The 105,314-nt window shown below is 70.4% G+C and carries 93 protein-coding genes; 59 read left to right on the top strand and 34 right to left on the bottom strand.

The genetic code is table 11. The annotated features are described in order from the left end of the window. Positions 1-157: 157 nt before the first annotated feature. Positions 158-868, top strand: a complete 711-nt coding sequence (locus IE226_RS35430) for a TetR family transcriptional regulator (RefSeq protein ID WP_190085580.1) — start codon at positions 158-160, stop codon at positions 866-868. Between the two features lie 156 nt (positions 869-1,024). Next, entirely contained in the window at positions 1,025-1,390 is a 366-nt protein-coding gene (locus tag IE226_RS35425; RefSeq protein WP_229871741.1) for a Zn-ribbon domain-containing OB-fold protein, read from the top strand. A 22-nt stretch (positions 1,391-1,412) separates the two neighbouring features. Here IE226_RS35425 and IE226_RS35420 read toward each other — a convergent pair whose 3' ends face one another. Continuing rightward, positions 1,413-2,948, bottom strand: a complete 1,536-nt coding sequence (locus IE226_RS35420) for an AMP-binding protein (protein WP_190085578.1) — start codon at positions 2,946-2,948, stop codon at positions 1,413-1,415. A gap of 238 nt (positions 2,949-3,186) precedes the next feature. Here IE226_RS35420 and IE226_RS35415 point away from each other — a divergent pair, with 238 nt between their 5' ends. After that, a complete protein-coding gene (locus tag IE226_RS35415) occupies positions 3,187-4,050 on the top strand; it encodes a GNAT family N-acetyltransferase (protein WP_190085577.1) in 864 nt (287 codons plus the stop codon). Between the two features lie 58 nt (positions 4,051-4,108). Here the strand turns inward: IE226_RS35415 and IE226_RS35410 are convergent, their stop codons facing one another. Further along, positions 4,109-6,391: a glycoside hydrolase family 3 N-terminal domain-containing protein gene (locus IE226_RS35410; RefSeq protein ID WP_190085576.1), complete on the bottom strand. Its 2,283-nt coding sequence runs from the start codon at positions 6,389-6,391 to the stop codon at positions 4,109-4,111. Positions 6,392-6,570: 179 nt separating this feature from the next. Between IE226_RS35410 and IE226_RS35405 the strand changes: the two genes are divergently transcribed. Continuing rightward, on the top strand, positions 6,571-8,451 hold the full coding sequence (locus tag IE226_RS35405; RefSeq protein ID WP_190085575.1) for an ABC transporter ATP-binding protein: 1,881 nt from the start codon (positions 6,571-6,573) through the stop codon (positions 8,449-8,451). A 108-nt stretch (positions 8,452-8,559) separates the two neighbouring features. Here IE226_RS35405 and IE226_RS35400 read toward each other — a convergent pair whose 3' ends face one another. Both IE226_RS35400 and IE226_RS35395 read right to left on the bottom strand, forming a co-directional pair. Then, on the bottom strand, positions 8,560-10,155 hold the full coding sequence (locus tag IE226_RS35400) for an MFS transporter (RefSeq protein WP_190085574.1): 1,596 nt from the start codon (positions 10,153-10,155) through the stop codon (positions 8,560-8,562). A 226-nt stretch (positions 10,156-10,381) separates the two neighbouring features. Further along, complete coding sequence (locus IE226_RS35395) at positions 10,382-10,858, bottom strand: MarR family winged helix-turn-helix transcriptional regulator (protein WP_190085573.1); 477 nt, start codon at positions 10,856-10,858, stop codon at positions 10,382-10,384. Positions 10,859-11,322: 464 nt separating this feature from the next. Here IE226_RS35395 and IE226_RS35390 point away from each other — a divergent pair, with 464 nt between their 5' ends. The 6 genes from IE226_RS35390 (at position 11,323) to IE226_RS35365 (ending at position 14,116) form a co-directional block, all read left to right on the top strand. Then, positions 11,323-11,688: a cupin domain-containing protein gene (locus IE226_RS35390; protein WP_190085572.1), complete on the top strand. Its 366-nt coding sequence runs from the start codon at positions 11,323-11,325 to the stop codon at positions 11,686-11,688. 185 nt (positions 11,689-11,873) lie between these two features. Next, positions 11,874-12,311, top strand: coding sequence for an aspartate 1-decarboxylase (gene panD, locus IE226_RS35385; RefSeq protein WP_190085571.1), 438 nt, complete (start codon positions 11,874-11,876; stop codon positions 12,309-12,311). Further along, entirely contained in the window at positions 12,311-12,661 is a 351-nt protein-coding gene (locus tag IE226_RS35380; RefSeq protein WP_190085570.1) for a GNAT family N-acetyltransferase, read from the top strand. The genes panD and IE226_RS35380 overlap by 1 nt, the downstream gene beginning before the upstream one ends. Beyond that, positions 12,655-13,314 (top strand): aspartate/glutamate racemase family protein, encoded by a 660-nt coding sequence (locus IE226_RS35375; protein WP_229871737.1) that lies wholly within the window; start codon positions 12,655-12,657, stop codon positions 13,312-13,314. The genes IE226_RS35380 and IE226_RS35375 overlap by 7 nt, the downstream gene beginning before the upstream one ends. A gap of 70 nt (positions 13,315-13,384) precedes the next feature. Further along, the gene (locus IE226_RS35370; RefSeq protein WP_190085569.1) at positions 13,385-13,831 is read left to right on the top strand and encodes a nitroreductase family deazaflavin-dependent oxidoreductase; all 447 of its coding nucleotides are present in this window, start codon (positions 13,385-13,387) and stop codon (positions 13,829-13,831) included. Positions 13,832-13,927: 96 nt separating this feature from the next. Then, a complete protein-coding gene (locus IE226_RS35365) occupies positions 13,928-14,116 on the top strand; it encodes a hypothetical protein (RefSeq protein WP_190085568.1) in 189 nt (62 codons plus the stop codon). Between the two features lie 25 nt (positions 14,117-14,141). Here the strand turns inward: IE226_RS35365 and gnd are convergent, their stop codons facing one another. After that, positions 14,142-15,584: an NADP-dependent phosphogluconate dehydrogenase gene (gene gnd, locus IE226_RS35360; RefSeq protein ID WP_190085567.1), complete on the bottom strand. Its 1,443-nt coding sequence runs from the start codon at positions 15,582-15,584 to the stop codon at positions 14,142-14,144. A gap of 99 nt (positions 15,585-15,683) precedes the next feature. Between gnd and IE226_RS35355 the strand changes: the two genes are divergently transcribed. Together IE226_RS35355 and IE226_RS35350 are read left to right on the top strand one after the other, a co-directional pair. After that, positions 15,684-16,655 carry an acetylxylan esterase gene (locus IE226_RS35355; RefSeq protein ID WP_190085566.1) on the top strand — a complete coding sequence of 324 codons (972 nt, stop codon included), beginning with the start codon at positions 15,684-15,686 and terminating at the stop codon, positions 16,653-16,655. Between the two features lie 115 nt (positions 16,656-16,770). Then, a complete protein-coding gene (locus tag IE226_RS35350; RefSeq protein ID WP_190085565.1) occupies positions 16,771-17,964 on the top strand; it encodes a transglycosylase family protein in 1,194 nt (397 codons plus the stop codon). A gap of 76 nt (positions 17,965-18,040) precedes the next feature. Here the strand turns inward: IE226_RS35350 and IE226_RS35345 are convergent, their stop codons facing one another. Next, the gene (locus tag IE226_RS35345; RefSeq protein WP_190085564.1) at positions 18,041-19,084 is read right to left on the bottom strand and encodes a DMT family transporter; all 1,044 of its coding nucleotides are present in this window, start codon (positions 19,082-19,084) and stop codon (positions 18,041-18,043) included. A gap of 424 nt (positions 19,085-19,508) precedes the next feature. Here IE226_RS35345 and IE226_RS35340 point away from each other — a divergent pair, with 424 nt between their 5' ends. The 4 genes from IE226_RS35340 to glgC are packed head-to-tail and all read left to right on the top strand — an operon-like array spanning position 19,509 to position 23,520. Further along, positions 19,509-20,321: a class I SAM-dependent methyltransferase gene (locus IE226_RS35340; protein WP_190085563.1), complete on the top strand. Its 813-nt coding sequence runs from the start codon at positions 19,509-19,511 to the stop codon at positions 20,319-20,321. Further along, positions 20,318-21,058: an IucA/IucC family C-terminal-domain containing protein gene (locus tag IE226_RS35335; RefSeq protein ID WP_229871736.1), complete on the top strand. Its 741-nt coding sequence runs from the start codon at positions 20,318-20,320 to the stop codon at positions 21,056-21,058. Before IE226_RS35340 ends, IE226_RS35335 begins: the two co-directional genes overlap by 4 nt. Positions 21,059-21,110: 52 nt before the next feature. Further along, positions 21,111-22,277, top strand: coding sequence for a glycogen synthase (glgA, locus tag IE226_RS35330; protein ID WP_190085561.1), 1,167 nt, complete (start codon positions 21,111-21,113; stop codon positions 22,275-22,277). Between the two features lie 22 nt (positions 22,278-22,299). Further along, complete coding sequence (gene glgC, locus IE226_RS35325) at positions 22,300-23,520, top strand: glucose-1-phosphate adenylyltransferase (RefSeq protein WP_190085560.1); 1,221 nt, start codon at positions 22,300-22,302, stop codon at positions 23,518-23,520. 24 nt (positions 23,521-23,544) lie between these two features. Here the strand turns inward: glgC and IE226_RS35320 are convergent, their stop codons facing one another. The 5 genes from IE226_RS35320 to IE226_RS35300 form a co-directional block, all read right to left on the bottom strand. Further along, positions 23,545-24,543 carry an ABC transporter permease gene (locus IE226_RS35320; RefSeq protein ID WP_190085559.1) on the bottom strand — a complete coding sequence of 333 codons (999 nt, stop codon included), beginning with the start codon at positions 24,541-24,543 and terminating at the stop codon, positions 23,545-23,547. Between the two features lie 29 nt (positions 24,544-24,572). After that, a complete protein-coding gene (locus IE226_RS35315; protein WP_190085558.1) occupies positions 24,573-25,538 on the bottom strand; it encodes an ABC transporter permease in 966 nt (321 codons plus the stop codon). After that, a complete protein-coding gene (locus tag IE226_RS35310; RefSeq protein WP_190085557.1) occupies positions 25,531-27,051 on the bottom strand; it encodes a sugar ABC transporter ATP-binding protein in 1,521 nt (506 codons plus the stop codon). Before IE226_RS35310 ends, IE226_RS35315 begins: the two co-directional genes overlap by 8 nt. Before the next feature lies 1 nt (position 27,052). Further along, complete coding sequence (locus tag IE226_RS35305) at positions 27,053-28,150, bottom strand: ABC transporter substrate-binding protein (protein ID WP_190085556.1); 1,098 nt, start codon at positions 28,148-28,150, stop codon at positions 27,053-27,055. Positions 28,151-28,305: 155 nt separating this feature from the next. Then, on the bottom strand, positions 28,306-29,319 hold the full coding sequence (locus IE226_RS35300) for a LacI family DNA-binding transcriptional regulator (RefSeq protein ID WP_190085555.1): 1,014 nt from the start codon (positions 29,317-29,319) through the stop codon (positions 28,306-28,308). 193 nt (positions 29,320-29,512) lie between these two features. Here IE226_RS35300 and IE226_RS35295 point away from each other — a divergent pair, with 193 nt between their 5' ends. The 5 genes from IE226_RS35295 to IE226_RS35275 all read left to right on the top strand — a co-directional run bounded on the left by IE226_RS35295 (position 29,513) and on the right by IE226_RS35275 (position 38,549). Next, positions 29,513-32,131 (top strand): PA14 domain-containing protein, encoded by a 2,619-nt coding sequence (locus IE226_RS35295; RefSeq protein WP_229871735.1) that lies wholly within the window; start codon positions 29,513-29,515, stop codon positions 32,129-32,131. Positions 32,132-32,224: 93 nt separating this feature from the next. Continuing rightward, entirely contained in the window at positions 32,225-32,938 is a 714-nt protein-coding gene (locus IE226_RS35290; RefSeq protein WP_190085587.1) for a hypothetical protein, read from the top strand. A 111-nt stretch (positions 32,939-33,049) separates the two neighbouring features. Next, entirely contained in the window at positions 33,050-35,401 is a 2,352-nt protein-coding gene (locus IE226_RS35285; protein ID WP_190085553.1) for a GH92 family glycosyl hydrolase, read from the top strand. A gap of 189 nt (positions 35,402-35,590) precedes the next feature. Beyond that, on the top strand, positions 35,591-36,973 hold the full coding sequence (locus IE226_RS35280) for a wax ester/triacylglycerol synthase family O-acyltransferase (protein ID WP_229871734.1): 1,383 nt from the start codon (positions 35,591-35,593) through the stop codon (positions 36,971-36,973). 70 nt (positions 36,974-37,043) lie between these two features. Then, on the top strand, positions 37,044-38,549 hold the full coding sequence (locus tag IE226_RS35275) for an SDR family NAD(P)-dependent oxidoreductase (protein WP_190085552.1): 1,506 nt from the start codon (positions 37,044-37,046) through the stop codon (positions 38,547-38,549). Positions 38,550-38,606: 57 nt separating this feature from the next. Here IE226_RS35275 and IE226_RS35270 read toward each other — a convergent pair whose 3' ends face one another. Beyond that, positions 38,607-39,431 carry an SDR family oxidoreductase gene (locus IE226_RS35270; RefSeq protein ID WP_190085551.1) on the bottom strand — a complete coding sequence of 275 codons (825 nt, stop codon included), beginning with the start codon at positions 39,429-39,431 and terminating at the stop codon, positions 38,607-38,609. A 306-nt stretch (positions 39,432-39,737) separates the two neighbouring features. Between IE226_RS35270 and IE226_RS35265 the strand changes: the two genes are divergently transcribed. The 8 genes from IE226_RS35265 (at position 39,738) to IE226_RS35230 (ending at position 46,530) form a co-directional block, all read left to right on the top strand. Next, entirely contained in the window at positions 39,738-39,911 is a 174-nt protein-coding gene (locus IE226_RS35265; RefSeq protein WP_167828876.1) for a hypothetical protein, read from the top strand. 129 nt (positions 39,912-40,040) lie between these two features. Continuing rightward, the gene (locus tag IE226_RS35260) at positions 40,041-41,069 is read left to right on the top strand and encodes a YihY/virulence factor BrkB family protein (RefSeq protein ID WP_229871733.1); all 1,029 of its coding nucleotides are present in this window, start codon (positions 40,041-40,043) and stop codon (positions 41,067-41,069) included. Between the two features lie 88 nt (positions 41,070-41,157). After that, complete coding sequence (locus tag IE226_RS35255; protein WP_190085549.1) at positions 41,158-41,598, top strand: phage holin family protein; 441 nt, start codon at positions 41,158-41,160, stop codon at positions 41,596-41,598. Further along, entirely contained in the window at positions 41,595-42,032 is a 438-nt protein-coding gene (locus tag IE226_RS35250; protein WP_190085548.1) for a DUF3618 domain-containing protein, read from the top strand. The genes IE226_RS35255 and IE226_RS35250 overlap by 4 nt, the downstream gene beginning before the upstream one ends. Continuing rightward, on the top strand, positions 42,029-42,295 hold the full coding sequence (locus tag IE226_RS35245) for a DUF4235 domain-containing protein (protein ID WP_190085547.1): 267 nt from the start codon (positions 42,029-42,031) through the stop codon (positions 42,293-42,295). Before IE226_RS35250 ends, IE226_RS35245 begins: the two co-directional genes overlap by 4 nt. A gap of 124 nt (positions 42,296-42,419) precedes the next feature. Further along, the gene (locus IE226_RS35240; protein ID WP_229871739.1) at positions 42,420-44,315 is read left to right on the top strand and encodes a glycoside hydrolase family 20 protein; all 1,896 of its coding nucleotides are present in this window, start codon (positions 42,420-42,422) and stop codon (positions 44,313-44,315) included. A gap of 63 nt (positions 44,316-44,378) precedes the next feature. Next, positions 44,379-46,025: an alpha-L-fucosidase gene (locus tag IE226_RS35235; RefSeq protein WP_190085546.1), complete on the top strand. Its 1,647-nt coding sequence runs from the start codon at positions 44,379-44,381 to the stop codon at positions 46,023-46,025. Between the two features lie 106 nt (positions 46,026-46,131). Then, a complete protein-coding gene (locus tag IE226_RS35230) occupies positions 46,132-46,530 on the top strand; it encodes a Cif family virulence factor (protein WP_190085545.1) in 399 nt (132 codons plus the stop codon). Positions 46,531-46,561: 31 nt separating this feature from the next. On the opposite strand, the gene IE226_RS35225 is transcribed toward IE226_RS35230, so the two are convergent. Both IE226_RS35225 and IE226_RS35220 read right to left on the bottom strand, forming a co-directional pair. Continuing rightward, positions 46,562-47,026, bottom strand: a complete 465-nt coding sequence (locus IE226_RS35225) for a hypothetical protein (RefSeq protein WP_190085544.1) — start codon at positions 47,024-47,026, stop codon at positions 46,562-46,564. 55 nt (positions 47,027-47,081) lie between these two features. After that, a complete protein-coding gene (locus IE226_RS35220) occupies positions 47,082-48,098 on the bottom strand; it encodes a LacI family DNA-binding transcriptional regulator (protein ID WP_229871732.1) in 1,017 nt (338 codons plus the stop codon). A gap of 262 nt (positions 48,099-48,360) precedes the next feature. On the opposite strand from IE226_RS35220, the gene IE226_RS35215 reads away from it, so the two are divergent. The 5 genes from IE226_RS35215 to IE226_RS35195 all read left to right on the top strand — a co-directional run bounded on the left by IE226_RS35215 (position 48,361) and on the right by IE226_RS35195 (position 55,969). Then, a complete protein-coding gene (locus tag IE226_RS35215) occupies positions 48,361-49,668 on the top strand; it encodes an extracellular solute-binding protein (protein ID WP_190085542.1) in 1,308 nt (435 codons plus the stop codon). 23 nt (positions 49,669-49,691) lie between these two features. Next, positions 49,692-50,642 carry a carbohydrate ABC transporter permease gene (locus tag IE226_RS35210; RefSeq protein WP_190085541.1) on the top strand — a complete coding sequence of 317 codons (951 nt, stop codon included), beginning with the start codon at positions 49,692-49,694 and terminating at the stop codon, positions 50,640-50,642. Between the two features lie 89 nt (positions 50,643-50,731). Next, entirely contained in the window at positions 50,732-51,577 is an 846-nt protein-coding gene (locus IE226_RS35205) for a carbohydrate ABC transporter permease (protein ID WP_190085584.1), read from the top strand. 48 nt (positions 51,578-51,625) lie between these two features. Continuing rightward, complete coding sequence (locus tag IE226_RS35200; RefSeq protein WP_190085540.1) at positions 51,626-52,885, top strand: glycoside hydrolase 5 family protein; 1,260 nt, start codon at positions 51,626-51,628, stop codon at positions 52,883-52,885. Between the two features lie 54 nt (positions 52,886-52,939). After that, complete coding sequence (locus IE226_RS35195) at positions 52,940-55,969, top strand: alpha-mannosidase (RefSeq protein WP_190085539.1); 3,030 nt, start codon at positions 52,940-52,942, stop codon at positions 55,967-55,969. 210 nt (positions 55,970-56,179) lie between these two features. Here IE226_RS35195 and IE226_RS35190 read toward each other — a convergent pair whose 3' ends face one another. Then, positions 56,180-56,881 carry a FadR/GntR family transcriptional regulator gene (locus tag IE226_RS35190; protein ID WP_190085538.1) on the bottom strand — a complete coding sequence of 234 codons (702 nt, stop codon included), beginning with the start codon at positions 56,879-56,881 and terminating at the stop codon, positions 56,180-56,182. A 178-nt stretch (positions 56,882-57,059) separates the two neighbouring features. Between IE226_RS35190 and IE226_RS35185 the strand changes: the two genes are divergently transcribed. The 8 genes from IE226_RS35185 to IE226_RS35150 are packed head-to-tail and all read left to right on the top strand — an operon-like array spanning position 57,060 to position 65,185. Further along, positions 57,060-58,157, top strand: a complete 1,098-nt coding sequence (locus IE226_RS35185; protein WP_190085537.1) for a sugar ABC transporter substrate-binding protein — start codon at positions 57,060-57,062, stop codon at positions 58,155-58,157. Between the two features lie 8 nt (positions 58,158-58,165). Then, the gene (locus tag IE226_RS35180; protein ID WP_190085536.1) at positions 58,166-59,797 is read left to right on the top strand and encodes a sugar ABC transporter ATP-binding protein; all 1,632 of its coding nucleotides are present in this window, start codon (positions 58,166-58,168) and stop codon (positions 59,795-59,797) included. Beyond that, entirely contained in the window at positions 59,790-60,827 is a 1,038-nt protein-coding gene (locus tag IE226_RS35175; protein WP_190085535.1) for an ABC transporter permease, read from the top strand. The genes IE226_RS35180 and IE226_RS35175 overlap by 8 nt, the downstream gene beginning before the upstream one ends. 57 nt (positions 60,828-60,884) lie before the next feature. Continuing rightward, complete coding sequence (locus IE226_RS35170; protein WP_190085534.1) at positions 60,885-62,225, top strand: L-fuconate dehydratase; 1,341 nt, start codon at positions 60,885-60,887, stop codon at positions 62,223-62,225. After that, entirely contained in the window at positions 62,222-62,989 is a 768-nt protein-coding gene (locus tag IE226_RS35165) for an SDR family NAD(P)-dependent oxidoreductase (RefSeq protein ID WP_190085533.1), read from the top strand. Before IE226_RS35170 ends, IE226_RS35165 begins: the two co-directional genes overlap by 4 nt. A 5-nt stretch (positions 62,990-62,994) precedes the next feature. Further along, on the top strand, positions 62,995-64,011 hold the full coding sequence (locus IE226_RS35160) for an aldo/keto reductase (RefSeq protein ID WP_190085532.1): 1,017 nt from the start codon (positions 62,995-62,997) through the stop codon (positions 64,009-64,011). Further along, a complete protein-coding gene (locus IE226_RS35155) occupies positions 64,008-64,322 on the top strand; it encodes an L-rhamnose mutarotase (protein ID WP_190085531.1) in 315 nt (104 codons plus the stop codon). The genes IE226_RS35160 and IE226_RS35155 overlap by 4 nt, the downstream gene beginning before the upstream one ends. After that, complete coding sequence (locus tag IE226_RS35150; RefSeq protein ID WP_190085530.1) at positions 64,307-65,185, top strand: amidohydrolase family protein; 879 nt, start codon at positions 64,307-64,309, stop codon at positions 65,183-65,185. Before IE226_RS35155 ends, IE226_RS35150 begins: the two co-directional genes overlap by 16 nt. Here the strand turns inward: IE226_RS35150 and IE226_RS35145 are convergent. Further along, entirely contained in the window at positions 65,169-66,587 is a 1,419-nt protein-coding gene (locus IE226_RS35145; protein ID WP_190085529.1) for a lipase maturation factor family protein, read from the bottom strand. The genes IE226_RS35150 and IE226_RS35145 overlap by 17 nt on opposite strands. Positions 66,588-66,668: 81 nt before the next feature. Here IE226_RS35145 and IE226_RS35140 point away from each other — a divergent pair, with 81 nt between their 5' ends. Together IE226_RS35140 and IE226_RS35135 are read left to right on the top strand one after the other, a co-directional pair. After that, entirely contained in the window at positions 66,669-68,777 is a 2,109-nt protein-coding gene (locus IE226_RS35140; RefSeq protein WP_190085528.1) for a SpoIIE family protein phosphatase, read from the top strand. A 4-nt stretch (positions 68,778-68,781) separates the two neighbouring features. Continuing rightward, positions 68,782-69,642, top strand: a complete 861-nt coding sequence (locus IE226_RS35135) for an Fpg/Nei family DNA glycosylase (RefSeq protein WP_190085527.1) — start codon at positions 68,782-68,784, stop codon at positions 69,640-69,642. A gap of 18 nt (positions 69,643-69,660) precedes the next feature. On the opposite strand, the gene IE226_RS35130 is transcribed toward IE226_RS35135, so the two are convergent. Both IE226_RS35130 and IE226_RS35125 read right to left on the bottom strand, forming a co-directional pair. After that, on the bottom strand, positions 69,661-70,326 hold the full coding sequence (locus tag IE226_RS35130; protein ID WP_190085526.1) for a zf-HC2 domain-containing protein: 666 nt from the start codon (positions 70,324-70,326) through the stop codon (positions 69,661-69,663). 202 nt (positions 70,327-70,528) lie between these two features. Further along, positions 70,529-71,044: a hypothetical protein gene (locus tag IE226_RS35125; protein ID WP_190085525.1), complete on the bottom strand. Its 516-nt coding sequence runs from the start codon at positions 71,042-71,044 to the stop codon at positions 70,529-70,531. Positions 71,045-71,331: 287 nt separating this feature from the next. Here IE226_RS35125 and IE226_RS35120 point away from each other — a divergent pair, with 287 nt between their 5' ends. Continuing rightward, positions 71,332-72,579, top strand: coding sequence for a CapA family protein (locus IE226_RS35120; protein ID WP_229871731.1), 1,248 nt, complete (start codon positions 71,332-71,334; stop codon positions 72,577-72,579). Between the two features lie 19 nt (positions 72,580-72,598). On the opposite strand, the gene IE226_RS35115 is transcribed toward IE226_RS35120, so the two are convergent. Together IE226_RS35115 and IE226_RS35110 are read right to left on the bottom strand one after the other, a co-directional pair. After that, positions 72,599-74,023, bottom strand: coding sequence for an amino acid permease (locus tag IE226_RS35115; protein WP_190085524.1), 1,425 nt, complete (start codon positions 74,021-74,023; stop codon positions 72,599-72,601). Positions 74,024-74,176: 153 nt separating this feature from the next. Continuing rightward, the gene (locus tag IE226_RS35110) at positions 74,177-74,638 is read right to left on the bottom strand and encodes a universal stress protein (protein ID WP_190085523.1); all 462 of its coding nucleotides are present in this window, start codon (positions 74,636-74,638) and stop codon (positions 74,177-74,179) included. A 173-nt stretch (positions 74,639-74,811) separates the two neighbouring features. On the opposite strand from IE226_RS35110, the gene IE226_RS35105 reads away from it, so the two are divergent. Next, positions 74,812-75,657 carry a polysaccharide deacetylase family protein gene (locus IE226_RS35105; RefSeq protein ID WP_190085522.1) on the top strand — a complete coding sequence of 282 codons (846 nt, stop codon included), beginning with the start codon at positions 74,812-74,814 and terminating at the stop codon, positions 75,655-75,657. 60 nt (positions 75,658-75,717) lie between these two features. On the opposite strand, the gene IE226_RS35100 is transcribed toward IE226_RS35105, so the two are convergent. After that, positions 75,718-76,374, bottom strand: a complete 657-nt coding sequence (locus IE226_RS35100; RefSeq protein ID WP_190085521.1) for a class F sortase — start codon at positions 76,372-76,374, stop codon at positions 75,718-75,720. Positions 76,375-76,724: 350 nt separating this feature from the next. Here IE226_RS35100 and IE226_RS35095 point away from each other — a divergent pair, with 350 nt between their 5' ends. Continuing rightward, positions 76,725-77,228 carry a hypothetical protein gene (locus IE226_RS35095; protein WP_190085582.1) on the top strand — a complete coding sequence of 168 codons (504 nt, stop codon included), beginning with the start codon at positions 76,725-76,727 and terminating at the stop codon, positions 77,226-77,228. 233 nt (positions 77,229-77,461) lie between these two features. On the opposite strand, the gene IE226_RS35090 is transcribed toward IE226_RS35095, so the two are convergent. From IE226_RS35090 to IE226_RS35070, 5 genes are all read right to left on the bottom strand, one after another. Next, positions 77,462-78,019 (bottom strand): hypothetical protein, encoded by a 558-nt coding sequence (locus tag IE226_RS35090; protein WP_190085520.1) that lies wholly within the window; start codon positions 78,017-78,019, stop codon positions 77,462-77,464. A 593-nt stretch (positions 78,020-78,612) separates the two neighbouring features. Then, positions 78,613-78,831 carry a hypothetical protein gene (locus IE226_RS35085; protein WP_190085519.1) on the bottom strand — a complete coding sequence of 73 codons (219 nt, stop codon included), beginning with the start codon at positions 78,829-78,831 and terminating at the stop codon, positions 78,613-78,615. A 41-nt stretch (positions 78,832-78,872) separates the two neighbouring features. Continuing rightward, positions 78,873-79,337: a hypothetical protein gene (locus tag IE226_RS35080; protein ID WP_190085518.1), complete on the bottom strand. Its 465-nt coding sequence runs from the start codon at positions 79,335-79,337 to the stop codon at positions 78,873-78,875. After that, positions 79,334-80,098 (bottom strand): bestrophin-like domain, encoded by a 765-nt coding sequence (locus tag IE226_RS35075; RefSeq protein ID WP_190085517.1) that lies wholly within the window; start codon positions 80,096-80,098, stop codon positions 79,334-79,336. The genes IE226_RS35080 and IE226_RS35075 overlap by 4 nt, the downstream gene beginning before the upstream one ends. A 14-nt stretch (positions 80,099-80,112) precedes the next feature. Continuing rightward, positions 80,113-80,691, bottom strand: a complete 579-nt coding sequence (locus IE226_RS35070) for a hypothetical protein (RefSeq protein ID WP_229871730.1) — start codon at positions 80,689-80,691, stop codon at positions 80,113-80,115. A 201-nt stretch (positions 80,692-80,892) separates the two neighbouring features. Here IE226_RS35070 and IE226_RS35065 point away from each other — a divergent pair, with 201 nt between their 5' ends. From IE226_RS35065 to IE226_RS35050, 4 genes are all read left to right on the top strand, one after another. Further along, positions 80,893-81,894 carry an SCO0930 family lipoprotein gene (locus tag IE226_RS35065; RefSeq protein WP_268251306.1) on the top strand — a complete coding sequence of 334 codons (1,002 nt, stop codon included), beginning with the start codon at positions 80,893-80,895 and terminating at the stop codon, positions 81,892-81,894. Positions 81,895-82,137: 243 nt separating this feature from the next. Continuing rightward, positions 82,138-82,950, top strand: a complete 813-nt coding sequence (locus IE226_RS35060) for an SAM-dependent methyltransferase (protein WP_190085514.1) — start codon at positions 82,138-82,140, stop codon at positions 82,948-82,950. Continuing rightward, positions 82,947-85,082 (top strand): putative bifunctional diguanylate cyclase/phosphodiesterase, encoded by a 2,136-nt coding sequence (locus IE226_RS35055; RefSeq protein ID WP_190085513.1) that lies wholly within the window; start codon positions 82,947-82,949, stop codon positions 85,080-85,082. The genes IE226_RS35060 and IE226_RS35055 overlap by 4 nt, the downstream gene beginning before the upstream one ends. A 9-nt stretch (positions 85,083-85,091) precedes the next feature. Next, positions 85,092-85,838 (top strand): VOC family protein, encoded by a 747-nt coding sequence (locus IE226_RS35050; RefSeq protein WP_190085512.1) that lies wholly within the window; start codon positions 85,092-85,094, stop codon positions 85,836-85,838. A 57-nt stretch (positions 85,839-85,895) separates the two neighbouring features. Here the strand turns inward: IE226_RS35050 and IE226_RS35045 are convergent, their stop codons facing one another. Beyond that, the gene (locus tag IE226_RS35045) at positions 85,896-86,777 is read right to left on the bottom strand and encodes a LysR family transcriptional regulator (RefSeq protein ID WP_190085511.1); all 882 of its coding nucleotides are present in this window, start codon (positions 86,775-86,777) and stop codon (positions 85,896-85,898) included. Positions 86,778-86,912: 135 nt separating this feature from the next. Here IE226_RS35045 and IE226_RS35040 point away from each other — a divergent pair, with 135 nt between their 5' ends. The 4 genes from IE226_RS35040 (at position 86,913) to IE226_RS35025 (ending at position 91,890) form a co-directional block, all read left to right on the top strand. Beyond that, positions 86,913-87,584, top strand: a complete 672-nt coding sequence (locus IE226_RS35040) for a succinate dehydrogenase (RefSeq protein ID WP_190085581.1) — start codon at positions 86,913-86,915, stop codon at positions 87,582-87,584. 3 nt (positions 87,585-87,587) lie between these two features. Beyond that, positions 87,588-89,546, top strand: coding sequence for a fumarate reductase/succinate dehydrogenase flavoprotein subunit (locus IE226_RS35035; RefSeq protein ID WP_190085510.1), 1,959 nt, complete (start codon positions 87,588-87,590; stop codon positions 89,544-89,546). After that, positions 89,543-90,289 (top strand): succinate dehydrogenase/fumarate reductase iron-sulfur subunit, encoded by a 747-nt coding sequence (locus tag IE226_RS35030; RefSeq protein WP_190085509.1) that lies wholly within the window; start codon positions 89,543-89,545, stop codon positions 90,287-90,289. Before IE226_RS35035 ends, IE226_RS35030 begins: the two co-directional genes overlap by 4 nt. An 89-nt stretch (positions 90,290-90,378) precedes the next feature. Continuing rightward, a complete protein-coding gene (locus IE226_RS35025) occupies positions 90,379-91,890 on the top strand; it encodes an acyl-CoA synthetase (protein ID WP_190085508.1) in 1,512 nt (503 codons plus the stop codon). 10 nt (positions 91,891-91,900) lie between these two features. Here the strand turns inward: IE226_RS35025 and IE226_RS35020 are convergent, their stop codons facing one another. Then, positions 91,901-92,818 carry a LysR substrate-binding domain-containing protein gene (locus tag IE226_RS35020; RefSeq protein ID WP_190085507.1) on the bottom strand — a complete coding sequence of 306 codons (918 nt, stop codon included), beginning with the start codon at positions 92,816-92,818 and terminating at the stop codon, positions 91,901-91,903. A 141-nt stretch (positions 92,819-92,959) separates the two neighbouring features. Here IE226_RS35020 and IE226_RS35015 point away from each other — a divergent pair, with 141 nt between their 5' ends. The 4 genes from IE226_RS35015 to IE226_RS35000 all read left to right on the top strand — a co-directional run bounded on the left by IE226_RS35015 (position 92,960) and on the right by IE226_RS35000 (position 96,882). Beyond that, positions 92,960-93,970 carry an aldo/keto reductase gene (locus tag IE226_RS35015; protein WP_190085506.1) on the top strand — a complete coding sequence of 337 codons (1,011 nt, stop codon included), beginning with the start codon at positions 92,960-92,962 and terminating at the stop codon, positions 93,968-93,970. A gap of 49 nt (positions 93,971-94,019) precedes the next feature. Then, positions 94,020-94,436: an SRPBCC family protein gene (locus tag IE226_RS35010; RefSeq protein ID WP_190085505.1), complete on the top strand. Its 417-nt coding sequence runs from the start codon at positions 94,020-94,022 to the stop codon at positions 94,434-94,436. A gap of 115 nt (positions 94,437-94,551) precedes the next feature. Beyond that, positions 94,552-95,346: an SDR family NAD(P)-dependent oxidoreductase gene (locus tag IE226_RS35005; protein WP_190085504.1), complete on the top strand. Its 795-nt coding sequence runs from the start codon at positions 94,552-94,554 to the stop codon at positions 95,344-95,346. 12 nt (positions 95,347-95,358) lie between these two features. Continuing rightward, positions 95,359-96,882 (top strand): FGGY-family carbohydrate kinase, encoded by a 1,524-nt coding sequence (locus tag IE226_RS35000; protein ID WP_190085503.1) that lies wholly within the window; start codon positions 95,359-95,361, stop codon positions 96,880-96,882. 10 nt (positions 96,883-96,892) lie between these two features. Here IE226_RS35000 and IE226_RS34995 read toward each other — a convergent pair whose 3' ends face one another. From IE226_RS34995 to IE226_RS34975, 6 genes are all read right to left on the bottom strand, one after another. Next, a complete protein-coding gene (locus tag IE226_RS34995; RefSeq protein ID WP_190085502.1) occupies positions 96,893-97,762 on the bottom strand; it encodes a glycoside hydrolase family 16 protein in 870 nt (289 codons plus the stop codon). A gap of 244 nt (positions 97,763-98,006) precedes the next feature. Further along, positions 98,007-100,355, bottom strand: a complete 2,349-nt coding sequence (locus IE226_RS34990; RefSeq protein ID WP_190085501.1) for an ATP-binding cassette domain-containing protein — start codon at positions 100,353-100,355, stop codon at positions 98,007-98,009. A gap of 39 nt (positions 100,356-100,394) precedes the next feature. Further along, complete coding sequence (locus tag IE226_RS34985) at positions 100,395-101,396, bottom strand: LLM class flavin-dependent oxidoreductase (protein WP_190085500.1); 1,002 nt, start codon at positions 101,394-101,396, stop codon at positions 100,395-100,397. Between the two features lie 109 nt (positions 101,397-101,505). Further along, positions 101,506-103,758: a 1,4-alpha-glucan branching enzyme gene (gene glgB, locus IE226_RS34980; RefSeq protein WP_229871729.1), complete on the bottom strand. Its 2,253-nt coding sequence runs from the start codon at positions 103,756-103,758 to the stop codon at positions 101,506-101,508. Between the two features lie 4 nt (positions 103,759-103,762). Then, positions 103,763-105,103 (bottom strand): maltokinase N-terminal cap-like domain-containing protein, encoded by a 1,341-nt coding sequence (locus IE226_RS44350; RefSeq protein ID WP_229871728.1) that lies wholly within the window; start codon positions 105,101-105,103, stop codon positions 103,763-103,765. A gap of 14 nt (positions 105,104-105,117) precedes the next feature. Further along, the coding region (locus tag IE226_RS34975) for an alpha-glucosidase C-terminal domain-containing protein (protein ID WP_190085498.1) at positions 105,118-105,314 on the bottom strand (197 nt) is incomplete at its 5' end.

The raw sequence follows: 105,314 nt of genomic DNA, 5'->3' as shown, positions 1-105,314 counted from the left end.
CGGTGGCGTCGGGCACGTACTTCACGGTGACAACGATCCTCAAGCTCACGCCGGCTCTCCTACCTGGTGTTGTTCGTCATGACGACGTTATGGCACTCAGTACCCCCTGTAAAGGTACGTAGTGCCAAATTGGTCATCACGATGCTACGTTCCCCGCATGACTGAGGCGCGCGGACCAGCGAAGAAGGCCCCCATGCGGGAGGTGCTCGCCCAGGCGGCGTTCCAGCTGTTCCTGGAGCGGGGCTTCGAGCAGACCACGGTGGACGACATCGTGGCGCGGGCCGGTGTCGGGCGACGCTCCTTCTTCCGGTACTTCCCGTCCAAAGAGGACGCGGTCTTCCCCGACCACGAGAGCTGCCTGGCCGACATGACGGCGTTCCTCGACGCGGCCGACGGCGGCGACCCGGTGGAGGCCGTGTGCGACGCGGCCCGGATCGTGCTGCGCATGTACGCCACGAACCCGGAGTTCTCCGTGCAGCGTTACCGCCTCACGCAGGAGGTGCCCGGTCTGCGTACGTACGAACTCTCCGTGGTGCGCCGCTATGAGCGCACCATGGCCGGCTACCTCCGCGGCCGCTACGCCGATTACGAGGACGGCTCCCTGCGCGCCGAGGTGATCGCCGCCGCCGTGGTGGCCGCGCACAACAACGCCCTGCGTTCCTGGCTGCGTTCGGGCGGCGACGGCGACGCGGAGGCCGCGGTGGACCATGCGCTCGAACTCGTGCGGAACGGCTGGGGGAGCGGGGCGGCGGACGGGGAGGCGGCCGCCGGCGGCGCCGATGACGAGGTCGTCGTCATGGTGGTCTCCAAACGCGCGCCCATGTGGCGCGTGGTCCAGCGCGTGGAGTCGGCCCTGGGCCAGGACTGAGCCTCGCCGGCCCGGAACCCATCGGCCTGAGGCGCAACAGGCAGCACTCAGTACCTTTACCTTCTGGCACTCAGTGCCATATGGTGCGGATGCGTCGACGCCGAGCGCGGCGCATCCGAGCCGAATGCAGGGGGTCGAGACGTGTCCCAGCAAAAATTGAGCGTCGCGCCGACAGAGCACGAGCGAACCGGCCTGACCTACCACCGCTGCCGATGGTGCGGCACCGCGTCCTTCCGGCGCATGCTGTGTCCGGTGTGCGCGTCCAGTGATCTGGTGGCCGAGCACAGCGACGGCGAGGGCGTCGTCGTCCAGTCCAGCGTGGTCAACCGCTACACGGGGACCGCACGCAACGAGTCCCTCGTCCGCTTTCCCGAGGGATTCGTGTTCCGCTGCCGTGTCGTGGGTGCCTCACCGCATCTGGTGTGGGTCGGCGCGCGCGTGCGTCCCGTGGCCGGGTCCGATCCGGAGACCGGTGAGGCCGTCTTCGAGCTCTGCGAGACGGACATGGGCGCCGACTGGTAGTGCCGCTGCCGAGTGCCGCGGATCAGTTCACGCCGCGCTCGCGGCCCTCCCAATAGGGCCCGCGCAGCTTGTACTTCTGGAGTTTCCCGGTGGCCGTGCGGGCCAGCTCGTCGCGGAACTCCACCGAGGTCGGCGCCTTGAAGCCGGCGAGGTGCTCCTTGCAGTGCCGGATGAGCTCGTCCTGCGTGGCGTGCGCGCCGGGGGCGAGGACGACCAGGGCCTTGATGGTCTCGCCCCACTTCTCGTCCGGTATGCCGATGACCGCCACCTCGGCGACCGCGGGGTGGCTGAACAGCACGTCCTCCACCTCGATGGAGGAGACGTTCTCCCCGCCGGTGATGATGACGTCCTTCTTGCGGTCACTGATCGTCAGATGGCCGTCCGCGCCGATGGTCCCGCCGTCGCCCGTGTGGAACCAGCCGCCCTCCAGGGCCTTCGCTGACTCCTCCGGCTGCTCCCAGTACCCCTCCAGGATCACGTTCGAGCGGGCGAGTACCTCGCCCTCGTCCGACGTGCGCAGCGTGACGCCGAGGGCGGGGGCGCCGGCCTGCACCAGCTTCTCCGCGCGCTGCTGCGAGCCGAGGTCGTCCCACTCCGCGCGGGAGCGGTTGATGGTGAGCAGCGGCGAGGTCTCGGTGAGGCCGTAGATCTGGATGAACTCCCAGCCGAGCTCGGATTCGACCTGCTCGACGGTCTTGGTGGGCGGCGGAGCTCCGGCGACGATGATGCGCACCCGGTCCCGGCCGGGGATCTCCCCGTCCCACGACCGCGCCGCGGCGAGCACCGCGTTGACCACGGCGGGCGCCGCGCACATCACCGTGACGCCGTGTTCGGCCACGCGGCGCAGGATCTCCGCGCCGTCCACCTTGCGCAGCACGATGTGGCGCGCGCCCATGCCGGTCATCGCGAACGGCATGCCCCAGCCGTTGGCGTGGAACATCGGCAGGGTGTGCAGATAGACGTCCCGGTCCGTGACCCCGGCGTGCAGCGCGAACGTCAGGGCGTTCACCCAGATGTTGCGGTGCGTGATCTGAACGCCCTTGGGGCGCGCGGTGGTTCCGCTGGTGAAGTTGATGGTGGCGGTGGCGTTCTCGTCGGGCTGCCAGGGCTCGGGCTCGGTGCCGAACCGGTACAGCTCCGCGTCCGCCCCGGGCCCGAGCGTGTAGCGGTGCTTGCAGGTCACCCCGGAGAGGCGGTCCTCCAGTTCGGGGTCGACCAGCAGGACGCTCGCCCCCGACTGGCCGACGATGTAGTTCACCTCTTCCGCCGAGAGCCGGAAGTTGACCGGCACGAGGACCCGGCCGTGGCCGCTCACACCGAAGAACGACGTGAGCAGCCGTGCGCTGTTGGGCGAGACGACCGCGACCCGGGCGCCGTGCGGCACCCCGAGCGCGTCGAGACCGGCGGCCTGCGCCCGCGCCAGCTCCCCCACGCGCCGGTAGGTGAGCCCTTCCCAGGGCTCGGCCGGCTGATCGGGCTCGTCGACGATGCCGACCCGGTCCCCGTACACCGTCGTGGCGCGGTCGAGAAAATCAAGGGCCCCGAACGGGACGAACATCCTGGCCTCCCGAAGCTCAGTTGACGTACGTCGCCTATCCGACCACGCCCCGCGGGAAACCGGGCACCCGTCGCACCACCGGAACGGATAGCGGGGCGGGGAGCCGGGAAGGATGGTTTCGGTGCGGCACGCGAGCGCGGGCCGCACCGGGGACGGTCCCTCTCCGACGTGAGGGACCGTCCCTTTCCGGAGCGAGGGGACGGTCCCCTCCGGCACAGGCAGTACGAAGGGTGCACAGATGAAGGATTCGGCCCCCGGGCGGCTCACCGTCACACGGGCGACGCTCGACGACTGGCAGGTCGTCGGCGGATGGGCGGCGGACGAGGGCTGGAATCCGGGCCTGCGCGACAGCGTGTCCTTCTTCGCGCAGGACCCGGAAGGGTTCTTCATCGGCCGCGTCGACGGCGAGCCGGTCTCCTCGATCTCGGTCGTGAACTACGACGAGTTGTACGCCTTCCTCGGCTTCTATCTCGTCCGTCCCGACATGCGGGGCCGCGGCTACGGCCTCACGACCTGGCAGACGGCCCTCGCCCACGCCGGGAAACGCACCGTCGGCCTCGACGGCGTGGTGGCCCAGCAGGACAACTACCGCCGCTCGGGCTTCGAACTCGCCCACCGCACCGTCCGGTACGCGGGCTCCGTGCCCGTGCCGCCGGGCGCCGCGAGGTCCCCGTACGTCCTTCCGGTCGAGGCCGCGGGCCTGCGGGCGATCACCGCGTATGACGCCGCGAGCTGTCCGGCCGACCGTCCGCGCTTCCTGGAGTCCTGGCTGACCACTCCCGGACACCGCGCGCTCGCCCGCATCGTCGACGGTCGCGTCACCGGGTACGGCGTGCTCCGCCCGGCACACGGCGCGCAGCGCATCGGGCCCCTGTTCGCCGATACGCGCGCCGATGCCGAGGAGCTCTTCGACGCCCTCACGGCGGAGGCGCACGGCGAGACCATCCTCATCGACGTCCCCGAGACCCAGCCGCATGGCGTCGCCATGGCCGAGGTGCGCGGCATGAAGCCGACGTTCGAGACCGCCCGGATGTACACGGGGCCGGTGCGGGAGATGGCGGGGGAGCGGGTCTTCGGCGTGACCACGCTGGAACTGGGCTGAGGGGCAAGCTGAGGGGCAAAGGACCGGGCCCGATGGGGCCCGGCCCGCGCGGCAGTCCCTACGTGATCGTCAGCCGCCTCTTCGTCCCGGCCTCGGAGCTGTTGCCGACGTAGATGTCCACCGCCCCTTCCTCGACACGGAACTCCCCGCTCTCCGCGTTCGTCCAGAACCCGAAGTCCTCGGCGCCGAGCCGGAAGCGGACGGTCTTCGACCTGCCGGGCTCCAGCGTCACCCGGCGGAACCCGCGCAGCTTGCGCACCGGCTGGGCGATGCTCGCCGCGATGTCGTGGACGTACAGCTGGACGACCTCGTCGCCGGCGCGCCTGCCGGTGTTGCGGACGGAGACCGAGACCTCCAGGGTGTCGCCCTTGCGCAGCGCACGCGCCGACACGCTCTCGCGGCTGAGCTTCGGTTCGCCGATCTCGAAGTCCGTGTACGAGAGCCCGTGGCCGAAGGCGAATTGCGGGTCCGGGGGCAGGTCGAGGTACTTGGACGTGTACTTGTTGTCCGCGCTGTACGGACGGCCCGTCGACTCGTGGTTGTAGTGGCAGGGGATCTGGCCGACCGTCCGCGGGAACGAGACGGGCAGCTTGCCGCCGGGATTGACCTTGCCGAAGAGCACGTCGGCGATCGCGTTGCCCGCTTCGAGGCCGGGGTGCCAGGCCTCGAGGACTGCGGGCGCCGACTTCAGCCAGCTTCCGACGGTCAGCGGGCGCCCGTTGACCAGGACCACCACGAAGGGCCTGCCCGTCGCGGCGATCGCCTCGATCAGCTTCTCCTGCCCGCCGGGCAGGCTGATGTCGCTGCGCGCGGCGGCCTCGCCGCTCATCGCCGGGGGCTCGCCGACCACGACGACGGTGACGTCCGCTTTCTTGGCGGCGGCGACCGCCGCCGGGATGCCGCCGGTGTCGGTGCCTTCGGCGTTCACGCCCTTCGCGTACGTCACCTTCGCGTGCGGGGCGGCGGCTTTCACCGCGGCGAGGACCTTGCCCGAGGGGAACTTCTTCGCCGCGCCGGGGAACGTCCATGTGCCGAGGAGATCGTCGGAGTCGCCGAACGGGCCGACGACCGCGATCGACCGCGCCGACTTCTCGATCGGAAGCGCCTTGCCGTCGTTCTTCAGGAGCACCATCGAGCGGGCGGCGGTCTCGCGGGCGGCTTTGCGGGCTTCGGCGGACGGCTTGTCGATGGCGTCGTCCTCGTCGACGTAGGGATGCTCGAAGAGCCCGAGCGCGTACTTCAGGCGCAGGACGCGTGCGACCGCCTGGTCCAGGCGCCGCTCGCTGATCCTGCCGCCGTTCAGGAGCTTCTTGCCGTGTTTGGCGAGGTCCGTGCTCGCCATCTCCATGTCGACGCCGGCGTTCAGCGCGAGGCGGGCCGCGTCGGCGCCGTCCTCGGCGAAGCCGTGCGCGATCAGTTCGTCGACGCCGTTCCAGTCGCTGACGACGAAGCCCTCGAAACCCCACTCCTTGTACAGGATGTCGGTGAGGGTGTGGGAGTTGCCGTGGGCGGGGACGCCGCTGATGGTGTTGAAGGAGGCCATCACCGTGGCCACGCCAGCGTCCAACGCGGCCTTGAACGGCGGCAGATAGTGGTTGCGAAGGCGCGACTCCGAGACGTCGACCGTGTTGTAGTCCCGGCCGCCCTCGGCTCCGCCGTAGGCGACGAAGTGCTTGGCGCAGGCGGCGATGTGGTCCTTGGAGTCCAGGCCCGAACCGTCCTCGCCCTGATAGCCCTCCACCTTGGCCACGGCGAACGCCGTCGTGAGGTAGGGGTCCTCGCCGCAGCCCTCGGCGACGCGGCCCCAGCGCGGCTCGTGCGTCACGTCCATCATCGGCGAGAACGTCCAGTGCACGCCGTTCGTGCGTGACTCCTTCGCCGAGACCTCGGCGTCCCGCCTGGTCACTTCCGGATCGAAGCTGGCGGCCTGGGCGAGAGGGATCGGGAACGTCGTCCACAGACCATGGATGACATCGAGCCCGAAGATCAGCGGAATGCCGAGCCGGGACTCCTCGACCGCGATGCGCTGCAGGGCGTTGCTGCTCTTCGCGCCGAAGATGTTCAGGACGGAACCGAGCCGTCCGGCGCGCGCCGCGTCCTCCACGTCCTTGGTCTCGCTGCCGCCGGGGCCGGTGCTGACGGCCCACGGGAGTTGCTGGAGTTGCCCCAGCTTCTCTTCGACAGTCATACGGTCGAGCAGCTTCTTGATGTTCGGGTCAACGGGGCTCGGGCGCTGTGGCGCGGCCCGTGCGATTCCGGCGCCCGCCGCGGTCAGGCTGCCTCCGGCGACGGCGGTGCCGCCGATCGCGGACAGCAGAGTACGCCTTCGTAGCTCTCGCATGTGTTCGCCTTCTCGCGTCAGGAAGTCGACAACCCCTGTGTTGCCCACAAGAGTTGAAGTGAAAGTACGTTCCTGATACATGCGGGTCAAGGGATGAGGCAGGGACGCGCGAGGCACTTGCTCCCTGTTCCACTCGCGAGGGTTGACCTCAAGGAAACTTGAGGTTTTACGTTCTTCTCATGAGCATGGAAACGACAGCCTGGAGCCAGCTGCAAAGCGTCATGAACGCCGAGCAGGACCGCCGTCCCTTCGCCCGAGCCACCTTGCGCCGTATCGGCGCCTTCGCCCGGCCGCACAGCCGCCGTATCGTCTACTTCGTGCTCCTGAGCATCGTCACCGCGTTGCTCGCCGTGGCGACCCCGGTCCTCGCCGGCAGCGTCGTGGACACGATCGTCTCGGACGGCGAGACCTCACTCGTCGTCCGCTACGCCCTGCTCATCGCCGCCATCGCCGTCGCCGAGGCCGGATTCGGGCTGCTCGGCCGCTGGCTTTCGGCGAACCTGGGGGAGGGCCTCATCCTCGATCTGCGCACCGCCGTCTTCGACCACGTACAGCGCATGCCCGTCGCCTTCTTCACCCGCACCCGCACCGGCGCCCTGGTCAGCCGCCTCAACAACGACGTGATCGGCGCCCAGCGGGCGTTCAGCAACACGCTCTCCGGTGTCGTCGGCAACGTGGTCACGCTGATCGCGGCCCTGGCCGTGATGGTGAAGCTCTCCTGGCAGATCACGCTCCTCGCCTTGATCCTCCTGCCCGTCTTCATCGTGCCCGCCCGCCGCATGGGCGCCCGGATGGCCAGACTCCAGCGCGAGGCCGCGCACCACAACGCGGCGATGGGCACCCGTATGACCGAGCGCTTCTCCGCGCCGGGCGCCACCCTCATCAAGCTCTTCGGGCGCCCCGGCGCAGAGTCGGAGGAATTCGCCGCGCGAGCCCGCCGGGTACGGGACATCGGTGTCCGTACGGCCATGGCGCAGTCCACGTTCATCACCGCGCTCACGCTCGTCTCGGCCCTCGCCCTGGCCCTCGTCTACGGCCTCGGCGGCTACTTCGCGCTCGACGGCACCCTGGAAGCGGGCGCGATCGTGTCCCTCGCCCTGCTTCTGACCCGCCTCTACGCACCGCTGACCTCCCTGGCGGGCGCGCGGGTCGAGGTCATGAGCGCGCTCGTCAGCTTCGAGCGGGTCTTCGAGGTCCTCGACCTGAAGCCGCTGATCGACGAGAAGCCGGACGCCCGCGAGGTCCCGCCGGGCCCGGTCGCGGTGGAGTTCGACGACGTGCGCTTCGGCTACCCGTCCGCCGACAAGGTCTCCCTGGCCTCACTCGAAGAGGTCGCGTCCCTCGACAACCGCGGCGGCGACGAAGTCCTGCACGGTCTCTCCTTCCGCGCCGAGCCCGGCCAGACCGTGGCACTCGTGGGCTCCTCCGGAGCGGGCAAATCGACGATCGCCCAACTGCTTCCCCGCCTGTACGACGCGGACGGCGGAACCGTACGCATCGGCGGCGTCGACGTCCGCGACCTCTCGGCGGCGTCCATGCGGCAGACCCTCGGCATGGTCACCCAGGACGGCCACCTCTTCCACGAGTCGGTCCGTGCCAATCTGCTGCTCGCCCGCCCCGAGGCCACCGAGGACGACCTGTGGGACGTCCTGCGCAGGGCCCGCCTCGAAAACCTCGTGCGCTCCCTGCCGGACGGCCTGGACACGGTGGTCGGCGAGCGCGGCTACCGCCTCTCCGGCGGTGAGCGCCAGCGGATGACCATCGCCAGGCTCCTGCTCGCCCGGCAGCGCGTCGTCATCCTCGACGAGGCCACGGCGCACCTCGACAACACCTCGGAGGCGGCGGTGCAGGAAGCCCTCGCCGAGGCCCTCGAAGGGCGCACCGCGATCGTCATCGCACACCGGCTCTCGACGGTGCGCTCCGCCGACCAGATCCTCGTCGTCGAGGCCGGGCGGATCGTGGAGCGCGGCACGCACGAGGAACTGCTCGCGGTGGGCGGCCGGTACGCGGAGCTCTACCGCACGCAGTTCGCCGACAAGACGATGCGGGTGGCGGCGTAGAGAACCGGCGGCGCAAGGGAACTTGCGACGCAGACAACGCAGACAACGCAGAACGCGCCGGACCGGCCGGGATCTCCCGGCCGGTCCGGCGCGTTCTGCGCGCGCTTCCTAGTGCCGCGCGGCCGAGGTGCGCCGCAGGCCGGCCGCCGCACCGGCGGCGCCCAGCAGGCACAGCACGCCCGTCACGGTCACGGCCGTGTGCACGCCGTTCATGAACGCCTGGCCGCTGCCGTCCACGACCGCCGCCTTCACCTGCGCGGACATGTCGGGCGACACCGGGGCCGCGCCCATCGCCACCGCGTCCTCGGCCTCCTGGAGCCCGGCCGCCACGGGCGCGGGAACGCCCGCGCCCGTCAGCTCGCCGGTCAGCGTGGAGCCGACCCGGCTGCTGATGAGCGAGACGAGGACGGAGGTGCCGAGCGCGCCGCCGATCTGCAGCGAGGTGGCCTGCAACCCGCCGGCCACGCCCGCGTCCTGGACGGGAGCCTGGCCCACGATGGCATCGGAGGACGCGGACAGGACCATGCCGACGCCCAGGCCGAGCGCGACGAAGGGCGGCCACATCGTGGCGTACGAGGAATCGGTGTCCCAGGTGAGCATGCCGAAGGCGGCACCGGCCTGGAGCAGCATGCCGAGCGGCATCGTAAGACGCGGCCCGAAGCGTGTGGTGAGCGCCGCGCCCAGCGGGGATGCCACCAGGGAGGCGAGGCTGAGCGGCAGGGTCCGCACACCGGCCTCGACCGGCGAGAAGCCGCGCACGTTCTGCAGGTACAGCATCACGAAGAAGATCACGCCGAGCATGACGAAGAAGTTCAGGGCGGTGATGACCGTGCCGGTGGTCAGCGCCCGGCTGCGGAAGAGCCGCATCGGAAGGAGCGGATGCGACACGCGGGTCTCGTACCACCCGAAGACGCCGAGGAGCAGCACACCGATGCCGACGGCTCCCAGGGTGCCTGCCGAGGCCCAGCCCCATGTCTCGCCCTTGACCACGCCGAAGACGACGCACAGCAGCGCGACGGCGAGCAGGACGACACCGAGGACGTCGAACGGCTGCGGCTCCCCGGCGTTCTTGCTCCTGCTCTGCGGCAGCACGGCGGCGCTGACCACCACGGCGATCAGACCGATGGGGGCGTTGATGTAGAAGACGGACTCCCAGGAGACGTTCTCCAGGAGCAGTCCGCCCACGATCGGCCCGAGCGCGGTCGACACCGCCGAGACCATGGCCCAAATACCCACGGCCATACCGAACTTGCGGGGAGGGAACGCGGTGCGCAGCAGGCCCAGGGTGTTGGGCATCAGGAGGCCGCCGAAGAAGCCCTGCACGGCCCGGAAGGCGATGACGCCCTCGACCGAGCCCGAAAGGCCGATGGCGACCGAGGCGAGCGTGAACCCGACGACGCCGACGAGGTAGAACGCGCGCCGCCCGAAACGGTCGCCGAGCTTGCCGCCCAGGATGAGCGAGGCCGCGAGCGCGAGCAGGTAGGCGTTGGTGACCCATTGCAGGTCAGCGGTGGACGCCTGCAGGGCGCGGCCGATCTCCGGGTTGGCGATGGCGACGACGGAGGCGTCGAGCTGGACCATGAAGAGCCCGAAGGCGACGGCGATCAGCGTCAGCCAGGGGTTGGCGCGCCTGCCGGTGGGCGCGGGCGCCTGAGGCGGGGTGTGTGCGGGCAGGGGAGAGGGATCCACGGTGGTGGACGGCATGAAGGTGCCTTGTCTGTCTGGGAGTTACGGAGAGGGTTCGGGAGTTACGGGGCATGCGCGCGGACGGCGTCGGGGAAGCGCCGTGCCCCGGCCGGCGCGTTGGACCGCGGCCGGAGCGCCGGGGAAGTCGACCGCGACGGCCGGGCCCGGAGCGCGCCGGGAGAGTTGACCGCGACGGCCGGGCCGGGACCCGGAGCTTCCCCGTGGCGGGGAGGCGGCGGGTCTATTACGCCGAAGGCGCGGCGTGCAGCTGCCGCGTCAGCGAGGCGAGCGCACCCACGGCCGAGCCCAGGGCGTCGCGCTCGCCCTGCGTGAGGAACTGCAGGGCCCGCGCGAGGTGTTCGCCCTCGAGGCGCCGGACCTCGGCCAGCTCCCGCTGGGCGCGGGGGGTCAGGTGCAGATGCGCGATCCGCTTGTCGTCCGCGTCCTGCCGCCGTTCGAGCAGGCCCTGCTCGGTGAGCTGCGAGACCAGGGCGCTGACGTTGTTGGGCCGCATCAGCAGCGCGTCGGCGGCCTCACGGACGGTGGCGCCTTCCTCCTGGGCCACCAGGCGCAGCAGTGCGAGCTGCGCCTCGGGGGGCTTGGGGTGCGGAAAGTCCCGGCCGACGTGCCGGTCGAGGGCACGGTTCAGCGCGGGCAGGCTCGCCGCGAGGGCCGAGGCCACACGGTCGAGGTCCTGGGCGGACGCGCTGGAATCGGGCATGACGCGAGAGTACCTCTCCACACATAGGTATGTCCAAAGACATTAATTGCGCGGAGACGTACATCTGAAAAAGCGATGGAGATACGCGGCGCCGCCGACCACGCCGTCTCCACCGCCGCACGGTGCAGGTCCACCGGGCGTTCGCGGCGTCGCTGCTGGGCTAGCTCCTCGTCGAACTGCGGGGCCATCGACGACGAGCCCGGCGAACCTGACCCAGCCATTCCGGCTCGGCCTGCGCCGCATGCCTGCCCAACTGGCCGCGGCAATCGACGCGTTGCTCGTCTCACGACCCCGAACGCCGGCTCGGGCGGGCCCTGGCGCCGGCGGAAGCCCGGGTGGCGCCCCCGGGCGGCCGGGCAGACGATGGAAGGAAGGGGTCGGCCGGTGATGGCGTCGACCGCGGACGGAGCGACGACGGCAACTGTCTCCGGGACTGCTGGCCCGGACAGAAGGAGGACGTCGTCATGATCGAGGTCAAGACGGTCGAGAAGCCGGACGAGCGGCGCGATTTCCCCAAGGGACACCTCGAAGCCGTCCACCTGACGGGGCTGGACTTCGCCGTGGGCACCTTCGAGCCCGGCTGGCGCTGGTCGGAGTGCGTGGCCCCGCTCGCGGGGACCGAGAGCTGCGAGATCCACCACAACGGCTATGTCGTCAAGGGGCGGATGGGCGTGCGCATGGACGACGGAGGCGAGGCCGAAGTCGGGCCGGGCGACGTCTTCGTGCTCCCGCCGGGACACGACGCCTGGGTCGTGGGCGAGGAGCAGGTCGTGCTGTACGACTTCGCGGGAGGCATGGCCCAGGAGTACGCGAGGGCGGCGGACGGATAGCCCGGTCCGCCGGTGGGCCCGCGGAACGAGTCGGGGCCGGGCCGGAGATCCCTGCCCCGCCCCGGCGTTTGATGTCCGATGTTCGATGTTCGGCAAAGCCTTCGGGTCGAAGGCGCGCCGATGTACATTGAAGAACGCCCTTGACCTGCACAAAGCAGGCAGGGAGCCATCTTCCGGGAGTCCACATGCTGCGCACCATGTTCAAGTCCAAGATCCACCGCGCCACGGTGACCCAGGCCGACCTGCACTACGTCGGCTCCGTCACCATCGACGCCGATCTTCTCGACGCCGCCGACCTGCTGCCCGGCGAGCTCGTGCACATCGTCGACATCACCAACGGCGCCCGCCTGGAGACGTACACCATCGAGGGCGAACGCGGCAGCGGCGTGATCGGCATCAACGGCGCCGCGGCACACCTCGTGCACCCCGGCGACAAGGTGATCATCATCAGCTATGCCCAGGTCGACGACGCCGAGGCCCGCGCCTTGCGACCCAAGGTCGTGCACGTCGAGGGCGAGAACAACCGCATCGTGGCCCTCGGTGCCGACGCGGCCGCGCCGGTGCCGGGTGCCGAAGACATGGCGCGCAGCCCGCAGGCCGCGCCCGCCCTCCAGGAGAGCTGATGAGCAGCAGTGGGACGGAGATCCGCGACGACCGGGCGCGCGGCGTTCTGGAGGCGTATGCGGGCGGCGAAGTAGCGGGGAAGATCGTTTACTTCACGCTCGACGCCCCCGAGACCGCCCTGGTGCCGGTGCACACCGAGGTGGAGCCCGCGCACGAGGGCGAGGGCATCGCGGGGTCGCTGGCCAGGGAGCTGTACGCGATGGCGGCCAGGGAAGGCATCGCCGTCGCGCCCCTGTGCCCGTACGTCGTGAAGTGGGCCGAGCGGCATCCCGACGAGGCACCCGCCGCCTCGGCCGGGCTGGCCGCTGCCGCCAGGGACAAGCAGAGGTCGGAGCCGACCACGTGGTGAGGCGGGCGCTGGCTCTCCTGCACACCTCGTCCGTGCACGTTCCCGTCTTCGAGGCGCTGCGCGACCAGGACCATCCGGGGTTCGCCCTGCGCCATCTCGTCCACGAGGACCTGCTCGCGCGGGCCCGCGCGAAGGGCCCGGACACGGTGGCCGACGACATCGAGGAGCTGCTGGTGCGGACCGTCGCCGAGGGGGCGAGCGTCGTGCTCTGCACCTGCTCGACGATCGGCGCCGTCACCGAGGCCCGCGCCGCCGCCGTCGGCGTGCCCCTTGTGCGGGTCGACCGGCCCATGGCCGCCGCGGCCGTGGCCGCGGGGCGGTCCGTGGCCGTCGTCGCCACCCTGGAGAGCACCCTGGCGCCCACCCGCGCCCTCGTCGAGGAGGAGGCCGCCCGCGCCGGGCGGCCCGTCGAGGTCACGACGGTCCTGGTGGAAGGCGCCTGGGAGCGCTTCGAGGCCGGTGACGGGGAAGGCCACGTACGCCTGATCGCGGAGGCCGTCGATGCCCTGGAGGGCGTCGACTCCGTCGTCCTGGCCCAGGCGTCCATGGCGGAGGCGGCGGACCGCGCCACCCTGCCCGTGCCGGTCCTCTCCAGCCCGCGCCCCGGCCTGAGCGCGGCTGTTCTCCGGTGCGGTGAGGGCTTCAAGTCGTAGGCTGCACACGGGAGGTGAGTGACCGCTCACCTCCCGCGTACTCCTTCGACTTCACTCCACAGGAGCGGACATGGCGCAGCAGGACGAAGAGGTCGTGATCAGCCCCACCGGCTGGGTGGCCAAGCAGGCCCGCCTCTACGAGGAGTCGGGCGGCACGAAGGGCACCGGCGTGCAGGGCGTCACCTGCCTGCTGCTCGACTACCGCGGCCGGCGCACGGGACAGTGGCGCCGTACCGTACTGATCTACGGTCGCGACGGCGACGACTACCTCATCGTGGCCTCCAACGGCGGCGCCGACGACCATCCGCTGTGGTACCACAACCTCGTCGAGAACCCCGACGTACGGCTGCGCGTGGGCACCGAGGAGCGCTTCGACGCCCGCGCCGAGACCCTGTCGGCCGAGGAGAAGGCCAGGGTCTGGCCGGGCCTCGTGGAGCTCTTCGCCCCCTACGCGGACTACCAGGCCAAGACGGATCGCGACATCCCCGTCATGCGGCTCACGCGCACTGACGGCTGAGATCAATGGGCCCGGGGACGCGTGGACTCGGCGGGCGTGGGCACGCGAGGCGGGAGAGAGTGGACACGACCGATCTCCGACGTCGATGGAGGAGACATGACCGTCCCGTATCCCGAACCCGCACCGCCGAGCCCGATCCCCGACCCGAACGAGCCGAGCCCGGTGCCGGACCCCGAGCGCCCCACACCGGGCCCCGGCCCCGTGCCGCGGCCGTCGCCGGGCCCGCCGCCGACCCCGCTCCCGCCGCCGGGACCGGAGCCCGAGACCGAGCCGAAGCCGGTCTGACGGCGGGAGGGCCTGCCGGGCCTTCCTAGGCCCCGACCTCCGAGCGGTCCCCGCCCCACAGGGTGTGGAACGAACCCTCCCGGTCCGTACGCCGATAGGTGTGCGCACCGAAGAAGTCCCGCTGCCCCTGGGTGAGCGCGGCCGGCAGGCGGTCCGCACGCAGCGCGTCGTAGTACGCGAGGGCCGCCGAGAAGCCCGGCGTCGGTACCCCCTGCCGGGTGGCCGCGACGAGGACCGCGCGCCAGTCGTCCTGGGCCGCACCGATCTCCTGCGCGAACGTCTTGTCCGAGAGCAGGCTCGGCAGATCCGCGCGCGTGTCGTACGCGGCGCGGATGCGGTCCAGGAAGGCGGCGCGGATGATGCAGCCGCCGCGCCAGATGGCGGCGACCGCGCCGAGGTCGATGTCCCAGCCGTACTCCTCGCTGCCCGCCGCGATCTCGTGGAAGCCCTGCGTGTACGACACGATCTTCGAGGCGTACAGCGCCTGCTCGACCTGGTCGGCGAACGCCCCCGCCTCGGCCTCGCTCAGCTGCTGTGCCGTCGGGCCCGGCAGGCCCTGCGACGCCGCTCGCAGTTCGGAGTGGCCCGACAGGGAGCGGGCGAAGACCGCCTCCGCGATGCCCGACACCGGGACACCCAGGTCGAGGGCGATCTGCACGGTCCAGCGGCCCGTGCCCTTCTGCTCGGCCTGGTCCTGGACGACGTCCACGAACGGCTTGCCCGTCGCGGCGTCCACGTGCTTGAGGACCTCCGCCGTGATCTCGATCAGATAGGAGTCGAGGCGGCCGGTGTTCCAGGTGCGGAAGATGTCCGCGATCTGCGCGGGGGAGTAGCCCGCCACCTCGCGGAGCAGCTGGTACGCCTCGGCGATCAGCTGCATGTCCGCGTACTCGATGCCGTTGTGCACCATCTTCACGAAGTGGCCCGCGCCGTCCGCGCCCACATGGGTGACGCAGGGGGCGCCGTCCTCGGCCTTCGCCGAGATCTTCTCCAGCATCGGACCGAGCGAGGCGTACGACTCGGGGGAGCCGCCCGGCATGATGCTCGGCCCGTTCAGCGCGCCCTCCTCGCCGCCGGAGACACCTGTGCCGACGAAGTGGATGTCCTGCTCGCGCAGTTCACGCTCGCGGCGCCGGGTGTCGGCGAAGTGCGCGTTGCCACCGTCGATGATCATGTCGCCCGGCTCCATGAGCGGCGCGAACTCCTTGATGACGGCGTCCGTGGCCTCGCCCGCCTTGACCATGACGACAAGGCGGCGCGGGCGCTCCAGGGCCGCGACGAACTCCTCGGCGGTCTCCGTGGCGATGAAATCGCCCTCGTCGCCGAACTCCTCGACCAATGCGCGCGTCTTGGCCGACGTGCGGTTGTGCAGGGCGACGGTGTAGCCGTTGCGCGCGAAGTTGCGGGCCAGATTGCGCCCCATGACCGCGAGGCCCGTGACACCGATCTGGGCTGACGTGCTGCTCATGCCGTGACTCCTGGAGGTGGAAGTGCCGGTGGTGTTCGCCAGTATTGCCCCGCGGCGTAGCGTGACATCCCGACACTGTGTCCGACGGAGGAGCCGCCCGTGCCCCATTTCGACATGCCGCTCGACGAACTGCGCCGCTACCGGCCCGAGATGACCGAGCCCGAGGATTTCGACGCGTTCTGGGAGAAGACCCTTTCGGCCGCACGCGAACACGACCTGGACGCGCGATTCGTCCCCGCCGACGCGCACCTGAGCACGGTCGACGTGTTCGACGTGACGTTCGCCGGGTTCGGCGGCCACCCGGTCAGAGGCTGGCTGATACTGCCCGCCGGAACGGCCGAGCCGCTGCCCGCCGTCGTGGAGTACATCGGGTACGGCGGCGGCCGCGGCCTCCCGCACGAGCGGCTGCTGTGGTCGGCCGCCGGCTTCGCGCACTTCGTGATGGACACCCGGGGTCAGGGCAGCGGCGGCTCGGCGGGCGACACCCCCGATCCGGTCGGCAGCGGGCCCGCCTACCCCGGCTACATGACGCGCGGCATCGAGGACCCCGACGAGTACTACTACCGGCGCGTGTTCACCGACGCCGTCCGGGCCGTCGAGGCGGCCCGCGCGCATCCGCTGGTCGACTCCTCGCGGGTCGCCGCGGTCGGCGGCAGCCAGGGCGGGGGGATCACGCTGGCCGTCGGCGGCCTCGTCCCCGACCTCGCGGCGATCGCCGTCGACGTGCCGTTCCTGTGCGACTTCCCGCGCGCCACGACCCTCACCGAGCGGCCCCCCTACCGCGAGATCGCGCTCTACATGAAGGCGAAGCGCGGCGCAGAGGAGCGCGTCTTCCGTACGCTCTCGTACTTCGACGGCGTGCACTTCGCGGCTCGCGGCACGGCGCCCGCGCTCTTCTCGGCGGCGCTGGAGGACATGACGTGCCCGCCGTCCACCGTGTTCGCGGCCCACAACGCCTACGCGGGCTCCGAGCGCTCGATGGAGGTGTACTCCTTCAACGATCACGAGGGCGGCGGCCCCTACCAGCAGAGTGTCCAACTCCGCTGGCTGCCGGAGCACTTGAAGGGCTGACCAGGCGCACGCCCCCTCGGCCATGCGCTCTTGTCACGACACGGTCCCAGCGGCTAACTTGCCGCCTTGTCGTGTGTCCGACGTGACAGTGATGTGTGTGACTGAGGGGGCTCCCATGGCCGTACGCGGTCGTCACCGCCGGTATCAGCCGAACCGGATCAACCGTGCGTCCCTTACCGTCACGGCGGGCGGCGCCGGGATGGCGCTCCCGCTGATCGGCACCGGCACGGCAGAGGCGGCCGACGTCGACACCTGGAACAAGGTGGCGGCCTGCGAATCCACCGGCAACTGGAGCATCAACACCGGCAACGGCTTCTACGGCGGCCTCCAGTTCAAGCAGTCCACCTGGGAGGCGTACGGCGGCACCGCCTACGCCCCGCGCGCCGACCGCGCCACCAAGGACCAGCAGATAGCCGTCGCCGAGAAGGTCCTCGACGCGCAGGGGCCCCGGGCCTGGCCGGTCTGCTCGGAGCGCGCGGGTCTGACACGTGGCGGCGACGCCCCCGACGTCACGCCGATGGGCGCCTCCAAGGCGGCGGCGAAGACCCCCAAGCGCGAGGTCAAGGACGTCAAGCCGGAAGTGACCCCGCAGTCCGCCGCGGGCCGCGGCCAGATGTATACCGTCGTCCGCGGCGACACCCTCTCCGGGATCGCCGACGAGCGCCGGGTCAGCGGCGGCTGGCGGCAGTTGTACGAGGCCAACCGCGCGACGATCGGCGGCGACCCCGACATGATCACGCCGGGCCAGCGGCTCGCGCTGAAGGCCGCGCAGCAGAAATCCGGGAAGACGGAGGCCGCGCCCAAGCCGCGTACGGAGCCCAAGCAGCGGGCCGAGGCGAAGCCGAAGCCGAAGCCCGAACCGAAGAAGGCCGAGCCGAGGAAGGCGAAGCCCGCCGGTGCCTCGCAGGGCTTCTCCGCACCCGTGGCAGCCTCGCCCAGCACCCCCTACCGCGCGGCGGGCGGCTCCTGGTCCAAGGGCTACCACACGGGCGTCGACTTCCCCGTGGCCACCGGCACTTCGGTGAAGTCCGTCGCCGCGGGCACGGTCGTCTCGGCGGGCTGGGGCGGCTCGTACGGCTACGAAGTGGTGATACGGCACGGCGACGGCAAGTACTCCCAGTACGGGCACCTCTCGGCGCTCACCGTGAAGTCCGGCCAGAAGGTGGGCGCGGGTCAGCGCATCGCGCGCTCGGGGTCCACGGGCAACAGCACGGGCCCGCATCTGCACTTCGAGGTGCGCACGGGGCCCGGCTTCGGCTCCGACGTCGACCCGCTCGCGTATCTGCGGGCCCACGGCGTGCGGATCTGACGCGCGGGCCGGCCCTCCCCAGGACGCGCAAGAGCGAAGCCCCCGGATGTTCCCGGGGGCTTCGAAGCGGGCGGGTTCAGGAGCCGACGTGCTCGCGGCCGTGGCGGAACAGCACCCGCCGGTGCGAATGCGACCCGGTCGCGGGCTGGGAGGGCACCGCGCGCAGTTCGCCGGCTGCCCGTATCTGGTCGGCACGCAGCCCGTCGGCGGGCGTGCCGGGGGCCACGGCGTCCGCCGCCAAGGGGCCGCCCTTGGCCACCGGCGCCTTCGAGGCCGCAACGGCCTGCTGTGCGCCGATCCGCTCCGTGGTCAGCAGGATCAGACCGCCCGCCGCGACGACGCCGAAGCCCAGGGCGACGGCTATGCCCGCGGTGCCGTAGCGGAACGATTCGCCGAAGAGCGTGAGGCCCACCGCGGCCGCCACGACCGGGTTCACGACCGTCACCGTCGACAGCGGCGCCGCAAGGCCCGCCCCGCGGTACGAAGCCTGCGAGATCAGCACACCGGCCGACGCGAGCACCGCGATCACGCCGAGGGCGGGCAGCTGGTGCGTGAGCGATACGTTCGCGTCCAGGTCCACCGCCACCGTCTTGGTGAACACCGAGGCGATACCGAAGGCGACGCCCGCCGCGGAGGCCAGGAGCACGCTGCGCACCACCGGATGCCGGTGCACCGCGTGCGCCACGACCATGAGCGCCACCACGGCGCCCGCGGTGACCAGGGCCGTCATGACCCGCTCGGTACCGTCCAGGGACTGCGCGTCGGCCGACTGCGTCAGCGACAGCAGCCCCGCGAGCCCCACGGTCGCCATGATCGCGCCGCGCCACGCGGTGGCCCCGGCCTTGCGCCGCACGAAGAGGGCGGCCATCGGCAGGGCGAAGACGATGGTCAGGGCGCCGAGGGGCTGCACGAGGCTCAGCGGCCCGTACGCAAGGGCCACCACGTGCAGCAGCGCACCGAGGCCGTTCAGCGCGATGGCGACCCACCAGGCGCCGCGGCGCAGCGGTGCGTACCGCCGCTCCGGCGTGCTGACGGCGACCCGCTCCTGCAAAATGGCCCCGCCCGCGTACGCCACGGCGGATACGAGGGAGAGCACCACGGCGAGCGTGAGGGCACTCATGAGGTGCTCCACGGCTTGCGATGCGCCCTGTGGCGGGCCCGGGGCGTCCGGTGCGGCGAACGGTCGGCTTCCATACTCACCACGATCTCGCGGATTTCGCTCCGCGTCGTCGTACCTCAGCACGCATTGGGTCCTACTACCGATGGAGTACGGGCCGGGATATGTCCTCCCCCTGGTGGGTTACGCAGGGGTGCGGTGGATCTTCCGGAGCCCCGGAAATTCGTGCGTGAGCGCCCCCTCGAAACACCCTCGTCCAGGCCGCTGGGAGGGGCACAGGCGGTGCGGCACGCCCCGGCGGGGGTCCTGCCCCGCCGGGCTGCTCCCACCGCCGGGAACGCCCGCCCACGGACTTGCCCGCATACCGTCTGACCTGGGCTTTCATGGCCCTCAGTCGTATTGTTGCCCCTCGTGGAAAGGGGTCCGGATGAACCGGAACGTACGCACGGTCGACGACGTCCTGAAGCTCATGGACAGCCTGTTCGCGCCGGAGGCCGACCGCTGGACCGCCGACGCGGGCGGCTGGTGGGACGACTTCTACGCCGACCGCGACAGGCCGGTGCCGTTCTTCGCGGCGAAGCCGGACGAGAGCCTGGCCTCGTACGTGGACCGGGGCCTGCTCACCCCCGGCCGGGCGCTGGATCTGGGCTGCGGTCCCGGCCGCAAAGCGCTGTATCTGGCTGCCCGGGGGTTCGAGGTGGACGCCGTCGACCTCTCCCCGGCGGCCGTGGCCTGGGCCGGGGAGCGGGCCCGCGAGGCGGGGGCGGACATCAGGTTCCTGTGCGGCGACGCGTTCGCCCTCACGGAGGCGGAAACGGAGGCGGAGGCGGGCACGGCGGCTGAGACGGCGGCCGTACTGGGCGGTCCGTACGACCTGATCTACGACTCGGGCTGCTTTCACCACCTGCCGCCCCACCGCCGCGTCAGCTACCTCGCCCTTCTGGAGCGCGTCCTCGCCCCCGGCGGCCACCTCGCCCTCACCGCCTTCGCCGCCGGGGCGGAGGGCTCCGGCTCGGAGCTGCCCGACGCGGACTTCTACCGCGCCTCCGGACTCCAGGGCGGCCTCGCCTACACGCCCGAGTCCCTGCGCTGGATCTTCTCCGACCTCACGGAGATCGAACTGCGCCGCATGCGCGACGAACCGGCCGGCTCCGCATGCTTCGGCGAGCCCTTCCTGTGGACGGCCCTGTTCCGCAAGGGCGACCGTGCTCGGCGTCGACGCCCGGGCTCCGCGTCGTGAAAGCCCCTCTCGACCTGGCAGAAGTCGGCTCCGTCGGCGGGTTCTTCGCCCTGCGTACCGGGGCGCCGCCGGGCGGCGCCCAAGTGACCTCCCTGGCACGGGTGTACGCGGGCGACGACGGGCCCCTCGCGTTCCGCGTCGACAAGGTCGCCGCCCGGCTCGGGGCGCCCGACACGCGTATCGCGGTCTCGGTGGCGCAGTTGGGGCTCGCGGCGCGGCTGTGGTCCGTGGCGCTCGGCTCGGCGGCGCTGCACGGTGTGGTGCCCGTCCTCGACCCGGCGCTGCTGCACTGGGACGCGGACGGCGGCTCGCCCGACGACCTGTGGCTGACGGACGTGACGACACGGCCCGCCGACGCCGCGAACATCCGGGAGATCGTCAAGGACGGTCATCTGGCGCCCCTGGCCGACGCGTTGCGCGCCCGGTACCGGATCTCCGCGGGCCTGCTGTGGGGCAACGCGGGCTCCGCGCTCGCCGGAGCCGCCCGCGAACTGGACACCTGGGCGCGCCGCACCGGACGTACCGATGCGGCAGAGCGCGCCCGTGCCCTTGCCGTCGAGCTCTTCGACCATCCCGACCTGCGGGGCACCGGAATCCTGCGCGGCACCGCGTTCCGCCGGCGCAGCTGCTGCCTCTACTACCGCTGTCCGGACGGCGGTGTGTGCGGGGACTGCTGCTTCGAGCGGCCCCCGCAGAGGTCGGTGCGGGGCTCTTCCCCGCGGGGCGCTTCTGGGTGACCATGAGGGGGCGGGCGACCGGCGGCTGGGGTGGACGGACGGGAGGTTCTGCGTGCGAGTAGGACTGCTCACCCGGGAGTATCCCCCGGATGTCTACGGCGGAGCCGGAGTCCATGTCGAGTTCCTCGCGAGGGAGTTGAAGGCCCTCGTCGACGTCGACGTGCACTGCTGGGGTAGCGAGGGCTCGGCCGACGGCCTCACGCGCCACCAAGCCTGGGACGCCCTGGACGGCGCCAACGACGCTTTGCGCACCTTCTCCGTGGACCTGTCCATGGCGGCTTCCCTCACGGGCTGCGACCTCGTCCACTCCCACACCTGGTACGCCAACCTCGCGGGCCACTTCGGCAAGCTCCTGCACGGCATCCCGCACGTCATGACCTCACACTCCCTGGAGCCCCTGCGCCCCTGGAAGGCCGAGCAGTTGGGCGGCGGTTACGCCCTCTCGGGCTGGGCCGAGCGCACCGCCGTCGAGGCCGCGGACGCCGTGATCGCCGTATCGCGCGGCATGCGCGCCGACATCCTCGGTTGTTACCCCTCCATCGACCCGGCGAAGGTGCACGTCGTCCACAACGGAATCGACACGAGCCTGTACCGCCCCGACTCCGGAACGGACGTCCTGGAGCGCCTGGGGATCGACCCCGGCCGGCCCTACGTCCTGTTCGTCGGACGCATCACCCGGCAGAAGGGCGTGCCCCATCTGCTGCGTGCGGCACAGGAGTTGGACCCGGCAACGCAGCTCGTGCTCTGCGCCGGAGCCCCCGACACCCCGCAGATCGACGCCGAGTTCCGCACCCTCTTCGAGGAGCTGAGCCAGGCCCGCGGGTCGGTGCACTGGATCCCGGAGATGCTGCCGCGCGAGCAGATCGTCCAACTCCTCACGCACGCGCGGGTGTTCGTCTGCCCGTCTGTGTACGAACCACTGGGCATCGTCAACCTGGAGGCGATGGCCTGCGGCACCCCGGTCGTGGCATCCGACGTCGGCGGCATCCCCGAGGTCGTAGCGGACCGGAGCACAGGGCTCCTCGTCCCGTACGAGGAGAAGGAACCGGCAGCCTTCGAGGCGGGCCTCGCACAGGCCCTGAACGAACTGGTCGACGATCCGCGCGCCGCGCACCGCATGGGCGCGGCCGGACGGGACCGGGCCGTCAGGGAGTTCGGCTGGGACGCGGTCGCGCGACGCACGACCCGCGTGTACGAGGAGTTACTCGAGTCCAAGTGATCCCAGTTAAGGGGGCGGCGCGATGCGCGGTGGACCTTCGGTGCTCGGAATCGTCCTGGCGGGCGGTGAGGGAAAGCGCCTGCAGCCCCTCACGGCCGACCGGGCCAAACCAGCGGTCACGTTCGGCGGCACGTACCGCCTCGTCGACTTCGTGCTCTCCAATCTCGTCAACGGCGACATCCTGCGGATCTGTGTCCTGACGCAGTACAAGTCGCACTCTCTGGACCGGCACGTCACCACCACCTGGCGGATGTCGAGCCTCCTGGGCAACTACATCACTCCGGTCCCGGCACAGCAGCGCCTGGGACCGCGCTGGTATCTGGGCAGCGCGGACGCGATCCTGCAATCGCTCAACCTCGTGCACGACGAACAGCCCGACTACATCGCGGTGTTCGGTGCCGACCACGTCTACCGCATGGACCCGCGGCAGATGCTGAGCCGGCACTTCGAGAGCGGCGCGGGGGTGACGGTCGCGGGCATCCGCGTGCCGCGCAAGGACGCGGCGTCCTTCGGCATCATCACGCCCGCGCGGGACGGCACACGCGTGGAGAGCTTCCTGGAGAAGCCCGCCGACCCGCCGGGTCTGCCCGGTTCGCCGAACGAGGTGTTCGCCTCCATGGGCAACTACGTCTTCACCACGAAGACCCTCGTCGACGCCATCCAGCAGGACGCCGAGGACGAGAACTCCAAGCACGACATGGGGGGTTCGATCCTGCCGATGCTCACCGAGCGCGGCGTGGCCCAGGTGTACGACTTCGACGACAACCACGTGCCGGGGGAGACCCCGCGCGACCACGGTTACTGGCGTGACGTCGGCACGCTCGACTCGTACTACGAAGCGCACATGGACCTGATCTCCGACCAGCCGGTGTTCAACCTGGACAACCGGCGCTGGCCCATCTACACCCACCCCGGCGGCCTGCCGCCCGCCAAGTTCTGCGCGGCCGGCATAGCGAGCGAGTCCATCGTCAGTCCCGGTTGCGTCATCCGGGGGCAGGTCACGCGCTCCGTGCTGTCGCCGGGCGTGACGATCGAGGACGGGGCCGTCGTACAGGGCTCGGTGCTGCACGACAACGTCCGCGTGGGCAGGGGCGCTGTGGTGCGCGGTGCCGTTCTCGACAAGAACGTGGACGTCCCGCCCGGGGCGACGATCGGTGTCAACCCCGAGCGGGACGAAGAGCTGTACACGGTCTCGAAAGGCGGCGTGATCGCGCTCGGCAAGGGGCAGATCGTCCCCATGTAGCGGCGTCCCGCGGGTGCCGGGTGCCTACAGCACCCGGCGCCTGCGGCCCAGCCAGGTCTGGGCGATCACCACGAGTGCCAGGAAGGCGCCGCTGACCACCTGTTGGTAGGCGGAGTCGAGCGAGCCGATCTGGTTGATGACGTTCTGGATGACCTTCAGGAGCAGTACGCCGACGAGTGATCCGCTGATGAAGCCGAACCCGCCGGTCAGCAGCGTGCCCCCGATGACGACGGCGGAGATCGCCTCCAGTTCCATGCCCGAGCCGAGGATGGTGACGCCCGAGACCAGCCAGGCGGCGTTGAGCGCGCCCGCGAGACCCGCGCACAGGCCGGAGAGGGTGTAGACGGTGATCTTGGTGCGGGCCACCGGGGCGCCCATGAGGGCCGCCGCGTCCTCGTTGCCGCCGACCGCGTACACGTACTGCCCGAAGCGGCTGCGGCGCAGGACGACGGCGCCGGCGACGAAGAGGGCCAGGGTGATCCAGACCGGGGCCCCGATGCCGAGTACCTTGCCCTGGCCGAGCGTCGCGAAGAAGGTGTCCTTGTCGACCAGGTAGGTCTTGGAGCCCTCGTCGGTGACGGACAGGAGGATGCCGCGCGCGCCCAGCATCGCGGCCAGCGTCACGATGAAGGGGGCAAGCCGCGAGCGGGCGATCAGGAGGCCGTTGACAAGGCCGATGAGTCCGCAGACGGCGAGCGGAAGCAGCAGGGCCACCGCCGTCCCGTACTGCGAACCCCAGGCCGCGAGCACACCGCCGAGCGCGAAGAGCGAGCCGACCGACAGGTCGATGCCGCCGGTGATGATCACGAAGGTCATGCCGAGCGCGACGACCGCGAGGAACGCGGAGGAGACCGCCATGTTCTCCAGGTTGTCGGCGGTCAGGAACGTGTCGAAGCTGAGCGACGCCGCGATGACGGCGACCACCAGGGTGACCAGGGCGCCGTGCTGCTGGGCGAGTGCACTGACGCGCTCGGAGCGGCTCGCCCCGGCCTCCGTGTCCGCGGGGTCCTCTGGCTGCTTCATGGGCTTGGCTTTGGATAGGACGGTGCCGGTCACCGCTTGCCCCTCTCCCGTGCCGCGTAGACGGCGAGAATGATCACTACGGCCTGGGCGATCTGGGTCCAGGAGGGCGGCAGATCGTGCTTGATGAGCGTGGCCGTGAGCAGCTGGATCAGTACGGCGCCCGCGACGGTGCCGCCGATGCGTATCCGTCCGCCGCTGAGCGGTGTGCCGCCGACCACGACCGCGGTGATCGCGGACAGTTCCATCAGGTTGCCGAGCGAGGTGGGGTCGCTGGCGGTCAATCGTGCCGTCGCGAGGACGCCCGCGACGGCGGCGAGCACGCCGGAGCAGACGTACACCAGGATCAGGACGCGGCGTACGGGCAGTCCCGCCAGGCGCGCGGCCGGGCGGCTGTCGCCGATGGCGAGGAGCTGCCGGCCGAAGGTGGTGCGCCGGACGACGAAGGCCACGACGAGTGCGAGGGCCGCGGCGATCAGGACGAGATAGGGGATGCCGAGGACGTCGCCGGAGCCGAGGGACGCCATGGTCGGGTCACGGACGTCCTTGAGCTGGGGGAGCAGCACGAGGGCAAGTCCGCGGCCCGCGACCATCAGCGCCAGGGTCGCGACGATGGGCTGGACGCCGATGAACGCGATGAGGGAGCCGTTGGCGACACCGATGGCCGCGCCGCCGATGAGCGCCACGATGAGCGCGATCCATGTCCCGTAACCCAGGTAGAGGGAGAGGAGGGACGTGGAGAGCGCCATGACGGAGCCGACGGAGAGGTCCACGCCCTCGCTGCCGATGGCCAGGGCCATGCCGAGCGCGACGATGAGGACGGGGGCGACCTGGACGGCCTGGGTGCGGAAGTTCTCGGCCGAGAGGAAGTGCGGGGTGAGGAAGATGTTGAGGATCAGGAGGACGGCTACGCCCAGGTAGACGCCGTAGTCCTGGAGGTAGCGCAGGATGCGGTCGCGGTCGGCGGGGGCTTTGCCTCCCAGGGCCAGGTCAGTCATGAGAACCCCCGGTAGTGGCTATCGCTCGCATGAGGGCGTCCTCCGTGACCTTGGAGCCGGTCAGTTCCTCGATGACGGTGCCGTCCTTGAGGACGACGACCCGGTCCGAGCCCTCGATCAGTTCCTCCATGTCGGAGGAGATGAGCAGGACGGCGAGGCCGTCGCCGGCCAGTTCGTCGATCAGCTTCTGGACCTCGGCCTTCGCGCCGATGTCGATGCCCCTGGTGGGCTCGTCCAGGAGGAGGACCTTGGGGTTCATCGCCAGCCAGCGGGCCAGCAGGACCTTCTGCTGGTTGCCGCCCGACAGTTCGCCCACCTTCTGGTGGGGGCCCGACGCCTTGATGCGCAGGCGCTTCATGAAGGTGTCCACGATCTTGTCGATCGCCGACTCGTCCACCAGGCCGAAGCGGGAGAGGCCGGGGAGTGCGGCGAGTGCGATGTTCTCGCGGACCGAGAGGCCGGGGACGATGCCCTCGGCCTTGCGGTCCTCGGGCAGCAGGCTGATGCCGGCGCGGATGGCGGCGGGGGGCGAGCCTGACCGGACCGGGGTTCCGGCAATCAGTACGCTGCCCGCGTCGGTCGGCAGAGCGCCCGCGATCGCCTTCGCCGTCTCGCTGCGTCCCGAGCCGAGCAGGCCGCCGAGGCCCACGACCTCGCCGGGACGGATGTCGACGGATACGCCGTGCAGAGCGTGGCGCATCGTCAGATCGCGTGCCCGGAGCACGGGTTGAGTCCCGGGGGCGTGTTCGCCGGAGAACTTGGTGACGCCCTCCTCGCGTACCTCGCCGATCTCGCGGCCCAGCATCAGCGAGACGAGGCGGAGCCGGTCGAGTTCCGCGATCGGCCCGGTGTGTACCAGCTTGCCGTCGCGCAGCACGGTGACGGCGTCGCACACCTCGTAGAGCTCCTCCAGGCGGTGGCTGACGTAGATCACCGCGATGCCGCGGTCCCGCAGCATGCGGATGACGCCGAACAGGGTCTGGACCTCGCGCGGTTCGAGGGACGACGTCGGCTCGTCCATGATGACGACCTGCGCGTCGACCGACACCGCGCGGGCCAGCGCCACCATCTGCTGTGCGCCCACGCCCAGTTCACGCAGCGGGCGGCGTACGTCGACCCGTACGCCGAGCCGCCGCAGGGCCTCGTCCGCCTCGCGGTGCATCCGGCGGAAGTCGATGAGGCCGAGCCGGCCGCGGGGTTCGCGGCCGAGGAAGAGGTTGCGGGCCACGCTCATCAGGGGGACGAGGTTGACCTCCTGGTAGATCGTGGAGATGCCCGCGTGCTGGGCGTCGAGCGGGGTGGCGAAGCTGACCTTCTCGTTCTTGTAGGTCAGCTCGCCCGCGTCCGGTGCGTACACGCCCGTCAGTACTTTGATCAGGGTCGACTTGCCCGCGCCGTTCTCGCCGATCAGGGCGTGCACCTCGCCGGCGCGGGCGGTGAAGTCGACCCCGTCCAGGGCGCGTACGCCCGGGAACGTCTTGCTGAGCTGGGTGACCGAGAGGACGTCCGTCATCTCAGTACGCCTTGCCGAGGTCCGCCTTGGCGTTGTCCTTGGTGTACGCGCTGTCCTTGATAACGATGTCCTGCGAGACCTTGGTGCCCTTGGTGAAGGTGTCCAGGGTCTGGAAGGCGAGCGGGCCGAAGCGCGGGTTGGACTCGATGACGCCGGAGATCCAGCCGTCGACGATGCCCTGGACGGCGTTGCGCGTGCCGTCGACCGTCACGATCTTCACGTCGCCGGCCTTCTTGCCCGCGCCCTTGAGGGCGTTGACGGCGCCGAGGCCCATCTCGTCGTTCTCGGCGTAGATCCCGTCGATGCCGGGCTTGGACTGGATGAGCTGCTCGGTGACCTGCTGGCCCTTCTCGCGGGCGAACTCACCCGTCTGCTTGAAGACGATCTTCAGGTCGGGGGCCTTCTCCTTGACGCGGTCCTGGAAGCCCTTGGTGCGTTCGGTGGTGACGTTGTTGCCCGCCGCGCCGAGCAGAATCGCGACGTCGCCCTTGCCGCCGGTCGCCTCGATCATCTGGTCGGCCGCGCGCTTGCCCTGCTCGACGAAGTCGGAGCCGATGAAGCTCACGTAGTCCTTGCAGGCCTTGGTGTTGATCTTGCGGTCGATGGTGACGATCGGGATGTGCTTGGCGGCGGCCGAGCGCAGGACCGGCTCCCAGCCGTCGGAGTTCAGCGGGGCGATGACAAGGAGGTCGGCGCCCTTGGCGATGAGGTCCTGGACGTCGCTGATCTGCTTGGAGAACTGCGACTGGGCGTTGGCGGTGAGCAGCTTGACGCCGCGCTTCTTCGCCTCGGCCTTGATGGACGCGGTCTCCGCGATGCGGAAGGGGTTGGCCTCCTTCTCCGACTGGGAGAAGCCGACGGTGGCGCTCTCGAGGTCGAGCTTCTTGCCGCCGTACGCGTCTATCGCGCAGGTCGGGCCGCTGCCCTCGCTCGGTTCCGAGACGACCTGGCCGGAGTCGCCCTGGTCCTTCGACACGGAGCTCTTGTCGCCGTCGTCCTCGGACTTGGCGCACCCGGTGGCCAGCGCGAGGCTCGCGGCGAGGCCGGTGGCGAGGAGGGTCCTGGCTGAGATGCGGCTAAGGCGTGTGGTCGGCTTCATGGAGTCCCCAAAACGGCACGGCCCCGGCGCTGAGAGCGCTCACGGGAGGATGGCTCTTGCGGTCAACTCGGCGGTACGGGGAGCTTTTTACATCGTTGGAAGGAGGCTGTAAACCCTCCGCGCACGGGGAAGGTACGGACCGCCGGGGCAGCTCCTCACCGTCGGCCCAGCGTGCTCTCGCGCTCCACGAGGCGGAATTCCGCGGTGAGTTCACGGCCCTCGGGCTCCGCCTCGCCCTCCAGGCTGCGCAGCAGCGAGGCCACCGCGAGACGGGCGATGGCCTGCTTGTCCGGCGAGACCGTGGTCAGCGTGACCGCCCCGAACTGGCCCTCGGCGATGTCGTCGAAGCCGACCACCGCCACGTCCCACGGCACGCGCAGTCCGCGCTCGTGCAGGACGCGCATGGCCCCGATCGCCACCAGGTCGTTGTAGGCGAACACCGCGTCAGGGCGTACCCCCGCGTCCAGCATCCGCGCCATCGCCTTCGCGCCGTCCCAGCGGTTCCAGCCGCCGACCGGGCCCACCAGATTGTCCGGCGCGGCGATCCCCGCCTGCGTCAACTCCTCGCGCCAGCCCTGGAGTCGCAGGTTCGCGGGCCGGTTCGCGGAGTCCGTGCGGGCGCCGAGATACGCGATGCGGCTGCGTCCGCGGCCGATCAGGTGGCGCACGGCCGTGCGGGCCGCCGCCACGTTGTCGATCGCGATGTGGTCGTAGGGCAGGTTGTACTGGCGCTCGCCGAGCAGCACCAGCGGCACGTCGTCCTCGCGGCCCAAGAGGTCGTCCGACTCCAGCTCCAGGGGGCTGAGGATCAGGCCGTCGATCACCCGCGCCCGGAACCCCTGGCTGACCAGGACCTCCTGCTCGCGTTCGCCGCGCGTGTGGTCGAGCAGCACGGTGAAGTCATGCTCGGCCGCCGCGTCGATGACCGCGCCCGCGAGCTCGGCGAAGTAGGGGTTCCCCAGCTCGGGGACGGCGAGCGCGATGATCCCCGTACGGCCTTTGCGCAGGTGACGGGCCGTCAAGTTCGGTCGGTAGCCCAGCTCGTCGATGGCCTCCTGGACGCGCGCCCGCATCGCCGGGGTGACGTGCTGGTACTTGTTCACCACGTTCGAAACGGTCTTGATGGAGACGCCCGCGCGCTCTGCGACGTCTTTGAGGCTAACCCGCACGTGCAGCTCCCTGCGTCTAGGTGCACCCCTGCCCGGGGTGTTTGTCATGACCCTGGACAGCACGCCGGGGTGCGTGCTGTCATGCCAACTGCCGTTCCTTCCAACGTTGTACAGAGCCGTTGTACAGACTGAGGCGGCGAGCCGCCACCCCCTTCCACAGCCTTCAAGCACTGCTTCGAGCAATGGAGGATCCGTGCGCCCCACCCGACACAGACGAGTCAGGCAGCGACTGATACTGCTGCTCACCGTCGCACTCGCCTTCGCCGGCCTCACCGCCGTACCGGCCGCGACAGCCGCGGACGAACCCCCCGAGGTCCACGGCCTCAAGGGGGAGTACTACACCCAGTCCGCCCCCGGCGCTTTCGACTTCCACGAGCTCAAGGCCACCGGCTTCGACCAGAAGATCGACTTCGACAACCTCGACCCGCGCCTGGCCTTCGCCACCGGCAAGGCCGACGACGCCACCGTCCGCTGGACCGGCAAGGTCGTACCGGAGAAGACCGGATCCCACACCTTCTCCATGATCGGCGACAACGGCTTCCGCCTCTGGGTCGACGGAAAGCTCGCCATCGACCACTGGGTCGACGACTGGGACAAGGAACAGACCGCCCAGCCCGTCGAGTTGACGGCCGGCAAGGCCTACGACATCAAGGTCGAGTACTTCGAGCACTACGGCGGCTCCAACCTCCACCTGCGCTGGACCGAGCCCGGCGGCAGCAAGAAGGCCGTACCGCAGTCGGCCTTCCGCCTCCCCGACGGCTTCGACTACGACGGCGCCACCGCCGCCACGGTCCTCAAGGACGGCCGCACCCTCAAGCTGGACTTCGCCCAGCGGCTCGCCGCACCGCCGAGCGGCCTCGCCGGCCACATCGAGGCGGTCATCGGCGGCGCCAAGTGGCCCATCGGCACGGTCAAGGCCGACCCTGAGGACCCGCGCGCACTCCTCGTGGGCCTCAAGGAACCCGTCGTCGGCAACAAGGAAGGCACGGCGAAGGGCACCGCCGACATCCGCTACGACGGCAAGGGCGGCCTGACCGGCGACGACGGCAAGACCGTCGCCGCGTTCTGGAGCAGCGGCCCCAACCACTCACAGCACCAGCTGCGCACCAAGTTCGCCGATGACGTCAGCCCGGACAACGCGCTGCCCGAGTACCCGCGCCCCCAGCTGACCCGCGACTCCTGGCGCAACCTCAACGGCTCCTGGCAGTTCGCGTCGGCCAAGGCCGGCGAGAAGCCCCCGGTCGGCAAGAAGCTCGCCGAGAAGATCCTCGTCCCCTACCCGGTGGAGTCCCAGCTCTCCGGCCTGGAACGGCACGAGGACCGCATGTGGTACCGCAGGACCTTCACCGTCCCGCAGGGCTGGCAGGTCGGCGACGGCAAGCGCCTCAAGCTCAACTTCGGCGCGGTCGACTGGCACTCCGAGGTGTTCGTCAACGGCAAGAAGGTCACCGAACACAAGGGCGGCTACGACAAGTTCAGCGTCGACATCACCGACGCCCTGAAGCCGGGCAAGACCCAGGAACTGATCGTCGGCGTCTACGACCCGACCGACTCCGCGAGCGGCGAGAACCCGCCCGTCGGCAAGCAGCGCCTGGACCCGAGCGGCATCTGGTACACCCCGTCCTCCGGCATCTGGCAGACGGTGTGGATGGAGCCGGTCGCGGCCGACCACGCCGACTCGCTCAAGATCACGCCCGACGTGGCCACCAAGCAGGTCACCGTCGAGCCCAAGGGCGTGCGCGACGGCGTGCCGGTCAAGGCGGTCGCGTACGAGGGCAAGAAGAAGGTCGCGGAGGCGAGCGGACGCACGGGCACACCGCTCAAGCTGAAGATCGCCGAGCCGCACCTCTGGTCGCCCGACGACCCCTTCCTCTACGACCTGAAGGTCACCGTCGGCCGGGACAAGGTCAAGAGCTACTTCGGTATGCGCACCGTGTCCGTGGAGAAGGTGAACGGCACCCCGCGCACCATGCTCAACGGCAAGCCCCAGTTCCTGATGGCCACGCTCGACCAGGGCTTCTGGCCGGACGGACTGCACACCGCGCCGACCGACGAGGCCCTTGCGTACGACCTCAAGATGCACAAGGAGATGGGTTTCAACTCCGTCCGCAAGCACATCAAGGTGGAGCCCGACCGCTGGTTCTACTGGGCGGACAAGCTGGGCCTGATGGTCTGGCAGGACATGCCGTCGATGGCGGCGGGCCGTAACCCGGGCACGGCGGCCCGTGCCCAGTACGAGTCCGAGATGAAGCAGATGATCGACGAGCACACCAACCACCCGTCGATCGTCATGTGGGTCACCTTCAACGAGGGCTGGGGCCAGTACGACGAGGGCCGCATCGCCACCCAGGCCAAGGCCTGGGACCCGACCCGCCTGGTCAACGGCATGTCGGGACTCAACCTCGGGCGCGACGGCGGCACCGGCGACATCATGGACGAGCACGGCTACCCGAGCCCGGCCCTGCCGCCCAAGCCCGACGGCGTGCGGGCCCAGATCAACGGCGAGTACGGCGGTCTCGGACTCGCGGTGCCCGGCCATGCGTGGTCCGTCCAGCAGAGCTACGTCGACGTGGACCCGGCGACGTACACGGACGACTACCTCACCAAGCTCGACGAGGTGCGCGCGCTCGCCTGCAAGGGCGGCAACGGCGCCGTCTACACCCAGATCTCGGATGTGGAGGGCGAGCTGAACGGCCTGCTCACCTACGACCGCAGGGTCGTCAAGCCCGACGTGAAGCGGCTCAAGGCAGCACACGAAGCCTTGATCAGCGACGCGTCGCGGCCCGACCCGGCGGGGTGCCCGGGTTCCTGACCCGGGTGCGGGGGCGCTCCGGTCCGGTCGGCGGTCCGGAGCGCCAATCCCGTGGACGCGGGGCCGTTTTCCGTGCACCATCGGCCCGTGATCATGGATGACGAGAACAGCGCCCTGGTGCGCGCCGCGGTCCGCAACAACGCCGAGTGGTGTGACGCGGTCTGCCGTGCGCACGGCCTGGCGGGGGAGTTCGGCGCAGGGGCTTGGAGCAGTACCCGGCGGACACCGCCGCTGTATCCGGACGCCGTCTCGCTCACCCCGCAGGCGTCCGCGGCCGACCTGGTGGCCCGGATCGACACCGCGTCGCCGGGCTGCTCGGTCAAGGACAGCTTCGCCTGCCTCGACCTGGAGCCGCTGGGCTTCGAGACGCTCTTCGAGGCGCAGTGGATACACCGGCCTGCGGGCAAGGCCGTTTCCGGGGCCTCGGCGCGGGACGTCACATGGGGGCCTCTCACGGACGCCGGGTCGCTGCCCGAGTGGGAGAGCGCCTGGAACGACGGCGACGAGAGCGAGGGTTTGTTCCGCCCCGAACTGCTCGGCGGGGACTCGACGTTCCTGGCCGCGCGCTCCGAGGGGCGGATCGTGGCGGGAGCGATCGCGAGCCGGAGCGCGTCGGTAGTCGGCATCTCCAACCTGTTCACCTCGGCGGACGAGGAGTCCGCCTGGGCCGGCTGTCTGCCGGAAGTCGCCCGGCTCTGGCCCGGTCTGCCCGTGGTCGGATACGAGAGCGGCGAGAGCCTCGACGCCGCCGTCCGCCAGGGGTTCACGCCGATCGGACCGCTGCGGGTCTGGCTGCACACCGCCTGACGAGCAGCGGCCCTCTCCCTGCCTCCGACCCCTTGACGCACACGACACGACCCCCGAAGAATGATCGCGTTCCGCGCTCTGACAACGTTGTCCAAGGAGGCGTTCCCACCCATGAGATGGACTCGACGGCTACGCGGCACGGGGGTGACGGCGGTCGCGGCCGCGCTCCTCGGGGGAGCCCTCGCCATACCGGCGGCGCAGGCCGCCCCGGCAGCGGACGGTCGCCTCACCGACCTGGTCAACCCGTTCATCGGGACCGAGAACGAGGGCAACACCTATCCCGGCGCTGCCGTGCCCTTCGGCATGGTCCAGTTCTCGCCCGACACCGGCCACAACACCGGCTACGACCACTCCGACACCCACATCCGCGGCTTCTCCACCGTCCATCTCTCGGGCGTGGGCTGCGGTTTGGGCGGTGATCTGCCGGTGCTTCCCACCACGGGCGACATCAAGGAGACGGACTACGCGAAGTACGCGGCGGAGTTCAGTCACGACGACGAGAAGGCGAGCCCCGGCGCTTACAAGGTGGGCCTCAAGTCCGGCATCGACGCCGAGCTGACCGCCACCAAGCGCACCGGAGTGCAGCGCTACACCTTCCCCGCCACGGACAAGGCCAACGTCCTGCTCAACGCGGGCCAGTCGCTGCACAAGACGGGCAGCACCGAGGTCGAGATCCTCGACAGCCGTACGGTCCGCACGGCGATCACCGGCAGTGGCTTCTGCCAGGACACCAAGCCGTACACGGTCTACACGATCACCCGCTTCGACCGTCCCTTCACCGCATCAGGCACCTGGAAGGGCGACACGGTCACGGCGGGCTCCAAGAAGTCGTCGGCGGGCGAGGAGCGCAACGGCGCTTACGTCCGGTTCGACACGTCCAAGGACCGCACCGTCGAGGCGACCACCGCCCTCTCGTACGTCGACGCCAAGGGCGCCGCGCTCAACCTCCGCGCGGAGGGCGGGCGTTCGTACGACCGTGTCGCGAAGGCGGCCCAGCGGGCGTGGGAGGACCGGCTGGACGACGTGAAGGTGCAGGGCGGCAGCGAGACCGTGCGCCGTACCTTCTACTCGTCCCTCTACCGTTCCTTCCTCGCGCCGAACATCGGCAGCGACGTCGACGGCCGGTACACGGGCTGGGACCAGAAGATCCACCGGACTGCTGACGACGGGGGCTTCACCTACTACCAGAACTGGTCCCTGTGGGACACGTACCGCACCCAGGCCCAGCTCCTGTCCCTGCTCGCGCCGCACGAGTCCCGTGACATGGCGCTCTCCGTCCTGAAGATCGACGAGGAGAGCGGCTGGCTGCCCAAGTGGGGTTACGGCACGGTCGAGACGAACATCATGACCGGCGACCCCGTCACTCCCTTCCTCACCAACGCCTACCAGCAGGGCCTGCTGAAGGGGCGCGAGGAGGAGGCGTACCGCGCGCTGAAGAAGAACGCGGACGGCGTGCCGCCCGCCGACTCCGCTCCCGTGGGCCGCGAGGCCAACAAGGAGTACCTGCGCGACGGTTTCGCGCCGTACATCAAGGGCCGCCCGCACGCCAAGCCCGGCGACTCCGACTACGACCACGGTGCTTCCGCGACCCTGGAGTACGCCCTCTCGGACGCGATGCTGGGGCAGATGGCCGGTGAGCTGGGGCACAAGGCCGACGCCAAGCGGTACGCGGAGCGTGCGCAGAACTACCGCAAGATCTTCGACGCCTCGACCGGGTTCTTCCGGGCGCGGGACGAGAACGGCAAGTTCACCGGGCCCGCCGACCCGGCCAAGAGCGAGGGCTTCCACGAGGGCACGTCCTGGCAGTACCAGTGGCTCGTGCCGCAGGACCTGCCCGGCATGGTCGATCTCATCGGGGGCAAGCAGGCCGCCAACGACCGCCTCGACTCGTTCTTCGCCTACGAGCAGCTCCTGAAGGACCCGGCGAAGACCGCGCGCGAGGTGTGGGTCAACGGCCCCTACGACTACTACAACGCCGATAAGTACAACCCGCAGAACGAGCCCGACCTCATCGCCCCGTACACCTATCTGTCGACGGGGCAGCCGTGGAAGACGACGGACGTGGTGCACGCCGCGCTCACCCTCTTCACGGACACCCCGACCGGCATGACCGGGAACGACGACCTCGGCACCATGTCCGCCTGGAACGTGCTGTCCTCGATCGGGGTCTTCCCGGTCCAGCCCGGTACCGACACGTGGGGTCTGTCCACGCCCGTCTTCGAGCGGGTCGACCTCACCCTCGACCGGCGCTACTACCCGAAGGGGCGTCTCACGGTGAAGGCGCCGGGCACCTCGGACACCGACCGGTACATCCAGTCGGCCCGCGCGGACGGCGCCGACTACGGCAAGACGTACCTGACGACGGACGACATCCGCGGCACCCGTGAACTCTCCTTCTCGGTGGGCGACAAGCCCTCGCGGTGGGGCACGTCGGCGAGCGCGGCCCCGCCCGCTCTGAAGTGACCGCCCGCGCTGAAGTGACGTAAGACATACGCCACTTGTGCACCACCAGGCCCGCCTCTCCCAGAGAGGCGGGCCTTAACCTGTTGTTAACTGTGCGTAGCTTGATCGTACTTGACCGTAATCGAGCAACGGCGATTGACTGCACACTCATGCCATCCCCCGCATCGTCCTCGACGCGAGAGCAGCCCGTTGAATCCGTTGAAAGCGCAGACTGCTGAGCCCTCCGACCTGCTCGCGCCTCTCGACCTCGCCTTCTGGAGCATCGAGTCCGCGCAGCACCCCATGCATCTGGGGGCACTCGGCGTCTTCGACGCCGACTCGCCCGACGCGACCGGGCGCGCCGCCCGGCTCCTCGCCTCCCGCGCGGCCGACGTGCCCGGACTGCGGCTGCGCATCCGCCCGGTCTGGCTGCCGGTCGGCGGCGCCGTCCGCACGGCCTCGCCCGGCTTCGACCCGCTGGACCACGTCTGCCTCGCCGAGCCCACCGGGGACTTCCACGCCGTGGCGGGCGCGCTCATGCAGCGCCCCCTGGAGCGCGGCAGGCCGCCGTGGGAGGCGCATGTGCTGCCCGGGGCCGACGGCACCTCCTTCGCCGTCCTCTTCAAGTTCCACCACGCCCTCGCGGACGGGCTGCGTGCCCTGATGCTGGCCGCCGCCGTCATGGACCCCACGGACCTGCCCGCCGCGCGCCCGGCCCCCGCGGAGCCCGCGGCCTCCCGGTGGTCCTGGCTGCCTGACCCGCGCAAGCTGCCCGGTCTGGTCCGCGACACCGTCGCCGACGCGGGGCAGGCGCTCGACATCGGCTCGTCCGTCGCCCGCGCGACCCTGGGCGCACGGTCATCGGCCGCCCTCACGTCCGAGGCCACCGGCACGCGGCGCACCGCGGGCGTGCTGCTCGACCTGGACGACGTGCACCGCGTGCGCAAGACCGTGGGCGGCACCGTCAACGACGTACTGATCGCCGTGGTCGCCGGGGCCCTGCGCCGCTGGCTCGACGAGCGGGGCGACGGCAGCGAGGGCGTGGAGCCGCGCGCCCTGGTCCCGGTCTCCCGGCGCAGGCCGCGCGGCGTGCAGCCGCAGGGCAACCGGCTCTCCGGGTATCTGGTCCGGCTGCCCGTGGGCGACCCGGACCCGTTCGCGCGGCTGAGGACGGTGCGGGCCGCCATGGACCGCAACAAGGACGCGGGTCCCCAGCGCGGCGCCGGCGCGGTCGCGCTGCTCGCCGATCACGTGCCGCCGCTCGGCCACCGTCTCAGCGGTCCCGTCGTCGCGCAGGCCGCACGGCTGCTCTTCGACATCCTCGTCACCAGCGTCCCGCTGCCGAGCCTCGGCCTGAAACTCGGCGGCTGCCCGCTGGCCGCCGTGTACCCCTTCGCGCCGCTGGCCCGGGGGCAGGCGCTCGCCGTCGCGGTGTCGACCTACCGGGGCCGGGTGCACTTCGGTCTGGTCGCGGACGCGGCCGCCGTACCCGACCTGGATGTTCTCGCGCGCGGTGTGCGGGAGGAACTCGCGGGCCTCGTCGAAGCGTGCGTACAGCGGCCGGGTTTGGTAGAGGGGCCGGTCGCTACGTAAAGTTCTCTTCTTTGGAGCTTCCGCGGTCACTCCGACGAGCCGCGGCATGAGTGACGCGAGGACAGCGGCGATGACGGTGACAGAGGACAGTCCGGGGGCTGCCGGTCCGGCCGGGGAGGCCGTCGAGTATGGCCCCGGCATCGACCCCGACCGGCTCGCCGTCTGCCTCAGTGTGCTCGACGAACTGGACAAGCTGGACGTCGATCACCCCGACGCGATCGCGGTGCGCCGTGCCACGGCCGGGATCTACCGGACCGTGAAGCAGCGCCGCCGTCAGGAGCGCAGGGCCGCCAAGACCGCGCACGACAAGGCGGTCACCGAGGCCACCGCCACCGGCTCCGCCGAGCGGATCGACGACGAGACCGAGGGTCTGCTGCCCTCCTCGCGGACCGAGGAGGGCCGGATCGCGGGGATACTCCAGCGCCCGCGCTCCTGCTACACCTGCAAGACCCGGTATGTGGAAGTCGACTACTTCTACCACCAGCTGTGTCCGGACTGTGCCGAGCTGAACCGCTCCAAGCGCGATGCCCGCACCGACCTCACCGGCAAGCGCGCGCTGCTCACCGGCGGCCGCGCCAAGATCGGCATGTACATCGCGCTGCGTCTCCTGCGTGACGGTGCCCACACCACCATCACTACGCGGTTCCCCAAGGACGCCATCCGCCGCTTCAAGGCGATGGACGACTCGGCCGACTGGTTGCACCGCCTGGAGATCGTCGGCATCGACCTGCGCGACCCGGCCCAGTCCGTCGCGCTCGCCGAGCGGGTCGCCGCGGCCGGACCGCTCGACATCCTGATCAACAACGCGACGCAGACCGTGCGCCGCCTGCCCTCCGCCTACGCCGCCCTGGTCGACGGCGAGGGCGCGCCGCTGCCCGCCGGCGAACTGCCCGCCCACTCCGTCATCGGCGCCTTCAACTCCGGCGGGGTGGACGGCCTTGCCGCGCTGCCCGTCGGCACCAGCGGCCTGGAGGCGCAGCAGGTCGCCGACCTCGCCATGGTCGCGGGCAACGCCAGCGTCGCCCGGCACCTGGACGGCACCGCCATCGACGCCGGCGGCCTGGTCCCGGACGTCGTCGAGAGCAACACCTGGGTGCAGACCATCGAGCAGATCTCCCCGGTGGAGCTCCTCGAGACCCAGCTGTGCAACTACACCTCGCCGTTCATTCTGATCAGCGCGCTCCGCCCGGCCATGGCCGACGCCGCGAAGAAGGCGTCGAGCGGCCGTTCCTACGTCGTCAACGTCTCGGCGATGGAGGGCGTCTTCGGTCGCGGCTACAAGGGCGCCGGCCACCCGAACACCAACGCGGCGAAGGCCGCGATGAACATGGTGACGCGGACCAGCGCCCAGGAGATGTTCCAGACCGACGGCATCCTCATGACGTCGATCGACACCGGCTGGATCACCGACGAACGCCCGCACTACGACAAGCTGCGCCTGGCCGACGAGGGCTTCCACGCCCCGCTCGACCTGATCGACGGCGCGGCGCGGGTCTACGACCCGGTCGTGCGCGGCGAGGCGGGCGAGGACCTGTTCGGCGTCTTCCTGAAGGACTACGCGCCGGGTAAGTGGTAGCAGACGGTCAGCGGCGGGTCTTTTTCCGTCGCTGACCGTGACCGGCCGGCCGTCGTGTCAGGCCTCGCCGGGCGCCGCCGTCCGCAGCCGCTCGTGCACCGCGTACGGAGCGGTGCCGCCGGCCGCTGCCCGCACCCTGGTCCCGCCGTCCACCAGGACATCCGCGCCGGTCACCCATTCGGCCGCATCGGAGGCCAGCCATGTCACGGCCCGCGCCACGTCCTCCGGCTCGCCGATGCGGGCAAGGGGCAGGCTCGCCGCGAGCTGTTCCTCGGCGCCGTCCCACACGAAGCGGGCCATCTCGGTGCGGATAAGCCCGGGGGAGACGGAGTTGACCCGCACCAGGGGCGCCAGTTCGCCCGCGAGTTGCGCCGTCAGGTGCAGCAGCGCCGCCTTGCTGGTGCCGTACGCGCCCACGTTCGGGCCCACATGGGACGCGCCCTCGCTGCAGATGTTCACCACCGCGCCGCCGTGCTCCCTCATCCAGGCGCGCCAGGCGAGCTGCGTCAGGTGCAGCGCGGACTCGACGTTCACGGTGAAGGCGGCGCGCCACCGGGTGAGGTCCACGTCCATCAGCGCGCCGTAAGGGGCGTTCGTCGCGGCGTTGTTCACCAGCACGTCCAGCCGCCCGAACTCGCTCATCGCGAGGGCCACGGCGGTCCGCGCCCGACCGGAATCGGCCACGCCGCCCGGGCATCCGACGGCCTGTGCCCCCTCCGCGCGCAGTGCGGCCACCGCGGCCTCCAGGGCGTCCGGTTCGCGGGCGGTCATCACCAGGCGGTGTCCGCACTGCGCGAGGGCCCGCGCGACGGCGAGCCCGATGCCTCGCGAGGCTCCGGTCACCAGAGCCACCGCGTCCTCCCGTGCCTGCGCAGAAGTCATCCGCGTACGGTCCCATGGAGTGACGGAAAGGCCCATGGGGTCAACACTCTGGGAAGTCCAGGGCCCGAGGGACACCCCCACACCGCCACCAAATGACCGAAATCCACCTCATCAGTCGAATCCATAGAGCGCGAGCCTGCTCATTTGGTTAATCTGATGCCAACGGACGGCCTCCAGGGGACCACAAGCACCCCTCTGCCGCCCTGGGACAGGCTTGCAACCGTGGCCGCGATCCCGCCTGAACGACGGCGCCACCGCGACCGGACTGCCCTTGTCCTTCCGTTACGCGACACAGAGGAGTGCGCGGTGACACCAGATCTGACGAAGCAGGAAAAGCGACCGGCGGAACGCGGCGGCGAGCGGGCCGGCAGGCCACGCAAGCTGAGCAACCTGGACTCGTGGGCCAAAGCGGCCCCGATCCGTCTCGCCGGCTACGAGGACGACCTCGCGGAGCCGCACATCCTCCCCGGTATCGACTGATCCCTCCGCTTCGCCGCGTGCCCCCTGCCGGTTTCAGGACCTCTGATCCCGGCAGGGGGCACGCGGCGTGTGCGGGTTTCGCGCGAGCGGCCGTGCATGACCGGACGAATGCGGGCTACTCCGGAAAGTATGAGCGGAACATCGAATGCCGAGTACAGCGCGGAGCGCGGGCCGGGCGAACCCACGCAGTTGCCCAAGAGGTCCTGGCGGGCGGTCGTCACCGGAGTGGTCAGGGAGTTCCAGGACGACGAGCTGGCGGACCGGGCCGCCGCACTGACCTATTACGGGGTCCTTTCGCTGTTCCCGACGATCCTGGTCCTCGTCTCCCTTCTCGGAGTGGTGGGGGAGTCGGCGATCGACTGGCTGCTCGAGAATCTGGAGAAACTCGCGCCCGGTTCGGCGAAGGACATCATCAGCGACGCCGTGGAGCAGTTGCGGGGCCAGGGCGGCTTCGGCTCCGTCATGGCGGTGGTCGGCATCGTCCTCGCGGTGTGGGCGTCCTCCGGTTACGTGGGGGCCTTCATCCGCACCGCCAACGCCGTGTACGACATGCCCGAGGGGCGGCCCGTGTGGAAGGTGCTCCCGGTCCGGGTGGGCGTGACGGTGGTGCTCCTGACGCTGGCCGTCGTCAGCGCGCTCATCGTGGTGTTCACCGGCGGTCTCGCCCACACGGTGGGCTCGGCCCTCGGCTTCGGTGACGCGGCGCTGACCGTGTGGTCGATCGCGAAGTGGCCGGTGCTGGTCGTCCTGGTGACCTTCATGATCGGGCTGCTGTTCTGGGCGACGCCGAACGTGAAGGGCCGCGGTTTCAAGTGGGTCAGCCCCGGCAGCGCGATCGCCCTGGTGGTCTGGCTGATCGCCTCGGCCGGATTCGCCTTCTACGTGAGCAACTTCGGCTCCTACAACAAGACCTACGGCGCGCTGGCCGGCGTGATCATCTTCCTCGTGTGGCTGTGGCTCAGCAACATCGCGATCCTGCTCGGCCTGGAGTTCGACGCGGAGCTGTCCCGCCAGCGTGCCATCGCCGGCGGCCTCCCCGCGGACGAGGAGCCCTACGTACCGCCCCGCGACACGCGCGCGTGGGACGAGGAGGACCACCGGCGTATGGAGGAGGACCACCCGCGCACGGAGGAGAACCACCGGCGCATGGAGGAGTGACGCCGCCCCGCACGACTGCGGCCCCTGCCAGGTGCCGATCGAGGAGATCGGGGTACTCGGCCGCAGAACAGACAGGAGGTTGATGACGATGGCCCAGACAGGTCCGCACACCACCGGCCGTGCCGGCAGCGGACAGACCACCACCGGCAGTGAGCCGGTGGGTGACCTTGTGCAGCGTGCGTCACAGCAGCTGACGGAGCTGGTGCGCGGCGAGATGCGTCTGGCGCAGGCCGAGATGAAGGAGAAGTCCAAGCGCTACGGCAAGGGCAGCGGGTTGTTCGGCGGGGCCGGTCTCGTCGGCTTCCTGACCCTGCAGGCGCTTGTCGCCACCGCGATCGCGGCGCTCGCGGTGCCGCTTCCGGTGTGGGCCGCGGGGCTGATCGTCACCGCCGTCCTCGGCCTGATCGCAGCGGTGCTTGCGATGACCGGCAAGAAGGAAGTCGGCCGGGCCGCTCCGCCGATCCCCGAGCAGGCCATCGGCGGCGTGAAGGCCGATGTCGCAGAGATCAAGGAGAGTGCACAGCGATGACCCAGTCCCACGACAAGCCCACCGCCGACACCGGGGAACTGCGCGCCAAGGTCGAGCAGACCCGCCAGGATCTGGGCGAGACGGTCGAGGCGCTGGCGGCCAAGGCCGACGTCAAGACACGTGCGCAGGAGAAGGCCGTCGCCATCAAGGGCCAGACGGCCACGAAGGCGGCGGAGCTGCGCGGGCAGGCGGTGGCCAAGGCCACCGATGCCGCCCACGTGCTGCAGGAAAAGGTGCCCGACCAGGTCAAGGACAAGGCGGCGGCGGCTACCGGGCAGGTGAAGGCGGCGGCAGGCCAGGCCACGGAGGTGTGGCACGACAAGGCACCGGAGCAGGTCCGCAACCGCCGCACCGCCTACATCGCCGGCGGCGCGGTGCTGGCGGCCACGTACGTCCTGGTGCGGCGCAAGCGGAAGCACGGGAGCGCGCTGTGAAGGCGTCGAAGATCGTGTACAAGCCGTTCGGGATGGCGCTCGGCGCGCTCGCCGGTGTCGTCGCGGGCGGGTTGTTCAAACAGACGTGGAAGGTGGCCGGGCACGACGAGGACGCGCCCGACGCCACCGACGAGGACCGCGGCTGGGGCGAGATCCTGCTGGCGGCCACGTTGCAGGGCGCGATCTTCGCCGTGGTCAAGGCGGCCGTCGACCGCGGGGGCGCCGTCGCCGCCCGCAGATTGACGGGCACTTGGCCCGGCTGAGGATTCCGTCCTGAACATTCATCCGATGGGTCGGCTCGGGGCAGAGCAAATGTCCAAGTCCCCGTCGCGAGCAATACATTGACACCCTCATGGGGCGCTTGAATCATCGGATGTCATGACTGACATGCGCATGATGCTGGCGCCCCGTGCGCGGCCAGGGCGGTTGCGCCGGCTGCGAGGCGCCGCGGTGGCCCTGCTGCTGCTCGCGGCGCCGGTCCCGGCGGCTCAGGCCGCCGGGACCCCGCAGCCCGACACCGCCCCGCCCCGCACCGTCCCCGCGCTCACCGACTGGACGCCGGAAAAGGGGAGTTACGCCGTCGGCCCCGGCACCCGGCTCGTCGCGCACGGCAGGGCGGCCCGCGAGGTCGCCCGCACCCTCGCCGACGACCTGCGCGCCGCCGGCGAGGGCCGGGTGCCGGTCACCGGCGGCTCCCCGCGCGACGGCGACATCGTGATCGACGTCGCGCCCGGGCGCAGAACACTCGGCGCCGAGGGATACGACCTCCGCGCGGGCAAACGCCTGGAGATCACCGGCGCGACCGGGGCCGGCGCCTTCTACGGCACCCGCACCCTCCTCCAGCTCCTCGCCCGGGACGATCGCGTACCGGGCGGACACACGGTCGACGTACCCCGGTACAAGGAGCGCGGGGTGGGCGTCTGCGCCTGCTACATCCACGTCACGACGCCCTGGCTGGAGAACCTCGTACGCGACATGGCGTACAACAAACAGAACCAGCTGCTCCTCGAACTCAAGGTGAAGAGCGACAAGCACCCCGGGGCCAACAGCTGGGGCTACTACACCAAGAGCGAGATACGCCGCCTCGTCGCCCTCGGCGAGAAGTACCACGTCACGATCATCCCGGAGATCAACTCGCCGGGACACATGGACCCCTGGCTGGAGAAGCGCACCGACCTCCAGCTCACCGACTCCGACGGCAAGCCGCAGCCGTCACGCCTCGACATCACCAAGGACGAGGCCTTCGCGTACTACACCAGCCTCATCGACGAGTACGCCGAGGTGTTCCCCGCGAAGTCCTGGCACATGGGCGCCGACGAGTACATGCTCGGCTCCGACTTCGCCAAGTATCCCCACGTCCTCGCATACGCGAAGAAGAAGTACGGCGAGAAGGCGACCCCGCAGGACGCGTTCGTGGACTTCATCAACCGGGTGCACGCGTACGCGACGGACAAGGGCAAACAGCTGCGCATCTGGAACGACGGCCTCACCGGTGCGAACACCGTGCCGGTCGCGGCGGGGACGAGCGTGGAGCACTGGCTCGACGTGAAGACCAAGCCGAGCGAACTCATCGCGCGGGGCTACCCGGTGCAGAATGCCGCCTACTCCCTCTACCTCGTCCGCGGCGGCTTCCACACCGACACCGAGGCGCTGTACGACAAGGCGTGGGACCCGCGGCAGTTCGAGGGCGAGCAACTCGCCTCGCGGGACGGCATCACCGGCGCGAAGATCAGCCTGTGGCCGGACAACGGCCGGGGCGAGACCGAGAACGAGGTCGCGGCCTCCATGGCGATGCCGCTCAGCCACGTCGCCCAGGTCACCTGGGGTTCCGCGCACCCCGACCCGACGTACGCCGGATTCGCCGAACGCGCCGAGTCGGTCGGCCACGCGCCCGGTTGGCGGGATCTGACGAGGCCGCCGGTCGCCGACGGGACGTACACCCTGCGCGACACCAAGGGGCGTGCCGAGCCCGCCGCTTACGAGATCAAGCGCACCGCCGACGGCTACGTCACGCTGAAGTCCGCGACGGACGGCCGCTGCCTGGAGACCCGCAACGGCAGGCTCACGCTCAACGTGCCGCTGGAGCCCGGCAGTTCGGTCACCCCGGAAATGTGCGACCCGGCCAACACCCTGCAGCGGTGGCAACTGGCGAGGACGGCGGACGGCTACCGGCTGACGAACGCGATCACTCAGATGTCCTTGTACGTCACCGAAGACGGGCGCCTCCAGCAGTACCCGGCGGATCAAAAGGGGCCAGCATCCTGGAAGTTGACCTCTGGCTGACGTCGCTCGTCCCCGCTGATCCACCCCACCGCCCCGAGATCCGACAGGGAGACCCGCACCCCCATGACTGTCAGCAGACGTCTCTTCGTGACCGCCGCCGTCACCACGGCGGTCGCCGCGTCGAGCAGTTCCCTCGCGCTCGCGGCCCCCGCCCCCGCGGGCACGGCCGCATCCGCCGCTCCGGAGCCGCCCTACCGCATCCCGGTCAGCCCAGAGGACTCCGCCGACCAGGTCGTCGCCAAGGCAACCCGGGTCCGCCCCACGGAGCGGCAGATCGCCTGGCAGCGCCTGGAGCAGACCGCGTTCCTGCACTTCGGCGTCAACACCTTCACCGGCCTCGAATGGGGCACGGGCGACGAGGATCCGGATGTCTTCCAACCCTCGGGGCTCGACACCGACCAGTGGGCGAGGGCCCTGCGCGACGGCGGCTTCAAGCTGGCCATCCTCACCGTCAAGCATCACGACGGCTTCGTGCTCTACCCGTCGCGCTACACCAAGCACAGTGTGATCAGCAGCAGTTGGCGGGGCGGGAAGGGTGACGTACTGCGCCCGTTCGCCGACTCGCTGCGCCGCCACGGCATCAAGGTCGGCGTCTACATCTCGCCCGCCGACGAGAACCAGTATCTGCACGGCGTCTACGCCAACGGCAGCGCACGCTCGCCGCGCACCATCCCCACACCGGTGGACGGCGACGACCGGTCGGATGCCGCCGCCGCGCGGTCGTTCACGCTCGACGCGACCGACTACGGCGCCCACATGCTCAACCAGCTCTACGAGGTGCTCACCGAGTACGGGCCGATCGACGAGGTGTGGTTCGACGGAGCGCAGGGGCGCATCCCGCCGGAGAAGGTGGAGACGTACGACTGGGACAGCTGGTACGCGGTCATCCGCGCCCTGGCACCGGACGCGACGGTCGCCGTACGCGGGCCCGACGTCCGGTGGGTCGGCAACGAGGGCGGACTCGCCCGCGAGAACGAGTGGAGCGTCGTCCCCGTCAAGGACTCGGGGAACGGCAGCATCGACTACGCCCTGAAGTACGACGCGCCCGACCAGGGAAGCCGGGAAGCCCTCGCCGAGGCGCGGGCCGTCGCCCGGTACGTGCAGTGGTGGCCGGCGGAGTGCGACGTCTCGATCAGGCCGGGGTGGTTCTACCACGAGGACGAACAGCCCAAATCCGTCGAGCAGTTGACGGACATCTGGTTCCGCTCGGTGGGCCGGAACTCCGTGCTGCTCCTGAACATCCCGCCGGACAAGCAGGGCCTGCTCCCGGCGGCGGACGTGGCGCGGTTGAGGGAGTTCCGTGAGCGGATCGGGCGGGAGCTGCCGGAGGACTTCGCGCGGGGTGCGCGGGCCCGCGGCGACGGCCGCCGCGCGTCGAACGCGGTCGACGGCGACCCGGATACGGCGTGGGAGTGCCCCGCCCCGTCCCGCGGAACGCTCACCGTCGACCTGGGCAAGGTGCGCGAGGTCGACCGGATCCGGCTCGGCGAGGACATCCGGCGGGGCCAGCTGCTGGAGCGCGCGGTGATCGAGGCGAGGGCGTCCGCCGGGTCCGGCTGGTCCCTCGTGACGGAGGTGGAGACCGTGGGCGCGAGCCGGGTCCTGACACTGGCCGCGCCGGTGCGGGCTCGGGAGTGGAGGCTTCGGGTGACGGGGTCGCGCGGGGCGGTGCGGCTTGCGGAGTTCGGCCTCTACCGGTCGCGGGTGTAGGAGTCTCTTCGCGGGGGCGGGCTCGTGATCACGGGCGCGGGCCCGTCCCCTTCGAACCCGTCCCCTTCGAAGTCGCCCGCGCCGCACCGGTGTTACCGTCGCGGCCATGTCCAAGAAAGAGATCGACGCCCTCACCGCCGAGTTCTTCGGCGCCTTCGACAACGTGGGCGGCAAGGCCGCTGACGTGGGCCGCATCCGCCGGCTCGTCATCCCCGGCGGGGTGATCGTCATGACCGGACCGCAGTTCACGGTCTATACGGTGGACGAGTTCATCGAGCCGCGCCAACAGCTGTTGTCCGAGGGCAGGCTGGTGGAATTCTCCGAGTGGGAGACCTCCGAACGGACCGAGATGGAGGGTGACATCGCCTCGCGGTTCGGTGAGTACAGCAAGTCCGGGATCTTGGACGGCGAGCCATTCGAGGGCAGCGGGACCAAGACCATCCAGTTCGTCCGCACCCCCGAGGGCTGGCGGATCGCGGCGTTCTCCTGGTACGACAAGGCGTGACCGCCGCTGCAGGACAGGGCCTGACCGCCGCTCACGAGGGCCATTCGATCCCGCCGTCGCGTACTGCCAGCGGGCGGGGCTCGTCCTCCTCGTAGAACCTGGTCCAGCCGACGCGGACGGAGCCGTCGAACCGCTCGTGGTGGCCCTCGGCCCTGGCCGCGAGCCACACGAGCAGTTCACCGACGCGATCGAAGTCGTCCGGGTGGACCTCCTGCCGGGCGGTCAGCGCCCAGCCGCCTTTGCGCGGCAGCAGCACGGAGGTGAGCGCTCCGCCCGCCTTCAGGGCCGTGTCATGACACCCCAGGAGCGGCGCGGGGGCGTCCTCCGTCACGAGCTCGCCCCGGTCGTCCTCCACCACGACGGGGAACTCGCGCACCACGCTCAGCGTCGCAGGACGCGGGCCCTGCCCCAGATGCCACCGGAGCTCGGCGATCTGTCCCTCGGAGAGATCGTCTCGTAGGTCCAGCGCGATCGAGAGTTCGTAGATGTCCGCCATACCGGCACCGTACTGGCGGAGTACGACAGGCCTGCCGCCGGACGGGGCGGGACGTTCAGCCCCCGGCCGCCCGCCCCGTGCTCTCCCGTTCGATGAGTGTGGGCAGTGGTACCTGGACCGTGGCCGCGGGGCCGTCGTCCAGGAGTGACAGGAGTTCGCGCGCCGCCGTCCGGCCGAAGGCCATCGTGTCGCGCGACAGGGCCGTCAGCCAGGGGTGCACCATCCGGCACAGCGCCGAGTCCTCCCAGGCGATCACCGACACGTCCCCCGGCACGGCGAACCCGAGCGAGGCCCCCGCGGCGACTCCGGCGACGGCCATCACGTCGTTGTCGTACACCAAGGCCGTCGGCGGCGACGCGCCGGACAGCATGCGCCGGGTCACCGCGGCGCCCTCCGCGTCCGAGTAGTCCGTGGTCACCGAGCGGACCTCGGAGAGACCGCGCCGCTCGGCCTCGGCGCGCAGCGTACGGATGCGCCGCTCCGTGTGGGCGAGGCCGGGCAGGCCCGCGATGTGCACGATGCGGCGGTGACCGAGGGCGTAGAGGTGGTCCACGATCGCCGCCATCGCGCCCGCGTCGTCCGCCCAGACGGTGGAGAGGCCGGGGTGGTGCGCGTCCGGGTCGGGCACGCCGCCCGTGACCACGGCGGGGAGCCCCAGTTCGTCGAGGAGCGCCGGGCGGGGGTCGTCCGTGCGCGGGTCCACGACCAGGACGCCGTCCACCCGTCGCTCGGCCCACCACCGCTGGTAGACGGCGCACTCGGCGGTCACGTCTTCGGCCACCTGGAAGAGCAGGCCCAACTGCCGCTCGGCCAGGACCTCCTGGATGCCCGAGATCAGTTGCAGGAAGAACGAGTCGACGCCCAGCGTGCCCGCGGGCCTCGCCACCACGAGACCCACCGTCGCCGCGCCCTCGCCGGACAGGGCGCGCGCCGCGGTGCTCGGGTGCCAGCCCAGTTGCTCGGCGACCCTGCGGACACGGTCGCGGGTGATGTCGGAGACGCCCGGCCGGTCGTTGAGCGCGAAGGACACGGCGCTCTCGGAGACTCCGGCGCGGCGCGCGATGTCCTTCATGGTCGGCCGGCGTGCCGGGGACCGCTTGCCTTGCACCGGTGTTGCCCCTTTCCTGTGGCGCTCATACTAATGCGCTTGAGCCAGCACACTCTAAAGCGCATTAGTCGATCCCCGCAAGGAGTTGAACACACCGCTCTGACCTGCGTAGTTGGGGAGACTTTGGCGAGGCTGGCCAGAATTATCCAACGAATCCATTGACTTTTTACCGGCGTTCCATGCAAGGTCTGCCTCACGCTGGGCCGAGCAAAGGAGCCGTTTCACCGTGCGCATCTCCCGACACCCCCGCATCTCCAGAAGGGCAGCCGCCGCTGCCGCCGCCATCGCCGTGCTCCTGCCGCTGAGCGCCTGCGGCGAGGGAGGTGACGGCGGCGGCTCGACGGACGCCTCGGGCAAGATCGAGGGCGAGATCACCTTCCAGACCTGGAACCTGAAGGCCAACTTCAAGTCGTACTTCGAGGGCGTCGTCGACGGCTTCGAGAAGAAGTACCCGGGCACGAAGGTGAACTGGGTCGACCAGCCCGGCGAGGGCTACGCCGACAAGATCAGCGCCGACGCCGCCGCCGGAACCCTGCCGGACGTCGTCAACGTCTCGCCCGACCTGGTGGCCCCGCTGGCCAAGGCCGGGCTCGCGCTCGACCTCGACAAGGCCGCGGGCAAGTACGAGAAGGAGTACCTGCCGGGGGCCTGGAAGAGCCACCAGATACCGGGGATGGAGGGGACGTACGCCTTCCCGTGGTACCTGAACACCGGTCCGCTCTTCTACAACAAGCGGCTCTTCAAGGACGCGGGCCTCGACGCCGACAAGCCGCCGAAGACGTACGACGAACTCTTCGACGCCGCGCTGCAGTTGTCGAAGAAGAGCAAGGGAAAGACCGCCACCCTCGCCAACATCCCCACCATCGAGGACTTCGGCCGCTACGGCGTCCCGCTGATGGACAAGGAGGGGACCAAGTTCACCTTCAACGGGCCCAAGGGCGTCGAACTCCTCAAGAAGTACAAGGAGTTGTACGACGCCAAGGCGCTCGACGGGCAGGCGCTCAACGCCACGCCCGAGTCGACGGGCAAGAAGTTCCTCACCGAGGCCGTCGCCATGAACCCCGGAAGCGCCCTGGATCTCGGCAAGTTCAAGAAGGAAGCGCCCTCCCTCTACAAGAACATCGGGATCACCCCGCAGATCACGAACACCGGCAAGGACAACATGTACGTGATGGGCGTGATGGTGAACACCCGCACCAAGCAGACGCCCGCAGCCGTGGCCTTCGCCCACTACGTGACGGACGCGGCGCACCAGATGTCGTTCGCCAAGAAGGTCGCCATCTTCCCCAGCACGGAGGGCTCGCTCGACGACCCGTACTTCACCAAGGAGGACGGGACGGACGACACGCGTGTACGCATCGCCGCCGCCAAGTCCGTGAAGACAGCGGTCAATTACACGCCCGTGCTGTTCAGCGAGCAGATGAAGATCGAGCTGCGCAACAGCGTCGGCAAGGCGCTGCAAGGCAAGGAAAGCCCCGAGGAAGCGCTTGACAACGCTGTCAATAACTGCGACCGGCTGCTTCAGCAGAGCTGAGAAGACGACACGGGACCACCACCATGAAAAGCTCCAGTGCCGTCACCGCCCCCCGTACGGCAGCCACCGCTTCCCGTGCCGTCACCGACGGCCCGCGCAAGCGCATCAGGCGTCAACTGCCCTCCAGTCCATGGCTGTTCGCCGCTCCCGGGCTGCTGATCGTCGGCATCTTCATCCTCTATCCGTTCGTCAGCACGCTCATCAACTCCTTCACCGACAAGCGGACCCTGATACCGGGGGAGTTCGTCGGCCTGGACAACTTCCGGGAGCTGCTGCACGACGACATGTTCTGGATCGGGCTGCGCAACTCGACGCTGTACATCCTCGGGGTCGTCCCCGCGCTCGTCCTGCTGCCGCTGCTGCTCGCGATGCTCGTCCAGAAACACATCCCCGGCATCACCTTCTTCCGGTCCGCCTTCTACACGCCGGTGGTCGCGTCCATCGTCGTGGTGGGCCTGATCTGGGTGTGGATGCTGGACGAACGGGGCCTGGTCAACGCGGTACTGGAGGCGGTGGGGGTCGGCTCGGTCGGCTTCCTCAGCGATCAGTGGCTGCTCCTGCTGAGCGCCATGACCGTCACGGTCTGGAAGGGCCTCGGCTACTACATGATCATTTACCTGGCGGCGCTCGCCAACGTGCCGCGCGAGCTGCACGAGGCGGCAGCCGTGGACGGCGCGGGTGCCGTGCGCCGCTTCCTCACCGTCACCGTGCCCGCCGTGCGCTCCACGATGGTCCTGGTCGCCGCGCTGTCCTCGGTCGCCGCCTTCAAGGTGTTCTCCGAGGTCTATCTGATGGCGGGGCCCAACGGCGGACCCGCCGGCGAGGACACCACGCTCGTGATGCTGGTGCAGCGCGTCGGCACCGGCCTCACCGGCCGCGTCGGGTACGCGTCGGCCATCTCGGTCGTCGTCTTCGTCGTCACCGTCGCGCTGATGCTGCTCGTACTGCGCGCGGACCGGAAGGAGGACGCGTGAGCACCGTGACGGAAACGCGCGAGACCGAGCAGGCGACGCGGAAGACGGAGGGCAGGACCGGGAAGAGCGGCGCCCGCAAGCGCGGGCGGATCACCGACGAGAACGGCCGTCGGATGCCCGTATGGGAAATCGTCCTGCGCTACCTGCTCCTGCTCGCCGTCCTTGCCCTGATGATCGGGCCCTTCCTCTGGCAGCTGTCCACGTCCCTCAAGGGCCCGCACGAGAACATCTTCAGCTCGCCGCCCGAGTTCCTGCCAGGCAGTCCGACCCTCCACAACTACGAGCGGGTCGCCGACACCATCCCCGTCTGGGACTACGCGCTCAACTCCCTGAAGGTGGCCGCCGCGAACGTGGTGACCAACTGCGTGGGCGCCACCCTCGCCGGCTACGCCCTCGCGCGCCTGCGCTACCGGGGCCGCAGGGCAGCCACGATCGTGTTCATCCTCGCCATGCTGGTGCCCGTGGAGGGCATCATCATCGCCCAGTTCACGACCATGCGGGAGCTCGGCCTGAACAACACCCTCATCGGTGTGCTGCTGCCCGGCTGCATCTCCGCGCTCAACGTCCTGCTGATGCGCAACGCCTTCCTGAACCTGCCGTACGAGATCGAGGAAGCCGCGTACGTCGACGGCGCCAACGTCTGGCAGCGCTTCCTGCGGATCGCCCTGCCCGCGGTCAAGGGCACCCTCGCCGTGGTGGCGATCTTCGCCTTCATGGGCGCCTGGGACGATTTCCTGTGGCCGCTGATCGTGCTGAGCGACCCGGACAGGTTCACCCTGACCATCGGCCTGAACTACCTGCACGGCACCTTCGCCAACGACGAACGGCTCGTGGCCGCGGGCACGGTCATCGCCGTGCTGCCGCTGATCGTGCTCTTCGGCTGCCTCCAGCGGTACTTCTTCCGCGGGGTGGGCGAGGGGGCGGTCAAGGGCTGAGCCGTCGCCCGCGCTGAACCCCCCGCACCACCGAGAACCAGGATTCGCATGTCTCGTACGACCCGTGAGCCTTCCGCAGCGCCGCGTTTCGGCGCGAACTACACCCCCAGCCAGGGGTGGTTCCACCACTGGCTCGACTTCGACATCGACGCCGTGCGCGCCGATCTCGACGCGATCGCCGCGCTCGGCCTCGACCACATCCGGGTCTTTCCGATCTGGCCCTACTTCCAGCCCAACCGCACCCTGATACGGCCGCGCGCCGTGGAACAGCTCGTCGCCCTCGCCGATGCCGCCGCCGAGCGCGGGCTCGACGTCAACGTCGACGGACTCCAGGGGCACTTGTCGAGCTTCGACTTCCTGCCCGCCTGGACGCAGACCTGGCACCGGCGGAACATCTTCACCGACCCCGACGTGGTGGAGGGCGAGATCGCCTACCTTCGTACGCTCGCCGCCGCGTTGGCCGACCGGCCGAACTTCATCGGCATGACCATCGGCAACGAGGTCAACCAGTTCTCGGCGGGGCCGCATCCCGATCCCGACCGCATCACGCAGGAGCAGGCGGAGCAGTGGCTGCGGCGGGTGCTCGCCGCGTGCGAGGAGGGGGCGCCGGGCCGGCTGCATCTGCACGCCGAGTACGACGCCGCGTGGTACCAGGACGACCAGCCCTTCACTCCGGCCCAGGCCGCGCGGCTCGGTGGTGCGACCGCCGTGCACTCCTGGGTGTTCAACGGCACGGCGCAGCGGTACGGACGTGAGGGCGTCGCCACGGCGCAGCACGCCGCGTACATGATCGAGCTGTCGAAGGCGTGGGCGGACGATCCGCACCGTCCGGTGTGGCTCCAGGAGGTGGGCGCGCCCGCTCCCCTCATCCCCGCCGAGCATGCGGCGTCCTTCACCGAGGCGACGGTGGAGGCTGCGCTCGACTGCGCGGACGTGTGGGGGGTGACGTGGTGGTGCTCGCACGACGTGTCGCGTGCGCTGGCGGATTTCCCTGAACTTGAGTACAGCCTGGGTCTGCTGACCAATGAGGGGAAGGCCAAGCCGGGGGGTGAGGTGCTGGGGCGTCTCGCTGAGGAGTGGCGGGGGAGGGAGTACGCGCCTGCGGTGCGGGGCACTGCTGTGGTCGTGGACGACTCCACCTCGTCCCGGTCTTCGTGCGCGCCGGGGGGCGCGGTGTTCGACGCCTTCATGGGCCTCGTCGCGGACGGGGTCCGGCCTACGACGGTACTCGCGAGCCGGGTGGGGGACTCTGCGCACTTGGCTGCGCGGGGCATCACGGAGGTCGTGCGGCCGGGGGAGATCAACTAGGCCCAAGACCAGTCCCCAACCCCGCCCGCACCCAACACGTAAACGGAGAGCACCATGCACGACGACCGCACCCTGATAGAAGCCCGCCTCAAGCGCGTCCTCGACGAGCGCATCCGCCCCGCCGTCTACCCCGAGTCCGTACCCCTGGACGTCGCCGTGTGGACCGCCCCGGGTGAGCCCGTCCCCGTAGCGGAAGGTCTCGCCGCCACTCCCGAGCCGACGAAGGTCGGTGCCGCCTGGGGAGCCCCATGGGCCACCAGCTGGTTCCGGGTGACCGGCACCGTCCCGCAGGAGTGGGCGGGCAAGACCGTCGAGGCCGTCCTCGACCTCGGCTTCGACGAGAACATGCCCGGCTTCCAGTGCGAGGGCCTGGTCTACCGCCCCGACGGCACCCCGGTGAAGGGCCTCAACCCCCGCAACCAGTGGGTGCGCGTCGCCGCCCCCGCGGCCGGCGGCGAAGACGTTCACCTGCACGTCGAGGCCGCGTCCAACCCCGTCATCCTCGACTACCACCCCTTCCTGCCCACCCAGCTCGGCGACAAGGAGACGGCAGGCAGCGAGCCCCAGTACAAGCTCGCCCGCATGGACCTCGCCGTCTTCGACGAGACCGTGTGGCAACTCGTCATCGATCTCGAAGTGCTCGGCGAGCTCATGCAGGAGCTCCCCGAGGACTCCGGGCGCCGATACGCGATCGTGCGCGCCATCGGCCGTGCCCTGGACGCCGTCGACCTCCAGGACGTGAACGGCTCCGCGCCCGCCGCCCGCGCCGAGCTCGAAGGCGTTCTCACCACCCCCGCCGAGCCCTCGGCCCACCGCATCAGCGCCGTCGGCCACGCGCACATCGACTCCGCGTGGCTGTGGCCGCTGCGCGAGACGGTGCGCAAGGTCGCGCGTACGACGTCGAACATGACCGCGCTCATCGAGGACGAGCCGGACTTCGTCTTCGCGATGTCGCAGGCGCAGCAGTGGGCGTGGGTCAAGGAGCACCGGCCCGAGGTGTGGGCGAAGGTCAAGAAGGCGGTGGCCGACGGGCGGTTCGTGCCCGCGGGCGGCATGTGGGTCGAGTCGGACACGAACATGCCGGGGTCGGAGGCGATGGCCCGGCAGTTCGTGCACGGCAAGAGGTTCTTCCTGGACGAGTTCGGCATCGAGAACGACGAGGCGTGGCTGCCGGACACCTTCGGGTTCGCGGCGGGGCTTCCGCAGATCATCAAGGCGGCCGGCTCGAAGTGGCTCCTCACCCAGAAGATCTCCTGGTCGCAGACCAACCGCTTCCCGCATCACACCTTCAACTGGGAAGGCATCGACGGCACCCGCATCTTCACGCACTTCCCGCCCGTCGACACCTACAACTGCTCGATGAAGGGCAGCGAGATCGCCCACGCGGCGAAGAACTTCAAGGACAAGGGAGTCGCCCGGCACTCCCTGGCGCCGACCGGCTGGGGCGACGGTGGCGGCGGCACGACCCGCGAGATGATCGCGAAGGCGGGGCGCCTGCGTGACCTGGAGGGTTCGGCAACCGTCGAGTGGGAGACCCCTGCCGCGTTCTTCGAGAAGGCGGAGGCGGAGTACCCGAACGCCCCCGTCTGGGTGGGCGAGCTGTACCTGGAGCTGCACCGCGCCACCCTCACCAGCCAGGCGGGCACCAAGCAGGGCAACCGCCGCAGCGAGCACCTGCTGAGGGAGGCCGAACTGTGGGCGGCCACGGCAGCGGTGCGCTCGCCTGATTTCGCGTACCCCTACGAGGAGTTGGACCGGATCTGGAAGACGGTCCTGCTCCACCAGTTCCACGACATCCTGCCCGGCTCGTCCATCGCCTGGGTGCACAGGGAGGCGCGCGCGACGTACGCGAAGGTCGCCGATGAGCTGAACGGCATCATCGAATCGGCTCAGCGCGCGCTCGCGGGGGAGGGCGGCGGCACCGGCACCGCCCTCGTCTTCAACTCCACCCCGCACACCCGCGACGGCGTCCCCGCGGGTGGCGCGCGCCCCGCCGCCGTCGACGGTACGTCGGCGATCGCCTCGCGCGCCGACGGCGGTTACGTCCTCGACAACGGCCTGCTGCGGGTCGAGATCGACGCGCGCGGTCTGGTCGTGTCGGCGTACGACATCGTGGCCGGCCGGGAGGCCGTCGCACCCGGGCAGGCGGCCAACCTGCCGCAGATCCACGCCGACTTCCCGAACATGTGGGACGCGTGGGACGTTGACGAGTTCTACCGGAACACGGTCACCGATCTCACGGAAGCGGACGAGGTCGGGCCGGGCGAGGACGGCGCGTCGGTCCGGGTCGTGCGGACCTTCGGCGACTCGCGACTCACGCAGGTCCTCTCCCTGGCGCCCGGCTCCGGGCGCCTTGACATCGACACGGAGGTGGACTGGCACGAGACGGAGAAGTTCCTGAAACTGGCGTTCCCGCTGGACATCCACGCGGAGCGGTACGCATCGGAGACGCAGTTCGGCCACTTCTACCGGGCCACGCACACCAACACGAGCTGGGAGGCCGCCAAGTTCGAGGCGTGCAACCACCGCTTCGTGCACATGGAGGAGCCGGGCTGGGGCGTCGCCCTGGTCAACGACTCCACGTACGGGCACGACGTGACGCGTACGGTGCGCGAGTCCGACGCCGGTACGACCACGACGGTCCGCGCCTCGCTCCTGCGCGCCCCGCGCTTCCCCGACCCCGAGACGGACCAGGGCGTCCACCGCTTCCGGCACGCGCTTGTCCCCGGCGCCGGTATCGGCGACGCGGTGCGGGAGGGCTACCGGATCAACCTGCCGGAGCGGCGGATCACGGGCGGCGCCGAGGTGGCCCCGCTGGTGACCCTCGACAACGACGCCGTGGTCGTCACGGCGGTCAAGCTCGCCGACGACGGCAGCGGTGACGTGGTCGTCCGCTTCCACGAGTCGCACGGCGGCCGGGCGAAGACGACGCTGACGGCGGGCTTCGCGGTCGGTTCTGTGGAGGTGACGGACCTCCTGGAGCGTCCTCTCGCCGATGCCTCGGCTCCGGAGCGCACGGGCGACGGCATCGCGCTGACGCTGCGGCCGTTCGAGCTGGTGACGCTGCGGCTGACGCGCGCGTGATGTCCGACTGAGCGGAGCCGGAAACCGCGCGGGCGCCGGACGGGCTGGTCGACCATCCCGTCCGGCGCCCGCGTCGTAGCACCCCCCGGGGCGGCGTTCGGCACACTGCCCGGCATGCCTGTCGCGCTGCATCACCTCGTCATCGACGCCCACGACCTGCCCGCGCCGGCCCGGTTCTGGGCCGAGGCGCTGGGCTTGGGCTCGGGGGCTCTACTCGTCCAACTGCGCCCGCAGCCACTCCTCCACCTCTCCCACGTGCGCCGCCGCCGCGGCCCTGGCCGCCTCCGGGTCCCTGGCCACCAAAGCCCGGTGGATGCGGGCGTGTTCGCGGCGGGTTCGGGCGAAGGCGTCTTCCTCCTGGTAGCCGCGCCATACGCGGGCGCGGAATGTGCGTGACGACAGGCCCTCCAGGATGGCCGCCATCGTGTCGTTGCCCGCCGCGAGGGCGATCGTGCGGTGGAACGCCAGGTCGTGGGAGAGGATCTCCTCCGGGTCGTCCGTGGCGTTCATCGCCTCCAAGTGTTTTTCCACGTCCGCCAGTTGATCCGGTGTGATGCGCGCTGCCGCCAGCGCCGTGGCCGTGGATTCGAGGACCCGGCGCACCTCCAGAAGCTCCACCAGACGCGGGCCGCGTGACAGGTCGGCCACGACGCCGAAGGTCTCCAGGAGATCCCCGGCCTCCAGCTGGGTGACGTAGATGCCCGAGCCGTGCCGGGCCTCCAGGACGCCCATGACCGTGAGCGCGCGGATCGCCTCCCGCATGGAGCTGCGCGAGATGCCCAGCTGCGTGGCCAAGTCGCGTTCCGTGGGCAGCCGTTGGCCCGGCTCGAGGCGGCCCTCGCCGATCATCGCCTTGATCTGCTCGATGGCCCGCTGCGTCACGGTGCCCTTCTGCGGGGCGGTCTGGTCCACGTAACGCTCCTCCACTAGCCGAGTGCGCCGCAGTCTAACCAGAGATGTGGTCGGACCACTACGGCCTGAAAGCGGGAAAACTTGGCGTCGAGGGGTGTTGTGGGCGCCAAGTGGTCTGATAAATATTCGCCCATCAGTCGCTAGGACGCCCGATCCACGCTCGATGAGGAGCCGTCAGATGGCCGGCAGAACAGTGCGCGACAGGACAAGCAACAGGTCCAGCAGGGCGGGAATCCCAACGGCGGCGCGGATCGCCGCCGCGGCCGCCTGCGCCTCCCTGGTGCTCACGGCATGTGGCAGTACGACGGACAACGCGGCCCCCGCGGGCGGCGAGGGCGGCGGAGAGGGCAAGGTCGGGGTGATCCTGCCCCTGCTGACCTCGCCGTTCTGGCAGTCGTACAACGACTACGTGCCGAAGATGGCGAAGTCCGAGGAGGTCGACGCGAACAAGACGGTCAACTCCAACAGCGACCCCTCGCAGCAGATCACCGACATCAACAACCAGCTCAACCAGGGGGTCAAGGGCCTGGTCGTGGCCCCCCTCGACAGCGCCGCCATCTCCGCGGGGCTCGACCAGGCCGAACGCAAGGGCGTACCCGTGGTCGCCGTCGACGTCGCCCCCGAGAAGGGCAAGGTCGCCATGGTGGTGCGCGCCAACAACGTCGCGTACGGCGAGAAGGCCTGCGACTACCTCGGCGAGCAGGTCAAGACCGGCAAGGTCGTCCAGATCATGGGAGACCTCGCCTCCGTCAACGGCCGCGAGCGCTCCGAGGCGTTCCGCACCTGCGTGAAGAAGAAGTACCCCAAGCTCAAGGTCCTGGAGATCCCCGCCAAGTGGGAGTCCGACACGGCCGCCTCCAAGCTGGACACGCTGCTCAACTCCAACCCCGACATCAAGGGCATCTACCTGCAGGCGGGCGGCGTCTATCTCGCCCCCACCCTGCAGACCCTGAAGTCCAAGGGAATGCTGAAGAAGACGGGCGAGAAGGGCCACATCACCGTCATCTCGAACGACGGCATCCCGCAGGAGTTCGACGCCATCCGCAAGGGCCAGATCGACGCCACGGTGTCCCAGCCCGCCGACGCGTACGCCAAGTACGGGATGTACTACATCAAGGCCGCGATGGACGGGAAGAAGTTCAAACCCGGCAAGACCGACCACGACTCCACCATCGTGAAGCTGCCCAGCGGCATCCTCGAGGACCAGCTGCCCGCGCCCCTGGTCACCAAGGAGAACGTGGACGACTCCGAGCTGTGGGGCAACACGGTCAAATGAGTACGCCGATGAGCAATCCCCCCACGCCGGGGCCGGCCGCGCTCGTCGAGGCGACCGGCATAGTGAAGCGGTACGGACCCACCGTCGCGCTGCGGGACGGGCGGCTGACCGTCCTGCCCGGTGAGTCCCACGCCCTCGTCGGCCGTAACGGCGCGGGCAAGTCCACCCTCGTCACCATCCTCACCGGGCTCCAGGCCCCGGACGCGGGCACCGTCCTCTTCGACGGCGAGCCCGCGCCTCCGCTCACCGACCGCGACGCCTGGCGCCGCAAGGTGGCCTGCGTCTACCAGAAGCCCACCGTCGTGCCCGACCTCACCGTCGCCGAGAACCTCTTCATCAACCGGCAGCCCGAAGGCCGCGGCGGCTTCATCAGCTGGCGCAAGCTCCGCGCGCAGGCCGCCGAGGTGCTCGACACCTGGGACGTGCGGGTCGACCCGGACGCCCGCACCGCCGACCTCAAGGTCGAGGACCGGCAGATGGTCGAGATCGCGCGGGCCCTCAGCTTCGGCGCGCGCTTCATCGTCCTCGACGAGCCCACCGCGCAGCTCGACAACCGCGAGATCGAACGCCTCTTCACGCGCATGCGGGCGCTCCAGGAGTCGGGGGTCACCTTCCTCTTCATCTCGCACCACCTCCAGGAGGTGTACGAGGTGTGCCAGACCGTCACCGTCCTGCGCGACGCCCGCTGGATCACCACGGCCCCCGTGGCCGAGCTGCCGCGCGCCGCCCTGGTCGAGGCGATGGCGGGCGAGGCCCTTCAGGAGAAGAAGGCCGCCGAGGAGTCCGTCGCCCGGACCGAGGTGCTCGCGGACGCCCCGGTGATGCTCGACGTCAAGGGTCTGACCAGCCAGTCGTACGCGGACATCGACCTGACCGTCCGCAAGGGCGAGGTCGTCGGCCTCGCCGGATCCAGCGGCAGCGGCAAGATCAACCTCGCCGAGACCATCGCGGGGTTGCACACGCCGACCGGCGGAAGCGCCCGCCTCGACGGCAGGCAACTCCCCTTCGGGGACGTGACCGCCACGCTGCGCGCGGGCGTCGGCTGCGTCCCGCGCGACCGGCACGACCAGGGCCTGGTCTTCGGGATGACGATCGGCGACAACGCCACGATGAGCGTGCTCGACCGGCTCGGGAAGTACGGCTTCGTCGGCACCGAGCGCAAGCGCGGCTTCGCCGAGGAGTTGATCGACCGCCTCGACATCCACGCCGAGGGCCCCGACCAGCCCGTGTCCGACCTCTCCGGAGGCAACGCCCAGAAGGTCGTCATGGCGCGGGCGCTCGCCTCCGACCCCCGGCTCCTCGTCCTCATCAACCCCACCGCGGGCGTGGACGTGAAGTCCAAGGAGTCACTGCTTGCCCGCATGGACAACGCCCGCGAGGACGGCACCGCCGTGCTCGTCGTCTCCGACGAGCTGGACGATCTGAGGCGCTGCGACCGCGTCCTTGTCCTCTTCCATGGGCGGGTGGCCGCGGAACACTCGGCGGGTTTCACCGACCATGACCTGATCGCATCAATCGAGGGGGTGGACCACACAAGCCCCGTCGGGGGCGCGGGGCTGTCACATATGCGGCTCCGCCGCGCGAGCGCGATCAGCCCCCACCGGCCCGCAGCCGAAGAAGTAGGAGAGCACAGTGGCTGACCTCAAGGCCCCGGCCGCGCAGGCCACCCCGGCATCAGAACACCCCGCCCCAGCGCGCGCAGCGAAGAGCATCGCATTGCGTCGCGCACGCGAACTCGCCCTGGTCCCAGCGCTGTTGCTCCTCATGATCCTAGGAGCCCTGCTCAACGACTCCTTCCTGACGGAGCGAAATCTCATCTCGATCCTCGGTGCCTCCGCCGCCCTCGCGATGGTCGTCCTCGCCGAGTCCCTCGTTCTGATCACGGGCAAGTTCGACCTGTCCCTGGAGTCTGTCGTCGGCATCGCGCCGGCCGTCGGTGCGCTCCTCGTCCTGCCCGCCGCCCAGGCCGGGTTCGGCACGGACATGCCCGTGGCTGCCGGGCTCCTCGCGATCCTGCTCGTCGGCGGAGCCATCGGCGCCTTCAACGGCATCCTCGTGGTGAAGCTCAAGCTCAACGCCTTCATCGTCACGCTCGCCATGCTGATCGTGCTGCGCGGCCTGCTCGTCGGCGCGACCGAGGGCAAGACGCTCTTCGGGATGCCCGACGCCTTCTACACCCTCGCCACCTCGACGTTCCTGACCATCCCGCTCTCCGTGTGGCTGGCCGCCGTCGCCTTCGGCGTCGCGGGCTTCATCCTCAAGTACCACCGGGTGGGGCGCGCCCTGTACGCGATCGGCGGCAACGCGGACGCGGCCCGCGCCGCCGGCATCCGCGTCGAGCGCGTGATGCTCGGCGTGTTCGTCGTCGCCGGCTGCCTCGCCGCCGTCGGCGGACTCATGCAGACCGGTTACGTCGGCGCGATCAACGCCAACCAGGGCCAGAACATGATCTTCACCGTGTTCGCGGCGGCGGTCATCGGCGGCATCAGCCTCGACGGCGGCAAAGGCACGATGTTCGGCGCCCTCACCGGCGTCCTGCTGCTCGGCGTCGTACAGAACCTGCTCACCCTCGCCCAGGTGCCGTCCTTCTGGATCCAGGCCATCTACGGCGGAATCATCCTGGTCGCCCTGATGATCGCCCGCGTCACCACAGGGCGCGCACAGGACTGACCCCTCCGGGTTCCCCGCCGTTCCCCGCCTCCTCGTCCCTTTCCGGAAAGGCCTCCTGTGTCCCCGACCACCGCCCGCGTCATCGCGGTCGACACCTATGACGTACGGTTCCCGACCTCGCGGGACCTCGACGGATCCGACGCGATGAACCCGGACCCCGACTACTCCGCCGCCTATGTGGTCCTGCGCACCGACGCGGACGACGGTCTGGAGGGGCACGGCTTCACCTTCACCATCGGGCGCGGCAACGACGTCCAGGTCGCCGCGATCGAGTCGCTGCGCCACCACGTCATCGGCCGGTCCGTCGAAGAGCTGTGCGCCGATCCGGGGACACTCAACCGCGACCTGATCGGGGACAGCCAGCTGCGCTGGCTCGGGCCCGAGAAGGGCGTGATGCACATGGCCATCGGTGCCGTCGTCAACGCCCTGTGGGATCTGGCGGCCAAGCGCGCACGCAAGCCGCTGTGGCGGTTCCTGGCGGACGCCGAGCCCCGGTGGCTGGTCTCCCAGGTCGACTTCCGCTACATCGCCGACGCCATCACGCCGGAAGAGGCGCTGGAGCTGCTCCGGTCGGGCCGGCACGGAGCCGCCGAGCGGGAGAGCCTGCTGCGGGAGCACGGCTACCCCGGTTACACGACGTCGCCGGGCTGGCTCGGCTACAGCGACGAGAAGCTGACCCGCCTCGCCCGCCAGGCCGTGGCGGACGGCTTCACGCAGATCAAGCTCAAGGTCGGCGCTGACCTGGCGGACGACGTACGACGCTGCCGTACCGCACGGGAGGCGATCGGACCCGGCATCCGCATGGCCATCGACGCCAACCAGCGCTGGAACATCGGCGAGGCCGTGGAATGGACGCGTGCCCTCGCGGAGTTCGACCCGTACTGGGTGGAGGAACCGACCAGCCCCGACGACGTCCTCGGCCACGCCGCGATCCGCGAGGCGGTAGCCCCGGTCAAGGTCGCCACCGGCGAACACGTGCAGAACCGCATCGTGTTCAAGCAACTCCTCCAGGCGGGCGCCATCGACGTGCTGCAGATCGACGCCGCCCGCGTCGGCGGCGTCAACGAGAACCTGGCGATCCTGCTGCTCGCGGCCAAGTTCGGCGTTCCGGTCTGCCCGCACGCGGGCGGGGTGGGCCTGTGCGAGCTCGTCCAGCATCTGTCGATGTTCGACTACGTGGCGCTGACCGGGACCACCGAGAACCGCGTCATCGAGTACGTCGACCACCTCCACGACCACTTCATCGACCCGGTCGTGCTGCGCGACGGCCACTACCTGGCACCCACCGCGCCGGGCTTCTCGGCCGCCATGCGGGCCGAGTCCCTCGCCGAATTCACCTATCCGGGCGGCGCCTTCTGGGCCGCCGATCTCGCTCAGGGCAAAGGAGCAGCGGCATGACGGACACCCGGGACTTTGACGGGCTGAAGGCCCTGGTCACCGGCGGAGCCTCCGGCATAGGGCGGGCCACGGCGGAGCTACTCGCCGCGCGCGGCGCCAGGGTGGCGGTGCTCGACCTGGATCCGGGCAGCGTGGAGAAGCCGCTCACCGGCCACCGCGCCGACGTCTCCGACGACGCTTCGGTACGCGAAGCCGTCGCCGCCGCCGTGCGGGAACTCGGCGGACTCGACGTACTGATCAACAATGCGGGAATCGGGGCGCAGGGGACCGTCGAGGACAATGACGACGACCAGTGGCACAAGGTGCTCGACGTGAACGTCCTCGGGATCGTGCGCACCACGCGCGCCGCCCTGCCGCACCTGCGGGTCTCCACCCACGCGGCGATCGTCAACACCTGCTCGATCGCGGCGACCGCGGGGTTGCCGCAGCGCGCCCTGTACTCGGCGTCCAAGGGCGCGGTGCTCTCCCTGACGCTCGCGATGGCCGCTGACCACGTACGCGAGGGGGTGCGCGTCAACTGCGTCAACCCGGGCACCGTGGACACTCCGTGGGTCGGCCGCCTGCTCGACGCCGCACCCGACCCGGCGGCGGAGCGTGCCGCGCTCGAAGCCCGCCAGCCGACGGGACGACTGGTCTCGGCGGACGAGGTCGCGTGCGCCATCGCCTACTTGGCGAGCCCCCTCTCCGGCGCCACCACCGGCACCGCGCTCGCCGTCGACGGCGGCATGCAGGGGCTGCGGCTCCGCCCGGCGGCGGCCCGGTGAACTCCGTGGCGCGGCGCTCCGTGGGCTCCGGCGGCGTCGAGGTGACCGAGCTGTCCTTCGGCGCCGCCGGCCTCGGCAATCTCTACACGCCGATGACCGACGAGGACGCGGTCGCAGCCGTGGACGCGGCCTGGGACGCGGGGCTGCGCTACTTCGACACCGCGCCGCACTACGGAATCGGCCTGTCCGAGCGCAGGCTGGGCGAGGCGCTGCGGGCGCGCCCGCGGGAGACCTACGCCCTCTCGACCAAGGTAGGCCGCCTCCTGGAGGAGGTGGCAGAGGAGCCCGCGGGCGACGACCTCGACCACGGCTTCGCCGTGCCCGCCACACACCGCAGGGTCTGGGACTTCAGCGCGGACGGCATCCGCCGCTCACTGGAGGCGAGCCTGACCCGCCTCGGCCTGGACCGCGTCGACATCGTCTACCTCCACGACCCGGACGACCACGCGGAACAGGCTTTCCGGGAGGGCTACCCGGCCCTGGAACGGCTGCGCTCCGAAGGCGTCGTCGGCGCGATCGGCGCGGGCATGAACCAGACGGCGATGCTCACCCGCTTCCTCCGGGACACGGACGTCGACGCCGTGCTGTGCGCGGGCCGCTACACACTCCTGGACCAGAGCGCCCTGGCCGAGCTGCTTCCCGTGGCGCAGGAGCACGGCAAGGCGGTGGTGATCGGCGGGGTCTTCAACTCGGGCCTCCTCGCCGACCCCCGCCCCGGCGCGACCTACGACTACACGCCCGCCCCCGCCGCCCTCGTGGACCGCGCCCGCCACCTGAAGGCGATGGCGGAGCGGCACGGCACCACGCTGCGTGCCGCGGCCCTGGCCTTCCCCCTGGCCCACCCGGCGGTGGCCACCGTCCTCGTCGGAGCCCGCTCGCCCCACGAAGTCCGGGACGCCGCAGTGCGGTTCGCGTCGGAAGTCCCCGGTGACTTCTGGAAGGAAGCCCGCGCCGAAGGGCTCCTGCCCACCGGCGCCCCCGTCCCCGTCCCCGTCCCCGTCCCCGGAGAGGATCCCGCGTGAGGATCGCCCTGCACACCAAGGTCCGCGTCGACCGTGTCGCCGAGTACGACGCCGCGCACCGCGAGGTGCCCGCCGAGCTCACCGCCGCCATCCGCGCGGCGGGCGCCACCTCCTGGACGATCTGGCGCAGCGGCACCGATCTCTTCCACGTCCTGGAGTGCGAGGACTACGCCCGTATGCTCGCCGAGCTGGACAAACTGCCGGTCAACGTCGCGTGGCAGGCGCGCATGGCCGAGCTTCTCGACGTCGTCCACGACTACTCCGCCGGGGGCGCGGACGCGGGACTGCCCGTCGTATGGGAGTTGCCGTGACGCAGGACCTCGTCGACTCCCACCACCATGTGTGGGACCTGTCCGTACGCGACCAGGAGTGGATCACCGGCGAGGCGCTCGCCCCGATCCGCCGGGACTTCTCCCTCTCCGACCTGCTGCCGCAGGCGCGAGCCGCGGGTGTCACCGCGAGCGTGCTCGTCCAGACGGTCACGGTGGCCGACGAGACCCCCGAGTTCCTCGCCCTGGCACAGGAGAGCGACCTCGTGGCGGGCGTCGTCGGGTGGACCGACCTGACCCGCCCGGAGGTCGCCGACACACTCGCCTGGTTGCGCCAACTGCCGGGCGGCCGGCACCTCGTGGGCATCCGGCACCAGGTCCAGGGTGAGCCCGATCCGCAGTGGCTGCTGCGGCCCGACGTGCGCCGAGGCCTCGCCGCGGTCGGCGCGGCCGGTCTCGTCTACGATCTCGTCGTCCTGCCCGGCCAGCTCCCCGCCTGCGTGCAGGCCGCCCGGGAGCACCCCGGACTCACCTTCGTGCTCGACCACCTGGGCAAGCCGCCCATCGCCTCGGGCGCCCTCGAACCCTGGGCCGCGGACGTCCGCTCGCTCGCCGCGCTGCCCAACACGGTCTGCAAGCTCTCCGGCCTGGTGACCGAGGCCGACCCGCAGACCTGGACGGTCGAGGACCTGCGCCCGTACGCGGAGACCGTCCTGGACGCCTTCGGACCGGACCGGCTGATGTTCGGCTCCGACTGGCCCGTCTGTACGTTGGCCGCTACGTACGAGGAAGTGCTCGCCGTGGCACGGCGGTTGACCGGCTCACTCGGCGACACCGAACGCGCGGCCCTCTTCGCCGGGACCGCGACCCGCGTCTACGGCCTCCCGCTCAGCGAGGCGAGCTGATCCGCGTCGGCGGCAAAAACTCCCGCACGTACGTCCGCTCCCAGCAGGCGCCCGTCTCGCGCAGCTCACGCCGGCTCGTGTAGCCGTAGCGGTACAGACGGGCGCGGATGTACGCGGGAGGCGCGTCCTGCGGGAACGGGACATGGCGCAGCAGTCGCAGCGTGTCCCGGTCGCCTTCGAGGAGCCGCTCCACCAGCGGGCCGAACCACGACCTCGCGTAGGCGGGGGAGAGCGCGGCGAACCACATCATCCAGTCGAGCCGCAGATGGTACGGCGCGAACTGGCGGGGCCGGCGGCGGACATCTCCCGGCTTGCCCTTGAACTCGTACTCCAGCCACCGGGAGTCCTGGCGTGGCTTCGCGTCCGCCGTGCCCTCGATGACGACCTCCTGGCGGACGCGGCTGACGCTGCCGAACGCGCCGTAGGTGTTGACGAGATGCAGCGGGTCGAAGGAGGTGTTCATGACCTGGCGCCGGGAGAACAGATTGCGCGCGGGCCGGTAGCTCAGACCGAGGAGCAGGACGGTCACCGCGATGACCACCACCTCGTACCAGAGCGGGGGAGCGGGGGAGTGTGTCGGCGCCGCCGCGCTCCCGAAGTCCAGGACGGACACGGCGAGCACGATCGTCATCCAGTTCAGCCAGCTGAAGTTGCCCGAGAGGACCAGCCACAGTTGGGTGACGATCATCAGGCAGGCGGCGGCCGTGGCGATCGGCTGCGGCGTGAACAGCAGCGGGGGCACGACGAGCTGGGTGAAGTGGTTCGCCGCGACCTCCATCCGGTGGACCGGCTTCGGCAGATGGTGGAAGTACCGGCTCAGCGGGCCCGGCATCGGCTGTGTCTCGTGGTGGAAGTACAGGCAGGTGAGTTTGCGCCAGCACTCGTCGCCGCGCATCTTGATCAGTCCGGCTCCGAATTCCACCCGGAAAAGCACCCAGCGCAGCAGGAAGAGCACGAGCACCGGCGGCGCCGTCTCGTCGTTGCCGAGGAAGACGGCGAGAAAGCCCGTCTCCAGGAGCAGCGACTCCCAGCCGAAGCCGTACCAGGTCTGCCCCACGTTCACGATCGAGAGATAGAGGACCCACGGCACGAGCCACAGCAGCATGGCGGCCCACAGGGGCAGGAGATTGTCCGCGCCCGCGAGCAGCGTGAGCGCGCAGGCGCAGCCCGTCCACGCGACGAGGGCGAAGAAGCGGTCCGAGTAGTGCAGGTGGAAGAGGCTGGGTGCCTTGCGGAACGGCACGCGCTCGACGAAGCGCGGCACCGGCAGCATGCCGCGCTCCCCGATCAGCGCGCGGAACTGCAGCGCCGCGCCCAGGAACGCGACGAGATAGACGGCGGCGAGCGCCCGCTGGAAGACGAGACGGCCGAGCCAGTATTGATCCGCGCTGAACCACTCCACAGGGCCATCTTGCGCCAATCGCTCCCGATGCCCCTCCCGGCGTGCGCGTTCGGGTCCGACGGCGAAGAATCATGAAGTGTCATGACGCCCACGTCACTGCCGGACGACTGGCCAGCGGACCCGCGGTCGATCCTGGCGTTCAACCGCACAGGCTGCTTCGACTGGGACCTCGACAGCGGCCTGATGCATCTCGATGCCGCGGGCCACGAGGTCTTCGACGTGCATACCGACGAGTACGACGGCCACCCGACCTCCCTCGGCGTGCGGGTTCCGCCGATGGAGGCGCACCGCCTCGACGCCTATGTCTCGCACGCGCTCAAGGACGGCAGCGAGACCTACGGCATCTACTTCCGCATCCGGCTGCGCGACGGCGGGCTGCGCTGGACCCATACCCAAGGGTTCATCCAGCGTGACGACGGGGGCCGTCCGTACCGCATCGTGGGCGTCGTCCGTGACGCCACGCAGGAGCTGGGCGACAGCACGGCCCGGCGTCAGCGCGCGGACGAGGAGGAGGACCGGCGCCGGCGCACGAGCATCGTGCAGGGCATCACGGCGGCCCTCGCACACGCCCGTACCGTCCGGGACGTCATCGACGTGCTCAAGGACACCCACGGCCTCGCGCACCTGGGCGCGTCGAACCTGGTCATGGCCCTGGTCGAGGCCGGTCGCATCCGTCTGGTCGCGGAAGGGCCCGAGGGCAGCTTCGTGCCGGGCACCAAGTTCACCCGGATCGACGAGCGGTATCCGATGAGCGACGCCGTGCGCACGCTCTCGCCGCGCTTCATCGAGACGGAGGCGGAGTTCGCCGCCTCGTACCCGGATCTGTGGCCGTACATAGACAAGCTGGGCATCTCATCGGCCGCGTATCTCCCGCTGATCGCCCAAGCCAAGCCGATCGGCGTGCTCGGACTGCTCTACCAGGACAGGACCGGCTTCACCGAGGAGGAGCGCAACGTCCTGGTCGCGCTGAGCAGCGGCATCGCGCAGAGCCTCCAGCGCGCCATGTTCTACGAGCAGGAGAAGGACCTCGCCCAGGGCCTCCAGCAGGCGATGCTGCCCCGCACCATCCCCGGTGTGCCCGGCGCCGACATCGCGGTCCGCTACCGCTCGGCGGCGCTCGGCCGGGACATCGGCGGCGACTGGTACGACGTGATCCCGCTGCCCGGCGGCCGGGTCGGGGCGGTCATCGGCGACGTACAGGGTCATGACACGCACGCGGCGGCCGTCATGGGCCAGCTGCGCATCGTGCTGCGCGCGTACGCCGCCGAGGGGCACTCGCCCGCCACCGTCATGGCCCGTGCCTCGGGGTTCCTGCACGAACTGGACACCGACCGCTTCGCGACCTGCCTCTACGCCGAGGCGGACATGTCGACGGGGGTGGTCCAGGTGGTGCGGGCCGGTCACATCGACCCGCTCCTCCAGGACACCGACGGGAGCTGCCGCCGGGTGCCGGTCGACGGAGGGCTCCCGCTGGGACTCTCTGCCGAGTTCGGGCGCCTGGAGTATCCGGTGACGACCTTCGAGTTCGACGCGGGCCAGACCCTGCTGCTCTTCACCGACGGCCTCATCGAGGAGCCGGGCGCCGACCTCGGCGACGGGATACGGGCCCTGGGCGAGTTCGCCTGCGCCGGGCCGCGCGACCTCCAGCAGCTCGCCGACCGGCTCTGCTCGATCGTCGACGAGCGGGGCGGCGAGGACGACGCTGCGGTGCTGCTCCTGCGCCGCCGCCCGGACGAAGCGCCGCTGTCCGGCGGCCGTCTCCAGCAGCATGTCGGCCCCGGCGACCCGGAGGCCCTCGCCGAGGCCCGGCACATGATCCGCGCGGCCGTGCGCGCGTGGGGTGCCGGAGAGGGCGCCGACGAGGTCGAGCTGGTCGCGGACGAGATGATCACCAATGCCCTGATGCACACCGACGGTGCCGCGATCGTGACCCTGCGGGTCATCAGCGGCGGCGACCGGCGGCTGCGCATCGAGGTCGAGGACTCCTCCAGCGCGCTGCCGCGCCGCAGGGAGGCCGGGGAATCAGGCGTCTCCGGGCGGGGACTGCTGCTCGTGGACATGCTCGCGGACGAGTGGGGGGTCGAGTCGCGGGGCAGCGGCAAGTGCGTGTGGTGCGAGTTCGTCGTGCCCGCGCGGGACGGCCGTGACCAGAGCGGGCGTATGGCGCTGTCGGACCAGAGTCAGGAGTGAGCGGATGCCGGAACTCCCCGAGGTCGAGGCGCTGCGCGCGTTCCTCGCCGAACACCTCGTCGGCCACGGGATCGTGCGGGTGCTGCCCGTCGCCATCAGCGTCCTGAAGACGTACGACCCGCCGCCGGGCGCACTCGAAGGACGTACGGTCACGGCGGTGGCCCGGCACGGCAAGTTCCTCGACATCGACGCGGACGGCCTGCATCTGGTCACCCACCTCGCCCGCGCGGGCTGGCTGCAATGGAAGGACCGCCTGCCCGACGGCCCGCCACGGCCCGGCAAGGGCCCCCTCGCGCTGCGGGTCGCCCTGGAGACGGGTGAGGGCTTCGACCTGACGGAGGCGGGCACGCAAAAGCGCCTCGCGGTGTACGTGACCGAGTCCCCGGAGAAGATCCCGGGCATCGCCCGCCTCGGCCCCGATCCGCTGGTCCCGGAGTTCGACGAGGAGCGCTTCGCCGGTCTCCTCGCGGGCGAACGCCGCCAGATCAAGGGCGCGTTGCGGGACCAGAGCCTGATCGCGGGTGTCGGCAACGCCTACAGCGACGAGATCCTGCACGCGGCCCGCATGTCACCCTTCAAGCTCACGTCGAGCCTCACGCGGGAGGAGATCCACGGCCTGTACGCGGCGCTGCGGACCACGCTGAACGAGGCGGTGGAGCGTTCGCGCGGTGTCGCGGCGGGCCGCCTCAAGGCGGAGAAGAAGAGCGGCCTGCGGGTGCACGGCCGTACCGGCGAGCCGTGCCCGGTGTGCGGGGACACCGTGCGCGAGGTCTCCTTCAGCGACTCCTCGCTGCAGTACTGCCCCACGTGCCAGACGGGCGGGAAGCTGCTCGCGGACCGGAGAATGTCCCGGCTGCTGAAGTAGCCTGCTGTGTACGGCGGTTCAGGGGCGTCGCAGGGTCAGCAGACGCTGTCCGCCCGTCGTCCGTACTTCGTAGCGGGCGATGTCCTCGCGGGGCAGGGCCGCGCCGCCTCCGGTCGACAGACCGGCCGGATCCTCGCCCGAGGACTCCCGCGGCGCCCTCCATGTCGTCACGGTCTGCTCGGAACCGTCGGTGCCGACGGCGACGAGCTCGCAGACCCGGGCGCCGCCGTGCGGATCGCGGACACGCAGCCCGACGTCCGTGCCCCAGGCGCGGCCCCGCGCGGTCAGGGTCGCCGAGACACCGGTGCGGCCGTCGCGGGCGGTGATCTGTTCCGGTCCGGGTCCGCCGGCCCTCAGCACCGCTGTCGCGGGGGCCGCGAGAGCTAGGACGACACCGGCCGCCACCGCGCACAGCCACCGTCTGCGCCCGGCCCTGCGCAGCCGTACGGTCTCGCCTAGCAGCCGGTCGATGAGGCCGGGGCCGGGTGCCGCGAGCGGCTCGACCGGGGGCGGGGTGCGGCCTCGGTAGGCGGCCAACTGCTTGGCCGTAGGGACGAGTTCCGCCACTACGGCCCGGCACGGCGGGCAGTCCATGAGGTGATCGTCGAAGCGGAAGGTGTCCGCCGCGTCGAGGACGCCGAGCGCGTAGGCGCCGGCGTCGCGATGCCGCTCCAGGGGCCTCATGGCGTTCCTTGCGTGACGAGTCGGGCAGGGGGTGCTTTTCTGCCCTCCCGTACGCAGCGGACCGCCGAATCACTCAAGGCGCGGGACCAGAACACTTGCGCGTGACGTCAGGACGTCACTGGTGCGTCGGCAGAAAGCCGCCTGAAGCCGTCAGGAGCCTCTTGAGTCGTCACGAGCCGTCAAAAGGCACCCGCTGGAGCCGTCAGAACAGATGGATCGCCAGGTGCCCCAGCGGAAGCCCCAGGCGCCACGCCGGCGTCCACACCTTGGGCCCGTCGTCCTCGCTGCCCGGCGACCCGCCGCCCGGCACCGCGTCGAGATCGGGCGCGAGCAGCTCCGTCTCCTCGAGCCATCGCCACGCCAGATCGGCGAGTTGCAGGTCGGGCGCGGGCTCACCGGACGCGATCGCGTCCGCGGTGAGCACGGCCATCCGCTCGCCGACCCAGTCGAGCCACGGTTGGTCGTACGCCGTCAGGGACAGCCAGGTCTCCAGCTGGGAGATCACTCGGATGCCCGAGAGTTCGCCTTTTGTGTCGGAAAGGAAGATAGTCAGGGCCAGAGCATCAAGCCCGGCGCGGTATTCGAAAGATGTCGGCGGCATCAAATCGCCGGTGCGCAGTAATTCGTCCGCGATGTACTCGGCGTACAACCACGCCATCGGTACGGCCAGTTCGTCACCGCTCGGGCCCTCCGTGTCTCCTCGGCTCTCGTGCAGCATCCCGTCTCGCCTTCCTCCGATCCGTGCGCGTCGCCGGCTTCTGGCCCCCAATCCGGAACACGGATGAGGACAGCCGATTACCCAACGGGGGCCCTGAGCAAGGCGCTTTACGGAGTCTTGACCCGGGTCACGGTTTCACCGCAGGTCGGATGGCGTGTGTTCTTCGCGTCACATGGGTGGATGATTTTCATACTTTTCAGGGACTATGACGGCATTGCGGCTTGACTCGACCATCTGTCCGAATGTGGATTCGTTCCGCCGATATCCCCCATTCACGGAGCCGGACGATGCCACAGCGAAGACCGCAGGGAACCGCCGTTCTGGCGGCGGTAATGATCGGAGCCACCGCCGTCGCGACCGCCGCCTGTACGGCGAATGGAAAGTCCGGCCGCGAGGGGAATGCGGCGCGGCACGGCGAGAACCGTCAGGACGGCACCGGGGACGGAAACCGGGACGACGATCCGTCCTCCGCGCCGTCGGCCGCCGGCGGCGCCGATGACGCACCGCGCGCCTTCACGCTCGTCGCCTCCGGGGACGTGCTCCCGCACTCCTCGATCATCGGCCAGGCCAGGGCCGACGCGGGCGGCGACGGCTACGACTTCAAACCGATGCTCAAGGGGGCCAAACGCGTCGTGTCCAAGGCGGATCTGGCGATCTGTCACATGGAGACGGTCTACGGCGAGAAGGGCGACTACACCGGCTACCCCAGCTTCAAGTCCCCGCCCCAGATCGCCCGCGCCCTGAAGTCCGTCGGCTACGACTCCTGCTCCACCGCCTCCAACCACACGCTGGACGACGGCGCCGCGGGGGTGCACCGCACGCTGCGCGCGCTCGACAAGGCGGGCGTCAAGCACGCGGGTTCGGGCCGTACGGCCGAGGAGGGCAGATCCCCCGCGTGGCTGCGCGCGGGCGGCGCGAAGGTGGCGCAGCTCGCGTACACGTACGGCACGAACGACAATCCGCTGCCCGAGGGCAAGCCCTGGACGGTCAATCTCATGGAGCGCGAGCGGATCATCGAGGACGCGCGCGCCGCGCGGGAGGCCGGCGCGGACGTGGTGGTGGTCTCGGTCCACTGGGGCACGGAGTGGCAGGACGAGCCGGACGAGGACCAGTTGAGCCTGGGCGAGCAGCTCACGGAGTCCCGCACGCGGGGCCGCCCCGACATCGACCTGATCCTCGGCACCCACGCCCACGTCCCCCAGGCGTACGAGAAGGTCAACAAGACCTGGGTCATCTACGGCATGGGCGACCAGGTCGCCGGCGACATGATCAACGACGAGGACGCCAACGACCCGCGGGGCGACCAGGGCAGCATCGGCCGCTTCACCTTCGAACCGCCCGCGGGCCCCGGCGGACGCTGGGAGGTCAGGAAGGCCGAGTTCATCCCCACGTGGTTCGACACGGGCAAGGGGCGCGTGACCAACCTGAACGCGGCCCTTGCCCGCGGCGCCGACGTGTCCGACATCCGCGACCGGATCCGCCGGGTCGTCCTGAGTCGTGGCGCGGGGGAGGACGGCCTGAAGATGGGGAAATGACCGGACCCGCCGGGTCGTCCTAGCGACCGCGTTCCGCCTTCGCCAGCTCCGACTTCCGGTACGAGTACGCGAAGTAGATGACAAGGCCGAGCGCGAACCACACCGCGAACCGCACCCACGTCTGCCATTGCAGGAAGGTGATCAGCCAGATCGAGAAGACGACCCCGACGGCAGGCACCACCGGCATGCCGGGGCAGCGGAACGAGCGCGGCAGGTCGGGCTGCTTGTAGCGCAGCACGATCACGGCGATGCACACCACGACGAACGCCAGCAGGATTCCGATGTTGGTCAGCTCGGCCGCCTCGCCGATCGGCAGGAATCCGGCGATGGCGGCCGACGCGAAGCCGACGATCCACGTCACGCGCGTCGGCACCTGCCGGGTCTCGTGCGTCTTGGCGAACCACTTCGGCAGCAGCCCGTCGCGCGACATGCTGAACCACACGCGGGTGACGCCGAGCATGAAGGTGAACATCACCGTGAGGATGCCGATGATCGCGCCGACCGCGATGACGTCGGCGAGGCCGCCCAGACCCACCGACTTGAACGCGGTGGAGAAGCCGCTCTCCGGGTCGATGTCCTGGTAGCTCTGCATGCCCGTGAGGACGAGGCAGGCGAGGACGTACAGGACCATCGAGATCGCGAGCGAGTAGAGGATCGCCTTCGGCATGTGGCGCTGCGCGTCCTTGGACTCCTCGGCGGCGGTGCTCATGGCGTCGTAGCCGAAGACCGCGAAGAAGACCGTGGCCGCCCCCGTGAACGCCCCGCTGACACCGAAGGGGAAGAACGGCTCGTAGTTGCCGGTGTCGATGTGGAAGAACCCGACCGCGATCACCACGAGAACGACGATGACCTTGAGGACGACCACGATCATCTCGAAGCGGGCCGCGTTCTTGATGCCGAGGGTGAGCAGGTAGGCGATGAGCAGGCAAAGGACCGCGGCGAACAGGTCCACCTTGTGGCCGTCGCCCGTGCCGGGCGCACCCAGCATCCAAGCGGGGAGCTGCGCGCCCATGTCGTTGAGCAGGAAGTTGAAGTAGCCGGAGATGCCGATCGCGACCACCGCCACGATCGCCGTGTACTCCAGGAGCAGGTCCCAGCCGATGAACCAGCCGACCAGCTCGCCGAGAACCACGTACCCGTAGGTGTACGCCGATCCCGCCTTCGGGATCAGGCCCGCGAACTCGGCGTACGAGAAGGCCGCCGCAGCGCTCGCGACACCGGCGATGAGGAAGGAGATGAGGACGGCGGGACCGGCCGTGCCGTTGGCCACCGTCCCGGCGAGGGTGAAGATGCCGGCGCCGATGATGCCACCGACGCCGATCGCGGTGAGCTGCCAGAGGCCGAGCGAGCGGGAGAGCCCGCCACCCGCGCCGGCCTCGGTCTCGTCGATGTGCTCGATGGGCTTGCGGCGCAGAACGCCCTGCCCCATCCGGAGTCCGGCCATGAGCTCCACCTTTTTTCGCAGACGGCAGTCGGCTGATGGCGGATCATGATGGCCCGGGCGTGCCCATGACGGAAGACACCACACCCCTCGCGCAGGGGCAGGTTCAGCAGTCTGGCGGCCGCAGGTTACGGGTTATGGGTTACGGGTTACGGGTTACGGCACCACGGTGACGGGCCAGCGGCCCGCCTTGACCAGACGTACCGCGACCGAACCGACGATGCGGTGGCCTGCCTGCTCGGAGGCGCCGACGACCACGGCGTCGGCCTTGAGGTCGTCGGCCGCGGTGACCAGGCCGCTGTAGGGGTCGCCGCGGAAGGTGTGGAACTCCCAGCGCACGTCGAATATGTCCTTCACCCGCTCGGTCGCGTCCCTGATCTCGGTGATCAGTGACTCGGCGATCTCGTCGGTCGTGTCGGCCACCGGGGCGCCGAGTGCGGCGCCCGCCGCCATCACCGGCTGGACGTAGACGACGGCGAGCAGGGCGTGCTGCCGTCGCGCCAGGCCGCCGGCATAGGCGGCGGCCCGGAGCGACGAGTCGGACCCGTCGAAACCGACGACGATCACCTTCGGGCCGTCGGTACCGCGTTCGAACTGGTGGGAGTGGTCTTCAGTCACGCCGAGAGGCTATCGGAGGCAGGCAGCCGCCCCCGTTGCGGGCGGGCCTTCCGCAGCAGCCCGGAACGAGCCCCTCCTGCCCGTCCTGTCCGTGCTGGTCCCATCGGGTGCTTTCGCGGGGTGCCGTGGTGTTGATGTTCCGCGTCGGACTTCCGCCATGCGACGGATTAGTCATGAAAAAGGATCAAATGACTCCAGGGCGTCGCGCACTCTTGCGCGGCGCCGCGGTCTTCGGTCTGGCCGTGACCGCCGGATGTGCGGGCACGGATCGGTCGGCGAAGCCGGGGCCCGCGGCTTCCGGCGGCGCGGCGGCCGGCGGCCCGCCCGCCGCGCGCGCCCTCAAGCCCTCCGCCTACCGCCTCCAGCCCATGGCGGGCAACGGTCAGCAGCGTGCCCCGCGCCTGCGGCCCCGCGTCCGCCGGAAGCCGATCCTGCGCATGGACGGGCAGGACCGCGCCATGGTCCTGACCTTCGACGACGGACCCGACCCCCGCTACACGCCGGGCATCCTGCACACCCTGCGCCGCCACGACGTCCGCGCGATGTTCTTCGTCTGCGGTGAAATGGCCGTCGACAACAAGGACCTGCTGCGCGAGATGGCCGACGACGGGCATCTGATCGGCAACCACACCTGGACCCATCCGCTCCTTCCGAAGATCAGCCGGAGCGCGATGCGCGAGGAGATCGAGCGCACCTGCCAGGTCGTCGAGGACGCCGTGGGTGAACCCCCGGCCTGGTTCCGCGCGCCCTACGGGGCCTGGAACCGCAACGCCTTCCAGCTGGGCGCCGAACTGGGCATGGAACCGCTCGCCTGGACCGTCGACACCCTGGACTGGACGGAGCCGGGCGCCCGCACGATCATCCGGCGGGTACGGGCCGGTGCGGCACCCGGCGTCGTCGTGCTCTCGCACGACGCGGGCGGCGACCGTTCCCAGAGCGTCGACGCGCTGCGGACCTACCTCCCCGAACTCCTCGACTCGGGTTATCGCATCACCGTGCCGAGCGCCCACGGAATCTAGCCCGGCTCCAGGACGGCATCCCGCCCGCCCGGTGCCGCGTTCCGTCGGTTCGTCCGGCGTTCAGCGCACATCCACCAGGCGGGCGAAAACGACGACGTTCCCGTCATAGCCGGCGTGCTTGGAAAAGCCGCCGCCGCAGGTGATGACACGGAGTTCGGGAGTTCCCTTGTCGCCGTAGACGCGCTCTCCGGGGAATTTGTCCTTCTCGAACACTTCAATTCCATAAATCTTGAAAACCGCGGTCTTCCGGTCCCTGCGCAGAACCTCGACGCGATTTCCCTTCTTCAGGGACCCCAGGCCGTAGAAGACGGCGGGCCCCTGTTCGTTGTCGACATGCCCGACGAGTACGGACGTGCCTTTCTCGCCCGGCGAGACCGCCCCGGTGAACCAGCCCGCGAGGTTGGGGTCCTCGGGCGGCGGGGCGTCCACCCAGCCCTCGGAGTCGAGCCCGACGGGCATGACGGGCGCCTCCACCTGGATGCCCTTGATCTTCACGCGCGCGGCGGGGGAGAACGTCAGCGGCGCGATACCCTCGCCCACCCCGTCGGGTGCCTGGTCCGCCGCGGCGGCCGACGCCGGCTGGGGCGGACCCACGTCGAATTCCCCTGAGCCATTCCGGATCAGTGCGAGGCCGGTCAGCAGAACGAGCGCGAGAACGCCCCAAGGCGCGCGCTTCTTCTGCTGTTCCTCGTCATCGGCCGGCTGGGACGAAGGCATTTACTGATCCCCTCTCAACGCGGCACTCGAACCGCGTCCGTTGCGCGTACAAGAACGCTAAGCGCGGGGCGCGCGGCGGGCGACAGCGCGGGAGCGAACGGGTGGCGGCCATACCGGGCATGAGCCATCCGAGTCGTGTCCCGCAGGAAATTTCTGACGGTCCGTGACCTGCGGCAATATCCGTTGCCGCGTTCGCGCCCCGGCGTGTCGCCTCACCAGGACGGCCGATCGCCGAAATGCGGGCCTGAGCAGCGCATCTGAGGGTCTGTCTGGGAGGCGCTCTCGCCGATTGACCGGGGACGGTTACCCCGGGGCGCCTTCCGCGGAGGAATCACATGCGTACTACCCGTATGCGCACTACTCGTGCCCTCGCGGTCGCAGCCGCCGCGAGTGCCGTCGTCGGCCTCGCGGCCCCGACGGCGGCGGCCTGGGCCGACCCGTCCAACATCGTCGCCATGCCGAGCGTGATCCCACGCGGGGGGCAGCTGACGGTCACGGTGGACGGCTCGTCCTGCGCGACCCATGGCAGCAAGATCACGTCGGACGCCTTCCCCGACACCAAGCTGAAGACCATGGGCGGCGGCACGGCCAGCGCGAACACCACGATCCATCACCACGCCTCGCCGGGTGCCCACAGCATCACCGTCCACTGCGGCAACAGCGCACCCCTCACCAAGCCCAACGCGTTCACCGTCATCCACGGTGGTGTCCGCGGTGGTCTCGGCGGCAGCAGCAACGCCGGGGCGACCAGCACCGACATGGCGATCGGCGGGGTCCTCGTGGCGGCCGCGGTGGTCGGTGGCGGGGTGTTCTGGATGCGCCGCCGCTCGGAGAACGAGAGCCGCGGCATCTGACCGCACACCTGTTAGTACCGGTACGCCCCGCCCCTGCCCTCCCCGGGCAGGCCCGTCACTCGCACGCCGGGCCTTGAACGTCCGGGCCTTGAACGCCGGGCGTGCGGGCTACGCCCGTCCCGACCGGCGCGTCCCCCTTCCGCGCCGGTCCCGCGGCGGTCCGCGCCCGCCCGCATGCCGCTGCCCGGTGGCCCGCTGAGCTCAGCGGGCCACCGGGCAGCGGGGTGGGTGGGTCAGGACTTGCCGTCCCCTGTACGGCGGCGGGTCCAGTAGTACGCCGTGCCGAGCGTGCCCGCGATCAGGGCGCCGCCGAGGGCGATCTCGTGCAGGTCGAAGCCGCCGAGACTGCCGCCGACGCCGGCCTTGACCCCTCGGTGGGCGGGGCCGGTCGGGTGCGAGGTGGGGTGGGACGTGGGGTGCGAGGTCGGACGGCCGGTGGCGATGGTGAGGTCCGTGGTCCCCGTCTCTCCCTTGCAGTCGAAGGTCACCTCGTACATCGCGCCGGGCTTGGCGTCGGGGAAGACCTGCGTGGAGACGGACTGCTGCCCCTTGGGGATGTGGGCGTCGTCGAACACACCGGAGGTGACCTTGGCGTCGCCTTCGCAGCCGTCCACGCTGAGCGTGACCTGACCGCCCGCGGCGATCGTGGACGGGGTGACGCGGAAGCCGAACGAGGTGATGTTGTTGTTCGTGTCGGTGTCGTCCGCGACGGCCGCGGAGGCGGTGGGGGCGGCGAGGGTCAGGGCGGTGGCGGCGAGAAGAGCGGCCGACGCGACGGATATCGCGCGCATGATGTTTCCTCCGGGTCCCCGAGGAGCAGCCGCGGACCTTCTTCCGCTTTCACCTGGTATGCGCCTCGATGCCGGAAACGCTAGGCAGAGACCCCCGCCCCCGCGATCGCAGCCGCGCGAACGGGGCAATGGTGTGGGCCGTACAGGGGAACGGGGCGGTGCGTCGAGGGGTGCTTGCCGGGGGTGAGGGGGCGGTACGTGCTAAAGGGCTCTGCCTGTATTCGGGGTGCGGGCCGGGCCAACGCAGGGCTGCTGCCGGAGGCGGGGGATACGGCGCGGCTCTGCTGCTGTCCTGCCGTGCCGCTGCGGGGTGATCCGACGCGGGAACGTGGCGCAGGTGCCAGGTGCCAGGTGCCAGGTGCCGTGGGCCATGGCGGGAGCGAACGGCCCCGCACCGGGCGTGGCGGGCTGCGCGGCTGCGACTGAGGGGGCCTCCACGTCGTTCGGGAGTTGCTTGCCGGTCGCTTCTTCTGGAGCGGCGCCCTTGTTGCGGACCGGGCCGGTTGAGGGCTCCGGAGTCCGGGCCGGGCGGCGTGGGCAAGTGCCCGTCCCCTGGGGAGGTTTACGCGCCCATTATGCCCCCGGGGGGAGGTTCACGCCCCCGTCGCCCACACATGTGCCCCACTGCCACGCCACTCCACGAGGTGCGGGTCGTCCAGGGCTATGTCCGCCTCGCCCAGGCCCGCGCGGCGCAGGAATTCCACCAGGTCGCGGTCGTCGCGGGCGACGCCGACGGCCTGCCCGCGCACGGTTACCCGCCGCCCGCCGTCGGGAGCGGGCGGGTGGACGATGATGGGTGTCTGCCACGTCATGCAACCAGAGTGCGCCGCGCGGAGCCGCCGCGCAGCACGGTTTACGGACCTGTGTGCGAAGCCGGGGCGGCGGAGGAGGGGTATCCGCTGCGCCGATACCCCTCCCGCATGCGCCCGCCGCACGGCGCGAGCACCTCGTCCACCAGCGCGGCAAGGCCGGACGGCCTGCCCTCCAGCGCCTCCCGTACGACGCCCTCCAGCTCGGCGGAGAACCCCGGCCGCACCTCGTCCACGCGCCGCGCCAGCCACTTCCCGCCGCCCAGCCACGCCCCGTACGCAGATGCGTGAACTCGCTGGTACCGGTCAAGGATCACGACCCCCTCGGCACGCATCGAGAGCAGCGGCGACCGCCGCGCGATCTCATGCCGTACGAACCAGCGCGCCCCGACCGACCTCGGTGTGCACGAACAGCCCGCCCGGCCATACCCCGCCGAGCTCCCGCCGAGAATCGCCGCCACCGAGTCGGGGTGCCGCGTGCCGCGTGCAGCGCCTGCCGCCTCCGTCATCTGCCCAGGTTGTCGAACAGTGCGTGGAACGGGTCCGGGGTGGCCGCGACCCCTCGGCTGTAGGGGGCGTCGAAGTCCCAGATGAGGAAGAGCAGGAAGGCGATCAACGCCGAGAACAGCCCCGCGAGGATGAGTTCACGCGGAGTACGCCGGATCTGCAGCATGAAGATCATGCCGATGGTGACGAGACCACCGGTGATCAGACCGAACCAGACGACACCCGGCATGGTGGCGCCCGCGCTCTCCGCACGGGAGTTGCGCGCGTCGGATGCGGCGGCGACCGCGTCGACGAGTGGCTGATAAGCCTGTGCCTCGAAGTCCGATTTGGGCTGGTAGTCGGTGACGTCGTGCCGCACGCGGGTGAGGAGCTGCGAGCCGCGGTCGGTGAGTTCACCGCGGTCCGCCATGGAGTCCCACTCGGTGGTGACGACATGGCTGACATAAGCGTGTACATCCGTGCGAATGCGTTCACGGACCTCGGTCGGGTAGACCCGCGCCCGCTCGGAGACCTCGTGCAACGCCTGGGCCTCGGAGTGCACATGATCCTCGGCGAGGCTGCGGGCCTCCCAGACTCCGGCGATGGCCAGGCCAAGGACGATGGCGTACACCACGCCGATCATCATCGTCATGTACTCGATGACGTCCGGGGTCTCCGAAGCGTCGTAATCCGGACTGGTCCTGCGGTGCCGCAGGAAGGTGACGATCAGGACGACGCCGCACGCGGCCGCCATCGCGAGGGTGAGAACAAGCCATTCCGACATGGGACCTCCGACGGTCAGCGAGGCCGCAGCGCGGCGACGGCGAGCACCGCGGGTGCGGTGACGAGCAGGGTGAGCGAGACCAGGGACGGGCCGCCGCTGGGCGGCGGATTGCGCGGAGAGGCGCGGTACGAGGGGTAACTCACCGGTTTCGGCGAGGGCTTGGGGGTGACGGAGGGCTTCGGCTTCGGCTTCGGTTTTGGCTTCGGCTCGGGGCTGGGTGGTGGTGGCGCTGGTGGGGTGGGTTCGGCGGGGGCCGGGCGTGCGGGCGGCGGCGGCGGTGGCGGCGGGGGAGGGGGTTCGGGCGCCGGGGGCTCAGGGCGTGGCGGCGGAGCCGGAGCGGGCGGTGGCGGCGGTGGTGGCGGTGGTGGCGGCTTGGGGCGGTGTGTGGGGCCGGCGCTGCACACCACCCCGTCGCCGGCGACCGCCACGGAGTCGCCTCCGGGAGCATCACCGATCGAGGCGTAGGCGCAGTTGTCGGCGGGCGCGGCAGCAGGCGCCGCGGCTGCCGTGGGCGAGCCGAGCAGCCAGGCCAGCACCAGGAGCGCGGATAAGCGTGTGACCAGGCCGGACGAGGCCTTCGTGGTTCCATGCACGTCAAAGATCATGGGCAGCGTGTCGCGCTGCCACGCCGCCGCTGGCTCCCTTCAACCCGAAGGGAGGAGACGCCGGGCGTGAGCTTGACGAACAAAAGAATCTTGAAGGCCGGTTGAACGCATCAGCCGTTCGCACCCGTACCTAGGGCCAAGCGTGACGCACTCAGCGGCGCGGTACCCAAGGGACAGCGGGAGTCGGAGATGCTGCATCTATCAGGGGGTTCCCCCCGGGCCTGGCGGAGCGCCTCGCTCGTAGCGACAGCTGCGGCCATGCTGGCGCTGACGACGGCGTGCGGTCAGGAACAGGGGGACCAGTCGCCGAACGGACAGAACGTGGGCAACCAGGCCCCTGCCGAGAAGGACGGATACGGGGCGGGGAGCGACGGATACGGGGCCGATACCGGCGCCGCGAAGGAGGGGGCGGGCAAGGCGAAGGCAGCCGGTCAACTCGCCGTGTGGGACAGCAAGAAGCTCGGCAAGGTCGTCACCGACAGCGAGGGCCGCACGCTCTACCGCTTCGACAAGGACACCGCCCAGCCCCCCAAGTCGAACTGTGACGGCGCCTGCGCCACGACCTGGCCCGTCGCGTCGCCCGAGGGTGCCGCCGCCCCGCCCGGTGTGGACAAGTCCCTGCTCGGCGAGGTCACCAGGTCCGACGGCAGCAAGCAGCTGACGATCGACGGCTGGCCGATGTACCGCTACGCGAAGGACACCAAGGCCGGCGACGCCAAGGGCCAGGGAGTGGGCGGCACTTGGTACGCGGCGGCCCCCGACGGCAAGAAGGCCGCGCCCGCGGCCGACGAGGCCGAGCCCCCCGCCGACGCGGCTCCCGTCGACCCGGCGGGGCTCTCCACCCGCGAGGACCCGAAGCTCGGGGAGATCGTCGTCGACAAGAACGGCATGACCGTCTACCGCTTCACCAAGGACTCCGCCTGGCCGATGAAGACCGCGTGCACCGGTGCCTGCCTGGAGAAGTGGCCGGTCGTGCCGCCCGTCGAGAAGAACGACACCAAGGGAATCCTCAAGAAGGGGTTCGTCGTCTTCAACCGCCCCGACGGAGTGCAGCAGCAGACGATCGACTGCTGGCCGATGTACACGTTCTCCGGGGACAAGAAGCCCGGTGACACCAATGGACAGGGTGTGGGCGGGACTTGGTACGCCGCCGGCCCCGACGGAAAGCCTGTCGGCGCGCCGAAGAAGTAGAAGTCCGAACAGAAAGGAGGTCCCGTCTGAAGCAGCTCAGTACCACGCGTTCGGTCGACCGGTCCGTTCTTTTCCCGCCCCTGGGGGAAGGAACGGACCGGTTTTTTGGGTGGAAATTCGGCACTTGCCACAGGCAGTGACCGAGAACGGACGGTCAATTTCCGTTTTGACTCGCTCCCTTGGCGGACGATCAGTAGCCTCACTTCGAACACCGGCTCGCCTCGCCTACGTCTTGGAGTCCTGATGGAGCGTCCCGCCTGGGCCCCGCAGGGCATCGACATCACGATGCCCAGCGTGTCCCGCATCTACGACTACTACCTGGGCGGTTCGCACAATTTCGAGGTCGACCGGGAGGCCGCCCGCCGGGCCATGGAGGTCATGCCGGGGCTGCCCAAGATCATGCAGGCGAATCGTGCCTTCATGCGCCGAGCAGTACGTTTCGCCGTGGACCAGGGCATCAACCAGTTCCTCGACATCGGTTCGGGCATTCCCACCTTCGGCAATGTCCACGAGGTCGCGCAGCAGGCGGACCCCGACGCCCGTGTGGTGTACGTCGACCACGACGCGGTGGCCGTGGCACACGGCCGTGCCGTGCTCGACGGCAACGAGAAAGCGATCGCCGTCGCCGGGGATCTGCGCAAACCGTCGGACATTCTGGGCAGTTCGGAGGCCAGCGGACTCCTTGACCTGGACCGTCCGGTAGCCGTTCTTCTCGTGGCCGTCCTGCATTTCGTGGAGGACGCGTACGATCCCTACACAGCGGTCGCCGAGCTGCGGGACGCAACCGCGCCCGGCAGCCTGATCGTCCTCACGCACGCTTCGTACGAAGGGATGCCGATCCCCGCCGACCGGGCCGGTCAGGTCGTCGGCGTCTACAAGGACATCCGCAATCCACTGATCATGCGCTCGCGCGACGAGGTCGCGCGGTTCTTCGAGGGATACGACATGGTGGAACCCGGCCTCGTGCCGATGCCGCGCTGGCGGCCCGAGACCGCACCCGAGGAGGAGGACCCGTATACCTTCTCCGGGTTCGCCGGCGTGGGGCGCAGGGCATGAGCGGGGAGCCGGACGGGCCCGAGGGCAGAGTGCGCAGGTTCGCCACCATATGGAGCCGCGCCATCTTCCCGGTGACGGCGACCTCGCTGACCCGTCCCGAGTTCGAGCAGCAACTGGTGCCGCTGGCCCGCAGGTTGCGCACGGCCCTGCACGAGCGGATCTTCGACGCCGCCGAGGGGCAGGCAATCGGCGCGGCGCTCGTGGGCACGCACTGCACCGACCCCGAGGCGCTGAGCCGCACGCTCGACTGCGTGGACGCCTATCTCGTCCTCTACTGCGGCGACGACGGCCCGCGCGAAGAGCTGCGGGCCCGGTGCGCGCGCCTGCAGCACGCCGTGGCCGCGGGGTTCGCCGCCGCCCTGCGGGAGCGGACCCTCGCCGAGCAGGAAGCCATATCCGGAGCCGCCCTGAGCGCCCGCAGCGCTGTCGCCGAAGCCCTGCACGCGAGCGAGGCACGCTTCCGCGCCGTCTTCCACGGCGCGGCGATCGGCATCGGCATCGCCGACCTCACGGGCACGGTCCTGGAGGTGAACGACGCGCTGATCCGCATGTTCGGCGGCCTGGAGAACCAGGTGCGCGGACGCAACGTCGCGGAGTGGACCCACCCCGACGACTCCCCTCACGTATGGAAGCTCTACGAAGAGCTGGTGCGCGGGGAGCGCGAGCACTACCGCGTGGAGAAGGCCTTCTACCGGCCCGACGGCACCGTCCTGTGGACCAACCTGACCGTCTCGCTGCTGCGTGACGCGGACGGAGTGCCGCAGTACCAGCTGGCACTGATGGAGGACACCACCGAGCGCCGGCTGCTCAATCTGCGCCTCCGTTACGAGGCCACGCACGACGCGCTGACCGGCCTGCCGAACCGGACCCTGTTCTTCGAGCGGCTGGAGAAGGCCCTCGCGGCGGGTGACGGCGCCCGGTTCGGGCTCTGCTACCTCGATCTCGACGGTTTCAAGACCGTCAACGACAGCCTCGGGCACGCGGCGGGCGACCGGCTCCTCGTCGAGGTCGCCGACCGGCTCCAGTCCTGCGCCACGGCGCCCGGCGAGATGGTCGCGCGGCTCGGCGGCGACGAGTTCGTGGCGCTGACCACCGGCCGTGACACCGAGGTCGAGGTGGACGACCTCGCCGGACGCATCATGCACGCGCTCTCCACGCCCATCCGGGTCGAGGGCCGCGAACTGACCGTGCGCGGCAGCATCGGCATCGTCGAGGGCCCGGCCGGGGAGCGCGGCGCGGCGGAGGTCCTGCGCAGCGCCGACATCACGATGTACCGCGCGAAGTCCGCGGGCGGCAACCGCTTCGAGCTCGCCGACCCCGAGGCGGATGCCCGCGCCATCACGCGGCACGGTCTGACCACCGCGCTGCCCGCCGCTCTGGAGCGCGGCGAGTTCTTCATCGAGTACCAGCCCCTCGTGCATCTGGGGGACGGCAGTGTGCGCGGCGCCGAGGCGCTTGTGCGGTGGCTGCATCCGCAGCACGGCATCATCGGCCCTGACCGGTTCATCCCGCTCGCCGAGCACACCGGCCTGATCGTTCCGCTGGGCCGCTGGGTCCTGGAGGAGTCGGCCCGCCAGGCCCGTACGTGGACGGCGCGGCACAAGGACGCCGGGCCGCTGCGCGTGAACGTGAACCTCTCGCCCATGCAGCTGAACCACCCCAACCTCGTGTCCGACACGGTGGAGATCCTGGAGCGCGTCGGGCTCGAACCGGGCGCGCTGTGCCTGGAAGTGACCGAGTCCGCGCTGATCGGCGCCGACGACGACCTGCTCAAGCCGCTGCGCCGGCTCGCCGAGATGGGCGTGGACATCGCGCTCGACGACTTCGGCACGGGCTACTCGAACCTCGCCAACCTGCGCCGCCTGCCGGTGAGCATCCTCAAGCTGGACCGCTCCTTCACGCAGGGCATGCAGCACTTCCCCGCCGACCCCGTCGACCTGAAGATCGTCGAGGGGATCGTCGCCCTTGCCCACAGCCTGGACCTCGCGGTGACGGTCGAGGGTGTCGAGACGGGCGCCCAGGCGGATCAGCTGCGAGAGTTGGGCTGCGACACGGCGCAGGGCTGGTACTACGCACGGCCCGGTCCACCGGACCAGCTGCACGAGCTGGCGCTCGCCGACGCGACGAGCTGAGGTTTCACGATGATCCATTGGGTGTACGCGTTCATCGACCGGCCCGCGGACCGGTTCGGTCGGTCCTGCGCGTTCTGGACGACGGTCACGGGCACGCGGCTGTCCGCGTTCCGCGGGGACGCCGATCAGTTCGTGACGCTGCTGCCGGACGGGGGCGCCGACGCCTGTCTGAAGGCCCAGGCGGTCGCGGGCTCCGGTGGCGCGCATCTGGACTTCGCGGTGGACGACGTCGTCGCCGAAGCGCGTGCTGCCCGCGAGCTGGGTGCCACACCCGTCTTCGCCGAGGAGGGCCTGGAGGTTCTGCGCTCGCCGGGAGGACAGCTGTTCTGTGTCGTGACGTGGGAGGGAGAGAAGGACCGCCCCGGACCGCTCGTCGCGCCGGACGGCACCACGAGCCGCCTCGACCAGGTCTGCCTCGACGTGCCGCCGGCGGAGTTCGAGGCGGAGAAGGCCTTCTGGCCCGCCTTCACGAGGTGGCCCGACCGGCCTGGTTCCCGCCCGGAGTTCCACCTCGTCGAGCCGGCCGCCGGGCTGCCGATGCGGATCCTGCTCCAGCGCCTCGAAACGGACGCGCTGCCCGGAGCGCACTTGGACTTCTCCTGCTCCGACCTCGACGCGGACCGTGTCCGGCACGAGGCTCTCGGCGCCGAGACCGTTCGGCGGGGCCCGCACTGGATCGTGATGCGGGACCCGGCGGGGGGCACGTACTGCCTGACGATCAGGAATCCGGAGACGGGCGGCTTGAGCGCCCCGTAAGGGGCGCGGGGAACTGCGCGCTCAGCCCCCACCGGCTCACGGCCAGAGAACGAAACCTCAGCGCCGCTCGAGCAGCATCCGCTGCAACTCCCGCGCAGCCCGTGGCGGAGCAACGTCGCTGCGGTGCGCCAGCGCGATCGTACGCTGCAGCGAGGGACGCGCCAGCGGCGTCATCCGCAAGCCCCGCCCGGCGCGCTCCGCCACCATGCGCGGCACGACCGCGACCCCGATACCGGCCCGCACGAAACCGAGCACGGCGTCCATCTCGCCGCCCTCGACGGCGAACTCCGGCTCGAACCCCTCGGCGCGGCAGGCGGCGACCGTCAGCTCCCGCAGGTCGTAGCCGTGCCGGAACATCACGAGGCGCTCGCGCTGCAGATCCGCGACCCGGACGCTCTTGCCGCCGAACCCCCGCGCGTCCGGCGACGACACGACCACCAGGTCCTCGCGCAGCAGCTCCACGGTGGTCAGGGCGGGTGACGGGCTGGGCAGCGGGAGCACGACGACGGCCAGGTCCAGGGCGCCGCGCGCCAGTTCCCGTACGAGGTCGTGGGAGCCGCTCTCCTCCAGGAGGAGCTGGATGCCGGGGTGCCGGTCGTGGAAGGCGCGAAGGACCTCGGGCAGCAGGCCCGTGCAGACGCTGGGCGTGGCCCCCAGACGGATGCGGCCGCGGCGCAACTGGGCCAGCTCCTGCACCTCGATGCGCGCGGTGTCGGCGTCCGCGAGGATGCGGCGGGCCAGCGGAAGCAGCGCCTCGCCGGCGTCGGTCAGCGCGATGTTGCCGCGGGCCCTGCTGAACAGCTCGGCGCCCAGCTCCTTCTCCAGGGCGCGGACCTGCTGGGAGAGCGAGGGCTGGGAGACGTGCACCTGCTCGGCGGCCCGGGTGAAGTGCCGGGTCTCGGCGACGGCGACGAAGTAGAGGAGCTGCTGGAACTGCATACATGGCAGGGTACGGCCGATGATAGGCAGTCGCTATCGAGATGAGCTGATCCATCTCTTGGACCGATCGGGACCTTCGGCTTTAGCGTCGGTCCCATGGCTCTGGCAACGCGGACGGACCGAAAACGGTCGTCGATGACGCGCACGATCTGGGACTCCTCCGTCGGCAAGAAGACGGTGATGGCGGTGAGCGGCCTGATCATGCTGCTCTACCTGATCGCCCACATGATCGGAAACCTGAAGATCTTCTTCGGGCCCGCGGAGCTCAATCACTACGCCCACTGGCTGCGCACGGTCGGCGAGCCCTTCATGCACTACGAGTGGACGCTCTGGCTGATCCGCGTCGTGCTCGTCGTCGCCGTGGTCGCGCACGCCGTCTCCGCCTACCAGCTGAGCCGCCGCGACATCAGGGCGCGCCCCGCCAAGTACGTCAACAAGAAGGCGGGCAAGAGCTTCGCCACGCGCACGATGCGCTGGGGCGGGATCATCCTCGGCCTGTTCATCGTCTGGCACATCCTGGACCTGACCACCGGCACGGTGCACCCGGGCGGCTACGAGCACCTGCACCCGTACCAGAACATCATCGACACGTTCTCCACGTGGTACGGCAACGTCATCTACATCGTCGCCGTCGTCGCCCTCGGCTTCCACGTGCGCCACGGCCTGTGGAGCGCCGCGCAGACCCTCGGCGCGGGCAAGGCGACCCGCGACCGCGCCCTCAAGATCATTGCCAACGGCGTCGCGTTCCTCCTGACGGCGGGCTTCGTCGTCGTCCCCGTGGCCGTCATGACCGGAGTGGTGAGCTAGCCGATGAATTCCTCCCGTGAGTACGCCGACTACACGACCGGGGAGCCGGTCGTCGACACCAAGGCCCCGGCAGGTCCCGTCGCCGAGCGCTGGGACACCCGCCGCTTCGAAGCCAAGCTCGTCAACCCCGCCAACCGCCGCAAGCACACCGTGATCGTCGTCGGCACGGGCCTCGCGGGCGGCTCCGCGGGCGCCACGCTGGCCGAACAGGGCTACCACGTCGTGCAGTTCTGCTACCAGGACTCGCCGCGCCGCGCGCACTCGATCGCCGCGCAGGGCGGCATCAACGCCGCGAAGAACTACCGCAACGACGGCGACTCCGTCCACCGCCTCTTCTACGACACCGTCAAGGGCGGCGACTTCCGCGCCCGCGAGTCCAACGTCCACCGCCTCGCGCAGATCTCGGTGGAGATCATCGACCAGTGCGTCGCGCAGGGCGTGCCCTTCGCGCGCGAGTACGGCGGCCTCCTCGACACCCGTTCCTTCGGCGGCGTGCAGGTCTCCCGGACGTTCTACGCACGCGGCCAGACGGGCCAGCAGCTCCTGCTCGGCGCCTACCAGGCGCTCTCGCGGCAGATCGCGGCCGGCAACGTCGAGATGCACCCGCGCACGGAGATGCTGGACGTCATCGTGGTGGACGGGCGGGCCCGCGGCATCGTCGCCCGCGACCTGATCACCGGCAAGATCGAGACGTACTTCGCCGACGCGGTGGTCCTGGCCTCCGGCGGCTACGGCAACGTCTTCTACCTGTCGACGAACGCCATGAACTCCAACGCCACGGCGATCTGGCGCGCCCACCGGCGCGGCGCCTACTTCGCCAACCCCTGCTTCACGCAGATCCACCCGACGTGCATCCCGCGCACCGGCGACCACCAGTCGAAGCTGACCCTGATGAGTGAGTCGCTGCGCAACGACGGTCGGATCTGGGTCCCGAAGGCCAAGGGCGACGACCGCCCGGCCAACAAGATCCCCGAGGACGAGCGCGACTACTACCTGGAGCGCATCTACCCCTCCTTCGGCAACCTCGTGCCCCGCGACATCGCCTCGCGCGCGGCGAAGAACGTGTGCGACGAGGGCAGGGGAGTGGGCCCCGGCGGCCAGGGCGTCTATCTCGACTTCGCCGACGCCATCAAGCGCATGGGCAAGAAGGCGGTCGAGGCCAAGTACGGCAACCTCTTCGACATGTACGCGCGGATCACCGACGAGGACCCGTACAAGACACCGATGCGGATCTACCCCGCCGTGCACTACACGATGGGCGGACTCTGGGTCGACTACGACCTGCAGACCACCGTCCCCGGCCTCTTCGCGATCGGCGAGGCCAACTTCTCCGACCACGGAGCGAACCGCCTCGGCGCCTCGGCCCTGATGCAGGGCCTCGCCGACGGTTACTTCGTACTGCCCTCCACGATCAACGACTACCTCGCGCGCAACCCGCATCACGACGAGATCTCCGACGAACATCCCGTCGTACGTGAGGTGCTGGACGAGACAGCCGACCGGATCTCCCGGCTCCTCGCCGTCGACGGCGACCGCACCCCCGACTCCTTCCACCGCGAACTCGGCGAGCTGATGTGGGAGTTCTGCGGCATGGCCCGTACGGAGACGGGGCTGCGCAAGGCTCTTGAGCGCATCCCGCAGATCCGCGAGGAGTTCTGGCGCCGGATCAAGGTGCCGGGCACCGGCGAGGAGTTCAACCAATCCCTGGAGAAGGCGAACCGCATCGTCGACTACCTGGAGCTCGCCGAGCTGATGTGCCTCGACGCCCTGCACCGCGCCGAGTCCTGCGGCGGCCACTTCCGCGAGGAGTCGCAGACGCCGGACGGCGAAGCGGCCCGCCGCGACGAGGAGTTCGGCTACGCCGCCGCCTGGGAGTTCACCGCCACCGGTGAGGCTCCCGCCCTCCACAAGGAAGACCTCGTCTTCGAGTACGTCCACCCCACTCAGCGGAGCTACGCATGAAGCTCACCCTACGCGTCTGGCGCCAGCAGAACGCCGACGCCGAAGGCGCCATGTCCACCTACGAGGTGGACAACATCTCCTCCGACATGTCCTTCCTGGAGATGCTGGACACCCTCAACGAAGAACTCATCGTCAAGGGCGACGACCCCGTCGCCTTCGACCACGACTGCCGCGAGGGCATCTGCGGCGCGTGCTCGCTGGTCATCAACGGCGACGCGCACGGACCCGAGCGCACCACCACCTGCCAGCTGCACATGCGGTCCTTCAAGGACGGCGACACGATCGACGTCGAGCCGTGGCGCGCCGCGGCCTTCCCGGTCGTCAAGGACCTGGTCGTGGACCGCTCGTCCTTCGACCGCATCATCCAGTCCGGCGGCTACATCAGCGCCCCGACCGGAGCCGCCCCCGAGGCCCACGCGGCGCCCGTGCCCAAGCCGGACGCGGACTACGCCTTCGAGCACGCGGAGTGCATCGGATGCGGTGCCTGCGTCGCCGCCTGCCCCAACGGCTCGGCCATGCTGTTCACCTCGGCGAAGGTCAACCACCTGGGCGTGCTGCCGCAGGGTGCGCCCGAGCGCGAGACGCGTGTGCTCGACATGGTGGCGCAGATGGACGAGGAGGGGTTCGGCGGCTGCACGCTCACCGGCGAGTGCGCCACCGCTTGCCCGAAGGGGATCCCGTTGCCGTCCATCTCGGCCATGAACAAGGAGTGGTTGAGGGCGACCCGGAAGGTGAGCCGCTAGGTACTGCGTGGGGCCGTCGAGACCTGCGGGCCGTTTGTGGCTGGTCGCGCGGTTCCCCGCGCCCCTGCGGGGCGCGTAGCTTCACCGGCATGCATCCCGGAGCGTACGACCCCGCCAGGACGGCCGTCGTCACCGCCGACGGCACACGGACCCTCACCTACGGACAACTCGAAGAACGCTCCCTGCGGCTCGCGGATCATCTGCGGGCCGCAGGCTTGCGCAGGGGCGACCACTTCGCCCTGCTCTGCGACAACGACCCGCGCGCCCTGGAGGTCTACTGGGCGGCGCTGCGCTCGGGCCTCTACCTCACCGCCGTGAACCATCACCTCTCGACGGACGAGGCCGCCTACATCGTCCGTGACTGCGGGGCGAAGGTGCTGATCATCTCCGGTTCGCTCGCCGAACCGGGCGCGGCCGTCGTGGAGTCGGCCGGCGGCCCGTCCATCCTGCTCGGCCTCGACGACGGCACGTACGAGAAAGCTCTGGAGTCCGCGTCGGCAGAGCCGCCCGCCCACCAGCCGCGCGGCACCGACATGCTCTACTCCTCCGGCACCACGGGCCGCCCCAAGGGCATCCAGCCCGCGCTGCCCGAAGGCGACGTGCGCGGGGAGCCGAGCGCCTATGTGCTGCTCTTCCAGGCCATGTACGGCTTCGGCGAGGACACCGTCTACCTCTCGCCCGCCCCGATCTACCACGCGGCGCCGCTGCGCTTCTGCGGCGTCGTCACGGCGCTCGGCGGCACGGTCGTGCTCATGGACGCCTTCGACGCCGAAGGGGCCCTTGCGGCCATCGAACGGCACCGGGTCACGCACAGCCAGTGGGTGCCCACCATGTTCGTACGGATGCTGAAGCTGCCCGCCGAGGTGCGCGAACGCCACGACCTGTCCTCGATGAAGGTCGCCATACACGCCGCCGCGCCCTGTGCCGTCGAGGTCAAGCAGCGGATGCTGGAGTGGTGGGGGCCGATCCTGTACGAGTACTACGCGGCGACGGAGGGCAACGGCATCACGTTCATCTCGCCCGAGGAGTGGCTGCGCAAGCCCGGCTCCGTGGGCAAGGACGGGTTCCTCGGCGAACTGCGGATCTGCGACGACGCCGGCGAGCCGCTGCCGAGCGGGGAGACCGGGATCGTCTATTTCGAGCGCGACGAGGTGCCCTTCACCTACCACGGCGACGACGAACGCACCCGCGAGGCGCAACACCCGGTGCACCCGAACTGGACCACCACGGGCGACATCGGGCACGTCGACGAGGACGGCTATCTCTTCCTCACCGACCGCAAGGCGTTCATGATCATCTCGGGTGGCGTGAACGTCTACCCGCAGGAGGCCGAGGACTGTCTCGTGCTGCATCCGGCGGTCGCGGACGTCGCGGTGATCGGGGTGCCGGACGCGGAGATGGGGGAGGCGGTCAAGGCGGTGGTGTGCCCGGCCGACGGCGTGACCCCGGGGCCCGGACTGGAACGCGAACTGGTCGAGTTCGTACGGGAACGCCTGGCCCACTACAAGGCGCCGCGTTCCGTGGACTTCGTGGATTCGCTGCCCCGCACGCCCACCGGGAAGCTGGCCAAGACCTCGCTGCGCAGGTCGTACCGGGAGTGAGCGGACGGCGTCAGCCGGACGTCGTGTCGCCGTCGATGCCGCCGCTCGCCAGGACCGTCTCGCGGAAGGACGCCACCACCGGCCGCAGATCGACGCGGTGCCAGGCCGCCCACAGGTGAACGGACGCCTTGTGCCAGGGCAGTTCGCGTACGGCGACTCCGTCCGTCGTGCCGCGCACCATGCTCCTCTGGATGAGCGCGAGGCCGAGGCCGGAGGCGACCAGGCCGAGCGCGGTGAGCGGCTCGGCGGCGTCCAGGCGGATGTCCGGGGTGAAGCCGGAGGCCACGCACGAGGCGAGGAAGGCGTCACGCCAGGCCGGGTCCCTGGAGTTCTCGACCGCGATCCACGCCTGGCCGTCGAGGTCGGCGGGCGTCAACTCGGCGTGCCCGGCGAGCGGGTGGGCGGCCGGAAGCGCGAGAAGGAGCGGGTCTTCGAGCAGTGGCGCGGCGAGGAGGTCCGGGTCGTCCCGCGCGGGCGGCTCCTGGACCAGGGCGATGTCCAGGCTGCGCTGGCGCAGGCCCTCGAACTGCTCGGCGGCGGGGAGGCTGTAGAGGGCGACATGGATGCCGGGTCGTTCCTCCTGGAGGGTGCGCAGCGCGCCCGGCAGGACGCCGGTGTGCATGGCGTCGCCCACGTAGCCGATGCACAGGCCGCCCTCCTCGCCGCGGCCGAGCCGCAGGCCGAGGTTCTCGAGCCGGTCCGCGTGCCGCAGCAGGGCGCGGGTCTCGCTCAGGAAGACCCGGCCGTCGGGGGTGAGGCGGATGCGCTGCTGGCTGCGTTCGAACAGGGCGAGGCCGAGCTGCTTCTCCAGCTGGGCGATCTGGCGGCTGAGCGGTGACTGGGAGATGTGCAGTGCTTCGGCTGCCCGCCCGACGTGTTCCGTCTCGGCCACGGCCACGAAATAGCGGAGTTGCCGCAGGTCAAGCATGTAAGACCTCAGAGGACTCAAGTGTGTCCAAGCGAGTCTTGGACAGTCTCAAGCATCGATCCTAACCTCGAAACCGCACGGCAGACGGATCACCCGGTCACCACCGGAACCGTCAGAAATCCACCATCGCGAGGACCCCCCATGAGCATCACGTCCCTCCTCCCCGGAGCGCTCGGCTTCGGCACCGCCCCGCTCGGCAACATGTTCCGCGCCATCCCCGACGAGGAGGCCGCCGCCACCGTCGAGGCGGCCTGGGACCAGGGCATCCGCTACTTCGACACCGCCCCCTTCTACGGCGCGGGACTCTCCGAGATCCGGCTCGGCGACGTCCTCGCGGGCCACCCCCGCGACGAGTACGTCCTGAGCACCAAGGTCGGCCGCGTCATCCTGGACGAGGTCGAGGACCCCGCCGCACGCGACCTCGGCGAGAAGGGCGGCCTCTTCGAGCACGGCCGCCCCAACAAGATCGTCAACGACTACACGGCCGACGCCACGCTCAGGTCCATCGAGGACAGCCTCAAGCGGCTCAGGACGGACCGGCTCGACATCGTGTGGGTGCATGATGTCGCCCAGGACTTCTACGGCGACGAATGGCTGGCCGCCTATGAGCAGGCTCGTACGGGCGCCTTCCGCACCCTGGACCGGCTGCGCGACGAGGGTGTCATCAAGGCATGGGGCCTCGGCGTCAACCGCGTGGAGCCGCTCGAACTCGCCCTCGACCTGGACGAGCCGAAGCCCGACGCCTTCCTCCTCGCCGGCCGCTACACCCTCCTGGACCACGACCGCGCCCTCCAGCGCCTGCTCCCGGCCGCCGAGGCCCGGAACGTCGACATCGTCGTGGGCGGGCCCTACAGCTCGGGCATCCTCGCGGGCGGCACGCACTTCGAGTACCAGCAGGCGCCCGCGGAGATCATCGACAGGGTCGAGCGCATCAAGGCACTCGCCGAGCGGCACGGCGTCGGCATCAAGGCCGCCGCCCTGCAGTTCTCCCTCGCCCACCCGGCGACGGCGGCGGCGATCCCCGGAGCCACCAGGCCCGGCCGCATCGCCGAGGACGTCGCCGCCCTCGGCGAGAGGGTCCCCGCCGCCTTCTGGGCCGACCTGCGCGCACAGAAGCTGATCGCCGCCGACGCGCCGGTGCCGGCCGTCTGACCGTCAACCCCCCACTCCCGCACACCCGTACGCCCCGCAAGGAGAGACCGTGGCTTCCACCTCCGTGTCCATCGAGATCCCCGTACCGGCCGACCGTGTCTGGCAGCTCATCGGCGGCTTCGACTCGCTGCCCGACTGGCTTCCGTTCATCCCCGTCAGCGAATCCAGCGAGGGCGGGCGCGTGCGCAGCCTCAAAAGCGCGGACGGCGGCGTCATCGTCGAGCGCCTCCTGACCTTCGACGAGAAGGCGCGCACCTACAGCTACTCCATTCTTCGAGCCCCGTTCCCCGCCACCGACTACGTGGCCACCCTCACCGTGCACGAGGTGCCGGGACAGGACGCCTCCCGCGTGGAGTGGTCCGGCGTCTTCACGCCGGTGGGCGTCAGCGACGACGAGGTCATCGCCCTCTTCCACGGCATCTTCAGCGACGGCCTCGCCGCCCTGAAGCAGACACTCGCCGTCTGAACGGGCGCCGGGTACTCAGTCGTACTCGCCCCCGGAGTGATCTACTGGACCGGGGGACACGGCGGGGCCACGCACGCGGCCCCGCCCCGTCGAACCACAGCAGGAGGTACGCAGCATGCTCGTCGATCTCTCCGGCAAGACCGCACTCGTCACCGGGTCGACGCAGGGAATCGGGGCGGCCATCGCGGTCGGCCTCGCCAAGGCCGGCGCCCGGGTGGCCGTCAACGGACGGTCAGCGGCCTCCGTCGACAAGGCCATCGACCGGCTGAAGGGCGAGCACGCCGCCGCCGAGTTCTTCGCGGCTCCCGGTGACATCTCCACCGACGAAGGCGCCGAGCAGGTGTTCACGGCCGTCCCCCGCACGGACATCCTCGTCAACAACCTCGGCGTCTTCGGCGCCGCACCGGCCCTGGACATCAGCGACGACGAATGGCGCCGCTACTTCGAGGTCAACGTCCTCACCGCCGTCCGCATGATCCGGCACTACCTGCCGGGGATGAAGGACCGCTCCTGGGGACGCGTCCAGAACATCGCCAGCGACTCGGCGCTCGTCACCCCCGCCGAGATGATCCACTACGGCACGTCGAAGACCGCGCTGCTCGCCGTCTCCCGGGGCTTCGCCAAGGAGGCCGCCGGGACGGGCGTGACCGTCAACTCCGTGATCGCGGGCCCCACGCACACCGGCGGCGTGGAGGACTTCGTGTACGAGCTGGTCGACCCGGAGCTGCCCTGGGAGGAGGCGCAGCGGGAGTTCATGGTCAAGCACCGCCCGCAGTCCCTGATCCAGCGGCTCATCGAGCCGGAGGAGATCGCCCACATGGTGGTCTATCTCAGCTCCCCGCTGGCCTCCGCCACGACGGGCGGCGCACTGCGGGTCGACGGCGGTTACGTGGACGCGATCGTCCCGTAGCATTCCGTGGCCATGACCTCCGCCACCGCGCCGCCCCGCAACGGTCTCGTGTCCCGCAGCGGTCTCCTGCTCGGCGTCGACATCGGGACGTCCTCCTCCAAGGGCGTCCTGGTCCGCCCCGACGGCACACTCGTAGCCTCGGCGCAGCGCGCGCACACGACGTCCACGCCGCAGCCTGGCTGGTTCGAGCACGACGCCGAGTCCGTGTGGTGGGCCGATTTCCGTTCCCTGGCACGGGAGTTGCTCGCCGCCCTTCCCGCGGGCGATGCGCTCGCCGCGGTCGGCGTCAGCGGCATCGGGCCCTGCCTGCTCCCCGTCGACGAGAAGGGCACGCCGGTCCGCCCGGCCATCCTGTACGGCGTCGACACGCGGGCCGGTGCCGAGATCGCCGAGCAGAACGAGCGCTACGGCCCCGATGAGATCATCCGCCGCTGCGGTTCACCCCTCACCAGTCAGGCCATCGGCCCGAAGCTCGCCTGGCTGCGCCGCCACGAACCGGACGCCTACCGCGCCACCCGCCGCTGGTACATGGCCAGTTCGTACCTCGTACACCGCCTCACCGGACGCTATATCCTGGACCACCACTCGGCGAGCCAGTGCACCCCGCTGTACGACCTGGCGGCCCGCACCTGGATGCAGGAGCGCTGCGAGGAGATCGCGCCGGGCCTGCGGTGGCCCGAGCTGGTCTGGCCGTCGGAGGTCGTCGGCGCCGTCAGCCGGGAGGCCGAGGCGCTCACCGGCCTCCCGGCGGGCACTCCCGTCGTCGCGGGGACGGTGGACGCCTGGGCGGAGGCGGCCGGTGTCGGCGTCGCGGCTCCCGGTGACCTCATGCTCATGTACGGCACGACGATGTTCCTGGTGGGCATCGTGCCGGAGCCGCTGACCAGCCCCCGGCTGTGGGGCACGGCGGGCGCGTTCCCGGGCACCTACTGCCTGGCCGCGGGGATGGCGACGTCGGGTGCGGTCACCGGCTGGCTGCGTGACCTCACCGGCACTTCGTACGAGCAACTGACCGCGGAGGCCGCCGCGTTGCCGCCCGGCGCCGAGGGCCTGCTGATGCTGCCGTACTTCGCGGGGGAGCGCACCCCGCTCTTCGACCCCGACGCGCGGGGGCTGGTGCACGGCCTGACGCTGCGGCACGGCCGCGGCCACCTCTACCGCGCGGCCCTGGAGGCCACCGCGTACGGCGTCCGGCACAATCTCGCCGCCATGACCGAGGCGGGCGCCGCCGCCGAACGCCTGGTCGCGGTCGGCGGTGGCGCGCGTGCGCTGTGGACCCGGATCGTCTCCGACGTGACCGGGCGCGAGCAGCACCTGCCGCGGCACACCATCGGCGCCGCGTACGGCGACGCGTTCCTCGCTGCGGTCGGCGCCGGGCTCGCCGAGCCGGGCGACATCGCGCACTGGAACCCGACGGTCGAGGTGGTCGCCCCGGAGGCGACCGCCTCGACCGTCTATGACCGCCTCTACGGGCTCTACCTGGATCTGTATCCGGCGACCCGCGAGGCCGCGCACGCGCTGGCGCGCCTCAACTAGCGCGTACCGCCTAGTCGTTGGTGGTGACGTGGACGTAGTCGACGACGAGCTGCTGCGGGAAGCTCGTGTTGCCGTCCGGGTCACCCGGCCAGTAGCCGCCGACCGCGAGGTTGAGGATCAGGAAGAACGGCTTGTCGAAGACCCACTGCTTGCCGCCGAGGTCGGCCGGGGTGCGGGTCTGGTAGACGTTGCCGTCCACGGACCAGGTGACCTTGTTCGGTGACCAGTCCACCGCGAAGGTGTGGAACTTGTCCGAGAACGCCTCGCCGCCGGGCAGGGTGTAGCCCGCGCCGATGCCGCCCGAGCCCGAGTAGCCGGGACCGTGCAGCGTGCCGTGGACGGTGCCGGGTTCGAAACCGACGTTCTCCATGATGTCGATCTCGCCGCTCTGGGGCCATCCGACGCTGCCGATGTCGGCGCCGAGCATCCAGAACGCGGGCCACATGCCCTGCCCCTTCGGCACCTTCATGCGGGCCTCGACATGGCCGTACGTCTGCGTGAACTTGCCCGAGGTGTTGAGCCGGGCCGAGGTGTACTCACACTTGCCGTACCAGCACTGGTAGTTCTCGGGGTTCTCCTTGCGGGCGGTGATGACCAGGTTGCCCTGGCCGTCGAGCGCCGCGTTCTTGTTGCCCGAGGTGTAGAACTGCCGCTCGTGGTTGTTGACGTTGTCGCCGGTCTCGATCTGCCACTTGCCGCCGTCGACCGCCGACCCCGCGGGTCCGTCGAAGTCGTCGGTGAAGGTGGCCGCCGCCGCGGCGGGGGTGGGGGAGGGGGCCGCCGAGGCTCCGGAGGGAAGTCCGGCCAGGGTCGAGGCACAGCAGGCCAGGGCGACGGTGGAGAGCGCCGCACGGCGGCGCCAAGAGGTGTGCACTGTCATCACATCGCTTCACGTGGGGGTGGCGAGAGAGTGGGGGGTGCGTAGTGCTGGGGCGTACGGACGGGTTGTCAAGCCATGCGCATGACAACTCGACGTCGGGAACTGAACGCGGCGGGTGATCAATCCCGCCGCTTTGTTCAGTACTTGATTTAAGGCAGACTCCGCTGCGCCGTCAAGGAGTTGGTGCGTACCAACCTCACCGAAGCCTCAACGGGCCACCTCACCGCAACCCCAACGGGTCACCTCAGCGGCCCCCGGCCGCCGTCGCCCGCGCCAGATACGGCGCCGTCCGGCTCCCCTCGGCCTGCGCCACCGCCCCCGGCGGCCCGGAGGCGACCACACGACCTCCCTCGCCACCCCCGCCCGGTCCCATGTCGATCACCCAGTCCGCACCGGCCACCACCGCCATGTCGTGCTCGACGACCACCACCGAGTGGCCCGCGTCGACCAGTCCGTGCAGCTGACGCATCAGGACCTCCACGTCGGCCGGGTGAAGCCCCGTCGTCGGCTCGTCCAGGAGGTAGAGCGTGTGACCGCGCCGGACCCGCTGCAACTCGCTCGCCAGCTTGATCCGCTGGGCCTCGCCGCCCGAGAGCTCCGTCGCCGGCTGCCCGAGCCGCAGATAGCCGAGCCCCACGTCGAGGAGCGTCCGCAGGCTGCGGGCCACGGCCGGGGTGTCCGCGAAGAACTCCGCGGCTGCCTCCACTGTCAGGTCCAGCACCTGCGCGATGTTCAGTCCGTGGTACGCCACTTCGAGGGTCCCGGGGTTGTAGCGCGCGCCCCCGCAGTCGGGGCACGGCGCGTACGTACTCGGCAGGAAGAGCAGCTCCACGCTCACGAACCCCTCGCCCTGGCAGGTCTCGCACCGCCCGCCCGCCACGTTGAAGGAGAAGCGACCGACGCCGTAACCCCGCTCCCGTGCCGCGTCCGTGGCCGCGAAGACCTTGCGCACGACGTCGAAGAGACCGGTGTAGGTGGCCAGATTGGAACGCGGTGTGCGGCCGATCGGCTTCTGGTCGACGCACACCAGACGCCCCACGCCCTCAAGATCCTCGGTGACCTCGCCGATGAGCGTGGACTTGCCCGACCCCGAGACACCCGTGACCGCGGTGAAGGCGCCGAGCGGGAACTCGGCCGTCACGTCGCGCAGGTTGTGCCGGCTCACGGGGCCGACCTTCAGCCAGCCGCGCGGGGTACGAACCTCGCGTACGGGCGAGGGCTCGCGGTCGAAGAGGAAGCGGGCCGTCGCGGACCGCGCGACGCTCTCCAGGTCCGCCACCGGGCCGCTGTGCAGCACCTGACCGCCGTGCTCGCCGGCGTCCGGGCCCACGTCGACGAGCCAGTCCGCGTGCCGCATGACATCGAGATGGTGCTCCACGACGAAGACCGAGTTGCCCGCGGCCTTGAGCCGGTCGAGGACGGTGAGCAGGGACTCGGTGTCCGCCGGGTGCAGACCCGCCGACGGCTCGTCCAGGACGTACACGACGCCGAAGAGCCCGGAACGCAACTGGGTGGCCAGGCGCAGGCGTTGCAGTTCGCCGGCGGAGAGGGTGGGCGTGGCGCGGTCCGGGCTCAGATAGCCGAGGCCGAGTTCGGTGATGGTGGCGATGCGGGCCAGGAGGTCGTCGGTCAGGACGCGGGCCGCCTCGGAGCCCGTGCCGCTCTCCAAGGCCTTGGCCAGCTCGGACAGGGGCAGCGCGGCGAGGTCGGCGATCGTGCGGCCCGCGAACGTGACCGCCATCGCCTCCGGGCGCAGCCTGCTGCCGCCGCACGCCGGGCAGTCGGCGCTCGCCAGGAACCGCTCGGCCCTGGCGCGCAGGGTCTGGCTCTTGGAGTCCGCGAACGTCTTCATCACATAGCGCCGTGCGCTCATGTACGTGCCCTGGTAGGGGCGTTGGATGCGGTCCGCGTCCCGCACCGGGTGCACCGTCACCACCGGCTGCTCGTCCGTGAACAGGATCCAGTCCCGGTCCGCCTGCGGCAGTTCGCGCCAGGGCCGGTCGACGTCGTGGCCGAGCGCGTCGAGTACGTCGCGCAGGTTCTTGCCCTGCCACGCGCCGGGCCAGGCCGCGATCGCGCCCTCACGGATGGAGAGGGCCGGATCGGGGACCAGGAGTTCCTCGCTCGTACGGTGCACGCGGCCCAGGCCATGGCACTCGGGGCAGGCCCCGGCGGCCGTGTTCGGCGAGAAGGCGTCCGAGTCGAGGCGCTCGGCCCCCTCGGGATAGGTCCCGGCGCGGGAGAACAGCATGCGCAACGAGTTCGAGAGGTTCGTGACCGTGCCCACCGAGGAGCGGGACGTCGGCGCCGAGCGTCGCTGCTGGAGCGAGACCGCCGGCGGCAGCCCGGTGATCTCGCCGACCTTCGGCGCACCCACCTGATGGATCAGACGCCTGGCGTACGGGGCGACGGACTCGAAGTAGCGGCGCTGGGCCTCCGCGTAGATCGTCCCGAAGGCGAGGGACGACTTCCCCGAGCCGGATACGCCGGTGAAGACCGCGAGCACGTCACGCGGCACGTCCACGTCGACGTTCCGCAGATTGTGCTCGCGGGCGCCCCGGACACGTACGAACGGATCATGGGGGCTGTGCATGGGAACTCCGTGAGCGGCTCGGGGGCAAACCCCACGATTCTAGGTCGTGGCCAGACCCGCGACCCGGGACAGCCGCCGGAAGGAGTCCAGGAGGCCCTCGCGGTCGTACGTACTGGTCGTGACCAGCACTTCCTGCGCCCCGCTCTCCTTGATCAGCGTTTCGAGGTCGGCGGCCACCTGCTCCTCCGTGCCGTGGATGTGGCCGAGGAGACCGGACTCGTAGAAGCCGCGCTCCTTCTCGGTCATCTTCGTCGCCGAGGACTCGATGCGCTCGGCCGGAGGCAGCGGCGGGAACGTGCCGTGGGTGCGCGAATAGGCCATCGACCAGGCTTCCGGTATCAGCAGACGGCGGGCCTCCTCGCGGGTCCCGGCGACGGCGATGGTGCCCGAGACGACGACGTACGGCTCGCTCGACCACTCCGAGGGCCTGAACGAGGCGCGGTACTGGTCGATGCCGCGGAGCATCTTCTCGCGGCTCCTGATGTCGCCGATGACCATCGGGAGGCCGGCCCGCGCCGCGATGGTCGCCCCCTCGCCGATGGCCAGGACGAACGGCGGTACGGTCAGGCCCTCCGCGGGCCGGGCATGCGCTCCGGTGTCCGACGTGCCGCGGAACCAGCCCAGGAGCTCGGTGAGCTGCGCCGCGAAGTCGTCGGCGTCGTGCTTGTCCCGGCCAAGAGCCTTGCGCACCCCGTCGGTGAAGCCCACGGAGCGGCCGAGTCCCATGTCGATGCGGCCGGGGTAGAGCGCTTCGAGGACCCCGAACTGCTCGGCGACGACGAGGGGCTGGTGGTTGGGCAGCATCACGCCGCCGGTGCCGACCCGGATGGTGCGCGTCGCGGCGGCCACGGCGGCGGCGAGGACGGTCGGCGCGGAACCCGCGACGCCAGGCACCGCGTGATGTTCGGACACCCAGAAACGGTGGTAGCCGAGCTTTTCGAGCTCCCGGGCCAGACGCACGGTGTCGCGCAGGGCCTCGGGCCCGTCGTGCCCCTCGCGGGTGCGGGAGCGGTCGAGGACGGAGAACCGGGTGGCTTCCACACGAGACCCCTTTGCCTGACTCAGCTCGCCTGACGTGGCTCCTCTGTCGTGTCAATGATCCGCGAGGCCCGCGGGCCGGGCAAGGTGTTTTTGATCTCCATGGCCCCCCTCACGCCGGAGACAGCCACAGCGTGGCCAGCGGCGGGAGCGTCAGATGCAGGCGGGCGGGAAACGCTCCGAAAGCCTCGGCGACCGGTTGCAGCGGGTCGGGGTTGCGTACGTCGCTGCCGCCGTAGTGGGCCGCGTCGGTGTTCAGGGTCTCGCGCCAGGCGCCGGCCGTCCGCGGCACTCCGAGCGCGTAGTCGTGGCGGACCACGGGGGAGAAGTTGCTGACGGCCAGGACGGGAGTTCCGTCGGCCGCGTACCGCAGGAACGCCACCACATTGTCCCCGGCCGCGTCCGCCTCGACCCAGGCGAAACCGCCGGGGTCCGCGTCCCGCTCCCACAGGGCGGGGTCGGACCGGTAGCGGTGGTTGAGGTCGCGCACGAGCCGCTGCACGCCGGCATGGTCTGGCTGCGCGGAGTAGGCCTCGTCCAGCAGCCACCAGTCCATGCCGTGTTCCTGCGACCACTCGGCGCCCTGCGCGAACTCCTGGCCCATGAACAGGAGTTTCTTGCCGGGATGGGCCCACATGAAGCCCAGGTAGGCGCGGTGGTTGGCGCGCTGCTGCCACCAGTCGCCGGGCATCTTCGACACCAACGCGCGCTTCCCGTGCACGACCTCGTCGTGCGAGATCGGCAGGAGGTAGTTCTCGCTGTACGCGTAGACCATGGCGAACGTCAGGTCGTTGTGGTGGTACTGCCGGTGCACCGGTTCGTGCTGGATGTACTCCAGGGAATCGTGCATCCAGCCCATGTTCCACTTCAGACCGAAGCCCAGGCCCCCGAAGCCGCCGGGGCCTCCGGTGTGATGGGTGGCCCGCGTGACGCCGTCCCACGCGGTCGACTCCTCGGCGATGGTGACGACCCCCGGGTTCCGGCGGTAGACCGTCGCGTTCATCTCCTGCAGGAACGACACCGCGTCCAGGTTCTCCCGGCCGCCGTGCTCGTTGGGCGCCCACTGGCCCTCGTCGCGCGAGTAGTCGAGGTAGAGCATCGAGGCCACCGCGTCCACCCGCAGGCCGTCCACATGGAACTCCTCGCACCAGTAACTCGCGTTGGCGACAAGGAAGTTACGTACCTCGCGGCGGCCGAAGTCGAAGGTGAGAGTGCCCCAGTCGGGGTGCTCGGCACGCCGGAAGTCCTGCGGCTCGTACAGCGGCCTTCCGTCGAACTCCGCGAGCGCCCAGTCGTCCTTGGGGAAGTGGGCCGCCACCCAGTCCACGATCACGCCGATGCCCGCCTGGTGCAGCGTGTCGACCAGGTACCGGAAGTCGTCCGGCGTGCCCATGCGGGAGGTCGGCGCGTAGAGCCCGGTCGCCTGATAACCCCACGAGCCGCCGAAGGGATGCTCGGCCACCGGCAGGAACTCCACGTGCGTGAAGCCCGCGTCGGCCACGTACCCCGTCAGCTCCTCGGCGAGCTGCCGGTAGGTCAGCCCCTCCCGCCAGGACTGCAGATGCACCTCGTACACCGAGAAGGGGGATTCGACCACGGGGCGCTCGGCCCGGCGGGCCATCCACGCCGCGTCCGCCCACACATGGCTGGAGCGCGTTACCACCGACGCGGTCGCGGGCGGCACCTCGGCCCGGCGGGCCATCGGATCCGCGCGCACGGTGTGTGTCCCGTCGGGCCGTGTGATGTCGAACTTGTAGAGGTCTCCCTCGCCCACACCGGGGATGAACAGCTCCCATACGCCGGCCGAGCCGAGCGAGCGCATCGGGTGGGCCGTTCCGTCCCAGCGGCAGAAGTCCCCGCACACCCGCACCCCCCTGGCGTTGGGCGCCCACACCGTGAAACGGGTACCGGCGACGCCCTGGTGGGTCATCGTGTGCGCGCCGAGAGCCGTCCACAGCTCCTCGTGCCTGCCCTCGCCGATCAAGTGCAGGTCGAGTTCGCCCAGGGCGGGCAGAAAGCGGTAGGGGTCCTGGAGCACGACGTCCTGGCCGTCGTAGGAGATCCGCAGTTCGTACTCGGGAATGGAGTCGAGCGGCAGCACACAGGAGAAGAAGCCGTCCGCCAGGTCGTCCATTTCCGTGGCACGCCCGTCGAGGACGAGACTCACCCCGCGGGCGTACGGGCGCAGGACCGTGAAGGCCACGCCGCCGGTCACCGGGTGCGCCCCCAGCAGGGAGTGCGGGTCATGGTGCGTGCCCGCGAGCAGGCGTCCGCGGCCCTCCGCATCGAGTTCCGGCGCCTTGGCGACGAGGGGCGTGTGCGGGGCGGCCGCGCGAGCGGGCGCGGTTGCGTCGGCGGTGACCATGGATTCAGATCCCTTTCGCGAGGCGGTCGATCGCGGCCATGGGGACGGGCAGCCAGTCCGGGCGGTGCCTGGCCTCGTACAGCGCTTCGTACACCGCGCGGTCCGTCTCGTAGGCCCGCAGGAGCGCGCCCTGCTTTCGCGGGTCCCACGCCGACTCGGAGGCGTATCCCGCGCAGTAGGCCTCCCGGCAGCGCTGGGCCCACTGGGGCTGCCACGGACGCCTGGCATGAGCCGCGTACTCGAAGGAGCGGAGCATGCCCGCGATGTCGCGCACGGGGGCCTGGGTCCGCCTGCGTTCGGCGATCGGGCGGGACGGTTCGCCCTCGAAGTCGATGACGTACCACCGGTGTCCGGCCCACAGGACCTGCCCGAGATGCAGGTCCCCGTGGATCCGCTGGTCGGGCTGGCCCGGCACACGTGCCCCGACGACGCCGTACGCGGCTCTCAGCTGGGCCATGTACGGCACGAGGGCCGGCACCTGACGGGCGGTGGCCTCCAGGCGCGTGATCATCGCTGACGCGAGCCGACGGCCCCCCTGCCGGTCCGGGAGGCCGGGCGCGAACACCTCGGCCAGTGCCAGGTGCACCTCGGCGGTGGCCCGTCCCAGTTCGTAGGACTCGTCGGTGAAGTCGTCGCCCGTCGCGAGGGCCTGGAGAGCCATCGTCCAGCCGTCCGTGGCGTCGCGCAGGAACGGCTGGAGTACGCCGAGCGTCGTTCCGCGCGGTTCGGCGGTCCAGAACCAGGCGACGGGAGCGGGCACCCGGGCGCAGCCTTCGAGGCCGAGGGCCCGGGGGACCTCCAGGTCGGGGTTGGTGCCGTACTGGATGCGTCGGAAGATCTTCAGGATGAACAGATCCCCGTACACCAGTGAGGTGTTGGACTGCTCTCCGTCCAGGACGCGGGGGGTGAGCCCCGGGGGCACCTCGGTCTGTCCGTCGCGTTCGAAGCGCAGCGGGCCCGCCGCGCCCGGCGTGCGGAGGCGTTCGAGGAGCAGTGCGGCCGACCGGGGGTCGTGGAGAGCGTCGTAGACGGTGAGGCCCTGGAGGGGGCCCGCGTCGGCACGGCCGATGACGGCGTGCTGGAGATGGGGCGGCGGGTCCTCCTCCACGCCGAGGAGCAGTTGATAGCAGCCGTCGCGTTCCCCGGTGTGCCGGGAGCGGATCAGCAGGTGCAGGCAGCCCGGTTGCAGCTCGGTCATCGACACCACGGCCAGCTCCGTGATGGGCAGGCCCTTGCCCGCGAACCACCGCTGCCGGGGCAGCCACTCCTGGAGCACACCGTCGAGCGAGGTGAGCAGCGTCGTGGGGCTGAGGTCGCCGCGCGACTGCGTAGCGGTCTCCAACATCGCGTCACATCCCTTCAGAGGTGCACGTCGGGTTCCGCCGGGCGGCGCGGGTGCAGCTCCTTGTGCAGCCGGAACCAGTAGAAGCCGTGTCCGGCCAGGGTGAGCAGGTAGGGCAGTTCGCCGATGGCGGGAAAGCGCACCGCGCCGGTCAGCTCGACCGGGTGGCGGCCGTTGAAGGTCTGCAGGTCGAGTTCGGTGGGCTGGGCGAAGC

The organism is Streptomyces longisporoflavus (assembly GCF_014649775.1).
In the GTDB taxonomy this organism is placed as follows: domain Bacteria; phylum Actinomycetota; class Actinomycetes; order Streptomycetales; family Streptomycetaceae; genus Streptomyces; species Streptomyces longisporoflavus.
Note: the sequence above shows the minus strand (reverse complement) of the source record. Positions and strands in the feature narration are given on the sequence as shown.

What these genes read in the sequence shown, in the direction of transcription:
- IE226_RS35260 (WP_229871733.1), top strand. Translation starts at nt 40,041, where the DNA reads ATGAGCGGAACATCGAATGCCGAGTACAGCGCGGAGCGCGGGCCGGGC.
- IE226_RS35080 (WP_190085518.1), bottom strand. Translation starts at nt 79,337, where the DNA reads ATGACGGAGGCGGCAGGCGCTGCACGCGGCACGCGGCACCCCGACTCG.
- IE226_RS35350 (WP_190085565.1), top strand. Translation starts at nt 16,771, where the DNA reads ATGGCCGTACGCGGTCGTCACCGCCGGTATCAGCCGAACCGGATCAAC.
- IE226_RS35085 (WP_190085519.1), bottom strand. Translation starts at nt 78,831, where the DNA reads ATGACGTGGCAGACACCCATCATCGTCCACCCGCCCGCTCCCGACGGC.
- IE226_RS35100 (WP_190085521.1), bottom strand. Translation starts at nt 76,374, where the DNA reads ATGCCTTCGTCCCAGCCGGCCGATGACGAGGAACAGCAGAAGAAGCGC.
- IE226_RS35135 (WP_190085527.1), top strand. Translation starts at nt 68,782, where the DNA reads ATGCCGGAACTCCCCGAGGTCGAGGCGCTGCGCGCGTTCCTCGCCGAA.
- IE226_RS35165 (WP_190085533.1), top strand. Translation starts at nt 62,222, where the DNA reads ATGACGGACACCCGGGACTTTGACGGGCTGAAGGCCCTGGTCACCGGC.
- IE226_RS35275 (WP_190085552.1), top strand. Translation starts at nt 37,044, where the DNA reads ATGACGGTGACAGAGGACAGTCCGGGGGCTGCCGGTCCGGCCGGGGAG.
- IE226_RS35020 (WP_190085507.1), bottom strand. Translation starts at nt 92,818, where the DNA reads ATGCTTGACCTGCGGCAACTCCGCTATTTCGTGGCCGTGGCCGAGACG.
- IE226_RS35430 (WP_190085580.1), top strand. Translation starts at nt 158, where the DNA reads ATGACTGAGGCGCGCGGACCAGCGAAGAAGGCCCCCATGCGGGAGGTG.
- IE226_RS35055 (WP_190085513.1), top strand. Translation starts at nt 82,947, where the DNA reads ATGAGCGGGGAGCCGGACGGGCCCGAGGGCAGAGTGCGCAGGTTCGCC.
- IE226_RS35210 (WP_190085541.1), top strand. Translation starts at nt 49,692, where the DNA reads ATGAAAAGCTCCAGTGCCGTCACCGCCCCCCGTACGGCAGCCACCGCT.
- IE226_RS35195 (WP_190085539.1), top strand. Translation starts at nt 52,940, where the DNA reads ATGCACGACGACCGCACCCTGATAGAAGCCCGCCTCAAGCGCGTCCTC.
- IE226_RS35025 (WP_190085508.1), top strand. Translation starts at nt 90,379, where the DNA reads ATGCATCCCGGAGCGTACGACCCCGCCAGGACGGCCGTCGTCACCGCC.
- IE226_RS35180 (WP_190085536.1), top strand. Translation starts at nt 58,166, where the DNA reads ATGAGCAATCCCCCCACGCCGGGGCCGGCCGCGCTCGTCGAGGCGACC.
- IE226_RS35340 (WP_190085563.1), top strand. Translation starts at nt 19,509, where the DNA reads ATGAACCGGAACGTACGCACGGTCGACGACGTCCTGAAGCTCATGGAC.
- IE226_RS35305 (WP_190085556.1), bottom strand. Translation starts at nt 28,150, where the DNA reads ATGAAGCCGACCACACGCCTTAGCCGCATCTCAGCCAGGACCCTCCTC.
- IE226_RS35105 (WP_190085522.1), top strand. Translation starts at nt 74,812, where the DNA reads ATGAAAAAGGATCAAATGACTCCAGGGCGTCGCGCACTCTTGCGCGGC.
- IE226_RS35365 (WP_190085568.1), top strand. Translation starts at nt 13,928, where the DNA reads ATGACCGTCCCGTATCCCGAACCCGCACCGCCGAGCCCGATCCCCGAC.
- IE226_RS35230 (WP_190085545.1), top strand. Translation starts at nt 46,132, where the DNA reads ATGTCCAAGAAAGAGATCGACGCCCTCACCGCCGAGTTCTTCGGCGCC.
- IE226_RS35250 (WP_190085548.1), top strand. Translation starts at nt 41,595, where the DNA reads ATGACCCAGTCCCACGACAAGCCCACCGCCGACACCGGGGAACTGCGC.
- IE226_RS35220 (WP_229871732.1), bottom strand. Translation starts at nt 48,098, where the DNA reads ATGAAGGACATCGCGCGCCGCGCCGGAGTCTCCGAGAGCGCCGTGTCC.
- IE226_RS35370 (WP_190085569.1), top strand. Translation starts at nt 13,385, where the DNA reads ATGGCGCAGCAGGACGAAGAGGTCGTGATCAGCCCCACCGGCTGGGTG.
- IE226_RS35090 (WP_190085520.1), bottom strand. Translation starts at nt 78,019, where the DNA reads ATGCGCGCGATATCCGTCGCGTCGGCCGCTCTTCTCGCCGCCACCGCC.
- IE226_RS35035 (WP_190085510.1), top strand. Translation starts at nt 87,588, where the DNA reads ATGAATTCCTCCCGTGAGTACGCCGACTACACGACCGGGGAGCCGGTC.
- IE226_RS35030 (WP_190085509.1), top strand. Translation starts at nt 89,543, where the DNA reads ATGAAGCTCACCCTACGCGTCTGGCGCCAGCAGAACGCCGACGCCGAA.
- glgC (WP_190085560.1), top strand. Translation starts at nt 22,300, where the DNA reads ATGCGCGGTGGACCTTCGGTGCTCGGAATCGTCCTGGCGGGCGGTGAG.
- IE226_RS35095 (WP_190085582.1), top strand. Translation starts at nt 76,725, where the DNA reads ATGCGCACTACTCGTGCCCTCGCGGTCGCAGCCGCCGCGAGTGCCGTC.
- IE226_RS35130 (WP_190085526.1), bottom strand. Translation starts at nt 70,326, where the DNA reads ATGAGGCCCCTGGAGCGGCATCGCGACGCCGGCGCCTACGCGCTCGGC.
- IE226_RS35395 (WP_190085573.1), bottom strand. Translation starts at nt 10,858, where the DNA reads ATGCCCGATTCCAGCGCGTCCGCCCAGGACCTCGACCGTGTGGCCTCG.
- IE226_RS35390 (WP_190085572.1), top strand. Translation starts at nt 11,323, where the DNA reads ATGATCGAGGTCAAGACGGTCGAGAAGCCGGACGAGCGGCGCGATTTC.
- IE226_RS35405 (WP_190085575.1), top strand. Translation starts at nt 6,571, where the DNA reads ATGAGCATGGAAACGACAGCCTGGAGCCAGCTGCAAAGCGTCATGAAC.
- IE226_RS35060 (WP_190085514.1), top strand. Translation starts at nt 82,138, where the DNA reads ATGGAGCGTCCCGCCTGGGCCCCGCAGGGCATCGACATCACGATGCCC.
- IE226_RS35065 (WP_268251306.1), top strand. Translation starts at nt 80,893, where the DNA reads ATGCTGCATCTATCAGGGGGTTCCCCCCGGGCCTGGCGGAGCGCCTCG.
- IE226_RS35045 (WP_190085511.1), bottom strand. Translation starts at nt 86,777, where the DNA reads ATGCAGTTCCAGCAGCTCCTCTACTTCGTCGCCGTCGCCGAGACCCGG.
- IE226_RS35290 (WP_190085587.1), top strand. Translation starts at nt 32,225, where the DNA reads ATGGATGACGAGAACAGCGCCCTGGTGCGCGCCGCGGTCCGCAACAAC.
- IE226_RS34995 (WP_190085502.1), bottom strand. Translation starts at nt 97,762, where the DNA reads ATGACAGTGCACACCTCTTGGCGCCGCCGTGCGGCGCTCTCCACCGTC.
- glgB (WP_229871729.1), bottom strand. Translation starts at nt 103,758, where the DNA reads ATGGTCACCGCCGACGCAACCGCGCCCGCTCGCGCGGCCGCCCCGCAC.
- IE226_RS35125 (WP_190085525.1), bottom strand. Translation starts at nt 71,044, where the DNA reads ATGCTGCACGAGAGCCGAGGAGACACGGAGGGCCCGAGCGGTGACGAA.
- IE226_RS35150 (WP_190085530.1), top strand. Translation starts at nt 64,307, where the DNA reads ATGGGAGTTGCCGTGACGCAGGACCTCGTCGACTCCCACCACCATGTG.
- IE226_RS35240 (WP_229871739.1), top strand. Translation starts at nt 42,420, where the DNA reads ATGCGCATGATGCTGGCGCCCCGTGCGCGGCCAGGGCGGTTGCGCCGG.
- IE226_RS35140 (WP_190085528.1), top strand. Translation starts at nt 66,669, where the DNA reads ATGACGCCCACGTCACTGCCGGACGACTGGCCAGCGGACCCGCGGTCG.
- IE226_RS35225 (WP_190085544.1), bottom strand. Translation starts at nt 47,026, where the DNA reads ATGGCGGACATCTACGAACTCTCGATCGCGCTGGACCTACGAGACGAT.
- panD (WP_190085571.1), top strand. Translation starts at nt 11,874, where the DNA reads ATGCTGCGCACCATGTTCAAGTCCAAGATCCACCGCGCCACGGTGACC.
- IE226_RS35040 (WP_190085581.1), top strand. Translation starts at nt 86,913, where the DNA reads ATGACGCGCACGATCTGGGACTCCTCCGTCGGCAAGAAGACGGTGATG.
- IE226_RS35345 (WP_190085564.1), bottom strand. Translation starts at nt 19,084, where the DNA reads ATGAGTGCCCTCACGCTCGCCGTGGTGCTCTCCCTCGTATCCGCCGTG.
- IE226_RS35315 (WP_190085558.1), bottom strand. Translation starts at nt 25,538, where the DNA reads ATGACTGACCTGGCCCTGGGAGGCAAAGCCCCCGCCGACCGCGACCGC.
- IE226_RS35270 (WP_190085551.1), bottom strand. Translation starts at nt 39,431, where the DNA reads ATGACTTCTGCGCAGGCACGGGAGGACGCGGTGGCTCTGGTGACCGGA.
- IE226_RS35420 (WP_190085578.1), bottom strand. Translation starts at nt 2,948, where the DNA reads ATGTTCGTCCCGTTCGGGGCCCTTGATTTTCTCGACCGCGCCACGACG.
- IE226_RS44350 (WP_229871728.1), bottom strand. Translation starts at nt 105,103, where the DNA reads ATGTTGGAGACCGCTACGCAGTCGCGCGGCGACCTCAGCCCCACGACG.
- IE226_RS35000 (WP_190085503.1), top strand. Translation starts at nt 95,359, where the DNA reads ATGACCTCCGCCACCGCGCCGCCCCGCAACGGTCTCGTGTCCCGCAGC.
- IE226_RS35120 (WP_229871731.1), top strand. Translation starts at nt 71,332, where the DNA reads ATGCCACAGCGAAGACCGCAGGGAACCGCCGTTCTGGCGGCGGTAATG.
- IE226_RS35235 (WP_190085546.1), top strand. Translation starts at nt 44,379, where the DNA reads ATGACTGTCAGCAGACGTCTCTTCGTGACCGCCGCCGTCACCACGGCG.
- IE226_RS35380 (WP_190085570.1), top strand. Translation starts at nt 12,311, where the DNA reads ATGAGCAGCAGTGGGACGGAGATCCGCGACGACCGGGCGCGCGGCGTT.
- IE226_RS35310 (WP_190085557.1), bottom strand. Translation starts at nt 27,051, where the DNA reads ATGACGGACGTCCTCTCGGTCACCCAGCTCAGCAAGACGTTCCCGGGC.
- IE226_RS34990 (WP_190085501.1), bottom strand. Translation starts at nt 100,355, where the DNA reads ATGCACAGCCCCCATGATCCGTTCGTACGTGTCCGGGGCGCCCGCGAG.
- IE226_RS35255 (WP_190085549.1), top strand. Translation starts at nt 41,158, where the DNA reads ATGGCCCAGACAGGTCCGCACACCACCGGCCGTGCCGGCAGCGGACAG.
- IE226_RS35400 (WP_190085574.1), bottom strand. Translation starts at nt 10,155, where the DNA reads ATGCCGTCCACCACCGTGGATCCCTCTCCCCTGCCCGCACACACCCCG.
- IE226_RS35410 (WP_190085576.1), bottom strand. Translation starts at nt 6,391, where the DNA reads ATGCGAGAGCTACGAAGGCGTACTCTGCTGTCCGCGATCGGCGGCACC.
- IE226_RS35185 (WP_190085537.1), top strand. Translation starts at nt 57,060, where the DNA reads ATGGCCGGCAGAACAGTGCGCGACAGGACAAGCAACAGGTCCAGCAGG.
- IE226_RS35050 (WP_190085512.1), top strand. Translation starts at nt 85,092, where the DNA reads ATGATCCATTGGGTGTACGCGTTCATCGACCGGCCCGCGGACCGGTTC.
- gnd (WP_190085567.1), bottom strand. Translation starts at nt 15,584, where the DNA reads ATGAGCAGCACGTCAGCCCAGATCGGTGTCACGGGCCTCGCGGTCATG.
- IE226_RS35005 (WP_190085504.1), top strand. Translation starts at nt 94,552, where the DNA reads ATGCTCGTCGATCTCTCCGGCAAGACCGCACTCGTCACCGGGTCGACG.
- IE226_RS35320 (WP_190085559.1), bottom strand. Translation starts at nt 24,543, where the DNA reads ATGAAGCAGCCAGAGGACCCCGCGGACACGGAGGCCGGGGCGAGCCGC.
- IE226_RS35200 (WP_190085540.1), top strand. Translation starts at nt 51,626, where the DNA reads ATGTCTCGTACGACCCGTGAGCCTTCCGCAGCGCCGCGTTTCGGCGCG.
- IE226_RS35285 (WP_190085553.1), top strand. Translation starts at nt 33,050, where the DNA reads ATGAGATGGACTCGACGGCTACGCGGCACGGGGGTGACGGCGGTCGCG.
- IE226_RS35415 (WP_190085577.1), top strand. Translation starts at nt 3,187, where the DNA reads ATGAAGGATTCGGCCCCCGGGCGGCTCACCGTCACACGGGCGACGCTC.
- IE226_RS35075 (WP_190085517.1), bottom strand. Translation starts at nt 80,098, where the DNA reads ATGTCGGAATGGCTTGTTCTCACCCTCGCGATGGCGGCCGCGTGCGGC.
- IE226_RS35015 (WP_190085506.1), top strand. Translation starts at nt 92,960, where the DNA reads ATGAGCATCACGTCCCTCCTCCCCGGAGCGCTCGGCTTCGGCACCGCC.
- IE226_RS35115 (WP_190085524.1), bottom strand. Translation starts at nt 74,023, where the DNA reads ATGGCCGGACTCCGGATGGGGCAGGGCGTTCTGCGCCGCAAGCCCATC.